The sequence below is a fragment of the Microbulbifer sp. MKSA007 genome (genome assembly GCA_032615215.1).
Taxonomy (GTDB): domain Bacteria; phylum Pseudomonadota; class Gammaproteobacteria; order Pseudomonadales; family Cellvibrionaceae; genus Microbulbifer.
On the sequence record CP128433.1, the window covers coordinates 2,961,345 to 3,076,687 of the forward strand.

98 protein-coding genes and 1 pseudogene (2 of these 99 cut by a window edge) are annotated in these 115,343 nt (G+C 47.2%); 32 read left to right on the forward strand and 67 right to left on the reverse strand.

Annotated elements, in window-relative coordinates:
- The 7 genes from QT397_16045 to QT397_16075 form a co-directional block, all read right to left on the reverse strand.
- Positions 1–163: the 5' end (the start) of an alkaline phosphatase D family protein gene (locus QT397_16045; GenBank protein ID WNZ54401.1), read on the reverse strand. Its footprint begins 1,391 nt before the window's first position; 163 of the gene's 1,554 nt are visible here — the first part of the coding sequence; its start codon is at positions 161–163; the stop codon falls past the left edge of the window.
- A 383-nt stretch (positions 164–546) separates the two neighbouring features.
- The gene (locus tag QT397_16050) at positions 547–3,186 is read right to left on the reverse strand and encodes a TonB-dependent receptor (protein WNZ54402.1); all 2,640 of its coding nucleotides are present in this window, start codon (positions 3,184–3,186) and stop codon (positions 547–549) included.
- A 625-nt stretch (positions 3,187–3,811) separates the two neighbouring features.
- On the reverse strand, positions 3,812–4,990 hold the full coding sequence (gene prpF, locus QT397_16055; protein WNZ54403.1) for a 2-methylaconitate cis-trans isomerase PrpF: 1,179 nt from the start codon (positions 4,988–4,990) through the stop codon (positions 3,812–3,814).
- A 3-nt stretch (positions 4,991–4,993) separates the two neighbouring features.
- The gene (gene acnD, locus QT397_16060; GenBank protein WNZ54404.1) at positions 4,994–7,591 is read right to left on the reverse strand and encodes a Fe/S-dependent 2-methylisocitrate dehydratase AcnD; all 2,598 of its coding nucleotides are present in this window, start codon (positions 7,589–7,591) and stop codon (positions 4,994–4,996) included.
- A gap of 126 nt (positions 7,592–7,717) precedes the next feature.
- Positions 7,718–8,845, reverse strand: a complete 1,128-nt coding sequence (prpC, locus tag QT397_16065; protein WNZ54405.1) for a 2-methylcitrate synthase — start codon at positions 8,843–8,845, stop codon at positions 7,718–7,720.
- A 110-nt stretch (positions 8,846–8,955) separates the two neighbouring features.
- The gene (prpB, locus tag QT397_16070) at positions 8,956–9,834 is read right to left on the reverse strand and encodes a methylisocitrate lyase (GenBank protein WNZ54406.1); all 879 of its coding nucleotides are present in this window, start codon (positions 9,832–9,834) and stop codon (positions 8,956–8,958) included.
- 3 nt (positions 9,835–9,837) lie between these two features.
- Entirely contained in the window at positions 9,838–10,518 is a 681-nt protein-coding gene (locus QT397_16075) for a GntR family transcriptional regulator (protein ID WNZ54407.1), read from the reverse strand.
- Positions 10,519–10,830: 312 nt separating this feature from the next.
- On the opposite strand from QT397_16075, the gene QT397_16080 reads away from it, so the two are divergent.
- Positions 10,831–11,355: a DUF2062 domain-containing protein gene (locus QT397_16080; protein ID WNZ54408.1), complete on the forward strand. Its 525-nt coding sequence runs from the start codon at positions 10,831–10,833 to the stop codon at positions 11,353–11,355.
- On the opposite strand, the gene QT397_16085 is transcribed toward QT397_16080, so the two are convergent.
- The 5 genes and pseudogenes from QT397_16085 to QT397_16105 form a co-directional block, all read right to left on the reverse strand.
- Positions 11,352–11,723, reverse strand: a complete 372-nt coding sequence (locus QT397_16085; protein WNZ54409.1) for a hypothetical protein — start codon at positions 11,721–11,723, stop codon at positions 11,352–11,354. The genes QT397_16080 and QT397_16085 overlap by 4 nt on opposite strands.
- A gap of 50 nt (positions 11,724–11,773) precedes the next feature.
- Entirely contained in the window at positions 11,774–13,033 is a 1,260-nt protein-coding gene (locus QT397_16090) for a lipoprotein-releasing ABC transporter permease subunit (protein WNZ54410.1), read from the reverse strand.
- Positions 13,026–13,778: a lipoprotein-releasing ABC transporter ATP-binding protein LolD gene (gene lolD / locus QT397_16095; GenBank protein ID WNZ54411.1), complete on the reverse strand. Its 753-nt coding sequence runs from the start codon at positions 13,776–13,778 to the stop codon at positions 13,026–13,028. Before lolD ends, QT397_16090 begins: the two co-directional genes overlap by 8 nt.
- 61 nt (positions 13,779–13,839) lie before the next feature.
- A pseudogene (locus QT397_16100) lies at positions 13,840–15,080 on the reverse strand (lipoprotein-releasing ABC transporter permease subunit).
- Between the two features lie 51 nt (positions 15,081–15,131).
- The gene (locus QT397_16105; GenBank protein WNZ54412.1) at positions 15,132–16,766 is read right to left on the reverse strand and encodes an alpha/beta-hydrolase family protein; all 1,635 of its coding nucleotides are present in this window, start codon (positions 16,764–16,766) and stop codon (positions 15,132–15,134) included.
- A 264-nt stretch (positions 16,767–17,030) separates the two neighbouring features.
- Between QT397_16105 and QT397_16110 the strand changes: the two genes are divergently transcribed.
- The 3 genes from QT397_16110 (at position 17,031) to asnS (ending at position 19,574) form a co-directional block, all read left to right on the forward strand.
- Positions 17,031–17,327 carry a hypothetical protein gene (locus QT397_16110; GenBank protein ID WNZ54413.1) on the forward strand — a complete coding sequence of 99 codons (297 nt, stop codon included), beginning with the start codon at positions 17,031–17,033 and terminating at the stop codon, positions 17,325–17,327.
- 167 nt (positions 17,328–17,494) lie between these two features.
- Positions 17,495–17,968, forward strand: coding sequence for a L,D-transpeptidase family protein (locus tag QT397_16115; GenBank protein ID WNZ54414.1), 474 nt, complete (start codon positions 17,495–17,497; stop codon positions 17,966–17,968).
- A 199-nt stretch (positions 17,969–18,167) separates the two neighbouring features.
- Complete coding sequence (asnS, locus tag QT397_16120) at positions 18,168–19,574, forward strand: asparagine--tRNA ligase (GenBank protein WNZ54415.1); 1,407 nt, start codon at positions 18,168–18,170, stop codon at positions 19,572–19,574.
- Between the two features lie 46 nt (positions 19,575–19,620).
- Here asnS and QT397_16125 read toward each other — a convergent pair whose 3' ends face one another.
- Both QT397_16125 and QT397_16130 read right to left on the reverse strand, forming a co-directional pair.
- Complete coding sequence (locus tag QT397_16125) at positions 19,621–20,331, reverse strand: GMC oxidoreductase (protein ID WNZ54416.1); 711 nt, start codon at positions 20,329–20,331, stop codon at positions 19,621–19,623.
- On the reverse strand, positions 20,304–21,581 hold the full coding sequence (locus QT397_16130) for a GMC family oxidoreductase N-terminal domain-containing protein (protein ID WNZ54417.1): 1,278 nt from the start codon (positions 21,579–21,581) through the stop codon (positions 20,304–20,306). Before QT397_16130 ends, QT397_16125 begins: the two co-directional genes overlap by 28 nt.
- A 680-nt stretch (positions 21,582–22,261) precedes the next feature.
- Between QT397_16130 and QT397_16135 the strand changes: the two genes are divergently transcribed.
- Entirely contained in the window at positions 22,262–22,501 is a 240-nt protein-coding gene (locus QT397_16135; GenBank protein ID WNZ54418.1) for a hypothetical protein, read from the forward strand.
- Positions 22,502–22,721: 220 nt separating this feature from the next.
- Here QT397_16135 and QT397_16140 read toward each other — a convergent pair whose 3' ends face one another.
- Positions 22,722–23,405, reverse strand: coding sequence for a hypothetical protein (locus QT397_16140; GenBank protein ID WNZ54419.1), 684 nt, complete (start codon positions 23,403–23,405; stop codon positions 22,722–22,724).
- Between the two features lie 882 nt (positions 23,406–24,287).
- On the opposite strand from QT397_16140, the gene QT397_16145 reads away from it, so the two are divergent.
- Entirely contained in the window at positions 24,288–24,542 is a 255-nt protein-coding gene (locus tag QT397_16145; GenBank protein ID WNZ54420.1) for a DUF1330 domain-containing protein, read from the forward strand.
- A 167-nt stretch (positions 24,543–24,709) separates the two neighbouring features.
- Here the strand turns inward: QT397_16145 and QT397_16150 are convergent, their stop codons facing one another.
- Together QT397_16150 and QT397_16155 are read right to left on the reverse strand one after the other, a co-directional pair.
- The gene (locus QT397_16150) at positions 24,710–25,315 is read right to left on the reverse strand and encodes an RNA 2'-phosphotransferase (GenBank protein WNZ54421.1); all 606 of its coding nucleotides are present in this window, start codon (positions 25,313–25,315) and stop codon (positions 24,710–24,712) included.
- A gap of 23 nt (positions 25,316–25,338) precedes the next feature.
- On the reverse strand, positions 25,339–25,803 hold the full coding sequence (locus QT397_16155; protein ID WNZ54422.1) for a GNAT family protein: 465 nt from the start codon (positions 25,801–25,803) through the stop codon (positions 25,339–25,341).
- A 222-nt stretch (positions 25,804–26,025) separates the two neighbouring features.
- On the opposite strand from QT397_16155, the gene QT397_16160 reads away from it, so the two are divergent.
- Positions 26,026–28,143, forward strand: a complete 2,118-nt coding sequence (locus QT397_16160; protein WNZ54423.1) for a TonB-dependent siderophore receptor — start codon at positions 26,026–26,028, stop codon at positions 28,141–28,143.
- Positions 28,144–28,430: 287 nt separating this feature from the next.
- Here QT397_16160 and QT397_16165 read toward each other — a convergent pair whose 3' ends face one another.
- From QT397_16165 to QT397_16180, 4 genes are all read right to left on the reverse strand, one after another.
- Complete coding sequence (locus QT397_16165; protein WNZ54424.1) at positions 28,431–28,823, reverse strand: DUF3224 domain-containing protein; 393 nt, start codon at positions 28,821–28,823, stop codon at positions 28,431–28,433.
- Between the two features lie 603 nt (positions 28,824–29,426).
- On the reverse strand, positions 29,427–32,564 hold the full coding sequence (locus tag QT397_16170; GenBank protein WNZ54425.1) for an efflux RND transporter permease subunit: 3,138 nt from the start codon (positions 32,562–32,564) through the stop codon (positions 29,427–29,429).
- Positions 32,561–33,922 (reverse strand): hypothetical protein, encoded by a 1,362-nt coding sequence (locus QT397_16175; GenBank protein ID WNZ54426.1) that lies wholly within the window; start codon positions 33,920–33,922, stop codon positions 32,561–32,563. The genes QT397_16170 and QT397_16175 overlap by 4 nt, the downstream gene beginning before the upstream one ends.
- A complete protein-coding gene (locus tag QT397_16180; protein ID WNZ54427.1) occupies positions 33,912–34,604 on the reverse strand; it encodes a TetR/AcrR family transcriptional regulator in 693 nt (230 codons plus the stop codon). The genes QT397_16175 and QT397_16180 overlap by 11 nt, the downstream gene beginning before the upstream one ends.
- Positions 34,605–35,162: 558 nt before the next feature.
- On the opposite strand from QT397_16180, the gene QT397_16185 reads away from it, so the two are divergent.
- Positions 35,163–35,984 (forward strand): alpha/beta hydrolase-fold protein, encoded by an 822-nt coding sequence (locus QT397_16185; protein ID WNZ54428.1) that lies wholly within the window; start codon positions 35,163–35,165, stop codon positions 35,982–35,984.
- A 208-nt stretch (positions 35,985–36,192) separates the two neighbouring features.
- Positions 36,193–37,557, forward strand: coding sequence for an IS4 family transposase (locus QT397_16190; GenBank protein ID WNZ54429.1), 1,365 nt, complete (start codon positions 36,193–36,195; stop codon positions 37,555–37,557).
- Between the two features lie 107 nt (positions 37,558–37,664).
- On the opposite strand, the gene QT397_16195 is transcribed toward QT397_16190, so the two are convergent.
- From QT397_16195 to QT397_16220, 6 genes are all read right to left on the reverse strand, one after another.
- Entirely contained in the window at positions 37,665–38,048 is a 384-nt protein-coding gene (locus tag QT397_16195) for a hypothetical protein (protein ID WNZ54430.1), read from the reverse strand.
- 139 nt (positions 38,049–38,187) lie between these two features.
- On the reverse strand, positions 38,188–38,406 hold the full coding sequence (locus QT397_16200; GenBank protein ID WNZ54431.1) for a hypothetical protein: 219 nt from the start codon (positions 38,404–38,406) through the stop codon (positions 38,188–38,190).
- Positions 38,407–38,552: 146 nt separating this feature from the next.
- Positions 38,553–39,011, reverse strand: a complete 459-nt coding sequence (locus QT397_16205) for an AraC family transcriptional regulator (GenBank protein WNZ54432.1) — start codon at positions 39,009–39,011, stop codon at positions 38,553–38,555.
- The gene (locus QT397_16210; protein ID WNZ54433.1) at positions 38,999–39,439 is read right to left on the reverse strand and encodes a hypothetical protein; all 441 of its coding nucleotides are present in this window, start codon (positions 39,437–39,439) and stop codon (positions 38,999–39,001) included. Before QT397_16210 ends, QT397_16205 begins: the two co-directional genes overlap by 13 nt.
- Positions 39,440–39,746: 307 nt before the next feature.
- Complete coding sequence (locus QT397_16215) at positions 39,747–40,112, reverse strand: VOC family protein (protein ID WNZ54434.1); 366 nt, start codon at positions 40,110–40,112, stop codon at positions 39,747–39,749.
- Between the two features lie 65 nt (positions 40,113–40,177).
- Positions 40,178–41,401: a CaiB/BaiF CoA-transferase family protein gene (locus QT397_16220; GenBank protein WNZ54435.1), complete on the reverse strand. Its 1,224-nt coding sequence runs from the start codon at positions 41,399–41,401 to the stop codon at positions 40,178–40,180.
- Positions 41,402–41,541: 140 nt separating this feature from the next.
- Here QT397_16220 and QT397_16225 point away from each other — a divergent pair, with 140 nt between their 5' ends.
- On the forward strand, positions 41,542–41,859 hold the full coding sequence (locus QT397_16225) for a DUF962 domain-containing protein (protein ID WNZ54436.1): 318 nt from the start codon (positions 41,542–41,544) through the stop codon (positions 41,857–41,859).
- A 5-nt stretch (positions 41,860–41,864) separates the two neighbouring features.
- Here QT397_16225 and QT397_16230 read toward each other — a convergent pair whose 3' ends face one another.
- On the reverse strand, positions 41,865–43,376 hold the full coding sequence (locus QT397_16230) for a PAS domain-containing protein (GenBank protein WNZ54437.1): 1,512 nt from the start codon (positions 43,374–43,376) through the stop codon (positions 41,865–41,867).
- 112 nt (positions 43,377–43,488) lie between these two features.
- Here QT397_16230 and phhA point away from each other — a divergent pair, with 112 nt between their 5' ends.
- The 3 genes from phhA (at position 43,489) to QT397_16245 (ending at position 46,297) form a co-directional block, all read left to right on the forward strand.
- Positions 43,489–44,292 (forward strand): phenylalanine 4-monooxygenase, encoded by an 804-nt coding sequence (gene phhA, locus QT397_16235; protein WNZ54438.1) that lies wholly within the window; start codon positions 43,489–43,491, stop codon positions 44,290–44,292.
- Positions 44,293–44,560: 268 nt separating this feature from the next.
- Positions 44,561–45,031 carry an Lrp/AsnC family transcriptional regulator gene (locus tag QT397_16240; protein ID WNZ54439.1) on the forward strand — a complete coding sequence of 157 codons (471 nt, stop codon included), beginning with the start codon at positions 44,561–44,563 and terminating at the stop codon, positions 45,029–45,031.
- Between the two features lie 96 nt (positions 45,032–45,127).
- Positions 45,128–46,297 carry a cation:proton antiporter gene (locus QT397_16245; protein WNZ54440.1) on the forward strand — a complete coding sequence of 390 codons (1,170 nt, stop codon included), beginning with the start codon at positions 45,128–45,130 and terminating at the stop codon, positions 46,295–46,297.
- Positions 46,298–46,366: 69 nt separating this feature from the next.
- Here the strand turns inward: QT397_16245 and QT397_16250 are convergent, their stop codons facing one another.
- The 3 genes from QT397_16250 to QT397_16260 all read right to left on the reverse strand — a co-directional run bounded on the left by QT397_16250 (position 46,367) and on the right by QT397_16260 (position 49,068).
- A complete protein-coding gene (locus tag QT397_16250; GenBank protein ID WNZ54441.1) occupies positions 46,367–47,170 on the reverse strand; it encodes an amidohydrolase family protein in 804 nt (267 codons plus the stop codon).
- Between the two features lie 127 nt (positions 47,171–47,297).
- Positions 47,298–47,945 (reverse strand): signal peptidase I, encoded by a 648-nt coding sequence (lepB, locus tag QT397_16255; GenBank protein ID WNZ54442.1) that lies wholly within the window; start codon positions 47,943–47,945, stop codon positions 47,298–47,300.
- A gap of 211 nt (positions 47,946–48,156) precedes the next feature.
- A complete protein-coding gene (locus QT397_16260; GenBank protein ID WNZ54443.1) occupies positions 48,157–49,068 on the reverse strand; it encodes a LysR substrate-binding domain-containing protein in 912 nt (303 codons plus the stop codon).
- 119 nt (positions 49,069–49,187) lie between these two features.
- Here QT397_16260 and QT397_16265 point away from each other — a divergent pair, with 119 nt between their 5' ends.
- Positions 49,188–49,874, forward strand: a complete 687-nt coding sequence (locus tag QT397_16265) for a hypothetical protein (protein WNZ54444.1) — start codon at positions 49,188–49,190, stop codon at positions 49,872–49,874.
- 437 nt (positions 49,875–50,311) lie between these two features.
- Here QT397_16265 and QT397_16270 read toward each other — a convergent pair whose 3' ends face one another.
- From QT397_16270 to rmuC, 9 genes are all read right to left on the reverse strand, one after another.
- Positions 50,312–50,785, reverse strand: coding sequence for a hypothetical protein (locus tag QT397_16270; GenBank protein ID WNZ54445.1), 474 nt, complete (start codon positions 50,783–50,785; stop codon positions 50,312–50,314).
- 138 nt (positions 50,786–50,923) lie between these two features.
- The gene (locus QT397_16275; protein WNZ54446.1) at positions 50,924–51,463 is read right to left on the reverse strand and encodes a hypothetical protein; all 540 of its coding nucleotides are present in this window, start codon (positions 51,461–51,463) and stop codon (positions 50,924–50,926) included.
- Positions 51,464–51,594: 131 nt separating this feature from the next.
- Positions 51,595–51,852, reverse strand: coding sequence for a hypothetical protein (locus QT397_16280; protein ID WNZ54447.1), 258 nt, complete (start codon positions 51,850–51,852; stop codon positions 51,595–51,597).
- An 87-nt stretch (positions 51,853–51,939) separates the two neighbouring features.
- Positions 51,940–52,341: a hypothetical protein gene (locus tag QT397_16285; protein ID WNZ54448.1), complete on the reverse strand. Its 402-nt coding sequence runs from the start codon at positions 52,339–52,341 to the stop codon at positions 51,940–51,942.
- A gap of 204 nt (positions 52,342–52,545) precedes the next feature.
- Complete coding sequence (locus tag QT397_16290) at positions 52,546–52,995, reverse strand: hypothetical protein (protein WNZ54449.1); 450 nt, start codon at positions 52,993–52,995, stop codon at positions 52,546–52,548.
- Positions 52,996–53,781: 786 nt separating this feature from the next.
- The gene (locus QT397_16295; GenBank protein WNZ54450.1) at positions 53,782–54,132 is read right to left on the reverse strand and encodes a hypothetical protein; all 351 of its coding nucleotides are present in this window, start codon (positions 54,130–54,132) and stop codon (positions 53,782–53,784) included.
- A gap of 318 nt (positions 54,133–54,450) precedes the next feature.
- Positions 54,451–54,915, reverse strand: coding sequence for a DUF2489 domain-containing protein (locus tag QT397_16300; GenBank protein WNZ54451.1), 465 nt, complete (start codon positions 54,913–54,915; stop codon positions 54,451–54,453).
- On the reverse strand, positions 54,915–55,844 hold the full coding sequence (locus QT397_16305) for an AEC family transporter (GenBank protein ID WNZ54452.1): 930 nt from the start codon (positions 55,842–55,844) through the stop codon (positions 54,915–54,917). The genes QT397_16300 and QT397_16305 overlap by 1 nt, the downstream gene beginning before the upstream one ends.
- 6 nt (positions 55,845–55,850) lie before the next feature.
- On the reverse strand, positions 55,851–57,329 hold the full coding sequence (rmuC, locus tag QT397_16310; GenBank protein ID WNZ54453.1) for a DNA recombination protein RmuC: 1,479 nt from the start codon (positions 57,327–57,329) through the stop codon (positions 55,851–55,853).
- 155 nt (positions 57,330–57,484) lie between these two features.
- On the opposite strand from rmuC, the gene murI reads away from it, so the two are divergent.
- The 4 genes from murI to QT397_16330 all read left to right on the forward strand — a co-directional run bounded on the left by murI (position 57,485) and on the right by QT397_16330 (position 64,570).
- A complete protein-coding gene (gene murI / locus QT397_16315) occupies positions 57,485–58,318 on the forward strand; it encodes a glutamate racemase (protein ID WNZ54454.1) in 834 nt (277 codons plus the stop codon).
- A 98-nt stretch (positions 58,319–58,416) separates the two neighbouring features.
- Positions 58,417–60,312: a hypothetical protein gene (locus QT397_16320; GenBank protein WNZ54455.1), complete on the forward strand. Its 1,896-nt coding sequence runs from the start codon at positions 58,417–58,419 to the stop codon at positions 60,310–60,312.
- Complete coding sequence (locus QT397_16325; GenBank protein WNZ54456.1) at positions 60,282–61,115, forward strand: PD-(D/E)XK nuclease family protein; 834 nt, start codon at positions 60,282–60,284, stop codon at positions 61,113–61,115. Before QT397_16320 ends, QT397_16325 begins: the two co-directional genes overlap by 31 nt.
- The gene (locus QT397_16330; protein WNZ54457.1) at positions 61,112–64,570 is read left to right on the forward strand and encodes a UvrD-helicase domain-containing protein; all 3,459 of its coding nucleotides are present in this window, start codon (positions 61,112–61,114) and stop codon (positions 64,568–64,570) included. The genes QT397_16325 and QT397_16330 overlap by 4 nt, the downstream gene beginning before the upstream one ends.
- Positions 64,571–64,890: 320 nt before the next feature.
- Here QT397_16330 and QT397_16335 read toward each other — a convergent pair whose 3' ends face one another.
- The 3 genes from QT397_16335 to QT397_16345 form a co-directional block, all read right to left on the reverse strand.
- Positions 64,891–65,757 (reverse strand): hypothetical protein, encoded by an 867-nt coding sequence (locus tag QT397_16335; GenBank protein WNZ54458.1) that lies wholly within the window; start codon positions 65,755–65,757, stop codon positions 64,891–64,893.
- A 208-nt stretch (positions 65,758–65,965) separates the two neighbouring features.
- Positions 65,966–67,104 (reverse strand): IS3 family transposase gene (locus QT397_16340; GenBank protein ID WNZ54459.1). Its coding sequence is split into 2 segments (ribosomal slippage): positions 65,966–66,855 and positions 66,855–67,104, totalling 1,140 coding nucleotides; the frame shifts between segments, so codons are not numbered across the junction.
- Between the two features lie 58 nt (positions 67,105–67,162).
- Complete coding sequence (locus tag QT397_16345) at positions 67,163–67,432, reverse strand: hypothetical protein (GenBank protein WNZ54460.1); 270 nt, start codon at positions 67,430–67,432, stop codon at positions 67,163–67,165.
- Positions 67,433–68,147: 715 nt separating this feature from the next.
- On the opposite strand from QT397_16345, the gene csrA (QT397_16350) reads away from it, so the two are divergent.
- Positions 68,148–68,336, forward strand: coding sequence for a carbon storage regulator CsrA (gene csrA, locus QT397_16350; GenBank protein WNZ54461.1), 189 nt, complete (start codon positions 68,148–68,150; stop codon positions 68,334–68,336).
- A gap of 204 nt (positions 68,337–68,540) precedes the next feature.
- Here csrA (QT397_16350) and QT397_16355 read toward each other — a convergent pair whose 3' ends face one another.
- The 4 genes from QT397_16355 to QT397_16370 form a co-directional block, all read right to left on the reverse strand.
- Positions 68,541–70,556 carry a DUF3732 domain-containing protein gene (locus QT397_16355; protein WNZ54462.1) on the reverse strand — a complete coding sequence of 672 codons (2,016 nt, stop codon included), beginning with the start codon at positions 70,554–70,556 and terminating at the stop codon, positions 68,541–68,543.
- Entirely contained in the window at positions 70,553–71,017 is a 465-nt protein-coding gene (locus QT397_16360) for a DUF6521 family protein (GenBank protein WNZ54463.1), read from the reverse strand. Before QT397_16360 ends, QT397_16355 begins: the two co-directional genes overlap by 4 nt.
- Positions 71,014–72,141, reverse strand: a complete 1,128-nt coding sequence (locus tag QT397_16365) for a hypothetical protein (protein ID WNZ54464.1) — start codon at positions 72,139–72,141, stop codon at positions 71,014–71,016. The genes QT397_16360 and QT397_16365 overlap by 4 nt, the downstream gene beginning before the upstream one ends.
- Before the next feature lie 104 nt (positions 72,142–72,245).
- Positions 72,246–72,821: a hypothetical protein gene (locus tag QT397_16370; GenBank protein ID WNZ54465.1), complete on the reverse strand. Its 576-nt coding sequence runs from the start codon at positions 72,819–72,821 to the stop codon at positions 72,246–72,248.
- Between the two features lie 700 nt (positions 72,822–73,521).
- On the opposite strand from QT397_16370, the gene csrA (QT397_16375) reads away from it, so the two are divergent.
- Entirely contained in the window at positions 73,522–73,701 is a 180-nt protein-coding gene (gene csrA / locus QT397_16375; protein ID WNZ54466.1) for a carbon storage regulator CsrA, read from the forward strand.
- 175 nt (positions 73,702–73,876) lie between these two features.
- On the opposite strand, the gene QT397_16380 is transcribed toward csrA (QT397_16375), so the two are convergent.
- A complete protein-coding gene (locus tag QT397_16380; protein WNZ54467.1) occupies positions 73,877–74,119 on the reverse strand; it encodes a hypothetical protein in 243 nt (80 codons plus the stop codon).
- Positions 74,116–74,493, reverse strand: coding sequence for a hypothetical protein (locus QT397_16385; GenBank protein WNZ54468.1), 378 nt, complete (start codon positions 74,491–74,493; stop codon positions 74,116–74,118). The genes QT397_16380 and QT397_16385 overlap by 4 nt, the downstream gene beginning before the upstream one ends.
- A gap of 386 nt (positions 74,494–74,879) precedes the next feature.
- Between QT397_16385 and QT397_16390 the strand changes: the two genes are divergently transcribed.
- Entirely contained in the window at positions 74,880–74,996 is a 117-nt protein-coding gene (locus tag QT397_16390) for a carbon storage regulator (GenBank protein ID WNZ54469.1), read from the forward strand.
- Between the two features lie 234 nt (positions 74,997–75,230).
- On the opposite strand, the gene QT397_16395 is transcribed toward QT397_16390, so the two are convergent.
- Positions 75,231–75,473 (reverse strand): hypothetical protein, encoded by a 243-nt coding sequence (locus QT397_16395; protein ID WNZ54470.1) that lies wholly within the window; start codon positions 75,471–75,473, stop codon positions 75,231–75,233.
- 957 nt (positions 75,474–76,430) lie between these two features.
- Here QT397_16395 and QT397_16400 point away from each other — a divergent pair.
- Positions 76,431–77,312, forward strand: coding sequence for an NAD(P)H-binding protein (locus QT397_16400; protein WNZ54471.1), 882 nt, complete (start codon positions 76,431–76,433; stop codon positions 77,310–77,312).
- Here the strand turns inward: QT397_16400 and QT397_16405 are convergent.
- The gene (locus tag QT397_16405) at positions 77,307–78,212 is read right to left on the reverse strand and encodes a LysR family transcriptional regulator (protein WNZ54472.1); all 906 of its coding nucleotides are present in this window, start codon (positions 78,210–78,212) and stop codon (positions 77,307–77,309) included. The genes QT397_16400 and QT397_16405 overlap by 6 nt on opposite strands.
- 101 nt (positions 78,213–78,313) lie before the next feature.
- Here QT397_16405 and QT397_16410 point away from each other — a divergent pair, with 101 nt between their 5' ends.
- Positions 78,314–78,748, forward strand: a complete 435-nt coding sequence (locus tag QT397_16410) for a PACE efflux transporter (protein WNZ54473.1) — start codon at positions 78,314–78,316, stop codon at positions 78,746–78,748.
- A 602-nt stretch (positions 78,749–79,350) separates the two neighbouring features.
- On the opposite strand, the gene QT397_16415 is transcribed toward QT397_16410, so the two are convergent.
- From QT397_16415 to QT397_16445, 7 genes are all read right to left on the reverse strand, one after another.
- Positions 79,351–79,722: a hypothetical protein gene (locus QT397_16415; GenBank protein WNZ54474.1), complete on the reverse strand. Its 372-nt coding sequence runs from the start codon at positions 79,720–79,722 to the stop codon at positions 79,351–79,353.
- A 582-nt stretch (positions 79,723–80,304) separates the two neighbouring features.
- On the reverse strand, positions 80,305–80,973 hold the full coding sequence (locus QT397_16420; protein ID WNZ54475.1) for a DUF4386 domain-containing protein: 669 nt from the start codon (positions 80,971–80,973) through the stop codon (positions 80,305–80,307).
- Between the two features lie 127 nt (positions 80,974–81,100).
- On the reverse strand, positions 81,101–81,817 hold the full coding sequence (locus QT397_16425; GenBank protein ID WNZ54476.1) for a hypothetical protein: 717 nt from the start codon (positions 81,815–81,817) through the stop codon (positions 81,101–81,103).
- A 767-nt stretch (positions 81,818–82,584) separates the two neighbouring features.
- Complete coding sequence (locus tag QT397_16430; GenBank protein ID WNZ54477.1) at positions 82,585–82,911, reverse strand: hypothetical protein; 327 nt, start codon at positions 82,909–82,911, stop codon at positions 82,585–82,587.
- Between the two features lie 76 nt (positions 82,912–82,987).
- Positions 82,988–83,413 (reverse strand): N-acetyltransferase, encoded by a 426-nt coding sequence (locus QT397_16435; GenBank protein WNZ54478.1) that lies wholly within the window; start codon positions 83,411–83,413, stop codon positions 82,988–82,990.
- A gap of 99 nt (positions 83,414–83,512) precedes the next feature.
- Positions 83,513–84,112 carry a dihydrofolate reductase family protein gene (locus QT397_16440; protein WNZ54479.1) on the reverse strand — a complete coding sequence of 200 codons (600 nt, stop codon included), beginning with the start codon at positions 84,110–84,112 and terminating at the stop codon, positions 83,513–83,515.
- 551 nt (positions 84,113–84,663) lie between these two features.
- Positions 84,664–84,939, reverse strand: a complete 276-nt coding sequence (locus tag QT397_16445) for a hypothetical protein (GenBank protein ID WNZ54480.1) — start codon at positions 84,937–84,939, stop codon at positions 84,664–84,666.
- Between the two features lie 340 nt (positions 84,940–85,279).
- Here QT397_16445 and QT397_16450 point away from each other — a divergent pair, with 340 nt between their 5' ends.
- Positions 85,280–85,435: a hypothetical protein gene (locus QT397_16450; protein ID WNZ54481.1), complete on the forward strand. Its 156-nt coding sequence runs from the start codon at positions 85,280–85,282 to the stop codon at positions 85,433–85,435.
- A gap of 814 nt (positions 85,436–86,249) precedes the next feature.
- Here QT397_16450 and QT397_16455 read toward each other — a convergent pair.
- The 5 genes from QT397_16455 to QT397_16475 form a co-directional block, all read right to left on the reverse strand.
- Positions 86,250–86,636, reverse strand: a complete 387-nt coding sequence (locus QT397_16455; GenBank protein WNZ54482.1) for a hypothetical protein — start codon at positions 86,634–86,636, stop codon at positions 86,250–86,252.
- A complete protein-coding gene (locus QT397_16460) occupies positions 86,636–94,045 on the reverse strand; it encodes an FG-GAP-like repeat-containing protein (protein ID WNZ54483.1) in 7,410 nt (2,469 codons plus the stop codon). The genes QT397_16455 and QT397_16460 overlap by 1 nt, the downstream gene beginning before the upstream one ends.
- A gap of 706 nt (positions 94,046–94,751) precedes the next feature.
- A complete protein-coding gene (locus tag QT397_16465; GenBank protein WNZ54484.1) occupies positions 94,752–95,201 on the reverse strand; it encodes a hypothetical protein in 450 nt (149 codons plus the stop codon).
- Positions 95,188–95,862, reverse strand: coding sequence for a response regulator transcription factor (locus QT397_16470; GenBank protein WNZ54485.1), 675 nt, complete (start codon positions 95,860–95,862; stop codon positions 95,188–95,190). The genes QT397_16465 and QT397_16470 overlap by 14 nt, the downstream gene beginning before the upstream one ends.
- A complete protein-coding gene (locus QT397_16475) occupies positions 95,862–97,133 on the reverse strand; it encodes a sensor histidine kinase (protein ID WNZ54486.1) in 1,272 nt (423 codons plus the stop codon). The genes QT397_16470 and QT397_16475 overlap by 1 nt, the downstream gene beginning before the upstream one ends.
- Positions 97,134–97,321: 188 nt before the next feature.
- On the opposite strand from QT397_16475, the gene QT397_16480 reads away from it, so the two are divergent.
- Entirely contained in the window at positions 97,322–98,149 is an 828-nt protein-coding gene (locus QT397_16480) for a DUF2306 domain-containing protein (GenBank protein WNZ54487.1), read from the forward strand.
- Between the two features lie 934 nt (positions 98,150–99,083).
- Here the strand turns inward: QT397_16480 and QT397_16485 are convergent.
- Positions 99,084–99,359: a hypothetical protein gene (locus QT397_16485; GenBank protein WNZ54488.1), complete on the reverse strand. Its 276-nt coding sequence runs from the start codon at positions 99,357–99,359 to the stop codon at positions 99,084–99,086.
- A 1,020-nt stretch (positions 99,360–100,379) separates the two neighbouring features.
- On the opposite strand from QT397_16485, the gene QT397_16490 reads away from it, so the two are divergent.
- The 3 genes from QT397_16490 (at position 100,380) to QT397_16500 (ending at position 104,957) form a co-directional block, all read left to right on the forward strand.
- Complete coding sequence (locus tag QT397_16490) at positions 100,380–100,877, forward strand: DoxX family protein (GenBank protein ID WNZ54489.1); 498 nt, start codon at positions 100,380–100,382, stop codon at positions 100,875–100,877.
- 706 nt (positions 100,878–101,583) lie between these two features.
- Positions 101,584–102,636: a DMT family transporter gene (locus QT397_16495; GenBank protein ID WNZ54490.1), complete on the forward strand. Its 1,053-nt coding sequence runs from the start codon at positions 101,584–101,586 to the stop codon at positions 102,634–102,636.
- A gap of 1,520 nt (positions 102,637–104,156) precedes the next feature.
- Positions 104,157–104,957, forward strand: a complete 801-nt coding sequence (locus tag QT397_16500) for an IclR family transcriptional regulator (protein WNZ54491.1) — start codon at positions 104,157–104,159, stop codon at positions 104,955–104,957.
- Between the two features lie 35 nt (positions 104,958–104,992).
- Here the strand turns inward: QT397_16500 and QT397_16505 are convergent, their stop codons facing one another.
- The 3 genes from QT397_16505 to QT397_16515 form a co-directional block, all read right to left on the reverse strand.
- Entirely contained in the window at positions 104,993–106,423 is a 1,431-nt protein-coding gene (locus QT397_16505; protein ID WNZ54492.1) for a coniferyl aldehyde dehydrogenase, read from the reverse strand.
- 64 nt (positions 106,424–106,487) lie between these two features.
- A complete protein-coding gene (locus QT397_16510) occupies positions 106,488–107,615 on the reverse strand; it encodes an acyl-CoA dehydrogenase family protein (protein ID WNZ54493.1) in 1,128 nt (375 codons plus the stop codon).
- A gap of 27 nt (positions 107,616–107,642) precedes the next feature.
- The gene (locus tag QT397_16515; protein WNZ54494.1) at positions 107,643–108,842 is read right to left on the reverse strand and encodes an acyl-CoA dehydrogenase family protein; all 1,200 of its coding nucleotides are present in this window, start codon (positions 108,840–108,842) and stop codon (positions 107,643–107,645) included.
- A 467-nt stretch (positions 108,843–109,309) separates the two neighbouring features.
- Between QT397_16515 and QT397_16520 the strand changes: the two genes are divergently transcribed.
- From QT397_16520 to QT397_16535, 4 genes are all read left to right on the forward strand, one after another.
- Positions 109,310–111,187, forward strand: coding sequence for an acyl-CoA synthetase (locus tag QT397_16520; GenBank protein WNZ54495.1), 1,878 nt, complete (start codon positions 109,310–109,312; stop codon positions 111,185–111,187).
- Positions 111,188–111,242: 55 nt separating this feature from the next.
- Positions 111,243–112,445, forward strand: coding sequence for a 3-oxoadipyl-CoA thiolase (locus QT397_16525; protein ID WNZ54496.1), 1,203 nt, complete (start codon positions 111,243–111,245; stop codon positions 112,443–112,445).
- A 62-nt stretch (positions 112,446–112,507) separates the two neighbouring features.
- Positions 112,508–114,610, forward strand: a complete 2,103-nt coding sequence (locus tag QT397_16530; GenBank protein WNZ54497.1) for a 3-hydroxyacyl-CoA dehydrogenase NAD-binding domain-containing protein — start codon at positions 112,508–112,510, stop codon at positions 114,608–114,610.
- Between the two features lie 82 nt (positions 114,611–114,692).
- On the forward strand, positions 114,693–115,343 hold the 5' portion of the coding sequence (locus QT397_16535) for a DMT family transporter (GenBank protein ID WNZ54498.1). The gene runs 291 nt beyond the window's last position; the window shows 651 of its 942 coding nt (coding positions 1–651); it begins with the start codon at positions 114,693–114,695; the stop codon falls past the right edge of the window.

The following is a 115,343-nucleotide window of genomic DNA, read 5'->3' on the forward strand; positions in this document are numbered from 1 at the left end:
GGTCTCCGGAGGCTACACCATGCATAAAGTGGCTCGAGGTACTAGCGAGCCCATCATACTCATAATCGAGCACATCACTACTGGCCCTCAGCGATGGCGCCATAGCGCTAACGGTTAACAGCCCACCCCATTTTAAAAGCGTCCGTCGATCAAATCTGTTCATTGTAAGCAGCCTTGCCCTTGCTACGGTATGAATGTTGACGCGCAAGTGAAGCAAACGATGATGACAAACAGGTTAAGGCTAAACGCCCTTTAAAAACGTGAGATCCTATTCCAATGGAAAGCTAAAATTCCCCTGCAAGTATTTACACTCGCAGTTACTTCCAAATAGCTTACAACACATGTTTTGGGGTAATTACAGCAACAGATTATTTATTGCTCTAGATAGCTCACAATAATATTTTTCCAGAACAGCTGAATTAATTACATCATTAGATCTGCGACATCATGCCGATAGTATATTGATCAGTGAGAGGTTCATTAGGCAATAAAAAAGCCGGACTGCATAATACAGTCCGGCTTTTATCATACTCGCTTAGTAACTACTTAGAAGTTGTAGTTAAAGCGCACACCGTAGCTCATTGGGGTAGAGAATGGACCAGATACCAGGCCATCACTTCCATCTGCATAGTACGGAACAACTTCGTCAGTCAGGTTGTTGCCAAAGGCTTCAACATTCCACTGATCGTCCGGGCTTACATACTTCACGGAAGCATTTACCATCCAGAAAGAATCACGGCTGTCATCAAAAGCAGAAGTATCACCAGTGGGGAAATCGTGCTTGTCAACATTCCAGTAGGTCAGGTAAGACTCATCTTCCCAGTGAATACCGACAAATGGAATAATCGCTCCACCGTGGGCTAACTCAAAGGTGTGGTCATAATTGATAGTAAAGCTGAATTCAGGTGATGCAGGCAGCTCATTTCCTTTCAGGTTGCGATAGAGTTCTTCATTGCTGTTATCGTGAGCTGCGCCCCAGTCATCAATCTCAAACAAAGACTGGTTGTTAAAGTTCCAGCGGTTCCAGAAATCAGAGGTAATTTCTGTTTTCATCCAAGTGGCGAAACCACTAATTCGGCCATTTGGATATGGAGCCCAGTCAAACTCAAACTCCATTCCCATTATTTCGGCTCTGGCGGCATTTTTTGTGAGATAAATTACGGCAGGCTCTGTCGTAACTTCTCCCGTCAAATTGCCTTCATCATCAACCTCTTTAACATAAAAAGTATAGGCAGTATCCGGCGCAGCCAGCTGCATATCTTTATACTTGGAGAAGAAGAAAGTATTGGCAAGGTTCAAGCGACCATCCAGGAAAGTCCCTTTGGCACCAAGCTCCAAAGTGACCACAGTCTCTTCATCGTAGTTGGTATCAAAAGTTGCAGCTACAACACGGTTGCCATCATCATCATAAATGTAGTCGGCAGTATCAGGGTCCTGCTCATACTGAGTAATTACATCGCCTAGACCGCCAGATTTAAAGCCGGATGCAACGTAAGAGTACAGCATCACATCATCTGTCAGATCGTAATCAAGACCAATACGGAAATCCGCATTTTCCCAATCGTCACTAACATCATTGTAAGTGTCTACGGAATAGATTGAATCATCAGCAAAGTAACCGGTAGACAATTCATTAAAGAGCGCCTGACTGTATGCAGGGAAACAGCCGTACTCGCCAGTTGCATCAGTATCAAGTGACCAATCACGTGTACAGCTTAAGTTATTACCGCCCTCATCACTTTTCTCATCATATGTATAGCGGCCACCAAGTGTCAGGTGCAGAGTATCGGTGAGGCTATAAGTTGCCTGGGCAAATGCCCCCAGTGCATCAACATTTCTCTCTGGCTGACGCCAGAAAACGGCATTATCCAGCGAAGCCAAGAAGTAACCATTGAGGTCATTGGACTCATGGAAGTAGAAGAGACCGGTGATCCATTGAAGCGGAGCATCATCAGTAGATTGGAGCTGAAGCTCATGGGAATATGAAACATTCTCTGCATCTGTGATGCTCATGCTCATATCCCAAGTATTGCGGCCGGCGTCAACATCGATCAGGTTACTGCGGTTTTGTACCGCATAGCCAGTGTTGTACACAAACGCCATGCTGTCGCTAAAGTCCCAGCGGAAGTTGGATCGGAATGAAGTCATCGTAAGGTCAAGTTCACCAGGAACATTAACCGCTACCGTATACTGATCGGCTCCAGAACCGTAGTAGGTTTCGCAGTTTACGCCATCATCGCGCTCATCAGCTTTATCACAGTCAATGGTATTAATACCACCGGCACTGCTGTCCTGATAATGCTCAGCAACGGCATACCAGGAAATATCTTCGGTTGGTTCCCACAAGGCGCCAATACGTACTGCCTGCTGGTCAACATTCCCGTAGAAATCATCAGCATCAGCCCTTACCAGGGATACATCCTCAGATGCCCACCAGTTTCCGTTTTGGGTGAAAGTGCGATCTGCATCGTCAGAAAGGGTAGTCGCCCCGAGACTATCTGCACTAACATAACGGTTGTCATATTGGTTAGCGTCGTAGTATCCAGTCAGATAGGAATCCCGAGTCTCATCCAAAAAGGATGCGCGAAGAGCAAAGGTGTCAGAAACCGGGATATTAATAACACCCTTGACCAATTCTTGATTCCAGCGGCCAAGTTCAACACCTACGGAACCTTCAAACTCATCGATTACCGGTCGCTTTGAGATAACATTGATCGCGCCTACTGTAGAGTTTCGTCCATAAAGGGTACCCTGAGGCCCTCGCATGGCTTCAACCCTTTCAGAGTCAAACATCATTGCCATAGCAGACTGGGGGCGTGAAGAGTAAATACCATCGAAGTGCAGGCCTACTGCCGGATCGCCAAGTTCACTGGTATTGGTGGAGCGCACGCCGCGCATAGAAATTACTGGTGAAGACTGGGAGGCATCGTAGCCAATATCCACATTGGGGATAGTGTTGCCCAGATCTTTTACATTCTTAATACCCTGGCGATCGAGCTCTTCTTGCGTAAATGCACTGATCGCTACGGGGGTGTCCATCAAATTGGTTTCGCGCTTGGTTGCGGTAACCGTTACTTCTTCCAGCGCCCAATCGTCATCCTGTTGACTATCTTCCTGAGCCCAAGCCGACACTACCGCGACATTTGCCATTGCAATTGCAAAGGTAAGTGGTTTTTTAATTCTCATTGATGTCTCTCCAATCTGCTGCAAAAGGAAAGCCACATTTATTTTTTAATGAATGGCCATCCCATAGGGCCGTCGGCAGTACGGCGGCTAGGCTAAAATCTCAAAAAGAAGGGACGTAAGAAACTCAGATACGATAGAGCGGATCGAGACTAGGACAAAGAGGACTAGTTCACAATTTGTTGCCACTAGCTGCGACCAGTAAGTCAAATAAGTACTGAAACCGTAGGATTCATACACCAGCTGTCTACGAATATTGGGGATTTTTTAGAGTCTATCTGCTTGCTCACCCAAAGCCTCGCATCCCAACAGCAGGCCTTAAATATACGTACGCTGAGCAATAAAGGCTATATCTAAACAGACCTAGATGTGACTATTAAGGCAAGCCCTGTCTCACAATGATAAAAACACAGCCTTTTTTCTCAGATAAAAACCTACCGGAAAACACAGGAAAACCGGAAAAAAAGTTATTGTCAGGATTACTGAGATTAATATTCGCCTATTAATTTAAATATATACGGAATATTAAATTTGATTGGAGTAAAAATGTAAAACCGATTCCTAATCATTTTTACAGTAGGAAATAAAAAGGGGCCAAAAGGCCCCCTGTAAAGAAATCACCAAAGTCCTAAAAGCTATTGCCAGGTATTCGCACCCAACCTTCCATTAGGATTCGGGCGCTGCGACTCATAATGGCCTTGGTAGCAGTCCACTGACCATCGACCTCTTTGGCTTGAGCACCCACACGTAAGGTACCCGATGGGTGACCGAAGCAAACAGAGCTGCGTTCTCCCCCGCCAGCTGCAAGGTTAACCAAAGTGCCCGGGATCGCCGCAGCGGTGCCAATAGCTACTGCTGCCGTGCCCATCATGGCGTGGTGCAACTTGCCCATAGATAAGGCGCGCACGAGGAGATCAACCTCGGAAGATGCCACTGCCTTACCACTGGATGCAGTGTAATCCTGCGGTTTAGCGACAAAAGCAACCTTAGGGGTGTGATGACGATTGGCAGCTTCTTCAATGGTAGAAACCAACCCCATCTTTACCGCACCGTGAACGCGAATACTCTCAAACATCGCCAGCACTTTGCTGTCACCATTAATGGCATCCTGCAATTCAGTGCCGGTGTAGCCAATATCTTCTGCATTGACGAAAATCGTCGGAATGCCAGCATTGATCATGGTGGCCTTGAGCACACCTACATCGGGCACTTCCAGATCATCGACTACGTTACCGGTAGGAAACATGGCACCCTCACCGTCGGCAGGGTCCATAAATTCCACTTCCACTTCAGCCGCCGGAAACGTCACTCCGTCCAGCTCAAAGTCTCCGGTTTCCTGAACTTCACCATTGGTCATAGGTACATGGGCAACAATGGTCTTACCAATATTGGCCTGCCAGATGCGCACGGTGCAGATGCCATTTTCTGGCACTCTGTCGGGCTCTACAAAACCGCTATTGATGGCAAAGGCACCCACGGCGGCGGTGAGATTGCCGCAGTTACCACTCCAATCAACAAACGGCTTATCGATGGAAACCTGACCAAACAGGTAGTTCACATCGTGATCGGCTTTATCGCTGGGCGATAAAATTACCGTTTTGCTGGTGCTTGAAGTAGCGCCACCCATACCGTCGGTCTGCTTACCGTAGGGATCCGGGCTGCCAATCACGCGCAGCAGCAAGTTGTCACGGGCCTGCCCCGGCACTTGTGCAACTTCGGGCAGATCTTGCAAGCGGAAGAAAACGCCCTTGCTGGTTCCCCCGCGCATATAAGTCGCGGGGATTTTTATTTGAGGAGCAAACTTCATAACTCAGACCGTCGCTTCTGCTTCGAGGAAGTCTTTGGCAAAGCGCTGCAAAACACCCCCAGCCTCATAAATGGAAACTTCTTCTGCGGTATCCAAACGACAGGTAACAGGAGCCTCAATCGTCTCACCATTGGCACGGTGGACAAGCAAGGTCAGCGTGGCATGGGGAGTGCGCTCACCGATTACGTCGAAACTCTCGGTACCGTCGATACCCAGGGTTTCACGGGTAGTGCCCGGCTTAAACTCCAGCGGCAGTACACCCATACCGATCAGGTTGGTGCGGTGAATTCGCTCGAAGCCTTCGGCCACAATCGCTTCCACACCCGCAAGGCGCACACCTTTCGCAGCCCAGTCACGGGAGGAGCCCTGCCCATAATCGGCACCCGCAATGATAATCAGCGGCTGCTTGCGATCCATATAGGTCTCGATGGCTTCCCACATACGGGTAACCTGTCCTTCCGGCTCGACACGAGCCAGGGAGCCCTGACGGACCTCGCCGTTATCATCGCGCACCATTTCGTTGAGTAGCTTCGGATTGGCGAAAGTTGCACGCTGGGCAGTGAGGTGGTCGCCGCGGTGGGTCGCGTAGGAGTTAAAGTCCTCCTCCGGCAAGCCCATCTTCGCCAGGTATTCACCGGCAGCACTGCTGGCCAGAATGGCATTGGACGGAGACAGGTGATCGGTGGTGATATTATCACCCAGCACCGCCAGCGGGCGCATCCCCTTCAAGCTGCGCTCGCCTGCAAGGGCACCTTCCCAATAAGGTGGACGGCGGATATAGGTGCTCATCGGACGCCAGTCGTAGAGTGCGTGGCCCTGCTCTTCTGCGGCATCCCGCTCTTCGAACATCGGAATATACACATCGCGGAACTGCTGTGGCTTCACGCTCTGACGTACGATCGCATCGATCTCTTCATCGCTGGGCCAGATGTCTTTCAGGGTAATCGGGTTGCCATCGGCATCGTATCCCAGCGCATCTTTTTCAATATCGAACCGGATGGTGCCGGCAATAGCGTAGGCAACGACCAGCGGCGGTGAAGCCAGGAAAGCCTGCTTGGCATAGGGGTGGATACGACCGTCGAAGTTGCGGTTTCCGGACAGGACCGCAGTAGCATACAGGTCGCGATCAATCACTTCCTGCTGAATTTTCGGGTCCAGGGCACCGCTCATACCGTTACAGGTGGTGCAGGCGAAAGCCACTACGCCGAAACCCATCTGCTCCAGATCCGGTAGCAGGTCGGCCTCTTCCAGATACATTTTTACCGTTTTGGATCCTGGAGCCAGGGATGACTTGACCCAGGGCTTACGGGTTAGGCCGAGCTTGTTCGCATTGCGGGCAATCAGGCCTGCGGCAATCATATTGCGCGGGTTGCTGGTATTGGTGCAGCTGGTAATCGCGGCAATAATCACAGCACCATCGGGCATCTCACCAGCTTTCTCTTCCCAGGCTTTAGCGATTCCACGATTAGCCAATTCCGAAGCCGGCAGAAGCGCGTGGGGGTTGGAGGGGCCAGCAAGGTTGCGACCCACTGTGTCCAGGTCAAACTTCAGTACCCGCTCGTATTCGGCATCCTTCAAGGTGTCGGACCAAAGGCCCGTTTCCTTGGCAAACTTCTCTACCAAAGCTACCTGCCCATCATCACGGCCGGTGAGTTTGAGGTAGTCGATGGTTTGCTCATCGATAGAGAACATGGCCGCAGTAGCGCCATACTCTGGAGTCATATTGGAAATAGTGGCGCGATCGCCCAGGGTCAGGTTGGAAGCCCCCTCACCGTAAAACTCCAGGTAGGCGCCGACCACGCGCTCGCGGCGCAGGAATTCAGTGAGAGCCAATACCAAGTCGGTACCAGTAATACCCGGCTGCAACTTTCCGGTGAGTTCCACTCCAACAATATGCGGCAGACGCATATAAGAGGCGCGGCCAAGCATCACGCTCTCAGCTTCCAGGCCGCCAACACCCACAGAAATCACACCCAGAGCGTCTACCATCGGCGTGTGGCTATCGGTACCGACACAGGTATCCGGGAAGGCCACGCCCTCGCGCACCTGCACCACCGGAGACATTTTCTCCAGATTGATCTGGTGCATGATGCCGTTACCGGGGGGAATCACATCGACGTTTTCAAATGCGGTTTTGGTCCAATTGATAAAGTGGAAGCGATCTTCGTTACGACGCTCCTCTACCGCACGATTTTTTTCAAAAGCATCCTTCTCAAATCCGGGGTGCTCTACCGCGAGGGAGTGATCCACAATCAACTGGGTGGGAACAACTGGATTTACCTTGGCGGGATCACCGCCTTTATCGGCAATGGCATCGCGCAGACCAGCCAGGTCTACCAGCGCGGTTTGGCCGAGGATGTCGTGGCACACCACTCGGGCTGGAAACCAAGGGAAGTCCAACTCGCGCTTGCGCTCAATAATCTGTTTCAGGGAGTCGGTCAGTTTTGCCGGCTCGCAGCGACGCACCAGGTTTTCCGCCAGAATACGTGAGGTATACGGCAGTTTGGCATAGGCTCCGGGCTGGATCGCGTCAACAGCGGCTCGGGTATCGAAATAATCGAGGTCTGTACCGGGCAGTGATTTGCGGTAATCAGTATTCATAGCAGGTAAATCAGTCGAATCTTTTTTTAAAATCGTGTCTCTTCTGAGGGTGGCTCCAGGCCGCTCACCAAAGGCGACCTGGAGCCGGCACACCGGGTGTGCCTCATTTCAAAAGTGAAATGAAAATTAACCGCGCTCAGCGATTGGAGTTACTGTACGAGGCTCAACACCTACGTACTCTGCACTCGGGCGAATAATGCGGTTATCAGCGCGCTGCTCGAAAACATGTGCAGCCCAGCCGGTAACGCGGGACATTACAAAAATCGGGGTAAACAATTTTGTGGGAATACCCATAAAGTGATACGCGGAAGCGTGGAAGAAGTCTGCATTACAGAACAATTTTTTCTCACGCCACATCACTTCTTCACAGCGAACAGATACCGGGTACAACACGGTATCACCAACATCTTCAGCCAACTTTTCAGACCAGCCTTTGATAATCTCATTGCGCGGGTCGGACTCGCGGTAAATGGCGTGGCCGAAACCCATAATCTTCTCTTTGCGCTCCAGCATGCCCAGCAGTTCTTTCTCTGCTTCGTCTGGATTGGAGAAACGCTCGATCAGTTCCATTGCCGCTTCGTTGGCACCACCATGCAGAGGACCACGCAGAGTGCCGATAGCACCGGTGATGCAGCTGAACAGATCGGACAAAGTGGAGGCACAAACGCGAGCGGTAAAAGTAGATGCGTTAAATTCGTGCTCTGCATACAGAATCAGGGAAACGTTCATGACCTGCTCGTGCAGTTCATTGGGCTTCTCATCGCGCAGCATATGCAGGAAGTGGCCGCCAATGCTGTCGTCATCGGTTTCAGTTTCGATGCGCACATTGTCGTGGGTGAAACGGTACCAATAGCAGATTATGGAGGGGAATGCGGCCAGCAGGCGATTGGCTTTATCCAACTGCTGGGCGAAGGATTCTTCACCTTCCAGGTTACCCAACATGGAACAACCGGTGCGCATTACATCCATAGGATGGGCATCAGCCGGAATGCGCTCAAGCACTTCTTTTAATGCTTGCGGCAGGCCACGCTTGGCTTTCAGCAGCGCCTTGTACTCCGCCAGCTCTCCCTCAGTGGGTAATTCCCCATAGAAAATCAGGTAGGCAACTTCTTCAAACTCACAGTGCTGGGCCAGATCTTTAATATCGTAACCGCGGTAAGTCAGGCCGGAACCGGATTTGCCCACTGTAGAAAGTGCAGTTTTACCTGCTACCTGGCCGCGCAGACCAGCACCGCCCAATGCTTTCTCTACCATCTTCTTATTTCCCCTGTTGTATACACATTTGCTGTGTTCATCCAATTGAAAGCGCAGCGCCCGGCTTTCGCACCGGGCTGCTTGGGAGCCTATGAATAACTCCGTAATGCCTACTTATTGAAAAGTTCGTCCAGCTTCTGTTCAAACTCGTGATAATTCAGGTAATCGTACAGCTCCTCACGAGTCTGCATGGTGTCGACAACCGCTTGCTGATCGCCATTTTGCAGGATACTGGTATAAACATTTTCCGCCGCGCGGTTCATCGCACGGAACGCCGACAGTGGATACAGTACGATATCTGCGCCCGCTTCGCCCAAATCTTTGGCGTTATACAGCTTGGTTTTACCAAACTCGGTAATATTCGCCAAAATCGGCACATTTAGCGCGTCCTTAAAGGCACGATAGTGCTCAAGTTCAGTAACTGCTTCCGCGAAAATGCCGTCGGCGCCAGCCTCAATACAAGCCTGGGCGCGTTCAATAGCCGCATCGAGCCCTTCCTGTGCAAAGGCGTCGGTGCGAGCCATTACAAAGAAATCGTCATCGGTACGGGCATCTACCGCCGCTTTGATACGGTCGACCATCTCCTGCTTGGAAACAATCTCTTTATTCGGGCGATGGCCACAGCGCTTCTGCGCTACCTGATCTTCGATGTGTACCGCAGCGGCACCAGCGCGGATCATATCTTTAATGGTGCGGGAAATGTTGAAAGCGCCACCCCAACCAGTATCGATATCCACTAAAAGCGGCAACTCACTGGCAGCAGTTATGCGGCGCACATCCTCCAGTACATTATCGAGACTGGTCATACCCAAGTCCGGCAGACCGTAGGAGGCGTTGGCAACACCGGCGCCAGAAAGGTAAATCGCCTTGTGACCAATACGTTCGGCCATAATGGCGGAATAGGCGTTGATGGTACCAACCACTTGCAGCGGTTGATTCTCGGCGAGTGCAGCGCGGAAACGCGCGCCAGCAGAAGGCTTTTGGCTCATGCTCTACCTCAGTTTCTTTTCAATGTTTATTCTCGAGGCGCGGATATGCCGGCGCATTAATAGCTCCGCCAGCTCACCATCCCCGGCCTCAATGGCCTCAATAATATGGTTGTGCTCGCGGAAAGCCCGCTGGGCCCGGGGACTGGCCATCCCCAATTGGTAGCGATACATACGAACACGGTAATAAAGTCGATTGCACAGGGTATCGATCAGAAGATCATTCTTTGATGCCTGCACGATACGGAAATGAAAATCAAAATCCCCTTCCGGCTGGAAGTACGCCTTACCGGCCTGCAGCTCTTCCTGCTGCTCATGGTGGTAGAGCATTTGGCGCAGCTCAACCAGGTCTTCCTCGGTGCGCTGTTCCGCTGCCAGACGGCAAGCCATACCCTCAAGGGCTTCACGAACTTCATAGAGTTCCAGTAAGCCGCGCTCACTTAACTCTACAACCCTTGCTCCAATATTGACCTTGCGTTCCAGCAGCCCCAAAGACTCCAGGCGCATCACTGCTTCGCGCAAACTCCCGCGACTGGCATTAAATCGGCGCGCCAGTTCCGGCTCGCTAATTTTGCTGCCAGAGGCGATTTGCCCCTCCACAATTTCAGCGCGCAAAGTCAGAAATAAGCGTTCAGCAAGGCTTTGACGCTCCTCTGAAGCTGAACCGGCAGTACCAACTACAGTCATGCAAGACCTAGATTGTCGACAATCTTAATGGGGCATGACATTAAATCACCAGCATTCTCTCGTCAACTGCAGGCATCCCCGATTAAACATTAAGGATTGTTGACAATAGGGCAAAATAGGTGACTTTCAACAGAGCAGTAGTCTTGCCATGTTTAAGTGGGCATAATAGCGCCCGCGCCAGATGAGCCTGTTCGACTAACGCGAGCGCTCTATGCTTTATTTGGGGCTTAGGGAAAATCCCACAGAAAGAATATCCAGGCCTCGGAACAGCGCTTGTTTTAGGCTGCCACCACCCAGGTTACAGACAGAGTTATGCCGAAGAGTATTATCAGGCGATGGCTGCCAAGCCCCGAAGAAGTTAGAGCCAACAATGGCCTCAAATTTCTGGGGACTCTTCTCCACGACCCCAACCTTTTTCATTTGAACCGACACTCAGTCTCGGTCGCATTTGCGGTTGGCGTATTTACCAGCTTCCTCCCTTTGCCAGGGCAAATGGTTATTGCCGCTCTGCTCGCACTTTGGCTGCGCTGCAATCTACCTTTGTCGATGATTCTTGTATGGATCAGTAACCCGATCACCATGCCGGCTATTTTCTTTAGCACTTACAAGCTCGGCGCCTGGGTTCTGGGGGCGCCACCGGTGGATTTCAGCATCGAACTGTCGTGGGAATGGTTGACCAGTGAAGTCGGGAAGATCTGGCTGCCACTATTTACCGGCTCTCTGATTGCCGGGGCATTCTTTGCGACAGTGGCCTATTTTGCCATGCGTGCCCTCTGGCGCTGGCACGTTGTGAAAAGATGGAAATTGCGAATCCAAAGGCGATCAGCGGTCAGTTAACTTTTCCCACTGTAAACCCTCTGCAGGCACCAACAGGCAAAAGCCCCTGAAGCAATTGCCAGCAATGCCTGCAGGTAATACTCGGTAAGAGCACCTAGCACCAGAGCTGCAATAGCTCCAACAAATAAAGCCTTGCGGGCCACCTTAATTTTGGCGGTAGCCGCAGCCAACGCTGCCGCCCACACTACCATAAACGCTGAAAGTACCGCTCCCAGTGAAACAATCCAAATGGGCCAGATCTCCCACCCCTCTGCGTAGCAAACGGAACCACTACGCATATCAGGCGGACAAAAAACCCTTAGGTACCACCCATCCAGCATCAAGGTAAAACAGGCAGCCAGCACCCAAGCCAAAATTGCGGCGGGCACCGGTAGATATCTTCTAATAATTGATACCCTACCCAAAAGCCCGGCCCGACTTATTCATTGCGCAAGGCCGCTGCCGGCTGAACCCGACTGGCCTTAAAGGCCGGATACAAAGTTGCCAGCAAGCTAAGTAGAAAGCCCGCCGCCACAACCAGTGCCACGTCTGCCCATACCAACTGGGACGGCAAATAATCCACGGGATAGACATCAGACTTTAGGAACTGAATGCCGAGCATTGACTCCAGCCCCGCTACCAATTTGGTCACCGTCAGCGAGCCTAACACCCCCAACGCACCGCCAACTACAGCCCCCACAAGCCCGACCAGCGCCCCCTGACTCACAAAAGTCAGCAAAATCTGTCGGGTACTGGCACCCATGGTACGGAGGATGGCGATATCAGCATGCTTATCGATAACCACCATTACCAAAGTGGAAACCACATTAAAAGCGGCAATCGCAATAATCAGGAAAACCAGTAACCCCACCAGGTTGCGGGACATCTGAATAGCCTGGTAGAGGTTGCCGTGGGTTCGGCTCCAATCAGTGCCGTAGAAATTGCCCCGAGGCAGGTCTTGCAGAAGACGCCGCATAATCCAGTTGGCCTCGAGCATTTCATTGACCCGTAACTGGACCCCTGCCCCACCGCTACCTCCAGCCAGAGTCCTGGCCTGCTGCCAGGCAACCAGGGCGAGAGATTGATCCAATACAGTGCCAGAGTGAAAAACCTGCGCCACTTTAAATCCAGCAACCCTGGCTGCCTTGCGTGCACCGGTGGCACTATCGTTATTTGGTACAATCAGGGAAAGGTAATCACCCGCCTCAACCCCCAACTTCTCAGCGAGCCCTTTACCCAGAACCACACCCGGTTCAGATGGGTCAAGCAAGGCATCGAAGGATGAGGATTCAAGGAAGTCCCCGATATTGGAAACTTCAGTAATTGTCTCCGGGTTGACCCCCTGCACCAACAGCGGCGTCACTTCAGCCCCACGCCTGGCAAGCGCATTGACCTGCCACACTTCTGCCGCAGAGAGAACCGCAGGGTCAGAAACCAATTGTTGGCGCAACTGGGCCCAATCCACATCAGGGCTCCCGTTGTAAATAGTGACATGGGGCATGATTCCCAGGATTCGCTCGCGCAACTCCCGGTCAAAACCATTCATCACCGACATCACCACAATCATCAGGGCGACACCGAGGATCAAACCAATCATCGATAAACCGGAAATGAATGAGACCAAACCGGCCGAATCGTCATTTCTGCGCTGGGCACCGGCATAGCGAAGCCCAATATAGGCGGGAAGAGGCTTAAACATGATCACCCTGGTGCCAGTCAGCGGTCAGCCGCCCATCGATCAGATGCAGACAGCGATCCAGGGCCGCCGCCAGATCCGGGTCATGGGTAACGATCACAAAGCTAATTCCCATCTCCTGATTCAAGCGATCCATCAACTTGTGGATCTCTGCCGCCGTAGCCCGATCCAGATTGCCGGTGGGTTCATCCATCAAAACACAGGCAGGCCTTGTCACCAGTGCCCGGGCAATGGCCACCCGCTGCCGTTCACCGCCAGAAAGCTGTGATGGCTTGTGCCCCATGCGCTCACCCAGGCCTACCGCCGTGAGCATCGCCTCGGCCTCTTTGCGGGCTTCGGCAACTGAACGCTTGCCGATCAGTAGTGGCATGGCAACATTTTCCAGGGCGGAAAACTCGTTAAGCAAATGGTGAAACTGGTATACAAAACCGAGACTGCTATTTCTCAACCAGCCCCGCTCATTGGCGTTGAGTTCAGCGAGATTCTTACCTGCAACCCAGACCTCACCGGAGCTTGGAGTATCGAGGCCACCAAGCAAGTTGAGCAGTGTCGATTTACCAGAGCCAGAAGCGCCGACGATGGCCAATTTCTCGCCCCGCTTTACCTCAAGCTCAACACCACTCAGAACCTCCAGGTCCCGGCCTCCCTGGCGATAATGTTTGCGCAATTGCCGACAAGCCAAAACAGCACCATCCGGGGCCGGAGCTGGCTGCGCTTTTTCCGTATCTATTTCCACTCGACTGTTCATCAAATTATTCGCTGTCTCTCAACATCTATAAATCACACCAAAACAGGCCGACTTATATAAATTATTCGTAACGCAAAGCTTCCGCCGGCTCAATCTGTGCCGCTCGCCAGGCAGGAAATATCGTTGCCAGCAGGCTCATACAAATTGCCGCCGTTAACACCACCACTGCATCGCCGACACGGAATTCAGAAGGCAGGTAACTAACAAAGAAAACACGGGGATCAAATATCTTGGCGCCTACTACCGACTCAATCCAGCTCACCATTTCAGTCAGGTTCATCGCTATCACGATGCCTAAAACAGCACCGGCAAAAGCGCCGATAATGCCAATGGCACTGCCCTGAATCACAAATACCGCCATAATCTGACGGGAGGTCAGCCCCAATGTTCGCAACACTGCAATATCGGAGCGCTTATCCGCAACCATCAGTACTAATGCGGAGACAATATTGAATGCGGCCACGGCGACAATGATCATCAGCATCAACGTGACAACGGTCTTTTCCATTTTAACTGCCTGGAAAAGACTTCCCTGGGAATCCCCCAATCTTCACCCTGAAAACCCTCGCCCAGCTCATTTGCATAAACAGAAACAAGCCCCAGCGCATTGTCCATATCGTCAAAGCGCAACTGCAGCCCCTGGACCTTACCCGTCATCCGGGTCAGACGCGCAGCATCTTCAATATTGATCAGCGCGACATTCTGATCCACCTGCGCACCCACAGAGAAAACACCGGCAACCGTGAAACGCTTTGTTCTCGGGAATATACCAGCGGGGGTAACGCTGACTTCTGGCAGGGTCAGTATTACCGAATCTCCGGGAATCACATTGAGCTGATGGGCAAGGATTCGCCCCAGAACCACCCCATAGCTGCGAGGCTCGAGCAAATCCAGGTTACCCATCACCATATGCTCACCGACGGTAGACACCTTGCGCAGCGCTTGCGGTTCCACACCTTGGAACTGGGCACCGTGACTGCTGCCATGAGCACTCAAGAGGGCATAGCCATTCACAAAAGGGCTGGTCGCTTCGACATGTGGCTGAGCTTCCAACTGCCGTGCAGGTGTCTCCCAGTCCACAAGGCCGCCTTCCCGCTCGACAAAGCCGTGAGGTACAACACTTAGTATTCGGGTTTTAAGCTCACGATCGAAGCCGTTCATAACAGAAGCGACAACAATCAACGCAAAAACACCAAGGGCCATTCCCAGTAGAGAAAAGCCATTGATAAAGGAAATAAACTGCTGCCTGCGGCGGGCAGCCACGTAGCGCAGACCAATAAATAGGGGAACAGGTTTTAACATAGGGTCGATTTAAACGGAAAAACGTCAGGAAATCCAAAGATTTAGGCAAGTTTACCGAACGTTGTAAGTCTTGAGCTGGGCCTTCAGGCGCTTCAACGCCTCCTCATCCCACTCCTCTGGCTCTGTAAGGGCGAGCCACGCTAAGGTGTATCCCCACGGGGTATACCGATGGCCAAAAGATAACGGAGCGAGCCCTACATTTAAGTCTGCCAGCAGCTGCAAGCCGGTAACTAGAGGGTACCACTGGAGATCCGGCGATACATCAGGTCCTCTGGGATGGTTCAACCAGTCGGGCCTTTCCAGCGCCCAGCGCACACTAAAGAATACTATCGGGTCACTGGCGTGCTGCAAAAATGCAATCCTGAACTCACCCCATGGCTCACGGCCAATATAGCCTCCGTACTGATTACCAAAGCGCACCACCTCTCCCCCTTTGAACTCTGGCAACCAGGCGGGAGTGCCCGGATCTCGATTTCTGACAATCCGGCTCCACATGCCTACACCGAGGGGCGGCCCAGCCCAAAGGGCTCCATCAATCGGGTCATCGATAATGTCATAAAAGTCGAAGGAGTCTTCGGAAAGTTGAGCGCCAAGACTGAGGCCAAACAAGTAAACTCGGGGCCGCTCATCTTCTGGCAACTCAGCCCAATAATCATAAATGACCTTAAACAATGCTCGCGCCGACTCAAGCCCCTCAGAATCATCCGCCATCAGCGCTATCGGGCTGGATAAATAGGAATACTGCGCCGCAACAGTGGCGGTATTACCTCGATACAAAAACTCTAAAGAATTTACAGCACCGGGATCAACCCAGCCGGCGCCGGTTGGAGTTGCCACTAACAAGATCTCACGCCTGAATGCACCAACCCGCTTTAATTCCTCCAGCGCCAACTGAGCGCTCTTCATGGGCGTCGAAGCACTATCAAGCCCAACGAAAACCCTGATGGGCTGTACTGCAGAGCCAGCCACCTCTTTTATTTCTTCTTCTGTCGGCCCCAGCGTTAAGAACCGGCGCCCCTGATTGCCAATGTCATCCCACTTGATCAGCGAATTGGCGCCGCCAGGAAGGTTGGGGTCGGCCGGTGGAGAAATACTTTTTGCATATGAATTATCTAGCCGCTGATAGGTCGATGAAATTACATGCAATCCTGCTTTTAACAGCACACCATTAAAAACAGCCCAGTAAAGAAGCACAGCCGCTAATACACCCACAAGCATCGCCACTCGCTCGGGCACATGCTGCTCCACATAGCAGGCCACCAGGAGGACTATTCGCTGAAACCCTTTTCCCAGGCACCACAAAACCAGGAACATGAGTAGTGCGGTCATAGCTACAGTAATCGGTCCTACGGACCCCACCTGCTCCATGCTCATAAGAGCACGGATCGAGTTCTGCCACCTCACTCCCTGCCAAAGAGATAAAAGGATAACCAAGAGACATACAGCCAATACGCTCCGATCAAATAAGCGCCTCTGCCATGGAGAAACCGCCAGATTTGGAATACCCAGGTATTTCCAGAGCCAACTAAGAATGACCCCGAAGACATAGCCTACAAAGAACGCAACGCCGGCCAATATTCCCTGCATAAAGTCACTGCGAGGAACAAGGGAAGGGGTAAGGGAAAGCGCAAAGCAGATGGAACCGATCAGAAGGCCGAGAATTGAAAAGGTTTTAACCAGCCTCATTCTTGTCCGCTCGACAAGCCAAGCATAATTAACAGCCTAGCATAGGCGCCGATACAGCCAGCCAAGCCGTCTTCTGTTAAATCGCATCAAAATTCGAAGTAGTAGCGCTGCAAGAATTTAGCCATCAACTCATGGCACCTAACATTCCAAAGAGGCGCATTTATTTCTATTCTTGGCGCGAAAACGTGAAGAATAACAGGAGCATTGGCGGAAATTCTGTTTTAATGGGACGGCTAATGGAACATCTACATCGGAGAACAAAAAATGTTCAGCAGACTCCGCAGCGGATTGAATTGTCTCGCTGGCTCAATGGCTCTACTTCTTACTTTTGGCGCCCAGGCGACAACCATTGAAGTACCCGTAGGCACCCAGGGTGGGGAGCTCACCATTGAAGAAGTCCGTGGGCTTAAAAAACATGATGTGACCTCACGCCTGGGAGAACCCCTTGGTATTGAAGGGCCAATTGGCGAACCCGCTATCACGCGCTGGGAATACGGCGAGTTCTACGTTTTCTTTGAACAGGACACCGTCCTACACACAGTGAAAAAACCCAGCGGCTGATCTAGCACATCCTGGCAGGCGCTCAACTGAATCTGCCTGCCTCACCCAAAGTGAAGCACCCCACTCTAGCTGCAGCTGCAAGATAATTCAGCCCCACCCTTTTGCTGATTCGGAAATTTAAGATCACAGCAACCTGAAGCAACCACCTCCAACCGGTGTTACAAGCCGTGCGCTATATCGCCATTCTGTTTTTTGCATTAACCACTATTGCCCAGGCTGAAGTCACCCTGGTGGAAGTGATTAAGTCCGAAAACAAAATGCACTTGCTCGATGGCGACAAGGTTATAAAGAGCTACCATGTAGCCTTCGGCGGGCAACCCCAAGGACACAAGCAGCAGGAAGGCGATGAAAAAACCCCTGAGGGACACTACACGCTGGATTACAAAAAAGAAGACTCCTCTTATTATCGGGCAATGCATATCTCCTACCCCAATGCCGAAGACCGCGCTCAAGCTGAGGCTCGGGGAGTCTCTCCAGGTGGCTTCATTATGATCCATGGCCAGCGCAATCGACTGGGCTGGTTCGCTCCAATCACCCAACGTTTTAACTGGACCGATGGTTGTATTGCCCTTACCAATGACGAGATGGATGAGTTTATGGCTCTCGTAAAAATCGGCACCCCCATTGCAATCCGCTGGTGAGACATCACCAATATAGAGGCCATAACAGCTCTTCAAAGTCCTTAGGGAGATTTTGAAGAGCTGCCCGATAGCCAAGGGACTGGATTTCCCCTCTACAACCAGTCAATATGCCCGCCGTAACTTCACCTTGGTGGGGTGGTCAACTTTTAGGCAAGCTGACAGAACACCACCTTCCGGACTAATGAGAAACCGATAGAAAATGACAGTAAAAGTCGAATCCGTAGATAGCCTATTGAAATCCAGCGGTCGCGAGGGCGAAGAAGTCCGCGTTCAAGGCTGGATCAGAACCCGCCGCGACTCCAAAGCCGGCCTCTCTTTCCTGGCCGTACACGACGGCAGCTGCTTTGATCCGATCCAGGTGGTTGCTGAGAATCACCTGCACAATTACCAGTCAGAAGTGCAGCGCCTGACTACCGGCTGCGCGGTAGATATCCTCGGTACCATCAAACCATCCGAAGGCAAGGGTCAGTCTATCGAACTGCTCGCCACCGAAGTCCAGGTTGTCGGCTGGGTGGAAGACCCGGATACCTATCCCATGTCCCCCAAGCGCCACACTATGGAGCACTTGCGCGAACACGCTCACCTGCGCCCGCGCACCAATGTCAGTGGTGCCGTGGCCCGCGTACGTAACTGTATCGCACAAGCGATCCACCGTTTTTATCACGAGAACGGCTTCCTCTACGTGCACACCCCAATTCTCACCGCTTCTGACTGTGAAGGTGCCGGGGAGATGTTCCGGGTTAGCACCCTGGATATGGAGAACTTGCCGCGCACAGATAAAGGTGCGGTGGACTACAGCAAGGACTTCTTCGGCGAAGAGAGCTTCCTCACTGTATCCGGCCAGCTGAATGTTGAGAGCTACTGCCTGGCCATGTCCAAGGTGTACACCTTCGGCCCCACCTTCCGTGCAGAAAACTCCAATACCACTCGCCACCTGGCAGAGTTCTGGATGGTTGAGCCGGAAGTTGCCTTTGCAGACCTGGCAGATGTAGCCGATCTCTCCGAGCAAATGCTGAAGTATGTATCCAAGGCGGTACTGGAAGAGCGCGCCGATGATATGGCCTTCTTTGCCCAGCGCATCGACAAGGAGGCTATCAGTCGCCTGGAGAATATCGTCGACAACGATTTCGCCCGCATCAACTACTCCGAAGCGATTGAAATCCTGGAAAGCTGCAAAGAGAAGTTCGAGTTCCCCGTATCCTGGGGTATTGATCTGGCCTCTGAGCATGAGCGTTACCTGGCAGAGAAGCACTTCAAAAAGCCAGTTATCGTGATGAACTATCCGAAGGATATTAAAGCCTTCTACATGCGCATGAACGACGATGGTAAAACTGTTGCCGCAATGGACGTTCTGGCACCGGGAATCGGCGAAATTATCGGCGGCGCCCAACGTGAAGAGCGTTTGGAGAAGCTCGATGAGCGTATGGATGAAATGAATGTACCCAAGGAACACCTGGACTGGTATCGCGACCTCCGCCGCTACGGCACCGTGCCTCATGCGGGCTTTGGCCTGGGCTTTGATCGCATCGTGTCCTACGTGACCGGCATGGGCAACATCCGCGATGTAATCCCCTTCCCGCGCACACCGAAGAACATCTCGTTCTAAATAAAAAGCCCCGCGTTGCGGGGCTTTTTATTTCACATACAAATCCTCAAGCGCTCTGCCCAGTTGCTGTAGCAATGATGTCATCGCTCGCCTTTTCACTGATCATATAGACCGGCACCACAATGAAGAAACCGGGGATTCGGGGGAACACCGAAGCATCCACTACCCTTAAATTATTGGTGCCGTGAACCCGGAATTTACTGTCGACAACTGCCATAGGATCACTGGCAGGCCCCATTTTATTGGAACAGGAAGCGTGATGCCCCCAAGCTTGGTTCTTAACAAAATCGCCAATTTGCTGATCTGATTGAACCTCATTACCGGGCAATAATTCCCTGGAGACCTGCTTGTTCACAATAGGGCCCGACATAATATCCCTGGAAATTTTTACCCCCTCAACAACTGCCTGAAGGTCTTCTCCCAGAGCATCATTACCCTCACCAAAATAGTGGAAGTTGATTTCCGGCGTATCCCTGGGATCAGCAGATTGCAGGGTCACACGCCCGGCGGTATTGTTCGTATGGCCTTTCAGTACAATCCAGGAGAAACGGTCTTTGTAGTCCCGCAACGCCTGGGAGTACCCGGGAAAGTATCCGTGGAAATCGGAGGGCACTCCGAAAATAAACAAGTCGGGATCTTCCAGCTCCGGTTTGGAACGTTTGACTAGAGACAATACCGGACCATTTCCACTGTAGGGCCCCTGATTGAACCAGCCATAGCGATAGCGATTTAAGCAGGGATCATTCCCCTCCCCCAAGTGCAATCTTTAAGAAGGGCAAGATCCTCACTCATCTCACTAACGATTCCGACCTCGTAGCGATCCTGGAGGTTCTCTCCTACCCCAGGCAGATCTACCAAGGGCTCTATGCCGTGATCTCGGAGCTCATGGGCGGGACCAATTCCCGACAATTTGAGAAGTTGCGGGCTATTGAAGGCCCCTCCAGACAAGATAACCTCGCGATTTGCCCGCACTTGCCTCAAGACTCCGGCAGTACCGCTTTCGTCATGGTAAGGGTCTGCCTTATACAGGCTCGCCCCTTCTAAAAACTCCACTCCAACAGCAGTATTCCCCTCAAACAACACACGAGTTGCCAGTGAATTTGTACGAATATGAAGCAAGTTTGGGTAAACTGACTGGGTATCTAAGAGGTATTCGCGCACACTGGTACGGCGGTTTCGACTATCTGCTGCCATAGGGGCGATAAAAGGCCCTTCCTGGCCACTGGCCACGTCCCAATGATTGATATCCAGGCGAAGATTGCCGCTGATAATTTTTTCCAGGGCCCCTTCGAGCCCATACTTGGCCAGCGCAGCCTGCGCAACTTTCAAGATCGCCGGGTCTTCCAGCAACAACGCGGGGTTGCCGCGATTCGTGGGCAGCCAACCATCAAAACCGTGGCGAGATGGATTGGAGAAAATTGGGCGGGGCACATATTCACAACGCTCTAAACGCTCAAAATATCGCCGCATGTTTGCGCTATCCCAGGAAATATCCCCTGTATCCCGTGCTATGCGGTCAAAATCATTGTTATGTGGATAGACCGTAATCAGTGCGTGGTGCGTGGTACAACCACCGATAGTACTCGCCCGTGGGTAGAGGATTCCCTTCCCGGAAACGTATTTTTCGTCCAGTTTCTGCTGATTGATATCTGCATAATGCTTAACAAAAAAGTCCCAGCTCAATTTGGGGTCTTCAGACGCGAAGGGGTGCCATGCTGGAATATTATGGGTGTCATCACTGGGATCGTCAGCACCAGCTTCCAACACCAAAACAGAAAATCCCGCCTTTGCTAAATTTACCGCTAATGGCCCCCCACCCGCACCCGACCCAACAATCACGTAGTCATATTGATCATAGAAATTCCGATCCAACATTGAGAGAGCGGAAACCAATCCTGTCGAAGCCGCGCTGGCAGCAATACCCAGTTGCACCGCTCCTTTAGTAAAATTTCTACGGCTAATTTTTTTGCTCGACACTTTCTTGTCAATCGAATCCTTCTCTTCCATAGTGCTTATCCATTTTTATACGTTGTATCCGAGATAAGCATTATGCACGCCAGCTTTTGCAATTCTGTCTTACAGGGATTGCTTTAATCTAAAACTCGACCTACTTACCAGCGCGAGGATGTATCACATGCCTAAAAGATATATCGACGCAAGACTTCTTAAATGAAATTAAATAAACCTCTCCCATTCCACCTGGAGACCCCAGAAGAGAAGCACCTGTGAGGCATCAAATAAAAGGAAAACGAGTTTTTAAGCTAGCCAAAATCAAAGGTCACGCTTCAAAATTCAATCAGCCAGATAAACCTTCAAACACCACCTCAAAAAGGAAACATAAATAAATTTGAATAACTGCAAGGCAGTTTATTATTTTAAGCATTACGCCAACGCTTAAAATAATAACCCCCAGTCCGGCAAGTAACAAACTCAGATCACAACGGCGGTTTTCGTGAATTTTCTACACAATCAGTCGCTGGAATATTCTTAGCCCCCCTATTGAGAGCTTAAAACATTGCCCAAAGTATCAATCTGTCTATATGATGCAATCATCGAATTTGATTGCGATTCTTGGAATAACAACTAGATTAATAAACACTAAAAAATAAAAGCGATCCGATTCAACCCAAAATCCTCAGGAGCATCGGACACAAGTTTTAGTTGATGACCGTGAGAAGGAGATCAGAATGTCTGGAAAAGAGCTCTATATCACCTACGAAGAACTTTTAAAACTCGAGAGTTTTAGAAAACCTAACTCAACACCAAGAAAACCCCAAAACATTGATACCACCCACCTTGATGATATCGAAGTAATCATTGCTAACGGCAAAGGAATTCAAGCTCTCGATAGAGAAGCTATCAACAAACTACCACTAACAGGATGGGTTTGTAGATTTCCCGCCCACATTCACCCCCCAAAGGGTTGAAACTCGTTCAAGTCAGCGAGCACCTATTGAATATTGCTCCGGCTAGAAATATGCCGTTGCAAAAATTTGAGGCTTTAGTCAAGGAACTCACTATCAGCGCCATCACAATATTCAAGAAGCAAGGTCGAGCCGTCTGATATATGACCATGATCACAGCCGACTGCAAAACGGTATGCTATTGAGCTGCCGTTTTGCTATCTCTCCACTAAGTACTTACCCCCTAGCCTATTAATTTCTGAAATGCGATTAACTTCCTGATGTAAGCTCGCATTTCCGGAGTATCAAATTTCCCCTGATAACGATCAGGATCGTTGACTGAGCGCCCCTTAATACCGGGACAGCCACCAAATCGTATTAGTGTGGAAAAAGCAGGCATTAACTGCAACTCCTCTACCGAAGCCTTGATTTCTAAATCCAAATGATCTGAGTACTCTTCAATATATCTGGAAACCGTCCCCATACCTGAAAGTGTTTGTGCACAAACCATATTCCCAACTGTCCCAAACTTGGGGAATCGATGAACTTCTTTAAAGTCCACCTTATCAAAGCTGGCCAATAGATTTTCCTTCAATACCAACTCGGCAAACTCCAGGTGCTCCCCCTTTTTGGGTTTCAAGCCTGTCACCTGGTAGTGGAGCGCCTCAAAGGGAACAAAAAGATTGCTCCACCCCTTTTCAATTTTTGAAATTGCATATTCCTTATAAGCAGCTTTTTCCTGATACTTATCGATAGTCTGAAAGATTGAAAGCGCCAGACCAACAACTGCCACCCCGGCTGCAACACCGCCTATCCTGGTTACCCTTTTCAGGCCAATTTGGGTTTCATCCCATGTCTTCCCATGAATTGCCAAAAGAGCCGCGATAGCTGTAAGTGCATGCCCTAAAATAGAAATAGTCAGATCCATAAGCTCTCCCAGAAAAAGCTCAAATTTCAATATGCACTAAAAATCAAATCTTGGTATCACTATCTACCGATACCAGAAAATTTCAACACAGTAGATACACGCCACATTGCGAAAATCACCGCCAAACTATCTATTTTCATTAATGGGCAGGAACAAATAGAAAGATACACTTACTCAGAAAAGCTAATCAATAAGTTAAAATTACTATTTTTAGACTGGAGCCTTATAAGAAACCCAAAACAAAACAATCGTACCCATTTGAATTCACCTCATCGCACAGAATTAAATAGCAATATACGGAGCTTGTACTTTTCCTGTGGATTTAATTAGAAAGTAGGCAGCGCAATAAGGGGCTAAGGTTGACTCACAAGATAGCGCTTTACTAACTATACTATTTAAGTCAAATCCCCTGACTCCATACAATTAATAAATTTAAGGAGCCTCTGAATAACTCCATAATGCCTCTGCGGGTCTTGAAGGCTGCAGATGTTAGGCGCAGCTCGCCGCGAATGGCCTAGCCCTTTGCAAGAGCTGCAACGCAGCAGCTGTGGCCTTCAAGGCCCGCCCTTCGGGGCTTGCAGAGCGATTCACACTCCGCGTTGCAACTTCTTGAAAGGTCTAGACATTCCTGCGAAGCCGCGCCTTGATTGTGAACCGCTCTGCATGCCAGAGGTATCACGGAGTTATTCAGAGGCTCCTTAAAGGCCTATTATAACAACCGACCCCCAACTACCCGCCAAACATCTCCTTTGCGACCCAAAGGCTACTATTGGGAACCTTTTTAAAACTTGACCCTGAATAGCTAACTACTATAACTATTCACAAGGTTGTATAACACGCAGCATCTACTGACCAACTGGTATCCATATGATACATCTATTTATGCACGCGAATGTTAAGGACTTCAACGAATGGCACAGAGTGCTAGAAGAGTTTATGCCTATAGTGAAGCAAATGGGCGCTACAGCTACATCTGTATACCGAGAAATTGACAACCATCACAATGTAACAGTGATCCATGAGTTTCCTTCGAAGGAGCATGCTATCAAGTTTGTCAATAGTAGTGAGCTTGAAGAATCTAGAAAAAAGGCTGGCGTGCTTGTAACTCCAAAAATTTGGTATACAGAAAAATTATAATTATTCCTTATTATGGCATAAAAATTTATAAAGCGATCTTCACCCCCAATAGGCCTATCCATTCAAGGGGTGTATCTTGATCAATGGCTCTTCCTTTATAAATAAGCTGACTCTAGAGTATCCCTCCACTAACAGTACCCATATAACAATACTGATAATCCCTACCTTTAAAGTAACTTCATATACTTGACTGGCACATGATCAACCAGCCACACATTATTAGCAGAGCGATAAAAATCAAAACCATCTCGATGCATGGATTTAGCCTCCACCCTTAACAGTACGGGCTTGCCATACCTGGCCCCAACAGATCGAGCAACTGCCTCGGATTCTGACAGGTGAACATGATGCCTTTGCATTTTCTTCAGTCCTTGCGCGAGGATATCTTCAACAAAACGCTCTGCAGTGCCATGGAGAAGCGCACCTGGTGGCTCAAGGGGGCTTAAATGTAAATTAATATCTACAGAATGTCCCTGATTGGCTCTGATAGAAAGACCATCATCACTTATAGAAAACCGCTGCTTATCATTGGTTTCCACAACGACAGAAACCAAATCCCTGTTTAGCTCAAAGTCTACAGTTTTCTGAATCAACTCATCAACTGCCACCCATCCATTCTCATCCATAAACAAGCCGATGGCTTCAGGCTTATGCCTGAGCAGGTAGCTGAAGTATTTTGATATCCTGCTCAGCTCTCTACTGAATTCAGTATCTCTATTCAATTCTAATATTCCACAACTAAGAATATAACTCGAAATTTTATGATGGGACATTCACCTTGGCGAAAATGTACTCATCAAAATAAAAACCCCCTTTTTTTTACTGAGCAGCTTAAAGTCCCTTCATGCTTATACCCCGCCTTCTGTAAAACCTTCATTGATCCGACATTTCCGGAAAAGACAGAGGCATAAAGCCTGACAATATTTTGTGAAGAAAAAATCTCACGAGTAAACTGAGTCAAAGCAATAGTAGCAATTCCTCTCCCCCAAAATTCTCGCGCAACCCAATATCCAACCTCACCGGAGTGAGAATGCTCAAACAGCTGCTCGCGCATACTTATAATCCCGCAAAAGGCCCCTCTGTACTCTATTGCCTTTACAACCCCTTCCTTCTTACAACCTTTATCAACCCACCAAGCAGCATCTTCCAATGTATAAGGGTGAGGAATTCTCGATGACAAATACTTAAGCACAGACTCATCATTTAAGTACTCAACCAGTAGTGCTTCATCATTCTTTTCAATGTTTCTTAATTCAATCATTCGAACAAACCATCAATTCCCTAACCTATTACTGACACCCTTTCAATGAAAATCAATGCTTTTGAAAGCTAGGGTTCTCAGCTATCAACTCTTCCTACCTACTCTCCAATCAGCACAATAGCTTTTTATCTTCCTGCGACTGCCTCACAATTATTACTACATCTCAAAAATTTCAGCCATTATCAATTATAATCGACCCTATTTGTACGGAATGCTATCAATATGTACCCTCAACAACTCAACTTGGCAGTATGGGCCTCACTAGCCCCTGCTGCGTTGGTGTCTGCCCAGGAAGTAACTCAAACGGTAGAAGAAGTTGAAGTTATTGGTAGAGCCCAACAATTTTATCTGGACTCTCATACACAAGTTGGAACTAAAACTGACGCAGACTTATTGAATATTGCAATGTCTGCTCAAGTACTAAGTGAACAGCTTATTGAAGACCAGGCTGCCCGGGATATCACTGACTTGTACCGTTCCATCGCAGGAGTTAGTGAATTCAGCTATTCCGGAGTCACATTTCGGGGATTTCGAGACAATAAAAATATATTTTACGATGGAGTCCGCGGCGATCCCTATTCGGGGTTTAGTGTTCCTCAAGTATCAAATGTAGCGCGCATCGAGGTACTAAAAGGGCCATCCTCCGCCCTCTATGGCGGCGGTGAGCCCGGAGGGATGATTAACTACACCTCCAAGAGGCCAACCTTCGATGAGCGCCGTGAATTAACAGTCACCTCCGGAAGCGAATCGCTAAAAGGAGCTTCTGTCGAGCTAACAGGCGGTGTAATTGGAAATATCGCCTATCGTTTAGGAGGCTTCTATGAATCTCAAGATAGCTTTCGCAATAATGCGAACAGCGAGAACATTGAACTTGCCGGGGGACTACTATTTGACCTCTCAGCAGACACTCACCTGACGACCACCTTCGAGCACATAGAACAAAACCTAGGCGGTAACCGCTTGCGCGGCGTACCCGTTAATGATGACGGCAAATTCCTGGTAGATCCCTCCTACAACACCAACGAAAAATCTGATTATCAAAACCTAAAAGCCTTGGTTCTTCGAACTAAAGTCAAGCATAAGGTGACAGATAGCCTGAACTTTAACGCAACATTGCGTTACATGGAAAATGAAAGGGAGCAGGCTTATCACGAATCACGCGGTTGGGTAGACATCAATGGTGATGGAATGGCCAATGCTGAAGATGGAACCATCCGCCGTGAGTACCGCGATCAGTACCGGGCAAATGAAGAGCTGAGCCTTACTTTGGACTTTGTGTATGACACAGACATTTCAGGTATGAATCATCAGATTTTGCTTGGTGGTGACTATCATGATGTTGATACAAAATATGACTATTGGCGAGCGCGCCCTGGAGCAGACGGTGTTACAAACCTCAACATCTACGAACTCAACTACGGCATAACTGACCCGTCAACTTACAACCTTATCAATATGAATAAGGATGGTACGGCCAGCATCCGTACCAGCATTTATATCCAGGATACTGTGGAATTGACCAATCAGTGGTTCTGGATGCTAGGTGCGCGCCTTGATCAGTTCGATGAAACTGAAAAAGAAAGCGGCAATAGCTACAAAGATAATGATGCAAGCTACCGTACAGGCATCACTTATAAGCCCGTAGATACACTATCCCTCTATGCAAATTACTCCCAGAGCTTTAATCCGGTGAGCGCAGACGACTTTGAGGGCGGCGCTGAGGAGCTTGAACCCAGTACTGGCAGTCAAGTGGAGGTTGGTGTAAAGAAGGAATGGCTGGATGGGCGTATCCTGACCACTCTAGCCTTCTATCAGATAAAAAAAGCAAATATGGCCCAAAGTAACCCCGCCTATATCAGTGCCGATGAGACCCCGAATGAAGCCGAAATTATCAACCTCGGGCAGGTTCAAAGTGGTGGAAGCGAGTTCACCTTAGTCGGTGACATAACTGAGAGGCTAAGCATAACAGCTAATTATGCGTACAACGATACGTATATCGCTGAGGGTGACTCACGCAATGTGTCAGACTCAGGTCAGTTCGTAAATGCACCCAAACACCAAGCAGGCTTGTGGGCCCGCTATGACCTCAGCATCTGGGACTCAGCGTTTGCCATTGGTGCCGACTATGTGAGCGATCAAATAAGCTTCGATGATCAAAAAATAAAGGCCTACACTGTACTCGATGCCAGCTGGGCAACTCGCTGGGATGATATTCAGCTGAGTATTAACGTAAACAACCTTTTGAATAAAACGTATGCAGTGAGCGGTTTTAATGAGCGGCAAGGACATTTTCCCGGCCAACCACGAGAGCTGATCGCCCAGCTTTCCTATGACTTTTAGCAACCTAGTAATTTATCGTCAGCGGATTTCCACTGGCGATATCATCTTGTTTTATACAGGAAGGAAGTTCTTTGACGATACACTCACCAATATATCCCCGCAGATTTACCCACCTGTTCAGCCCCTCTTCTAAACTTAGATATTATGAAAACGACACTGATCCCCCAGATTGAATTTCTATTGGCAAATATTCAATCCGAGGTAGCACCTTCAATCAAGACGAGCACAGGCCGTATAAATTTCGATCGAACAATCTTTCCCTGACGCTATACAGGCAAAAACTACGATTAATCAAGTTGGTATTCAAGGTCGTAGTAATGAACTCCACCATCCATCTGAATAGACATTTTCCCAGAGAGTCCCACTAGTTCTCCAGTGCCAGAATCAGGCACAACCTCTAAAATAAGGAAGTCCTCTCCCTTCTTCATGGTCCCAAAGTGCTGTAAAACAAACGTGCCTCGCTTACCACCTAGAGTACCGGCAACTTGCTCTATGGCTACATACCCCGCAGATCCTTTTACAGGAGTCATTGCACTTAGCATTTCTCCTCGACTTTCTCCTGAAAGATCACCGTAAAAGACTTTATTAATTGACATACGCCCCAAGCTGTTTCCTTCACTACCTTTCGCATACGGATCCATCGGCTTTACAGTAACCTCGAACTTTCCTGAAATTTTCATATTTGCTCCTTTGCGAATTTAGATTGAAGTAGTACGTGTCTGGCTTTACCAGTAACAACTTAGGCTCTAAGGGAGTCTAAAGTGCTACTTATCGGTTTTCCATTTTAATATACAAAACTGTATATTTATACACCTAAGATGGCATAGTGAATGACTATGGGTTGAGATGTTTATGAAGGTGCGCAATTAACACTCAAAAGTACTAATGTCCATTAAGCGGTTAAGAGACATAAGCGAGAAATATTGGAACCCACCGAAGCAGTATGGGCTTTTAGCACTTCCAATCTCGTCGAGAAGATAGTTCATTATTATTTGGGACCAGGTGGAAATACGCTTGTCGATTCTACACAGAGAGAAATTAAAGAAATCGGTAAAACGGGATTACAAGAGTTCAGTGAAGCAAAGCCGAAATGACGATGCCCCCAAAACTATTTTGGAGGCTATGAGTTATTATTTTTTCTATACTAGTATTGGCAAAACGATAGATCGTAGATCTGTGGATTGATTAGCCCAAAACACTGACTGCCCAACTTATTAGCACCATTATTAGGTGTAATAAGCTAGGTATATCCCAGGAAACCAGCTTCCCTTCGTATAAAACGATCAACTACTTGGCGCAGTTGCCATAGGCGCCGGTACTAATACGTCTTCGCCATCACTATCTTCTTGAGGTTCAGTAAACCCAAAGTCCTCCAGTATTCCGTATAGTGCCGGTAGCACCAAAAGGATCAGAATAGTAGAACTGCTGATACCAAATACAATACTGGTAACAAGCGGCACCAACACCTGTGCCTGCAGACTGGTTTCAAATAACAGTGGCAACAGGCCTGCAACTGTGGTCAGTGAGGTAAGGAAGATGGCTCGGAAACGATCGCGGCTGGCTTGACTTGCCGCGCTATGCACATCCATTCCTTCACGCACTCGCCGCTTCACAAACTCCACTAACAATATTGAGTCATTGACCACAATTCCGGCGAGAGAGACAAAACCCATCATGCTTGGCATAGACATATTCTGCCCCATGATCAGATGCCCCCAGATAACACCAATCAGCGCCAAAGGAATAGCCACCAATACAATCAACGGCTCCACATAGCTGCGGAATTGCATGGATAGGAGAAGGTAGATACCAATGGCACCTATTAACAGGGCCCGACCAATGGACTTACCGGTAACCTCACTATTTTTCATTTCCCCTTGCATATCAACGCGCAATCCTGGGAACTCACGGGTAAGCTCAGACAGGAACTTCTCCTGGGTGTCACCTAGTACCTGTCCAGCATTCGCTTTCTCAGTGAAGACATCAGCAAACACACTCACTACCCGCTCGCCGTCAATACGTTGAATTCGCGCATACTCCCGATTCATTTCTATATCGGCAACGGCAATCAGCGGAACTCGTTGCTTGGTAGCTGGATGGATAATGACTAATTCATCGAAACGGCTCAGTGCACCGCGGGAATTTGCATCCATACGAACCTGAATCTCGTAGGTTTCCCCCCGATATTGAATTTCATCTATCTCCATCCCCTGGTAAGCAGCTCGCAACTGATTGGCGACATTGCTGGCATCCAGGCCGGAGGCATAGGAGCCTTCACGCATTTTGACGGTGAGTTGTGGCTTGCCGGGACGCAAGTCATCCACCACATTCACTACGCCGTCGTATCCACGCAACCAATTCTGCAAGCGAATGGACGCTGCCTTTAGCTGATCCAACTCCAAACCGGCAAGTCGCAAGTGGATAGCACGGCCGGCAGGGCCTAAGGCCGGTTCTTTGTAAAGAATAGCGATTGCCCCTGGTGTGTCGCCGGCGGCCTCACGCCAAGCATGGCGCAATTCATCCATGCTGGTATTGCGGCCTTCAGCGGCAAGCAGATCGACATTAATTGTGGCCACATGGGGCCCCGATTCAAAGGCATCTCCGTTAACTCCAAAAGTGACACTCGTATGGTTTACCAAAGGTGCTCTTTCATTTTCAGAAAACTCTGAGGCAACTTGATCCAACGTCTTCAACTGCTTATCGACTAATTTCTCCATATCGACCAAAGAAGTGCCTTGAGGCATTAAGATCCGAGCTTGCAATAAATCGCCCTCCAAGGTGGGAAACCCCTGAAACTTGACGATCCCCGATGTCATCAAACTAATAGTGACTAGGAACAAGCCAAATACACCCCCGACAAAGGCATAGCGATATTTAACAGCCCAATCCGCTGCGCGCCCCATATTTTCTCGCCAACCATCAAAACGTTTGGCAAAAGCCTGCTTCCAGGCAGGGGTGCGACTTTTATGCTCAAGGGCATGCCGCAAGTGTGCCGGCAAAATCAGGAAAGCTTCGATCAGACTAATGAGCAATACAGAAATCAATACAATGGGGAGCACCTTGAGGACCTGCCCCATATCCCCCTTAATAAAGATCAACCCCCCAAACACCATTACCGTAGTTGCGAATGAAGACAGTACTCCACGAGCCACTCGCTTGGTGCCATTGATAACCGCTTCCAACGGCGACCTTCCCTCACGGTGTTCACTGGCAATACTCTCCGATAACACAATGGCATCATCCATCAGGATACCAATGGCAATCAGCAGTCCTACCAGACTGATCATATTAATGGACACGCCCATGGCCGTGATCAGTGCAAACGAACCCAGGAATGAAACCGGCAAGCCCATGACCACCCAAAAGACATAGCGGCCACTGAAAAACAGATAGAGAGCCAGCGCTACCAAAATCAGGCCCTGCCAGGCGTTAGCCATAATCATCTGCAAGCGATCCGCAACGATAGAGGCGCTGTCTTGGGTTAGCGTGAGTTGCATACCCTCAGGCAGATTTTCATTTTCACGGTCGACAAAGTCGCGTACGGCTTCAAGCACACGCAAGCTATCATCCACACTATTCTTCTCGACATTGAGAAGCGCTGCACGATGGCCGTCAAAAGTAATTTTGTCTTCAGCCAGCTCAAAGTCATCGTAAATTTTTGCAATATCCCCAAGTCGAACTTCCGCTCCATCACCACCTTTAATCACCACCAGGTTTTCCAATTCTGCAACCGTGCGGCGCTCTTCGGTAAAACGCACCTGGTATTCTCGATCCGGCGTGGATACCTTGCCGGCGGGCATGTCGATCGCTTGCTGGTCAATAATATTGGCCAGGTCCATCACGCTGAGTCCGTACTGGCGCAAGTTATAATCTGAAACTTCAATCTGAAGCTGGTGGTCAGAAAAACCGGAAATGCGCACAATAGGAATAGCGGGATCGCGGAGTAATTCGCGGCGGTAGTGCTCCGCCAGCTGGTTTAATTGGGGCAAAGGAAGGTCAGCACTGATAGCAATACTAACCACCCCCTGAGTGCGGCCCAGTTCTTCGATCACCGGGCGCTCGCTTTCTGCAGGAAGCGAATCGATACTGTCTACTGCGGACTCCACATCAGCAACAAACTGGTCCATATCACCCGCTTCTTGCATCTTGAGGGTCATCAGGCCCAGATTATCTTTTGCCTCACACAATCGCTCATCAATAAAGCTGATTCCATCGGTGGCCTCCTCCAAGGGAAGACAAATACTATCTTCCACTTCGGCTGCCGCAGCGCCGGCATAAGGTACCGAAACCTGAACCTCAAACTTATCGATTTCCGGCATCGTTTCACGCTTCATGCTGGGCAGAACAAAAAGCCCGCTTAGCATCAGCGCAACCATCAATAAATTGGCCGCCGTTGGGTGACCGGCAAAATAACGTATCACTGCTGGGTACCTCTAGCACTCGCCGCAACGGATTGCTCATCACTGACGACGGAAACTGCCATTCCATTAATCGCAGGAATTACATCAGTCACAATAACCTGCTCACCGGGATTCAATCCCTCGCGGATCACAGTGGTGTCGCCTTGGTGGTAGTCAATCTGTACAGGGCGCACTCTTAGTTGACCATTTTGTACCAGATAGACCTTGCCTTCATGGAGGGCGCGGCGGGGTATAGCGAGTGCTGGTGCGGCGGGAGCCAATAACTCTACACGGGCATACATACCGCGAAATAGCGGTGGTTTTTCACCGGTCACCGCTTTGCCATAGGGGTCATCCACAGCTACAACAACGGAGAGTGTTCGACTGGTGCTATCCAGGGTTCCACCCAAGCGCACTACCCTCCCCTGCCACTCACTATTCCCCGGGCCACCCACCAGGGTGATCCGAGCTTCCAGCCCCAATAGCATCTTGGGTAGATCATCAGGAGTCGGATTGGAATCTATGTCAGGCCTTAAATTGCGCAAAAGTGGAGCCACATGAACCATAGGAAGCTCTGCTGCAATTTCTACTTGTGCAAGGCCGCTTGCATCAAATAAACGGGCATTGCCAGCAACATATTGGTTTTCTTCAACATGAACTTCGCCAATACGAGCATTAAATGGCAGGATCACCTGGGTGCGCTCCAGATTGTATTTACTGTCTCGTACCTGAGCTTCTGAGCGAGCTATCTGGGCTTCAATCACTTTGCGGCGGGTCGGGAAAAGGGAAAGCTGGCTGCTCTGGTTCTGCACTTCCTGGCGCAAGCGCAGCATATTTTGTTCTTCAGTATCTACGGTCGAGCGGGAGACGGTTCCCTTAGCAACTAACTTTTGTTTGCGAGCGAGTTCTTTCTCACCCAATTTGAGAGTGCGCTCGGCGATGCCCAAAGAGCGTTTACTATTAGCTTCTTCCACATCCAGCTCTTGCAAATTAGCGCGATTTGCAGCCAAGTCACTTTCAGCCTGCGCCAGGGCAAGCTGGTAGCTGGTATCATCGATCTTCAACACCAGTGTACCGGCAGAGATAATATTTCCCCGCTCCAATTCCGGAGCTGTATACACCACCCTACCACTGACTTCTGCATTGGCTTCCAGGAAAGTACTGGGTTTCACCTCACCATATGCAATGGCTTGAGCTCGCAGCGGTAACTCCTGCACTTTAATTGCGTCTACCACCGTTATAGGAGCCTCAATAGCATCGTGTTTAGGCTCACCTTTAGTGACGACCAATGCCATAGATATAAACACCCCCGCCGCTATCAAAGCTGGTAATGCCAGCCGGCGATTCATCAGCGCTTTCAAATGAGTCTTAATTTCCATTGCCGACTTCCTCGCCTTTGGTCACAGATTTATTGGAAACGCCACGGAGTAAGAGTTGAACGGTATGGTTAATCCATCTCTCCCGGTTTTCCTCCCCCAGAGCAAAACCGAACCCTTCCTTCAAGGGGTCGCCAGCGATGAAGGGAAAGGCAATCAGACTGATAAAAGAGACTGGCATCAGGTCAATATCCAGGTCCTCTCGCAACTGGCCGCTGGATTGGAGAATTCCCAGCAACCCGCGCAGCTTTGGCACCAGTTGTGAGGCTAACCTGTCAACAAAGAGTTCGCGCATTCGACCAGATTTGGAAGCCACTTCATCAGCAATCAGGCGCGGAATCCAGGGCTCCTTGATGTATAGGCGTATCATTCGACTCATTGCTTCTTTCAGCAACTCTAAAGAGGGCTCCCCTCCATCCAGCCCTGCACTAACAAACGCGGGGCCATACTGCATGATTTGGCTCCGAACCACCTCGATAATTAGCCCCTCCTTACCGCCAAAGTGGTAACTGATCATCGCAGAATTCACCCCTGCTCCCTGAGCAATCTCCCGAATCGAAATATCACGGAAGGCCTTATTCCGAAGTAGAGAGTAGGCTGAGTGCATAAGTGCCTCACGCACCTGGGATTCACGCTCAGGATCTTTTGGGCGCCCGCGGCCTCGAGTGGATGGATTGTCAGTCACAGGCATTTATCCTTAATTAATCAGTTGATTAATTAAATAGGAATTACACCCATGCAACAACCCCAAAATCCGACCAGTCAGTCAGGTTGTGCCGGGTTAATTTCTGATTCACAAGCTAAGCATCTCGGGACGCAATACGTGCCAATGATCAAGGGTTTGACGGGGCTAGCAAAATAGGTTGTAAAATTGACCTCCTGCAAGTGGCCACCTTTACTAAATTCAGCAGTACTTACCGGGAAAATTCCAACCACTTAGATTGGTACATTTTCAGGCCAAATATCCAAATTTCTACTTAAAGCGGCCTGAATGCGAAACCAGGAAAGCCATTCAGCTAGAGCAGAAGAAAAACGTCGCAATCTCATCCCCTTCCATGTCCAAACGCCAATCCCAACAAGACTTTATGTATAAATGATGAGTGATGAATAATTTTAACCTTTAGATAAAGCATTACTACAACCACCACCCTTCCCGGTGCTAGTATTAGGCCGTTTCAATATGAATCTTCTACAGACCCTATCTATTTCAAGAATAATTTAACCTTCAAAGGGCATATAACTTATGGTCAAGTATTTGGCTCTCATCTCATTTTTTCTTATGGCTACTTTCGCAAAGGCTACAGACCTTAAGAGTTCTCCCCTGGTAATTGGCGACTCAATTAGTTTTCAATCAAAGATATTAAAGGAGAAGCGCACCTTAAATGTCTACTTACCCGAGAGCTACCATCGTGAACCTAAAAGAAACTACCCTGTAATCTTTCTTTTAGATGGCTCCTTATCCGAAGACTTTATCCATATAGCGGGAGTGCTCCAATTCGGCTCATTCTCTTGGATTAATATGCTTCCAGAATCAATTCTTGTAGGCATAGAAAATATTGATAGAAAACGCGACTATACATTTCCATCCAAAATAGCTTTAGATCAAAAAGAATTTCCATCATCAGGCGGATCAAAGGAATTTATTGATTTTTTGGATAAAGAGGTTCAACCCATTATTGCGAGCAATTTCCGTACAAAAGAAAAGTCCACACTGATAGGTCAGTCTCTTGGAGGACTTGTAGCTACAGAAATTCTGTTAAAACATACGGACCTTTTCGACAACTATATTATTATCAGCCCAAGCTTATGGTGGAGTGGAGAATCTCTTCTGACAAGCATCCCTGAAGACTGCTGTGAGGACAAACAGATCTATATTGGAGTTGGAAAAGAGGGGGAAGTGATGGAGCGCCTAGCGCGAACACTATACAACAAGCTAGATAATAAGAAGAGCAACACAAAAATACACTTCGGCTACTTTGAACAACTAGACCATGGTGACACTCTGCATCTTGCTGTTTACGATGCGTTTGGAAAGCTGTTTTCAGACAAAGCCCCTAAAAACTAGAAACATTTTTCAATTTAAAACTGGTTGCTTTCGTTTCAGGAAATAGAATACAAAACCTGCGGGAGCAACACACCACTTACCTCACCATCAATCAAGTACACAATTACCATAGCGCTAAGTTTTATACACAAGTTTTTTCAGTTTTATTATAAAAATCAATGAGTTACAGTTTGTACGTTATAGGGGCTACAAATTTGGCTGGATAATTATGCAGGACTGGGTCAGGGACGAAGTGAAAAATCAGGTTATGGGTGATACACGATTGAATAAGCGCTTGTCCAATATTCTCAGTAATTTAAGTTCCGACCCAAAGGGTAGCATTCCCTGTGCAAACAAGTCTTGGGCAGAAACCTTTGCAGCCTATCGATTTATCGAAAATGATAAAGTCAGCTTTGACTCCATTATGAGTGGCCATAAATCAGCCACTCTTGAAAGAATCAAGGTTCAGCCAGTTGTTCTTATCCCTCAGGATACCACTTTCCTAAATTTTGCTACCGATTTAGAAAGCAAAGAAATGGGAACACTCCGACGCAAAGAGACTAATCAGCAGCTCCTACATACGTCTATCGCTATAACACCATCCAGAGATAATCTGGGCATTATTGAGGGTAGCATGTGGCAGCGAGATAAAGAATCTAGTGCTAATTCTCGCTATACCAAGTCGATACAAGATAAAGAGAGTCGACGCTGGTTAGACCATTATGAATCAGCTTGTGAGATACAAGAGCGCTGCCCTGAAACCACGATTGTGAGCATCGCGGATAGAGAGGGGGATATTCATGAGTGGTTTCAATTAGCTGAAGATCAAAATGAACAGCGGCGTGCAAGCTATATTGTTCGAGCCAAGGCTAATCGTAGTTTAGAGATCGAAGGAGAAGATACGACTTTACTTTGGGACTATATGACCAAGCAGAAGTCCATCGGGAAATACTCAGTAGGTATCCCCAAAAGGAATGGACAGCCAGAAAGGGAAGCTAAGGTCAGTGTATCCATTGCAGAAGTAAGATTGCAGGGAAAAGGAAAATCAAAGCGACCTCTTTCTCTCTACGCAGTCTTTGCTAAGGAATTAAGCCCACCAGAAGGGGAAAAAGGTATTGAATGGATGCTGCTGACCGATCTTGCAGTTGAGGACTTTAAGCAAGCGAGGATCATTATTGAGTGGTATCGAAGTCGATGGGAAATTGAAACCTATTTCCGAGTGGTGAAAGGCGGATGCCAGATAGAAAGTAATCGCTTTAGAACCGAGCAGCGAATGCTGAACTGTATTGCAATCTATATGATTATTGGGTGGCGTCTACACTCCATGACAACACGGGCACGAACGCTTCCTGATACGTCGTGTACGGAAATCTACTCTGAAAAAGAGTGGCGTATGATATGGATAATGCAAGCTAAAACCTCCCCACCAAATGAAGCTCCAAGTATGAGAGCTATAACGCGTATGCTGGCAGGACTTGGAGGCTTTCTGGGGCGGAGCGGCGATGGTGAGCCTGGAGTTAAAACCGTTTGGCAGGGGTACACTAAACTTCTCCATTATATGGAGGCAGCAGAGGCTTTAAATGGACTTAAATGATGTGTATAAAACACAGCCATAGCGTCAACCTCATTTCAGCGACGTTCTGAAAGAGAGGCGGTGTGACATTTACAGTAAACACCGCCAACACCCTACATTTTCTAAACCTACGTCAAAGCTGCACGACGGAAGTTGTACACAGCCACCTGAGACAGAATAAATAGTGTAAATGTCACTACCAAGCCAGTCAGCATTACTGGCTCGTAGCCCTCAACCAATACAGAAATAAGCCGCGAAGAACCATTAAATAGAAAGTACATCGAGGCAGGAAGTATTAATAACCACTCTTTGCGAAAGGCACCAATTGCCGTAATGATCGCTAAGCTAAGCGTGGGGGCACCGAGAGTACGTAGGTTAGTGAAACCGTAGTTAGTTGTGGCATCAAACCCTGCTGGACCATTAATAACTTCAGGGAAAAGCATGGTCACTAAGCCAGCCGAACCCAATATAAGTACAAATATACCGGAAAGTAATTGTGCGAAACGAATCATATTAAATATTCCATTTGGTTGATTAAATGAACAGAATGAGAACTCAAAGATCTCTAAGAAATTCCTTATCATCTCTGCGAGACCTCAACAGGCCCTTAGCTCGGATAACAGACCAAGGCAGTGCTACTAATTGACTGTATCAAGTTTCACTATTTTTGATTGCACAGGGGGCAGAGTGATTAGCCTTCAGGCTTCCAGCAAACATCAGCAAGTAATGAAAAGTGACTGGTTTATAGTCTTCAGCGGTATCAGCTATAGTTCGCCCTAGGAGGGTTCTAATCAAACCACCAGGACGATAACTAATGCTCGTCGGGCTAAACGCAAAACCAACATCACCATTAGCACCAGCAATGAGCATGTATTCATTCTTTAGCCCCTCAGTAACAAGAGGGTTTAAATATAACGACATATCGTGAGAAAAGTACGCTGTTAAGACAAGGACTAGATTAACCAGCAAGCCAACACTTTACTTGGAACATCCAGTCAAGGATTTGTACAAATCCGTCAAATCGCCTTTTTACGCATTTGGGAAGGGGCTACTTGATAGTGCTGTTTGAACACCCGGGAGAAGTAACTGAGCTCGTCAAAACCACACTCCAAAGCAACCTCAGTCAGGCTAAGATCGCTATTGAGAATCAACTGTTGTGCTTTCTCCATCCGTTTTGCGGTAATATATTTCGTAGCACTAATGCCATAGACTTGCTTAAATTTACGAGTAAATGTTGACTCGCTCATATGGCATAGAAAAGCTAGATCCGCCAGTTTCAGAGGGGTGTATAAGTGAGCTTGCACCACTTCCTGTAGTTTAGGTTGTTGCCTGATGAACAACTGCCCCAACATCTTCGCAACTCTTCCACTACGATCAAGTCTGGGGATAAGCTCTACTAATTCTCGAACCTTTAATACCACCAGTGGCTCACTGAATACTTCTGGCTGCTGGATATAGTCAATTATGCTACGCATATAATTGGAGAACAGTACAGATTCCTGCAGGCGCTCAGCCGAGGGGGCTGATTATTGGACTTATTATCCGCCTTAACAGAAGCCCTACTTTCGCCATTATTACCAAAGGCATCAGGCATACCACTTGGGTAGAGTCGCTGTAATAGCTCTGACGTTAGCCGAAAACCGATGAAATTAATTTCATTGTTTAGTCCATCTTCATGCCACTGATTAATAAAATTATCTGTCTTCATTAGCACAGTGGCACCTGGGCTCAAGGTAAGGGTTTCATCACCGCAAACCAGGGTTGAACAGCCACTGATAACGTAAACCAACCTTGCCTCATCAACCAAACGGTCTTGATAACTTAACGGTGCCCTGAATTTACGCTGACCAATTACCATTTTCCCTTGTATTTTAAATACAACTGATTCTTCACTATCTGGCATAAATTATTATCTTTATCAGGGACCTAGTCATTTGCAATAAAACATGAAGCATATCAACTTTTCAATCAGAGAAAACGACCAATCAGAAGTGATTGCCATAGCTTCTCTGACAGGGGACCAAGTTAAATCCAGGGACTATAAAGAACATGCTCTACAAAGAATCTTCTAAACCTAAGAGACTCAAAAGCCTCAGAAAGGAATAAAACAACTTAAGGAGCCACTGAACAACTTCGTGATACCTCTGGCATGCAGAGCGGTACAGTCAAGGCGCTGCTTCGCAGGAATGTCTAGACCTCTCAAGAAGTTGTTACACCACCGCGTTAACTTCCACCTTATTCCCTACTGGATCAAAAAATACCAATTGCCGTACATTGCGTCCGGGCACATCCATTAGGTGATTGGCGACTCCCAACGCATCCAGACGCTGCTTAACCGGCTCAAGCGCATCTGTACGGAAAGCTATGTGATCCAGGTAGGGTTTCTCAGGCTGGTCACCACTCACCTCACCGTCTATTAAATGCAAAATAGCCCTACCACTGCCATAGAGCCAAAATCCATTACGCTTGAAATTTGGCCTCTCACCCTCGGTCAGACCGAGAACCTGGGCATAGAAGTCCCGTACCCGCTTTAGGGTTTCCATAGGAGCAGTAATATTGACGTGGTCGAGTTCCATCTGTTTTCCCTAATTTACAAGGCACATCCTTGTGCCTGATTATCAGCAAGTCATCTATCTATAACTTACACAATACTCTTGTTCCGCAACTCTTCTACTTGCTCGTCACTTTTGCCAAGCATAGTCGCAATCACTTCCTCAGTGTGCTCACCCAATACTGGCGGCGCCTGGGTGTAGTCGAGTGCGGACTCGGAGAAGATTACAGGGTTGCGCACGGTCTTCACCTTTCCAGCTTCCGGATGATCCTGCTCAACCACCATACCCCGGGCCTGTACTTGAGGATCAGCAAAAACCTCCTCCAATGTATTAATAGGCCCACAGGGAACATGAGCATCACTAAGATGCTGGAGCCACCAAGCGGAATCGCGCTTACGAGTCGCAGCTTCAATCTGAGGCACCAATTCTTCACGGGCCATTACCCGCGCTGAGTTAGTCCCGTAGGCAGGATTTTCTGCCAGTTCTTCTACGCCCGCGATTCCGCAGAAGCGTTTAAACTGGTCATCATTACCCACTGCCAACATAAAATAGCCATCTTTTGAAGGGACTGCCTGGTAGGGGACTATATTGGGATGGCCGGTACCCTGTCGCTCAGGGCTTTTACCAGAGGTAAGGTAATTTTGGGCTTGGTTAGCCAACCATGAAACCTGGGTATCCAATAAGGCGAGGTCAATATGCTGGCCAACACCCGTATGCTGCCGGTGAACAATAGCTGCCAATACAGAAGATACCGCGTACATCCCTGTCATCAGGTCGGCTACGGCCACCCCCACCTTTTGCGGGCCCGCACCCGGTTGCCCTTCCGGCACACCGGTAATACTCATCAGACCACCCATTCCCTGGATCATCGCATCATAGCCTGCTCGATTTTTGTACGGGCCAGTTTGTCCAAAACCTGTAATCGAGCAGTAGATAACACCAGGATTGATCGCCTTGATGGACTCATAATCCAGGCCGTACTTTTTCAACCCATCTACTTTGTAGTTTTCAAGAAGAATATCGCATCGGGCTGCCATCTCCTTGATCAAGGCCTGGCCATCTTCAGTAGTGATATCTACGGTAACTGATTTTTTTCCGCGATTGGCACTTAGGTAGTAAGCGGCATCAGCAGTGTCATTTCCCTTCTCATCCTTTAGGTAGGGAGGACCCCAGTGGCGAGTGTCATCCCCTCGTTCCGGGCGCTCTACTTTAATAACCTCAGCCCCAAAATCAGCAAATACCTGCCCAGCCCAGGGTCCGGCGAGAATACGACTTAAATCGAGTACCTTTAAGTGTGCGAGTGGACCTGCCATAACTTCCTCATATCGCTTACTTGCGGGTTAACCGCATATTTTTGCGGCAGCCTAACAGATAATTTGTGCCCGTGCTTTGATTGGCCGGGTTAGGTATTCGTCATATACTTTACTGCGCAATAAAAATAAGGAGGCACAGCATGGCCGCAATAGAAGCGCAAAAATTTGAATCTTTTCGCGAGTTTTATCCATTCTACTTACAGGAACATAGCAACCTCACCTGTCGTCGGCTGCACTTCTTTGGTACCAGTCTGGTGTTCGCGACAATAATTGCGGCTGTAGTAACTTCCAATATGTTGTGGCTGGCAGTTACTCCTGTCGCGGGCTACGGGTTTGCATGGATCGGGCACTTTTTCTTTGAAAACAACCGCCCGGCAACCTTTAAGTATCCGTTCTACAGTTTTATCGGGGACTTTGTTATGTTTAAAGATATGCTGATCGGGCGAATCGACCGCTAAACAAACTATTTTTTATTGGCCGACAAACCGTATTTCCGCAATTTGTTGGCCACAGCGGTATGAGAAATACCCAGCTCCTTAGCCAGCTCCCTGGTTGAGGAGTGACCTTTGATAATGTCCGACAGCAACGCCCTCTCCAGTTGCTCCATGATTTCCTTATAGGTAAGTCCACGGCTCCAGTCCCGCCAGGGAAGTTCCGCCTTAACCATTAAATCCGGCACATCCGCACAACTGATCGACGCCGCCCCTCTAATCAAGCATTGACTGGATGCGGCCATTAAATAGTCCCTGAGGCCGTTGAAGTTATCCGGCCAGTCATGGAGTTTGATCAACTCCATCACCTCGCTATCAAAATTGAGCTCACTAGCCTCTGGAGACTCCTGGCGCATCAAAGTACTGGCATAGCGCGGCAGAACCGGTCGCATATTTCGCAACGGGGGCAAGGACATCGCTAACGACGAAAAGAGCTGCGCAAGTGGCGGCGCAATAGATTCCCTATCAATAGCGGTGGCCACCAATCTCAGCGATGCCGGCAAATTGCGGAGTTTTCTCAATAAATCAACTTGAGCTTCTGTTTTGAGAGTATGTATATCCTCAAGAATCAAAGTACCCGTTCGACGAAGATGTGAAGGCAGCTGCATAGTGCTGTCACGGGGGATAATTCGATAGCAATCAGCCCTTGAGGCCGATGGGGAGAGGTAATGCACCGCACAGGCAAACGTTGTCTTTCCTGTGCCCCGCTCACCCAGTATCAACAGAGGTGCACTGAGTTCAGATAAGTCCTGTAACTGGAGGCAACTCCTTCGACGCAAATCAAAATCCCACAACACCATCGGTCTTGGCAGCTCAGTGACAAACTCGCTGCTATCCCAAGGCTGTAAACGCAGTACCGCCCCAGCCAGTGAGTCAACCGCTCCGGGATTTCCCTCCAGAGTGATCGGGGACCAGTCCACACGAAAACTCTGCCCCCTTACCACCAGAGGCAGTCCGTAGCGAGGCACTGCAAAATCCCGCAGCAATTCTGCGACCTGCATAAGCGGCAGGAATCTCTGCAGCTGTAGACCAGGCACCTTGTCCAAGCTCACACCGAAAGCCCTTGCCGCTGCCAGATTGGCAGCGACCACCCTGCCCTCGCGATCCACACTAAGAACCGGATCAGTCACATGACTCAGCAAAGTGTCCAACTCGAAATGACGTCGCTCCAGAGGCAATAGAGAGATCCTCCGCACCCGCTTAACTCCAGGAACCTGGTGCAGGGACTTCTCGATAGTCTGGTATTGAGTGGCAAGCATCCCGGGCGCTATCAGATAGACCTTATCTCCACTGTCACCCCCGAGCTCACCAGAGGTCACATTTATCCGATATTTTCCGAAAATTTGCATTATTTCGTGCAAAATGCCGACACGATTTGCACAAGTAATCTCTACCCGCACAGCCTCACCTGTAAAGAAATGTTTACAGAAAGTGTAATTTGAACTACCCGGAAGACGCAATAGCTCGCCGCTACCTCTCCCCACCAAGGGCACGCCTAGCTAAAAATAGAGGTCGAAACATAACAACAACAGGTTCAGCGGCAGGTGCTGGGCACTGGGAATCAGCGAGAGCTACCGAGCCGCAGGAGAGACATTCATGAAGAAAGAAGCAAAGAAGGCAAGCAAGTACGTTGCCCGTGAGCCCAATGAAGACGGCTTTATCGAGTATACCGACCTTGAACACCAAACTTGGCAGCGTCTGATTGAACGCCAACTGGATGTCTTACCTGGCCGCGCCTGCGATGAATATATGCACGGCCTGGAGCTGTTGGACCTACCGAAAGACCGTATCCCCCAGCTCGAGGAAATCTCCAGCGTGCTGCGCAGGGAAACTGGCTGGGAAGTCGCCCGGGTTCCCGCCCTTATCGGCTTCGAAACCTTTTTCGGTCTTCTAGCGGATCGCAAATTCCCAGTTGCTACCTTTATACGCACTCCCGAAGAGTTTGATTATCTGCAGGAACCGGACATCTTCCACGAAATTTTTGGCCACTGCGCCATGCTCACCAACCCAGCATTTGCAAACTTCACGCAAAAATACGGACAACTGGGCCTTAAAGCCTCGCCTAAAGAGCGCGCCTATTTAGCCCGCCTCTATTGGTTTACAGTGGAGTTCGGCCTGCTGAACACCGACGATGGTTTGCGCATTTACGGTGGCGGCATTCTGTCTTCCCCGAAAGAGACACTCTACGCACTGAGTCACCAACCAGAGCGCTACGATTTAGACGCGGTTACCGCACTGCGCACCCCATATCGCATCGATATTGTTCAACCCATTTACTATGTTCTCAACAGCTTGCAACAGCTGCAGGAACTGACAGAAATTGACCTGATGGCCAAGGTCCGCGAGGCCATTGAGCTGGGACTATTCGAACCCCGCTTCCCACCCAAAGACGCAGCCTGATCTGCATTCAAGATTGGGCGGCCAACTTCCGCCCAATCTCACCTCTGCTAAAAAGCTCCCCCAGAAGCGTTGCACATCTAGGGAAATTCCACTACCAGCACTCTCCCCCTGAGCCTATCGTATCTGCAGTAGGTGTGATGGTAGTTCGATGACTTTCATCCAATAGCCCCCACACCCACTCGCCCAAATACCGTTAGGGGTAGCCAGGGAGGCAATGCAATCAGCGCAAGGACACAAAACCCCTACCTTATAGGGAGCGCATAGCACTATGTCCTCACTTGACGCGATTGATAGAAAACTTCTTGCGATTCTGCAATCTGACGTCAGCCTTTCGATCGAGGAGCTGGCGGAGCGTGTGGGCCTGACAAAAACCCCATGCTGGCGCAGGGTGCAGAAACTGGAAAAGAGCGGCATCATTCGACGCAAAGTCGCCTTGCTTAATGCCGAGATTTTAGGACTTCCGGTCTCAGTGTTTGCCCAGGTTAAAACTGACCAGCACACACCGGAGTGGGCCGACAACTTTGCCGAACATATGGCACAGTTGCCAGAGGTAGTGGCTTGCTACCGTATGGCAGGCGACTACGATTACCTGTTGCGAGTGGTAGTTAGCGATATCACTGCCTATGACCGCTTTTACAAGGAGTTAATCCGGCATGTCGGCATTAGCGATATTGTCTCCAACTTTGCCTTGGAACAGATCAAAAGCACTACCGAGTTACCGATTCCATCCGGTGAGTAAAGTCTCAGCGCAACCACTTGGTAGGCACATAGACCTTTCAGCTGTTCGCACATCTATGGATAATGGTTAAATCTCGCTCACACACAAGGATGGCCTGTGGCGGACAGCTCCCTTTTCCAATCATTCTTCTTGATCTTTAGTGGCGCAGCAATTGTTGCCTCACTGGCTCTTTTTGGACGACAACCGCTTCTGGTCGCTTACATCGCTCTCGGTGTTTTACTCGGCCCATCCGGCTTTGCAGTAATCGACAACCTGCGACTTCTATCTGATATGTCCAGCGTTGGGATTATCTTCCTGCTCTTCCTGTTGGGGCTGGACATGCAACCTCAAGCGCTGGTAGCTGTATTGCGCAAAGCTACATTTGTGGGGGTTGTAAGCTGTGCAATCTTCCTCGGCCTTGGCTTTGGCATAGGCTTGCTGTTTGGATTTACTACCGTTGAATCCTGGGTAATTGGCATGGCGCTGATGTTCTCTAGCACCATTATCGGTATCAAACTGCTTCCCACGACCGTACTTCACCACAAGCACCTGGGTGAACTTATGGTGGGACTTCTTCTTTTTCAGGACTTTGTGGCAATAGTCTGCCTAATGGTACTGCTGAGTGATAACACCGGTGACGAACAGATCTGGCAATTGGCTCTCTCCTTTGGATCGCTGCCACTGCTAATACTTTTTGCTTGGCTAATAGTAAAATATATTTTATTGCCACTTTTTACCCGCTTTGACCGCTTCCACGAATACGTATTCTTAATGGCACTTGGATGGTGCATGGGAATGGCAGAGCTGGCGGAAGTTGTTGGCCTTTCAAGAGAGATCGGCGCATTTATTGGTGGTATCACGCTGGCTGCCAGCCGGATTTCACAGTACATCGCCCTCAGCCTTAAACCTCTGCGAGACTTCTTCCTGATCCTGTTCTTTTTCAGCCTCGGAGCGCAATTCAAGCTGGCCATGCTGCCCGAAATTCTACTTCCTGCCCTGGTCACAGCCGCCGCAGTTCTGGTAATAAAACCCGTTGTATTTCACTTCCTGCTTGGAAATCGCAGTGAGCACAAAGTGCTCTCGTGGGATATTGGATTTCGACTTGGGCAAATTAGTGAATTTTCCCTGTTAATCGCTCTGCTCGCTTATACGCAAAACCTGATTGGCAGCGCAGCATCACATTTAATCCAGGCAACCGCGATTCTTACATTCCTGGTGTCGTCTTACATTGTTGTGATGAACTTTCCCAACCCCATTGCAATCAAGGATGAGCTGAGAAGAGACTAAACCTCTTAGCCTCTTCCAATAGAGCAGTTAAGTTAACCACCAGAATCAACCACAGTGACAAACAGTCGATCAAAGCTTAAACACTCTCTCTGCATTCTTATACAAGAAGAGTTCCGCAACCTCATCATCCAAATCCAGAAGGTGCATTTCCTTTAAGCACATCTCCGGTGTCAGCATGGGATAATTAGTCCCGAACATCACCTTATTCTTACCGTGAGACTTGATAAATGAAACCAACTCTCGGGGGTATCTTTTTGGCTTATAAGCAGAAGTATCTATGTAGACATTGGGAAACTTGGTCGCAAAAGCAATCATTTCATTGTGCCAAGGATACCCAATATGGCCGCAGACAATCTTTAGATCGGGAAAATCGAGAGCAATCCGCTCAATATGGGCAGGACGGCCAGAATCAGAGCTACGCAACGGCCCGGTAAGGCCCACTTGCAAACAAACTGGCACACCCAGCTCAACACAAGCCGCATATAGCGGATAATACAAAGGGTGAGTACAAGGCAACTCCCAGAGCCACTGCACAATGCGCAGCCCTTTAAAGTCATGTTCCAAAACGTACTTGCGCAGGGTTTGCACAGCCTCTACTGGCTTTCGCAAGTCCACTGATGCCAGACCGCAAAACCTGTCAGGATGAGTTAAAGTAAGATCCAGTACTTCATCGTTGCTAATCAAGGCCCCGCTCGGCCCATGCCAAGCAGAAATCAATGCCTTGGACACATCTGCCATATCCATAGCTGACAGGGTCCACTCAAGGGGCACTTCTTTAAAATCCTGCCCCATCCAGCGCTTCAAAGTATCAAAGAAAGGTTCAGCAAGAAAACGTTCTGTAGGATGCTGGGCCCAAACATCAATCACTTTCATGCTAGCAACTCCCTGCTATTGAAATCCTTAACCGGGAAGGAGAAGCACTTATCCCCCCTCTATTCTCTGGTAACACAAGTATTGCCAGTGAACAGCTACACCCTTTTAAAGAAGTGTTATTGACTACCTACTTGAGAGGCATCGCCACACTACTAAAGAAATCTCTTTCCTTAGAGAAGGAAAACGCTAAAGAGGTAACTTTGCCCATAACCCTATCACGGTCAACCAAGCCCCAATATCTCGAATCCAAGCTATCGTTGCGATGATCTCCCATGACAAAGTACTTACCTTCAGGGATCTCAATAGTCTTCCCAATGTATGGCAATGTCTTATTACCACTAAGCTTGAACTGATGCTCCCTGCCATCAATGACTTCCCTACCCAGGATGTCCGAGCCCACCCCACTTTCCAGGCGATACTCAAGCTGAGCTCCATTAACAAACACATTCGCCCCTTCAATACGTAAGCTATCATCAGGGACGCCTATTACACGCTTAACATATAGTTGATCAGTGTGAGGTGGCAAAAAGGTAATAACATCTCCTCTGGAAGGATTCCCCCATTGAGCAACCTGCTTATTGAAGAAAAATAAAGTTGGCCCATAACTCGTCTTATCTACCCACAAAAAGTCACCAGGATGAATAGTAGGCTCCATAGACCCACTTGGTACTGGAGACCAGTCGGCATACGCTGACTTGAAAAAGTACATAAGAAATAGAAACAATATTGCACCGCGGTTGTTTCTTACCGCACTCTTAAAACTATACCTGCTCATTCCCTAAACTCCTTTCCCAGGGTAACGCACCACTTAAAACTGATCACTCAGAAGTAACAGAACCTCTGAAAACTAAAAAATCAGCCTTTAGATTTCATTAGGTGGGACATTACCCTTATCAGAACGTTCGAAAAGGATCACCCTATTTGCAGCACATCCGTACCAAAAAAGGGAGCCATAAATATCAAAGGGCACTCGTATTACACGGTGTTTATAAACTCGGATAAAGCTCCAAAATCTTTTCCCTTAGCCAGCGATGAGCTGGATTTGTTGTCTGCGACTTATGCCAGGTGAGCTGAAGTACTACCTTTGGAAATGCCATTGGCAGTTTGAGCATACGTATGGGAAGCTCTTTATAATAGCTTGAAATCATCATTCTTGCTGGTACAACGCCAATTAAATCGGTTGTGCAAACCACATAGGGGAAAGACGAGAGGTGTGGGACTCGTAAACAAATATTACGCTGTAACTTTCTGGGCCTGGCTAGCCTTTCCATTGGAGAGCCCATAGGGTTTCCTCTTAATAGGGATACTTGTGGCAGCGATTGGAATTTTTTTTCACTGATTGTCTCACCCACATTTTTATTATGTTTGCTGACAATAATCACAAGCTCTTCTTCTGCGATAGGCTGGTTAACATAGCTGGGGGAATTGACTGGTAGGTAGTCAATGATTAGGTCTACTTCCCCATTACTCACCATTCTGGCTGTCATTTCTGACTCATCGGGGAGTACAGTAAGCCTTATGCCGGGTGCAAATTCTCGAAGCCATTTACAGAAGCCGGGGATCATCAGAGTTTCCACCACATCGGGCATAACGACGGAGAATTCCTGCTCTGCTTTCCGGTAATCAAAAGACGTTTGCTGGAAGCCTGAACGGACGGTGTTGAGTGCCTGGTGAATAGAGGGGTGCAGTACCAGTGCGCGTTCAGTGGGGCGCAATCCCCTAGCGGTCCGTATAAAAAGCTCATCTTCATAAGTAGCTCTCAACCGCTTGAGGGCAGCACTAACGGCCGGTTGGCTCATATGCAGTTTTACTGCAGCTCTGGTCAGGTTTCGCTCAATCATAAGTGCTTCAAAAACGGGAAGCAGATTTAAATCCAGTGATCTAAGGTGCGTAGACATTATCAACCTGATGAATAATGCATTTAATAATTATTTATTAGACGATACATGATGTCCCTGATTATATTTATCGTCAATAGCATGAAAAACCGTAAATACTATAAAAAGTCAGGTGAAATATGTCGAACATGCATGATACGGCGGCTTTCAGAGAGCAATATAGAGCCTATGCCCAAAGCCGCTATAGCGGCTGGTTCCATTTAGGGAGTATTCTACTGATCAGCCTAATCGGTGCTATTTACTGTAGTTTTCAGATAAGTGAGCTGAGGGCGCATGAACTGCTAATAATTCCACTGGGAATTCTTGCTTACAACGCTGTAGAGTATGCCGCCCATCGCTGGTCTGGGCATAATAAGTTGAGATTTACCAAACTGTTTTACAAGAGGCATACTGGCGATCACCACAGTTTCTTTTCTGCACCTTTGCTGTCTTTTGAATCAACTCGTGATTGGCGTATAGTACTGTTTCCAATCTATCTAACAGCTGTTATCACTTTTATTCTGGCACCACTTTGTGGTTTTTTTCTATCCTGGGTGGCTTCAGGTAATATGGGATATATCACAGCAGCAACCATGATATTAAATCACCTGGCTTATGAGCTAATGCATATCGGTTATCACCAGCCCAAGAGTCACTGGTTTCATAAAGTGCCAGTGTTTCGTGAGTTAGCCCACTTACACAGAATTCATCATCACCGTAAACTAATGAAAATTTATAATTTCAATTTAACTTTTCCGCTATTCGATCTTTTATTAGGCACTTTCTATTGGGAGCCGCAGGATTCCTTTGACGATTTTCGCGACTGATAGTTTGTAGATTACTTGTACCTTATTACGCACTAGGTTCTGCCTTTGATCTTGATCTTCTTCCTGTAATCTTGCCAGCATTAACTCTCGGATAATTGGCACTGGCGCATTACCAAAACTTAGAAACTCCTCATGGAAGACCTTGAGATCAAACTTTTCCCCAGGACAACGCACCACTAAACTGATTGCTCTATTTAAAGCACATCCGTACCAGAAAAAAGGGAGCCATAAATACCAAAAGGACAATTACATTATACAGCGTTGACTTGGCCAGCATTCTTATACCAGCCAAGAAATTCAACAATAAAATCTGAGAAACTAAGAGCTGTGATAATTAAGCATTGAGTTGCCTCCTACACTGGACAGAACACCTCACCAAAAGGTGTTCCGCCTTGTAGGCTTATCCAGCAATAGAGGGACCATAGAAGCTCGTACCACTATGTATAGGCAACATTCACATCAAAGCGATTGGTAATAAACTCGGAAAGTTGCTTAACTGAACAATTTGACTGCTTGATCGTAAACTCTTCTGCAATTTTCCGCGGATACTTAACCTTCATCCTTTGATCTTTTTCTGAGCTATATTGAAACGTTATTTTCTCTACCTTATCAAGGTCTACAGTCTTCTTTATAAAGACTCCGGTATAAACCGTTAGTGTATTTCCATTAATTTCTGCAAGTGGAAGTAATCGTATCAAAGAAAGGTATATATAAACGATAACACCTAAAGAACCTAAAATCACAAAAGTCCAAAAGGTAAGATCTGACTCACCACTCTCGGCTGAAGAGCCAAACATACGCGTAAAGATAAGAGCAACTAGTAATGCAATACCTATAACACCAAGATTGACAGTTAAGATTTTTTTGGCAGACTCACGTGAACTGAGTCCATTTCTATAAATTTTTTCCATACATCCCTCTAAAATCATTCCGTTACTTACTAAAGGCATCCACCAATTATACATGCCCAAAACCAGTATCAGTAGTGGCAGCCACCCCCAAAAAATATCAACAGAACGAATGAAGCTGCCAACCAGCAAAGTAAGGGCTTAAGAGGGAACTTCTATTTCCCGGAGGGTCCTATTAACAGCATCAGTTTTATCCAATAAGGACAACATCTTATAATCAGATACATCCCCTTTCTCCAAGCCCTTCTCTCGAACTTCAAGTGGAGCTGACCGCTTCAAAGGCGCAGGGATATCCAGATATTCAATATCCCGTCTTTGCATAGATTCTAAACAATCAACATCAGGACTAACGCTCTGCTCAATATCAGCAAAGGGATCACTCAGTGGCATTGCCGCAGGAACTGCCGGGCTAGCAAAGCTGATCTTCCTTTGCAGCATTTCAGCCTCTGACTGGATGGATGCTATCCGCTGCTCCATAATTGACTCAAATTGAGAAAACCTTTCTTTTTGATGGGTAATCTCTAACTGTAGGACTTTAATTTCCTTTTTGTGGATCAGATTGGAAATCATCCAGGATAACGCAACCCCGCCACTTAGTAACGCAAAATAAATACCTACAATATATTCCCAGTTATTAACAACACTCTTGCCTATAAATGTTATTAACTCTTCATCTGTCACGTATAGCACTCCATTTCTACACAACTCTTTATCAAGCAAATACAGCTAAGGGCCTTTAGCTCCACTCCCCCTTGAGAGATTAAGTTTACAGCGGTAGTTGACTCAACCCTGCAGTTCGGCACCTAAATCCATTAGCCATTTACTCTTATCACCTTATCAATATGAGGCCTTGCCGATAAAATTTCTTTTACTAACTTGTATTGGCTCCGCCACTGATCTGATTCTTTAAAAAATACCACTCCCGGCATATGAGCCTCACTCTCGCAAAAATCGGAAGCGTCAACTGAGTCTTCACATTGATGGAGCTTACAAAGGTAGGCAAGAAGTCTCTCAGTTGAAAGCTGCTCAAGTTCCTCTAAGCTAAGCAGCTTAACATATCTAGGCATCATTCATCGCCCCCACACCCGCTCTATTGATCATTCCTTAATCGCTCTCACAAATGATAGAAACAGCAAAGAGGCTCGTCTGACCACGACTTATCTGCTGCTTTTACCTATAGCGATGAAACGCCCTTCATAGGCATAATCTATAACTTCTAATGCTCCAAACTCACCTGAAAGACTCTCACCCTTCAAGTTCCACCTCCAGCCCTCTTTCTGCCAATCATAAATATCTTCATCTTCGCAAGAAATCACTTGATCTTTGATCTGAAGCTTTTGGCAATAACCGGAAGCACTCCATAAGTGATGTTTTGACGGCATCAGATATCTATTTTCTCGTGTAAGCAAAAGAAATGCTCTTACCTCGCCCCTATCCTTTAAAATCAAATACGAGTGCCCCCAATAGCCATCAAAGCCACTATCTATAATTACAAAGCGATTTTCTTTCAGCTCACCTATGTCGAACCTTATCAAATGCTCACCAGCATTGGCAGGCATACTCCACGATTCTATTAGTGGCTTAAAGCTGAAACCAAAACCAACAAGAAGTAGAGATATCACTAAAGCAACTAAAACCCTCTTCCTACACATGGAGGCTCCCTCTCCCAAGAACCAACAACACTACTTACAAAAGGCACGGGAATCATTCGAAGCTTCCCGACCATCTAACCCATCCTTGTTAAACACATAGCAGAACCTGTGCTAGACCTCCCTAGCACGATCAACCCTATCGATTAAATCTACAACAATAGGACTTTTAGAGAAAAAGTTAAGCCTCATTGGGGGAATAAAAGCCAACTCCTTTCCAATATCCCCCTCCGTGCGCACTTGCAAAACAATTCTCTCGGGCGCGTTCATTTGCGCATAGTTGACATTAATAATATCTTTAAGCTGAACTCTTTGCCGCTTACTCCCTTTTTGAAAGAGCAATGATTCTCCCTCATCGTATACTTCATCAGCCAAACTCCACAACAGCTTTTTAAAAAAGAAAAAGCCAAATACAGCCATAAAAATCGGCATGACTAAAAACATAAACGAATCTTTAACTGCACCTCCAGATATAGAGGCAGCCACAAAAAGCACCAAGAAACCAAACCATATACTTGGAAAAATTTTCTTAAAATAGAATGTAGATCCTGATATCTTCTTCATGTTTCCCATATTACTCAACGCGCATTTAACTCTAAACATTATCTTTCGGTGTGGATTACGCCGTCTCCCAGCGAGCACTCACATTCCACTTAACCTCAGACAAGCCCATTTAATATTACAGGAATTTATCGTGATAAACTCTAGCAACCAAACAACTACAAATTCCACAAGGAAGTTATACAAACCTTATCATTATTACGCTTCAATCGATACAGATGATTTATCATTCGCCTCAAAAGTAAAAATAACGTGAGACATACAAGCAAAACAGCAAGTCTCAGAATAAGCTCATCCACCCCTACAACCACGCTCATACCATCGGGAGAAAATTGAAAGATTCCAACAGCTTGGCTAATGCCAAATAAACCTATAGCGGCACGTATAACTCTAATTATAATTATCATCTCACCATCCGATAGCTACCAAACAATATCCAATCAAAAAATAAGATCCCTATCGCAGCCAAACCAATAACTGAACTCTTCTAATAACACCTGCTGAATATCTTCTATCGTTTCAGTTTCATGTAGGCGGTGGTAATATTGTCCCAACTTCTGACTCATATTCATCTTGATTTATCCCGAAGTTGATACCTTCTATATCATTTTCAAACAGTATTCTGGAAATACAATAGTAAAGTTTTTCATACCTGCCCGATATAGTTCGCTTATCTACTCTCATACTTATGCAGTTATTGGCTCTCTGATTCCTGCGCATGCTCACACAAACCACGTCGCACCTGCCATATCTATTTATTTATAATTGTCACCTCAGTGACTATATCGATTAGGGTCTTTTCAGGTCAAAATAACACCCACCAAAGTTAACCCTAAAATGATAAGTCTTGAATTTTTTACCACTTGGTTTTAACTCGATATGAGCCTCCAAAGGCACCTGAAAAATATTATCGGCCCCCTCAGGACCTATCCGTACTGAGCCGCTAAAGCGAATAGCTCTCTTACCAGCAATATGTATATCTTCGAACTCAACCCCATCACACCACATGACATCAGGGCAGCATCCTGTTTTTAGCTTCCAGGTAAGTAGAAATTCAAGACTGGTCGCAAAGCGACAATCATCAAGTGATCTTTCCTTAACCAGCAGAAAACTAAGTCTTCTCGCTGCCAGCCGCTCCATTCGCAGCACTCATCGCTTAATTCTCAGCTTGCTGGAATAAATATATTTCCAGTACCAATCCTCTCTCGATCCAACTTCTTCCGTCATAAGTCAGGCTTCTATTCGAAGCTAGTTGAAGGGGTAATGGTTAGGCAGGTAGCTAACTCGATAAAAACAATACTATAAGTCGATATTTATAACATTCTAAAGGTGAGCAGGCGAGGGAGAAGTGATATGAAGGGCCAGGAGGAAGGCTGGCGATACGATATTCCTCAATCAGCAGGCAGCCCCCTACCCGCTGATCCACAAAGCCACCCCCAAGCAGGAAATGATTCAGTACTAAAAAGAACGCCCCAAAATCCGTTTGGCAGCATCCATCGCAAAATCCTTATAGTCCGCCTCTACTTGCGCCATCTCCAACTCATACTTAAATTGTTCTTTACGCGGCAGTTCTTTCCAGTCTTTTAGAATTGGGATATGACCGGTTTTCTCTGCGATGGTATAGAAGGCTACAAACTCTTCACGCACTTTATCTTCCACCTGAAGCGCATCTAAAAGAACGCGAATACGAATCGAAGCTTCGGTGAGCCCTACTCCATCATCCAGCAGTGTGCGGGCGATAATCTGGATGCTGTCGTTTACTCTTTCGCGCTGATCTTCTGCGGCCTGTTCTAGCTCTGCCAGTTGTTCGGCCTGCTTCTTCTGTGCAATCGATAATTTACGCAGATAATAGCCAGCTACAATCGCCAGGGAGAAGATAATCAGAGCTGCAACAACCAGCAGCCAAGTGGGAAACACCGTCATCAAATATACACCTTAAGTAACGCCAGCCCGATGCTGGCCGAAATAACAGAAAGCACTGTACTAAGACCAACAATATTGGCCGCCAATTGGCTATTACCGCCCATGGTATGAGCCATCACAAAGGCCGATATCGCACAAGGCGAGCCAGTGATCAGCATTAAATAGCCCAAATAGGTCGGACTCATACCCAGGGCCCAGCCAATCAGCACTGAGAGTATCGGTACTCCTAATAACTTGAGCACTGAGGAGGTCAGCGCTGTTGGCGAGCTACGCAGTAGCTGGCCTAGCTTCATACTCGCACCAATGCAAATCAGCCCCATTGGTAAACTTGCAGAGCCCAGTATTTTAACGGTATCAAGCACCATTTGTGGCACTTTGATATCCAGCACCCGGCACAAAATTGCTAGGAATACCCCGATGATTAATGGGTTCTTTGCCAACTCCTTCAGCAACAAGCCCAGGCTGAATTTCTTCTCTTCGTTGTAAAAAACAAAAAGTATTACGGCGAATACATTGAACTGAATCGTCAACGCTGCAACCAGCACTGCCGAGTGAGAAACGCCCGACTCACCAAACGCCTTCTCAACCCAGGCGAGCCCCACAATGGCAACGTTTCCACGAAATGCACCCTGGATAAACGCACTGCGATCCTTCACAGTAACGGGCCGAGCCATCAGCCAAGATATGGGGATTATCGCGAAGGTACCCAAAATTCCCGCTGTTAAAAGGGGGATCTCTTCTGAGGGTTTTGCATTCGATGAATAAATACTATCGAACAACAGTGCAGGCAGCATCACGTTGAAAACCAGCACCGTTGCGTCGTCGATAAAGGATTTATGCAACATGCCCTGCCTAGTAAGCAAGTATCCACCGATAATCATCAAAAAGATCGGGCCTGTAACTAGCAGAGCAAAGGAAATATTTTCCATAGGGAATTAGTCTTCCGCAGCAACTCCCTCTTCCTGAGGAAGCGCCATTTGTCCTGAATCCTCAGCCCTGTCACGGAGCTGGGCGGATATTTGTTTGCGGGTTTTAGCACCAAGCTTACGCAGACTATCAATACGCTTCACCGCATTACCACGCCCTGTCGCCAGTCGCTTGTAAGTCTGCTGGTAGGCGTCATCCGCTTGGCGCAAGCGGTCACCAAGAACGTCCAGTGACTCCAGCACCATAGCAAACTGATCGTGCAGTTTGCCGGCTTCGTCGGCGATTTTTTCCGCGTTCTTGTTTTGTTTCTCGTAGCGCCAGATATTCTCGACGGTGCGCAGGGTCGCCATCAGGCTGGTGGGGCTCACCAGGACAATTTGCTTCTCATACGCGAAACGGAACAGGTCCGGGTCCGCTTGCATAGCCAACATATACGCAGCTTCAATGGGCACGAAAATAAAGACGAAATCCAGGGTGCGCACACCCTCCAGCTGCTCGTAGGCTTTCTTGTTGAGGCCGGTGATATGGGCGCGCAGGGAATTCACATGCTGTTTCAGGGCTTGGGTGCGCTCCTCATCGGTTTCCGCCGAGCTGTAGCGCTCGTAGTCCACCAGGGAGACCTTCGAATCGATAATCAGGTCTTTGTTTTCCGGCAGGCGCACAATCACATCCGGCTGGCGCCTGCGGCCATCGCTCGTCAGGGTTACCTGGGTTTCGTACTCGCGCCCTTTCTGCAAGCCGGACTCCTCCAGCAAGCGCTCCAGCACCACTTCACCCCAGTTACCCTGAATCTTGCGGTCACCTTTTAGGGCCGAAGTCAGGTTCAGGGCCTCATCGCTGATGCGCTGGGTTTGCTCGCGCAATGCTTTAATCTGCCCCAGCAGGCTGTTGCGCTCAGCATTTTCGCGATCGTAGACATGTTCTACTCGCTTACGGAAATCCCCCAGCTGGCGCTCCAGCGGATCGAGACTTTTGCGCAGGCTGTCTTCACTGCGGCGCACGAAGCTTTGCTGCTTCTCTTCAAAAATCCGGTTGGCCAGATTCTCGAACTGCTCACCCATGGCTATACGCATTTGCTCCATCAGCTTGCGCTGCTCCGCCAGGGCCGCCTCCCCTTTTTCTACCAGCACCTGGCTTCGCGTGAGCTGTTGCAGCTTGTCCGCCAACTCGGTACGTAGGGATTCCACCTCAACCCCAAGTTGGGATTCCCGCTCGCGGCTGCTATCAATACGCGCCTGAGCCACCTGCAAAGCGGCTTCGCTTTGCAATAAAGCGCGGCGGCTACTGGCTCGCGCCAACCAAAACACCAAGCCCAACAGAAACAAGATGGCAACAGCCGCCATCACCGCATGATCGGCATTCAATTGCAGCGGGAACGCTGGCATAGAGTGGTACTCCCAGACCTGGAAAGAGATGGATAAATCAGGATTTTGCCAGGGGCCTCGCCCGCTGGCCTGCCCGGGAAATAGCCCAGGCGAAGGCGCCATTCTACCAGCTTGCCTCTGGAAAGTACCCCGCGCCAGCCCGGCCGATAAACTCAGTATCAAGGGATAGGTTTGCGCCCGAGAAGACCCAGCGGGAATTTTTACGGGGTTTTAGGTATTCTTGGAGGATTGGTTTCGATGTTGGTACTCCAGAACGCATGCACAAACACAGCGCCCACCCAGATAGCCCAGCCCCCAGCGCCCTGATCTTTGATTCCGGCGTGGGCGCCGTCAGCATTGCGCGGGAAATCCGCCGCCTGATGCCGGGCCTGACATTGCACCTGGGTGTGGACAACGGCTTTTACCCCTACGGCAACAAAAGCGAAGAGGAACTGCGCCCTCGGATCGTCCAGCAGGCCCAGGCCATGATGGAACACTGCGGTGCCGATATTTTAGTGGTGGGCTGCAATACCGCCAGCACCCTGGCCTTGCCCCAGCTGCGCGAATCACTGAAGAAACCCGTAGTGGGCGTTGTGCCCGCGGTGAAACCCGCCGCTGCCGCCAGCCGTTCCCGCACTATTGCCCTGATTGCCACCGAAGGCACCGTCAATCGCCGCTACACCCGCGAGCTGATCGAGCAATTTGCCAACGGCAACCGGGTAATTAATGTGCCCGCACCGGAGTTGGTGCATCTGGCGGAAAGCAAACTGCGCGGCGAAGCCATCACCGCAGAGGATTTGGAGCCGGTATTACACCGCGTATTCCACACCGCCGGCGGTGACCAAGTGGATATTGCCGTATTAGCCTGCACTCACTTTCCCCTGCTGCGGGAAGAACTGGACCAGTTCGCCCCACGCTCAATCCAATGGCTGGATTCCGGTGAAGCCATCGCCCGGCGCGTGCGCTGGTGGCTGGAAGAACTTGAGCTGATGCTGCCGGATGCCCCAAACACTGGCCGCCTGATCACCAGCACTGTGGATTTAACCGGCAATATAGAACGGGCCTTCCGCGAGTTTGCTCCAGTTGCCGAACCCCTCGAACCCAACACCTAAGATCGCCAAAATGATGAGAACTACGCACTTGGGTTGACAGCTCCGTCACAAACCGCGACCGTTCCCCGAATAACAAGCCCTAACCGGTACCCGAATTCATGCTGAAGCCGGCATTTCCCGCTCTCGAAATATTTGCGCAGCTGCCCCCCGGAGGACTGCTGCTCACCCCCAACAACCGTTTGCGCAACCGCTGCCAACAGGTGTTTGCCGCGCAGCAGTCGCCCGGTGCCTGCTGGATGCCGCCGCCGGTGGAGTCCCTGCGCAGCTGGCTGGACAAGCTCTGGTTCCAGCTGCAACAGCGCAACTGGCAGCCCGCCTTGCAGCAGGTATTGAATCGCGAGCAGCGGCAATTACTCTGGCAGCGCGCCCTGGATGAATCCCTGGACCGGCAACTGCTCAACAGCCAGCAACTGTGCCGGGATGCCGATAGCGCCCTGGCGCAGCTACTCCAATGGCAGCTGATCTCCGATCTCTCGCAAATAGATGAAGCGCTAACTCCCCTACTGGAACAGTTCGCACTCTCTATGCGCAGCGACGAACTGCCGCTGTGCGCCATGATCAAGGCCTTTGCCACTGAACTTCAGGCCCACAGCGCCATCACGCCAGACCAGCGCGATCAATTGATCATGCGCGCATTCCAAGAAGGTATTCTGGAACCCCTGCCGCAAATTGATACCGCCGGCTTTGCCCAGATTTCGCCCCTCGCCAATGCCCTGATTCACGCAGGTGCAACAGCCGTTAATGAAAGGCCGGGACTTACCCAGCAGAGCGAACTATCCGTAGCCGCCTGCGCGGATTTGGATGAAGAACTCTATCAGGCAGCCCTTTGGGCCGGGCAGAAACTCGCTGAAAACCCCGGCCACAGCGTCGGCATAGTGGTGAATAATCTGGGCCAATGCCGCGCCCAGGTGGAAGCGGTATTTTCCCGCGTGCTCGAACCCCAACACCTGGAGCCGCAGCAACCGCGCTACACACTGCCGTTTAACTTCTCCGCCGGTACGCCCCTGGCACAGACACCGGTCGGCAGCGCCGCCTTACAATTGCTATCGCTGCTGCAGGACGAATGGGATTACCCCCAATTGCAAAATATCCTGTTCAGCCCCTTCTGGGGTGACGACAGTGAAACCTGGCTGCGCAGCGCCCTGTTCCGCCGTTTACAAAAACTGGAACTTCGCCGCATCGACGGCTCAACCCTGCGCTACTGGGCCGAGCGCACCGCAGAAGTCCTCCACTTGGAATCGCCGCAACTGCCCCGCCAGCTGGAACAAATGGCCGAGCACGCCCGGCGATGGCAGCGAGCCCCCGCAGAAATTTGGGCCGCGCGTTTTTCCGAAACACTTACCGCATTAAATTGGCCCGGCAGCCGCAACCCGGACAGCCAGGAATACCAGCAGCTGATGCAATGGGAGTCCATCCTGGAAGAGTTCGCCGCACTCAGCGCCTGCGGCGGCAACCTTACCCTTACCCAGGCCCTGCAATTGCTGCGTCAGATTGCCAGCCGCACCCCCTTCCAAGCGGAAACCCGCGATGGCCCCCTGCAAATTCTCGGGGTACTGGAAGCCGGCGGCCTCGCTTTCGATCACCTTCGCCTGGTCGGCTTCGGCCAACAACAGTGGCCGCCGGCACCGGCACCCAATCCGCTGCTGCCAATTCAATGGCAAAAACACTGGAAGATGCCCCGCGCCAGCGCTGAGCGGGAATTGGAACTGGCCCGAGAACTCACCGCCGACCTGCAGAATGCCAGCGGCGATATCGTCGTGAGTTACACCTGTGAAGAAGACGGTGTGCAGCAGGGACTGAGCAGCTTGTTTGAAAGCCCGCAACAAGCCCAGCACTTTGCCGAAGGCGCCCTGCACAATCACTACAGCCAACTGGCGCAAGCCTGCCAGCTGGAAAAAATCGAAGACAAAAGCTACCGCCACTCACCCCCGCCGAATGCGAACGGGTGCGCGGCGGTGCCTCGGTGCTCAAGGCCCAGGCCCTGTCCCCATTAAATGCGCAGTTGCGCTTCCGCCTCGGCGCCAGCAATTTTACCCAACCGGATATCGGCCTCGGCCCCGCCGAGCGCGGCAATGTGGTGCACCAGGTGCTGGCGGAATTCTGGCAACAGTGCGGCACCCTCGCACAACTGCAAGCTATGGACGACGAGCAACGCCAAGCGCAAATCGAACGTGCGGTGGAGCGCTCCCTCGGCAGTGTGCGCAAAAAATACAATCACCTGCCGATCGGATTTTGGGCCATGGAAAAGCAGCGCCTGGAGCGCCTGCTGCAACAATGGCTGTCCGTGGAACTGGACAGGCCCAATTTCTCCGTAGAAAAAGTCGAATGGGAACAAGCCGTGGAAATCGGCGGGCTGCACTTTAACCTGCGCCTGGACCGGCTGGACCAACTCGCCAGCGGCGAACAACTGGTAATCGATTACAAAACCGGCGTCCCCAGTATTCGCGACTGGCTAACCCAGCGCATCCGCGAACCCCAGCTGCCGCTCTACGCCCTATTCCAACCGGACGCCCACGCCATCGCCTTCGGCCAGGTGCGCAACGGCGACTGCAAATGGAATGGTTGCGGAGACCTGGAGCACCCCATTACCGGCATTAAAGCCGTGGGCGATACCGAAAAGGAATCCCCCTACGGCACCTGGAGCAATCTGGTGGAGCACTGGCGCTACAGCCTGGAATCCCTCGCCACGGAATATCGCAGTGGTGTAGCCACCCTCGCCTTTGATCGCCTCACCGATAACAACAGTGAACTCTGGCCCCTAAACCGCTGGCCGGAAAGGGAGCAAATAACCGAATGAACGAAGTCGTGACCACTCCCGCCCTGCGCCGCCCCATCGATGCCGACGCCCGCAGCCAAGCCCTGGATATCAGCCGCAGCTTTGCCGTATCTGCCCCGGCGGGCTCCGGTAAAACCGGCCTGCTCACCCAGCGCGTATTAAAGTTGCTCGCCGCCTGCCAGCAGCCGGAAGAAGTGCTGGCCATTACCTTCACCCGCAAAGCCGCCGGTGAAATGCGCGAGCGCCTGATCGATGCCCTGCACAGCGCCCGCGACCAAGCCCGGCCAGACAACCCCCACGATGCCATCACCTGGGATTTGGCCCGCGCCCTACTGGAGCGGGATCGCGAACTGGAATGGGAACTGCTGCAAACACCCCAGCGCCTGCGCATTCAAACCATCGACGGCCTCTGCCGCAGCCTCGCCAGCCAACTGCCAGTCGAAAGCGGCCTGGGAGCACCGGGTGAACCCCTGGAGCGCACTCAAATCGCCTTTGAGCTAGCGGTGGTGAACCTGCTCAAACACCTCGATGGCGAAACCCCAGACGCAGATCTACAGCAGCTACTGCTCCACCTGGACAACGACCTGGGCCAACTCAATAAGCTGCTGCGTATTTTGCTGGATAAGCGCGAGCAATGGCTCGGCCCACTTTTGAGCGTTAACTTCGATGGCGCCCAGGATTATTTCCATTTTGTTATCGACGAACTGGTGGCAGAAAAGCTGCAAGACCTCACCACAGCCCTCGGCAGTTATGCCGGGGAACTGCTGGAGCTAGCCAGTTATGCCGGCGGCAATTTACAAAAGGAAAACCCCAGCCACGGCCTGTGCCTCTTCTCCGAATTGGACGATTTCCCCAGCACAGACAGCAGCGGCCTGCCCGCCTGGCTCGCCCTCGGCAGCCTGCTCCTCACCACCACCGGTGACCTGCGCAAAGGCGGCGGCATCAATAAAAAAATCGGTTTTGGCCTGCCGGATAAAAAAGATCCCGAGCGCCCCATCGCCGAAGAATACAAACAGCGCATGAAAGACCTGCTGGCAGAACTAGCCGGCAACGAACCGCTGCTCTCCGCACTGCGGGAAGTGGGCAAGCTCCCCAGCGGGCTGCAACAGAGCCAATGGCAACTGCTGCAAGGGCTCGCCCAGGTACTGCCCAAGTTAGTCGCAGAATTAAAGCTGGTCTTCCAGCAACTGGGCGCCACCGACTATACCGAAGTGGCCCAAGCCGCACTGATCGCCCTGGGCGATAGCGATAACCCCACAGACCTGGCCCTAAAACTGGACCTGCAAACCCAGCATATTCTGGTGGACGAGTTCCAGGACACCTCCCACACCCAGCTACAACTGCTGGAAAAACTCACTGCCGGCTGGCAGCAGGGAGACGGCCGCACCTTATTTATTGTCGGCGACGGCATGCAATCCTGTTACGGCTTCCGCAATGCCAACGTGGGTATTTTCCTGGATGCACGCGAACGCGGTATCGGTGAAGTGCCCCTGGAAACCCTCGACCTCCAGGTAAATTTCCGCTCCGAAAGTGCGGTAGTGAACTGGGTCAACGAGACTTTCCAAAGGGCCTTTCCGCAAGCAGACAATATCGGGCGCGGCGCCGTACGCTATCTGCAATCCGAAGCTTTTAAAGGCAGCAAATGGGCCGAGCCCTCGGTGAATTTCTACGGCTGCATAGATGACGAAGACCGCAACCGCGAAGCCACCCAAGCGGTTGAACTGGTGCAGCAATTACAAACGCAAGATCCGGAAAGCCGTATCGCCATTCTGGTGCGCAAGAAAAAACACCTGCAAAAAATTCTGCCGGCCCTAAGCGCCGCCAATATCGCCTTCCAGGCCCCAGAGCTGGCGCCACTCGCCAGTAAAATGGTGGTGCTGGATTTACTCAGTCTCACCCGAGCCCTACTCGATCCCAGCGATCGAATCAGCTGGCTGGCCGTACTCCGCGCTCCCTGGTGCGGACTGCAACTGCCAGACCTTTACACCCTGGCCAACTGGGGCAATGGGGATATCACCGTAACCGATACCAGCGCGCGCCCATTATTAATGGCCTTGCAGGAAGTGGAAGATATCGGCCTGCTCAGCGATGAAGGGCGCACACGCCTGGCCCAAGTGGCTCCCAAACTGCTGCACGCCTGGCAACAGCGCGGCCGCAAACCCCTGCGCACCTGGATTGAAGGCCTCTGGCTGGAACTGGGCGGCCCCGCCACCGTTGCGCAAAAATCTGATCTGAATAATGTGCAGGATTTTCTGCAATTATTAGAAGCCTTCGATACCGGCGGAGCCATTACCGACTGGCAACAGTTCACCCTGGCCCTGGAACAGCTCTACGCCCGCCCCGCCCAGGATGCCAAAGTGCAGGTGATGACCATTCACAAATCCAAAGGGCTGGAGTTCGAACACGTACTGATCCCAGGCCTGGACCAAGGCGGCAAACCCGGCAGCGACCAACTGCTGCGCTGGAGCGAGTGGCTCAGCCGCGAAGGCGAAAGCCGCTTCCTGCTCGCCCCCAAAAATGCGCGCGGCGGCCGCGACCCGGTTTTTGAATACCTTAAGCACGACAACAGCGAGCGCGAACGCCTGGAAGGCACCCGCCTGTTGTATGTAGGCTGTACCCGCGCCATCCGCTCGCTGCATCTTTTGGCCTGCATCAACCGGGATGAAAAAAAGGGTCACCTAAAAGCCCCCGGCAGCGCCGCTCTACTCTCCGGCATCTGGCCCAGTGTTTTACATCACCAGGAAAGCGACTGGTGCCACTGGCTGGAAGCGGAAGAACCCCTGCTCAACCAGGATGAAGCCCGTAGAGATCACGACTACCTGCTGCGCCTGCCCCACCAATGGCAACCCCAAGCTATGCCCCGGCAGGAATGGCTGGCCCAATACCGCATGCCAGACTACCAACCCAAAACTGAGGAAGAAGACAATATTCCCGAACTGGGCCAGGTAGCCCTGCGCTGGCTCAAACACGCCGGCACCGTAGCCCACGAAACCCTCGCCACCATTGCCGAGACCAATATTAACGACTGGACACCCACCAAACTGGAAGCCCAGCGCCCCCTATGGCAACTGCGCCTGAAACAATTGGGGCTATCCGCCACCAGCCTGGACCGCGCTGCTGAGAAAGTGGAGATCGCCGTACGCAACAGCCTCAGCTGCCCCACCGGCCGCTGGCTATTGGATGGCTCACTAAGGGAATCCGCCTGCGAACTAGAACTCCACAGCGGCGGCCGACAGTTACGGCGCTCTATTGTGGACCGTACCTTTATCGATAACGAAGGCACCCGTTGGATTGTCGATTACAAAACGGCTGAGCCCAGTGGTGAGGAAAGCCAGGAAGAGTTTACTGCGGCTCAGCTAGAGCAGTATCGGAATCAGTTGGAGAATTACCGCAAGCTCTTTTATGCACGGGGGGAGCGGAATATTCGGTGTGCTTTGTATTTTCCGTTGATGCAGAGATTGGTGGAGTTAGGTTAGGGAACGATGGGTATAGCTCCGAGGTTCATATCAATTATTTAAGAGAGCAGTACTGGGTATGTAAAGGACAAGAGAAATCCAATCTCCATATCTTAAAGTAGCTCAATGTGATGCGATTAAGTAAACAAAAATATAGTTACATCACATCGAGCCAGCTCTAGGGGCTAAGTAGACCGGTAATGCAGTCAAAAACTGAAAGGAACCTCATCCAAGCATTATCCCAAAAGAGGTTTTGGGGTTCACTGGGTAAGCCCACAACAAATACAACTTGACCCAATATAGCTGGCAGTACAAAGCATCTTAGACAGAGAGACTAATTCCTACTTCGACCAGAGTCTACGGTCAACCACCTTATTGATTTTAGTAAAATAAAAACACGGATCATTTAACAATTCATAATTACTGAACTTGTTTTTTGGCGCATCATCAAATCGCAATACGGGCATTTTTTCACTGAAGTTCCGAAGACCAGATTTCGACAATGCTTTAATTTCTTCTGCAATCGAATCAGTTAATACAATCTCAACACTATTCAATATAAAGTTTGAAATTTCTTTGAATAATCCGAAAGCACCAGAATCATAATCATCAGTTGTGGCTCTAAATGAGAAAACCAATTCATGCTCAGATGAAATTGCAGCACGAACATAATATTTGATTAGATCACCTTCCTGGCAGCTTAAATCTTGAACAGCGTAGGCAACCCATTGAACACCATTCGTATTAGGTAGCTTGAAGGTTTGCCAGAACAGCGGGAAAAGATAGAGCCATTCCTGGAAAACAGACCCAGTACCTGGGGAGTAATAGGCTTTAATATCACTATCAACCCAATGCTCATAGTCACTGGCTTTAAGTAGATTTAAGTCATTGCCTATCTTCCTAAGTGAGGCAGTAAATTCCATCCCACCAACATCAGGATTAATGAACGGCGGGCCATGATATTTATACCGCTCCTCTGCAAGCAGTATGCCCCATGCATTGTTACGAATTTCATTAAAACTATCTAAGGAGTAGATATTCTCATTGAAAGCCAATGGCAAATCAGCACTTGGCTCTTCACCACTAATTTTTGAGGCGTTGCTTAAGGGCTTTAAAAAAGTAAGCTTGGTACCAGAAAGATTACATCTTACCGGTACTGACTTTCTTAAATTAGGCCCTTTAGGGCTTTGTGTAGTGCCAAATAACATCAATTTTTCACAAGCTGCTTTCAAATTAGCTATTTAGGGAGCCTCTGAATAACTCCGTAATGCCTCTGCGGGTCTTGAAGGCTGCAGATGTTAGGCGCAGCTCGCCGCGAATGGCCGTAGCCCTTTGCAAGAGCTGCAACGCAGCAGCTGTGGCCTTCAAGGCCCGCCCTTCGGGGCTTGTTGTGGTCAACTCCAACCGGACACTTCTTTAAGCACATTTCTCAAATTCGATAGGGGCTAGGTCTCCCAGTGTTGTATGTATTCTTCGTGAGTTGTAATAAGCAATATAGGCTCTTACATCTGCTACCGCATCCTCCCTTGTCGGATATAGGTTTCCCGTTACCCACTCCCGCTTCAGGCTGCTGAAGAAACGTTCAGTCGGTGCGTTGTCCCAACAATTTCCCTTACGGCTCATTGAACACACCATCCCATGCTGACTCAATAACGTTTGGTAGGTATGGCTGGCATACTGACTGCCACGATCAGAGTGATGCAGGAGACCTTTTGGGGGCGAACGCAAATTGACAGCCATCATCAACGCACGAGTTACCAGGGCCGTTTCCATCTTCCGATCTAGATGCCAACCAATAATCCGGCGCGAATAGAGATCAATCACTACCGCCAAGTACAACCAGCCCTGCGAAGTCCAAATATATGTAATATCAGTCGTCCAAACTTGATTTTTAGCACTCGGTGAGAACTCCCTATTCAGAAGGTTCTCTGCGACCGGCAGGTGATGTTTACTGTCTGTCGTCAGTGTAAATCGCTTCTTACGCTTTACTGCCAAGCCTAGCTTTTTCATGAGCTTGCGGACTCGATAGCGCCCGACTTCAAAGCCTTCTTTACGTAACAGCTTCATTAACCGACGACTTCCCAGGCTCTGTCTAGATTCTGCAAATAGGGCCTTCAAACGATGGCATAGTTGCCATGTTTGAGCATCTATTGAGCTATTACCACGGCAACACCAATCGTAATAACCAGTTTTACTTACTTGCATTACCCGGCAGAGCACCCTAACAGGAAAGCTGCCTTGCTGTTTTTCAATAAAGCTGTACTTTATTTCATTTCTTTCGCAAAGAAGGCGCTGGCCTTTTTTAGGATTTCTTTCTCCATCCGCAACTGCTTATTTTCACGTCGTAATCGCTCTAATTCTGCGCGCTCACCTACATCCAACCTCACACCGTCTTCTTCCTGCTTCAGTTCCTTTATCCAGCGTCGCAGGTTATTGGCTGTTGTTCCTACAACCTCTGCTGCTTTAGAAATTGAATACCCTTGCTCAGAGACTAGCGCTACGGCGTCTTTCTTAAATTCCGGCTTGAAATGCCGACGTGTACCTTTTGTTGTCATACTTCACCTCGCTTGGTAGTTTTACCATCTTAGCGAAGTGTCCGGAAGGATTAGACCACTACAGCCCCTTAGCATCAAACAGTGATATCCCACCAGATTTACAGTCAACCCATAACTCTCCATCCTTTCTATAGGTCTTGATGTCTTCATTTCGAACACGGCCATTAGATAGAAGAAATGATTTCAAAATTGGATACAGAATTGGATCACTATTGTTAGGATTTCTTCCTCTAAACAGATTTACATTCAGATCAAAGCTAGAGTCAAATAGCTCCCCTAGCTCTCGTTTATCAACAAAAAATTGATCTTCCTTCTCATCTTCTTTCATTGATTAAAACTCTCCTTGTGTTCTTAAGCTCTCGCTTTACTTAGCCCTCTCCGCTTTGCGCTAGTAGTAAAGTGCAATGCGGGCGGGAAAAGTGCAAAGACGATCCTGCACTTTCAGCAAAGTGAAGTATAAATCTTCGAGAGTTTTGACTAAAGAAAAAAGTCACAAAACACTAGCGACACAATAGAAATTTGATAGTTCTTATACGAACACATAGAAAAAAATAGGCGCCAAAATTATCTTATTAAAATTTATTAGGTTTTTCTGCGCATCAATTCTGCGTAGAATTGACTGATAAATATCAAAAATTGGGACTGCGGGTAGGCAAATTCTGTAAGGCCTACCCTAAAGATAGACCCAAGAATTTTCTAAAAGAGCCACCTCTTCAACAGGAGAACGGTAGCGTGAAGTAACAATAGAGAAAAGGCGCTGACCCAAGGTGCTGCAACACCAAGGGCCAGCTAACCAAATTGATAAACCGAGTATCAAGATGGCTGTATGCATACTACGCTAGAAACCCGCTCGTCTTCAATAAAGTGGAGCACAATCAGCAGCTTGGAGCAATTCCCCAAGCTCTGGGAGCCTAGCGCCCGCCTTTTCCTATTCTGCGCCCACCGCCCCCGCGCCCCACCCCACTCTTCCATCAAGTATCACTTATCAAGCTTCCCCGCCAAGGAATGCCCACCCACAGCTAGAGTATCGGTAGGAAGAAAACATGTTGATCCTAAAGCGCCGAACAGGTGAAAACCTAAGAATTGGAACGAATGTCTCGATCACAGTGTTAGAAGTGAAGGGAAATCAAGTAAAGATTGGCATCCGCGCACCGAAATCCCTTCCCGTCCACCGTGAAGAGATCTATATGCGTATAGAGAGGGAACGAAAAATAAGCAATGGAAAGCGTTGAGGGAAGGTTCTCCAAGGAAGGAGGCTTCAGCCAAGCCTCTTCTACAGAGTTAAACTATATTTAGCTACAAGGTACAGCTATAACACTAACAATGTGCAATGCATAATTTCAGAGAGAAATGGAAAAATTATCTGAAAGTAACACTTCTTATACGTAATAATGTTCTCGCTCTTATATCTGAAAAATACACAGCTCAGTGACTAGCTATTCTTCAATAGGGTGAATTAGCCCACGTTCTCTCCACCTGTTCCCATTAACTAAATCAGCAAACTGAACCCCATTCGATAAGCTTAAGTTATCTGCGTGGTCGGTAACGATAATTTGCGGGCTAAAACCGTTAGTGACTTCCAACTCATTACAGTAAATTGATAGTTGACTAAATAAACTTTCAACAGCTTTGATATCTTCATCTATATGCCGTTCCCTTTTTGTTCGCTGTTCTGATTCAAGGTTTTTTTGTTCTTCAAAAGTATCGGAATCATCACGATTAAAGTTGGGAAAATAAACTTGAGTTGGCTGGTCTAAGAATAGAACTGAAGGGATAGCACATTTAGCACCGAGCTCTGCAAAGTATTTATGCAATGCCAGAAATAGTGTTACGTGGCAGTATAACCAATTTGCACCACTGCCCATTGATCTTACATAAATTTTTTCATTTCCAGGTGTCAGGTGATAGAGGTCGAACGTTTCGAATGAGAAGTGAAGATTTATAGGCTTATAGCTAGCTTCAAACTCAAAATGGCCACCAATATCAGCCATAAACTTGTTCACCTTAGCAGACGCACTTTCCAATCCTTTTTGGACATCATATTTTTTGAGATCCTTCGTGATGCATTTTACCTTCTTGCCAAGATCTTTAATTTGCTTATCCAGCTCTGCATCATCAGCCATATTTAGGGTATCGAGCAGTACAAATAACTTTGCTTTCTGCATCAAAACACCCTCATAGAGACTCTTTTGCTCTACTAACTGCTTTTCTGTTTTCTCAATTTCCATTATTTGCTGATTTAACTCAGTCAACGCCCTGCTAACATGCTCAGCCTTACGTTTCACATTAACTAAAGACGATTCAAATTTAGCTTTCATGGGGCGTGCTTGAGCAAGATTACCTGAGATTTTAATGATAGCTTTCTTCAGCTTTTCTGCACTTTTTCGCAGATTATCTTGTTCAGAATGGCAAAATGGACAAACTGAGCCAGATATGTGAACATGTTCGGGTGAGCTAAATTGTTTTACGTTGTCAACAAAAATCTCTTCTTCTTGGAGATGCTTCTTTATAGAAGCAGCTTGGCGTTGTAGCTTCCTTAATTCAGCAGCCTTTTGATTGCGCTCTAACTTGAGCTGATTATATCGCTGTGTGATAGCGCCTGAAGTATGGTTAATTTTTTCCGGAACTATGATGCAGTCGAGTTGATCTTTGGCATCTTGTGGGTGATGCAGTACCTTCTCCAATGATAATGGTGCATCCTCAAATCCCATCAGAGCATATAACTGGCTTAAAACAGGGCTAACCTTTTGTTTATATCTTGCTGAGGCGCTCTTGTTTGTCTCTTTCTGACGCTCCAAACGTCCGATATCCGCAGTCAATCGTTCTTTCTCTTGTTTTAAATGAAAAAACCTTTGATCCACTAATCCCAAGAAAATCTTAGTATGCTCAATTACCTGATCACGTTTTTCTTTTTCATCGAACCGGTAAAACAACGCATGTTTATTTGCAACAAGATTTTGATGTTGAAGTATAAATGATGAAAAACTACGAACAGATGGCGTAGCCGCCTTGGCGCTATTGCGCCGGTTCGCCCTGGCAGCCAAAGATTCATCTACATCATCTATATCCAAGAAAAAGCTTTTTAGATGCTTCTTAAACTCACCCAATGGACGGAAATAGCTGCTATTGAAATAATCACGGACGATATCGGCAGAATTAAACGATTCAGCACTACGAAAAAAGGCTCTAGTAGCGATGTCAGGATCGCGAGCAATCACTATATGTTGCTCATCAACAGATAACACAACATAGTAGATCGCAGCATTTTTGGTAATAATACCTTTCGGGATGGTGTTTTCGCTACTTCCAAAACAATAGTCGAAGATTTCAATTAATGCGCTTTTACCTGTCGATGACTTACCAGTAACAACATTGAGGCCCTTTTTAAAATTAACCGGATGCTTGTTTCCCTGCTTATCAATAACACCAATTTCACGAATTAATGTTTTCACCGTGGTTTTACTCCTAAAAACGTATAAATCTCGACCACAGAATGACCACTAAACAATCGACCTAACCTATCTGCATGTCTTTGAGTGGTAAATGTAGGATTGTCGCCGCCACCTTTCTGAATAGATAAACTCTGTTCATTTACGTATAACCAATCATTAATTAAGCAATATTGGAGGCTTTGCTCTGTCAACACCTGGAAACCATCTATTCGTTCTTGCAAGTCATAGAGCTTTGTTCGATCATCAAAAATAGACCAAATAGAGCTTCGTTTTTTATTCCCGAATACAGCACCTGATACCTTTCCACCGAAAATAGAGTGGCTACATAAAGGGATCACCAGTGGAGCAAGTAGAAGGTTATTTTCAGTCTCATCTATAGCTGCATAGAATGAGGCCAGGTAACGGCCATATTCAAATGGGTTGTATTTTAATTCATATAGGGCATCAACAATACTACTCATGGCTCAACCCTCCACTTCAAGTCTCTCTCTTCATCATCCATAGCGTCATGAATCAGGCCATTTTTATATTCAATCGGTGGAATTTCGTTGCCCATATTCAGTGGCTGCTCACCTATAGTTTTATTGTATAGAAGCTTTGAACTTTTAATTGCATCTATTGCCTCAAGTTTCGCGCTTGAATAGGCAAGATTATATTTTTTGACTAATTGATTCTGATAAGCGATAGTTTTCTCTTTATACAATGGATACTCATCCAGCTGTTCTGACAAAGAGTTATGCAGCTCAAGCCAGTTACCCACTGCATCTGGCAACATTTCATAATGCCCAATTTCAGCAATTTTTTGTACGAACGGCCTGTCTTGGTGAGAATCTACCTCCAACTCTGATGCTTCGTAACCGAGAAATGCTGGAAAGGTGAATTCCCTCTTACAAAGAAACGCTGTTAACTCTTCACATTTTGCTGTAAATTCCTGATACTTAATACTCCAAGAGAGGTTCGTTGCTTGAGAGTATACAAAACCAGTAAGACCCTCAAAATAGCTTTTAAGATTATTTTTGGGAATACCTACTGGCCTTGAGAGTATCCGCTTTTTAAGCCCTTCCTCACTATCCGCCTCAGTAAATAAAGTTACTTTGCCAAGTAGATTTTTTAGTAACAAATCATCAGTTTTCATCACAGTCAGTTGCAGCCTGACAATATCAGATAGCTTTTTAGCGTTCAGTTCAGCTTCAGTGCGATCCCCCCAAATATCTTTTAGTACTTGCAGGCGTTGCTCTGAACTTTTTGCATTCCAGCCTTTAAGGCGACTCCTAACACCAAACACTTGCGTAGTATAAAGTACCAAGGCACCATACTGATTATGATTAAACTCTGGAGCTAACCAGTTCTTTAAAGTTTTCCAAAGATTTTCATGGTGGTCGGTAAGCGTCTCTAAATATTTTTTTACTTCTATTTGCGTTGATTTCAAAGCATTCGGTGAAATATGGCTTACATCGCCATCTTTCTCAAACCAAATAGATTGGCCTTCTTCAAGCGAAAAACATTTATCTAATCCGACCAGAACTTGGTAATGAAATGCTAAAGCGGTTGTTAAAGCTGAGTTTTTAGGTTGGCCTTTACCCATGCCCATATATCCTAAACCTTCTCTATGCAAGCACTTAATTAGGCTCTCTAACTACAATTAATTGCAAGCCAAACTCAAAAAACAGTCTCTCTATGTCAATCTAATTAACCGGTGTTACGGTCTGACTGTATTTGCTCATCGCCCTCCGGCTCTATCAGGCGACGCACCATCTGATCATATGATTTTTGCCGAAGCTGCATAGCCAACATTACCGAGCAAAACAGAAGAAATATAAAACCAGTAATAGATGTGGCATCATCCCCAAAGCCAAGCATGGCCAAGGATACAACTCCTAAAATGCCAAATAAACCGATACTTAACCTTAGAAACCAGTGGTCTATAAATCTAAATATTCTATTTCTACCCAAATTAGAATAACAAAATTCACCTTCTTCATATGAAACCAGCCCTGGAGTCTTTTTTAGGGCATAGATGATTTTGGAGCATTGTTCGTGACGAATAAGTTCAACGATATCCCCATAACTCATTCTCAACCCATGGATTAAGCGAAATAATTCGGTTGCAGAGTGGACATTTTCTCTTGCAACAGCTTCTTCAAATTTTTCCAAAAGTTCAGCTCTAATTTTTCTAGACTGCCCAATATTGAAAAACACTAGAGCTATCGTTCCGAGCGACGATACCAGCCCAAAAGCCAGCTTTGATATAACTTCAAAATCCATTCTTATCCTTAAGAGTATTAGTAAGGTAGCTAGTTACCCAACATTTCGCACACAGATTATGACGAAATAAATTTCTGTATCCGGATGCTAGAAGATTTATGCTTATGTAGGGCATTACAGATACAACCGGAAACACATGCTATATAAAATTATAAACCGACACCACTTTCGACTAAAGATAAAAATGCCTGAAGCACTATGGCATAACAAGAAATTGCGATTTGTCATGAAAGCATCGTGGAAAATGTTGCCCCCTCACTTTAATCGAAATATTTTTACTTTATATCAAGGTAGAATGAAATTTATAGATTTTTATCAGCATCGTGGTGCATATTTAGACAATCTCTTCGTCAAAGGGTGTTCAGAATATTAAAAATTACTCCATCTACGGCTTGAGTGTCAGCAGGAAACAAACGGCTACCCTTAAAGCTCAGAACCGGCGAAAGCTAAAACTGGAACATATGTCTCACTTGCAGCACTGGAAATTAAAGGCAATCAAGTAAAAGAGCAATTCTGGACACCCATAAAATAGAGTAAACTCAAGAGCTTGCAGAAACCCCCTAAGCTCTGAAAGAAAGGTACTGGCTTTTCCCTATTCTGAGTCCCCGCGCCCTACCCCACTCTTCCACCAAGTATCACTTACCAAGCTTCCCCACAAAGGAATGCCCACTCACAGCTTGAGTATCGCTAGGAAACAAACATGTTGATCCTAAAGCGCCGAACAGGCGAGAACCTCAGAATTGGAACGAATGTCTCGATTACAGTGTTAGAAGTGAAGGGAAATCAAGTAAAGATAGGCATCCGCGCCCCCAAATCCCTCCCCGTCCATCGGGAAGAGATCTATGTGCGCATTAAAGAAGAACACAAAGTAGGCAATTGAGGGTGTTGAGGGAAGGCTCACCAAGGAGGGAGGCTCCAGACGATCCTCTTTCCTTTAGTTAACAAATCTAGCTCTTTGCTGAGCCGTAACCTAATAGTTAAGGCCTGAGTTTTGCTAATGCTTGCTCGGACAAGCAACATTGAGGGCAATACATCAGCACAATAACTTGTTAGAGCTAAAGTGGTTCCCTACTGAAATTGGTAATTTGTTGACCAAAAACTTCTATTGCTTGATTTTCTAAACGTTCCTTGAGGCCAATAACTTCTAGATAGTCATTCCCAGCATCTGCCACTTCATCCTCATCTTCAGATGTTTCACAAATAGACTTTAAACGCTCAGCCTCATGAGTTATTGCTTCAAGTATTATCCGGGCTTCCCAATCACATAGTGATGAGTTCATTTCTTTTATATGTGTCATAACGCAATCTGCTTTTTGAATACCTTCTGACATTTCAATGCCAGTTTTGAAAGTAGCCCCTTGAATTCATCGAGGGGCATATTTGCTATTGGAGCGATACTATAATGCCCGGGCCTATCATTAAGTAATTTTAGGCCCGGTGGAACTGGTGTCCCTTTAGAGATCTTCCATACCCAGCCCGACATCGGTGTTGATTCAATCCTGCTCTTTGTTGATAGTGATATGCCTTTCCCATTTGCAATCACTATCAAGATTCCATTAATTTCGGTTGTATCAACATCCTTCGGTCGACGGATATGATCTAACCTTGGGCTAGTGGAATTTCCCAGCCTAAATAAATCTTCTGGGGCCATAAATAGATCTTCGACATTCATTCCATTCTCCTTGTCGATAGCTTACCTTGCTAGGGCGTCTCGTTATTGAAATACCCTATGGATCAACAGAAATCACGCATCCGGCTACTGGTAATTCTGGACACCCACTAAATAGCAAGTATAAACCGCCAAAGCTATTGACTGAAGAGGAGGGTCAGACAAAATAATAGGAGTTAGCTACTTAAAATGGCATAGACACTATGGAGATAAAGTACATTTATCAGCTTGGATCGACTCCCCAAGTTCTGGGAGCCTAGCACCCGACTTTTCCTATTCTGCGCCCACACCGCCCCCGCGTCCCACCCCACTCTACCTACAGGCATCACTTACCAAGCCTCCCCACAAAGGAAGGCCCACCCACAGTTTGAGTATCGCTAGGAAAAAACATGCTGATCCTAAAGCGCCGAACAGGCGAGAACCTAAGAATTGGAACAAATGTCTCGATTACAGTACTGGAGGTGAAGGGAAATCAAGTAAAGATAGGCATCCACGCCCTCAGGTGAGAGATCTATGTCTACATCTAAAGCGAACGAAAATTAGGCTATAGGGGTTGTCCAGGTCAGGCTTCCTAAGGAAGAAGGCCCTACCCCTCTCTGTAGAAGTTAAACTTTATTTGGCAACGAGATACATATCTCCACGCCCTGCTCCAGCCTTTTCTTGAGTAAACTGTACAAAATGTACATAAAGTAAGTTGTTCCAAAAAGGCCCGAAGAGCCGTAGCATACTACTTGTGCTTGTTAGGCACCGGGCTCACCAGAAAGAAGGAAGTACGCTGTGTAGGCTAATCCAGCTACTAACAACCAAAATGAAATACTGACAATCACCACCAGAAACCCAGTTGGTTCTCTCCCTTTCTTTGTGAAAGGTTTACAAATGAGATTGCCAGGGAAATGGAACATGACCTCGACAATGATTGTAAATATAGTCTCAACAATAAATCGACCGAGAAATCTAAATACACCGCCTATTACTTCTTCCACTAATTCTCTCTCCGAACTCAGGATTTTTGACGCCTAAAGCACTTACAGCAAAATCAAATCGAAGCAACGGTTTTTACACCCTATGCCTTTTCGTTTTAAATGTGAGCTCAATCCGAATCTCCTGAGTCAGAAAATTCGTTGCTACAACTGGATTCTACTAGGGATGAATCACTTCTATTCATAGAAATCACAACAGAATCAATTTCTTTCCTGGCCTCGATTGAGCTAAGACTTACGCCAGATTCTGTACAATATTTATCAAACTGCTTTTTATCTGACCACATGTATATTGCGTACATTTGATACTTAGTCAGTTTGGGATAGTGGTTTTGAACACTATTAGCTACCTCAGAGGCTAAATACTTTCTCCTATTCCCCCAATCATTTGATAATTTACGCCTTAAATCCCTTTTGAAGATCTGTATGGCCTTGCGTTTACTTGACAATTTTAAAAACCACACGATCGGATACCTTTACCGATTAATTCAAAAGCTACATCTGTATATCATGCTTCTCTCTAATTCTAAAGCCCATATATCCTACAACACAAAAAGATACAGTGAGTCAAGAAACCACCTTTAACTGATTAGTATGTCAAATAAATATATAGAGCAACCTTTTATATTTTTGTACTTTCTTTGCTCTGTATATTTTTAGAAATGCTTTATAAGTCAATGAGGTTACTCACAAGTAACGAACCGGCAAAAACCTAAAAATTGTTACGAATTCCTCACTCACAGTGTTGAAGTAAATGGAAAATAAGTAAAGATATGCCTCCCACCCATAACCCCTTGTCATCTATCGAGTAGACATCTACGTGCGCATCAAACATGAACAAAAAGCAGGACTAGAGAGCCCTGCTGTAGTATCTATTTGATAGATGGTACATAACTGTAAGAGTTTCTATCTCTTGGGCAAAGTATGGGCTACCTCATTCATTGCTTTAAAGGTTGAACCATGCAGAAAACTATTACGATTATTGGCGCCACAGGCCATTTAGGTCGTCAGGTAGCACGAAAACTGGATCATAAAGGTGTAAAGGTAACTGCGATCGTGAGGGACGTAATTAGTGCTCGCACTATCCTCCCAGAGAGTATCCAGCTTGTCGGAGCAGATGTCTCGGATAAAGAGAGCCTGGTGTCTGCACTAGTTGGTACCAAAACACTTTATATCACCCTGAATACCACGTCACTCGACCCGACTTTACCCTTTCATGGTGAGCGTGAAGGTGTGATTAATATCGTGGAGGCTGCAAAGGTCAATGGTGTGCAACACATCATGCAAATTGCTGGTATTGATTATCTCCACCCAGAGTTTGCGGACAAGGGACTTGAGTACAAAACCAATGTAATCCGTAAGCCAGGGATAGAGGCCATTAAAAGTTCGGGCATTGATTTCACATTCTTCTTATGTTCATTCTTCCTGGATTCTTTCCCCACATTCATCGAGAACGGCCAATTTTCTATCATCGGCGATCATGTCCACCCTATCTACTACACCAATACAACAGATCTGGCAGAGATGATCGGTAATGCTATCGGGAATGAGATGGCCTACAACCAGAGTTTTTCAGTTCAGGGTACTGAGGGGAAGTCTTTACCAGAGGCGGCCAGAACGTTTGTAGAGGCATATTCTCCGGGAACAGAAATTGCCGTTCACCCTATCGCGGCCATTGCAGAAATGGGACTGCCCGAGGAGCAGGCAGTATTTATGGAACATATGCTGACTTACGTAGAACAGCTAAAGGAGCAACCGGTAAGTCAAAAAACCTGGCAGGTGCTAGGTAAGCCGAAAACGACCATCACAGATTTTGCCCGAGACCTGTCGAGCAATTCATAACGCCTGATCCTTATTCAGTATTGCGTCCTCTGTGCTCAGCCGCTTCATCAAGTCAGTGGCAGCGGGACCCAGTAGACGCTTACTGGACCAGATAATATCTACACCGTGTGACAGCTCTTTCTCCTGCTCAAATACCAGAGGGAGCTGTATCAGTTTTTTCGCCGCTATCCCCTTCGCAACCACGTGTAGTGGCAATACTGCCCAGCCCAAATTGGCGTCGACAAGGTCAAGTGCATCATCGACACGTGACACACTCCACACGTCGGGAGACACCAGCCAGCGAGTTTGGCTGGATATCTCAAACTCCTGCAATAAGATTTGTCGGTATTGTTTCAGGTCTTCCCAGGTTACTTCAGTAAGTTGTGCTATCGGGTGCTCAGCACAGGCGACGCCAGTGAGCTTCAGATGGCCCAGGGCTCTGAAATCACACCCAGTGGGCACTTCATCCAGCTGTGTGATAATCCCGAGTTGGGCCACATCCCGTTCGACCCAGGTCTGTACATCCTGAACACTTCCCGCTCTGAGCGTAATTTGAACATGTGGATATTTGGTCTGAAACTCTTGAAAGAGTCCACCCAGGTTTTTAATCCGCACATGCTGGGCAATAGCTAACGTCAACCGGGCCTCGACATCCAGAGACAACCCCTGTGCGATCGCCATCAAACGCTCGCGTTGCTCGATAAGATTCCGTGCGCGTTCCAGCAGTGACTCACCTGCGTCCGTCAATCGCGGGTATCGTTGACTACGATCAAATAGATTGACTCCCAAGTCAACCTCCAGATTCGATACCAGTGAGCTGATTACCGACTGTGCCTTTCCACATTTACGTGCAGCCGCTGAGAACGAGCCAGCCTGCTCGGTTGCTACAAATGCTTCCAGTTGCTCAATAGAAACTGCCACGCGCCCAACCTATCTGTTTAAGGTATAGTATCTAACTTATCCCACCTAAAATAACTATATATCATTCAGGCATATTTTCTCAACCAGAGTGAGTATGGCTGATGACTAAATCATTGAAGAATCGTTTATTCCATGCGGTTTCCTACGAGTTTTTTCTGCTGCTGACAGGTGGCTTACTGGTGGTGCCAGTGTTTGATCTGGAGGTACACCAATCGCTAGTACTTGCGGCTGGACTATCACTGTTTGCGCTGGTCTGGAATATGGTTTTCAATCACGCTTTTGACTGGTACTTATTGAATATACGTAAAAACCCGGAGAAGACATTTATCGTTAGAGCCATGCATGCGTTATTGTTTGAAGGGGGTATGTTGGTACTGACGTTGCCAGTAATCGCCTGGGGCTTTAATCTGACTATCCTAGAAGCATTTATGCTTGAGATAGTCATGGTGATATATATCGTGATATATACCTATGTATTCAACTATTGGTTCGATAAGCTGCATAGTTCGTTTCAAGTTACTGAACACAAACGTTAAAGGTCTTCTCCACTTTCTATTTTAGATGAAATGCAGGACCAGTTAAGATACACATCGCCGGAATCACCCGATGGGGGCAGAGATACATGCTTTTACTATGTGCTTAGCTCAATACCGATACATCTTAAATTTGTTAGCAGTTCTTTATATTGATCGGACTTGGAAGATAAGTATCGTAACTTACGATGCCTTTTAACTTCCCAATTACCAATGACAGAGTCAATTTTTGTACCGGATGCCGATGGTTCATCATCGAAACCAAACTCAAATCCGCAGCTACATATCTGAAAAGAGCCACTACCATCCTCTAAGTAAGCAGGAGCCCCCAACTCAAGGCTACCACATACAGGATAATGCCAACATCCATTAACTCTTTAACTCTTTAACAAACTTTCTGATATACAACCGTGGACACCCATCAAGAAAAAGTATAATCCGCCAAACCTGTTGGGAAAAGGCTGAACTCTAGAAAGTACAGATTATACAGCCATAATAGTTAGAAGTTTCACGTGCAGGTTGTGGATATCTTGAATGAATTAGGCGGTTTATACTTTTCATTTAGTGAGTGTCCGCAATTCCCGCCTATTCAGTGATACTCCTTCCTATTTCAGACTTGAGTTAATAATTTCTTTTAACTGCTCACTATATGGGTGGACCCATTCATCTCTCGAAAACGCCCTCCACTCCTCATAACCATCAATAAAATCATTGGTTACCACTCTACTTTCATCCATCCTTGTCAGGCTATTTTCAAGACTAGACTCGGTTACAGCAACGGCAAGCCCCCCTGCATACGGGGCACTTAAAATTTTATGATCTATAAAAACATAATAAATATTTTCATTGACTTCCACCTCTCCCAAACTCTTTAAAAAATATCCATATAAAATTTGTACCCGAGAATACTCTTCACCTGGGTTTGTCCTATATTCCCAAACCGTTTTTAGTTGAAATTTTGGTTTTTTTAACTTCACTATACTCTCCTCTGTAGTAGCCTAATACTTCCCCAAAAGCAATTCTGGATACCCACTAAGTAGAATAACTAGAAGAGCAGTAGTGGCCATAGAATAAAATTGGCACTGTAACCATGAAAATAGTTCAAATCCAACTAGTAACGTTAGTTCTCCAACTTAGGGAGGCTATCGCCCACACTTCCCTATTCTGCATCAATACGGCTGTTCTCCACCCTCAAAACATCATTTACCAAACCCCATCACTAAGGAATATCTAGCCACAGCTTGAGTGTGAGTATGAAACAAACAAGTGGACCACAAAGCACCAACCAACGAAAATCCATCATCAGTTGGCTCGAATCACCTGTCGTACTAGAAGTCAGAATCAATCACATAAAGTTAGGCATCTGCGCCCCAAATCCCTCCCCGTCCAAAGGGAAGAGACCTATGCCATGTCAAAATCGACCAAGAATTAGTCAATTGAACGTTAAGGGCAAGTTCCCCAAGAAAGGAGGCCCTACCCCCCTCTGGTGAAATTAAACTTTGTTTGGTAACATCTGTACAAAAACTGCACAACCTTGTCAGTCATGCATTAATGCTTACTCAGGCATTACTTTTGTATAAACCTGGAGCATCGATTGAACTAGGTTTGATGTTAATTCCTTTGATTAATAACCATAGCCCAAATGTCATTTCAAAAAACGCGCCTGGAAGCATGAAGTGTTTCAGTATTTGGGGCGGCTCGAGTAACAAAATATTTGAAAACCCATAAACCACCATCGACATATACGTGAAAGCCCCCCAAAGAACCAACCACTTAGGCACGTAATTTGAAACGTAAAATAAGTACATGAAAATAGTCGCGCCTATGCCCATTATGATTAAAAGAACATCCCACATCGAACCACTCATATTCACAAATATACTCGCTAACGCATGTAGCTGCTCTTCTTGAAATGTATTCGAATATTCCTGGTTTCTTAAAACTACTATAACCGTCAATGTAATAATTGTTGCTACAAAGCCAAGAAGCCCTTCTCCAAACCTGAAAAGCAATGCCAAAAAAGCAACATTTTTGTTGATTGTTTTTGTAACCAAGTACTGCGCCCAAGATGCCCAAATAACAGCGATAAACATAATTATATCTATAATCTGAGCGAACCTGAACCTCACCTCTGTCTCAGCAAAAGCCGCAAAATCATATATTCCATTCTTGACAAGTAATGAATTGAGCATCCCTAAAACGATATAAATTAAGTATGCGGCACCCAATTGCTTCGCATATTAGCTAAGTGATGATTGTGTATTATCCATCAGTAATTATCCTTTGGCTCTCGCATACGACGAAAGACCTAATCTTTATTTCAGGTGCGAAGCAGGCGCCACCTGAATATAGTTGTTAGAGTTCTTGCTGCAGTGTGCCAATACTGCTTAAAAATGACATTAGCAGAGTTGCGGAATCCTTTAATGACTCGGCTACGGCAGCGATCTCTGCCTTCTTTATGGTTTCATTAAAATTAGTATCACCGAGTTCTTTGCGGGCAGAGAACTCGTTACTTGACACAACCGTAAATGGCACTATACCTGACCGAACATCAAGTAAGACTACTTCCACTGAACAGTATGCCTTTGTTTCATTCGGATCAATAAACTTATACTTCTCAAAAGTACGGCAACTTGAACGGTAGGCTAATAGTAAATCAGCTTGGTAGCGCGCAGCAGCTTCTCGAAGATAAGGCACTGTACGTTGCTCTGGAACGAGCATGCTTGGTAAGAATGAAGCATCGTAAACCCTTTCAGACTCTCTCAACTGCCCTACAAAGTCCCTAGCAATAGTTTCATTTAGTTGCGTAAAATCATTAGAGTAATGGCGCCAGTAGCTATCATTAGACAACTTGAGTATTGCAATTCTATTTTGTGCAGGAAGCTTTAACTCATAGTTGAGGATGCGGTCTATGTCTATATCCCCTAGCGATTCACCAGTGGAGCCAAATAGAGGCTCATTATTCGCTTCATTACCCCCAGCCTTATAGTAATCGCTTGGTCGATGAGATGTAGCTACAGTAGCGCAACCTGTAACAAGTATCGCAATTATAACTATCAAGTACTTTGTCATTTTTAATCCTTAGGTGGCAATTATTAACTCTAGGCGGTTAATTCAAGTGAAGCATCTATATATCACGCTTCTCTAGAATTCCAAAGCTAGCCAGTCTGATGAAGTAAAATCTAGAGGAACTAAGATTGCTCTTTAACTAGTACAAACGTTCAGCACTCAATGTAAATTGAGACATTCATAATTCGGAAATTGCCCTAATTTATATTTAATGATGATGCTCCACGTCTTATGGAAAGATCTATTCTATCCAAGAAACAACAGAAGCTGCGCTTAAATTCTGATGGGAAAACCACCTAAGTGACGTCTTTTAGCAGTTCAAATAGGTACTCCCTCTCTATTCCATCACCAAGAATCACTTACTAAGTCACACATTAAGGATAGCTAATAACATGTTCCAATTCATAAAGTTTCACGAGTAATTTCTTTATAACGCAGTTAATGATAACGGCTTACTGTATACGTACTGTACGTGGGGGTTGGAGGCATGGCAATTTATAGCTAAGCCCTATTAGCATCTGCGATTACTTCTTCTCTAATATTTTCAGCGCTACCTATAAAAATAATTTAACTTCCATCAACAACAAACTATATTTTAGAAATATCTTTTTAAGTAAAGCTGCCTTGTTATGGAGCGGCATCCAACAACGCGCAGAATAGTTATCAGATAAAATTTCCAAAGAGAATAAAGCTTGTATATGTTTAATGTATTATTAATTTTTCATTAACAAGGCTTTATGGCTGACGTAAGCAGCAATAAATTTTAAGGATTACTCATGGGATTTACCACGCTTGAGGAATATATTTAAAGCATGCTTTGACTCAAATAGCAGATCACACCACTCTTGAGAGGACTGTTTCGAATCTGGCTGAACTCTCTCCCAGAATTTATTTACAACTAATAAAGATTCAATTTCTTCTCTCACAAATACCTCTTTATCAAATTGAGTTATTGAATTAGCATCAAAACAATCATCCCAGAATTCAAGGTTAGCGATTGCAATATCAAATCTAATTTCATCTGAGAAAAGTTCTAGAACCTCTATGATCCTATTCCTAACTCTTTTCTCTATACAATTCTTCTCTTCAGGTTTCATATTTTAGATATCTTATTCTCGCCTTATGCATAACGTCGCGCTAAACGACAGAAGCTAAGTCGACTTGAAGTCCTTTTTATATTTTAGTACTCATTAAGTATTCTGGGTGACCAGTATGCTCATCTCTTTGTTCTTTTACTACTTTAAATTCTTGAGATAAGTAAAACTGATAGCTAGAAACGTTCTCCTTGTAAACAGAAAGTATCAGCCTATCTCTTTTCGATTTTGCATGGTTAAGGAGCTGTTTGCCTATTCCTCTTCCCTGTAGAGAGGGAGAAACAAATATAGCTGCAAGCATATCGCCACTAAGTGAGTAAAAGCCTACTGCTTTACTTTCCATCTCATAAACATATGTCTCTGATGTAGGAATGTAAACATCTCTCATATCACTTAACTGTGCCTCCCAGAAATCTGAAGGCATGAAATCATGAGCTTGAATAGAAGCTTGCAACCAAATATCCAATATAGTTGGCAGATCGTTACGGTTATATAACCTAATCATTTTGATAAGTTCGCAGTAAATTCGAAAATATGGCTTTTATTTCAACAACAATCTCTATAAGGATAGTCGTATGAGTGATTTTTTATTTAACAATGCTCTTTATACAGCCCTGCCACCTAGTAATTTGTAAAAATGCATAAAAGCCCCTGAGGGACACTTCGCAAAATTGGTGAGTTTGCATTTTGATGAAATTTCACCGCTTTCGAACAGTCGCTTCCCTTCTCCAACAACTACTGGAAACGTCCAAAGCCTAAGCTCATCTACCAAGTTATGCTTTTGAAGTGACTGCACCAACTGCCAACTTCCATGAACTTGTAGTAAAGGCCCTTTCATTCTCTTAATTTTGGTTATCTCGACGACTGCATCCGAACCCTTTAGCTTGAATGAATTATTCCATGTGAGATCATCATTACCTGATGTTACAACATACTTTTTTGCCTGATTAAGCTTGTCTGCAGTTGGATTTTCAGGTTTGGCATTTGAAAAACTTGAGGCAAATAAATTATATGTATTGCGCCCTAATAGCAAATCATAAGGTTCCGCCATTGCTTCCCTTCCGACTTGTTCCATAACTTCATCCCAATAATCCTTGGCCCAGCCTCCATGACTAAAGCCACCTGAAAAATCTTCCTCAGGCACACTCGGTGCTTGCATTACTCCGTCAAGTGTTTGAAATACTAATATGGCTAAGTTTCTCATTGGTTGGTTCTCGCGAAAGAGATGAATAATTTGTGCCGAATAACGCCAATCTCAGCTATATAGGCGCGAATATGCCGGAAGCGAGTATAGCGCTGGATTATAAAACCACTTACAACTTGAAAAAGAAACACGGCAAGCATTTACCATACATGAGTTCAATAGCGACATGAATCACAAACACAAGTAGTAACGCAGCGATAGCCTACCTTATACAGCATAATGAAAGAATATCTATTGGAAGGCAACATGGATTAATCGTATACTTATCGGCCATAGCCGCTTCTATGTAATAGCAACAATTAATACTCCGATAATCATACCTATAAACAAAAACAACAGCACCCAACCTGATATTTTATAAATCCAGTAAACTGAACGAACACGCGAAAGTGTTTCCAGAGTAATGTCGTGCTTAGTCGATCTATATTTAATACATAAATATATTTCTTTCACAGCTTCGGATTGAATTCTCTTGTCTGTATTCTCTGAGTAAGAATAACACGTGAGGGTTAGTATTGCCCCACTTACAAACCAAACTCCAAATATCACCCCTAGAAATTCAAACATCTATATTCACAAAGCGCTCGAAAAACTTCTGGACACCCATATAAGTTGTCGGTGCCCCTAGGAGCTTCCAACTCAACTTGAGTACTACTTATCATTTCCCCCACGGCAGCAACGAATTCCGCAAACATCGCCCCCGAAGCAAACTTGCCTTCCTTCATCCTGGACATGATCCCGCCGAGCACCACCTTCGCTATAAATTGCCCCGTTCGGGCGCCCATATTTGCTTTAGCACCAATGGCATAGCCAAACCCAGCCGACACAAAATTGACTCCCCCTAGGGGGCCAGGGGGTAAAAACCCTGCGACCAGCCCGGCCTACACGCCTTGGGAACCTAACATTGGTACAGTGTTTATTGACAGTACCGTCCACCCAGTCGGCACAGGGCTTGCCCGTGCCGGCGGGCAGGAGTTTTTCGGGCGGGGAGGCGAACGGCTTTTGCGTGCCGGGGGAGGCATGGCTTAGACAGCAGCCGCCAAACTGGATCCGCTACTCCCACCACAACAAGTACGAGAGCGGTATGCATGCGCCGCCGCTGGATAGCTGATCCAGCTAGCGGATATTTTCGAGGTGTCCCTGGACTATTTGATGATAGACCAGTAAATGGAGGGAAGTTCCATCCGCAATGAAGTGTTATTTAAGCGCTTCAAGCTGCTGGAGGCTTTTGATGATCAAGACAAGAACACGGTGAATCGGGTGATCGATACGATTTTCGCTCAACGCCAGGTGGAACATGTCATGCGGCCATTAGAGAGCTAACCATTGATAGTTAGCTCTCTAATATAGGGGCTAGAACTGTTTCTTTTTGTCCTACTTATGGGGGAGCTACTCATAACCATCTGGGCTTAGAGTTACCTCTTATTTGATTTATGCCTTATAACTATATCTGATTTATTTTGTGAAACTTTGTCGATCGTTATAAGACCACCATATAATAGAGCACCAGAGTTTTTGGTTTTAATCTGAACACTTTCACCCTCTTCCACACAAAATCAAATCTACTTTCATCCGAAGATTCTACTTGTTTAAGAAGCTTATAAGTACTTATTTTAAAAATACTCCCCTACTCAAACAAATAAAGCTCTACATTTACTTTTCCCATAGGAAAAACTGACACATCCCCTGCCGACGAGGCACTGTGGCGACAGTTGATGGTATTCAACTATGTCCTGTTTGAAGCGCTGGATGCTATGGAACAAGAACGCGCCACTGGCAATCACACCCCACTCAATCGCCACTGGTAGCAATTTGTCCATTACCTCCGGTCTAGCAAGCCCAAGCTCGGCACCTATCTTGGCTGAACAGAAGGGCATCCAATGACAGCGCAAACCAAACACATCAAAGTCAATAAGATTATTATGATTACAAGCCCAAGAATGCCGGGTCTTACTCGGTGACGCCGCCGGTTCCTTGGATTCAGCTCAAGGGTAAATGGTTGGCAAAAGCAGGATTTAATATCGACACACCTATCAAGGTTGAAGTGGATGAGGGTCGATTAATATTAACAACCGAGTAACAAAATAAAGCCCCGGTAGTTCACCATCCTACCGGGGCTTTGGGGTTGGTTTCGCTGTTACTTACACCCCTTAACTAAATACAGAGCCTCTTCCTGTTCTTTATCGTCCGTGTAAACTCTAAATTCCTTAGCGCTAGTGAATACCGCCTTAAGCGAAGAACTAAATAACCCATTTTTAACGTACCCCTCAGGAGGTATCACCGGCTTATACTCATAAACTTGGCCGCCAGACTTAACTCGGAAACAATCAAAGTTATAAGCAACTTTATCTGCATCCCCTGACTCAATTTCTGATAACACTACGTCAGAATACCCTGAGAGAATATAAATAATCTCATCAGTATCATTCCGAACATCGACCTTAAACTGAACAGGACAGCCACTTAATATCAAGCAGCCAATCACAACAACAAAACTTCTTAACAATGTAATCAAAATCTTCATTAGAACGTCCTATCCTGCATAGGACCAGTTTCCATAAAGTTATTACTGTGCCAAGCATCAACACCATACCTTAATCCTGGGTGCGGTGACCGAAATAGCGAACTGACCCCACCTATCGCATGGACTGGTAAATACAATGGACCAAGAATTTGCCCTTGTTGTGTATGCCTAAATTCTTCACGCCCTACGGTATGGTTTGGAGGGGTATTATGGAAATGAACATTCGACGCACTCGGCGATGTTGACGAACCATAGACAATTACATTTCCTAACGTAATTGCGGATGGCATCAACGGATTGTTATGGAACTGAATTGCGTTGTTTCCAAATGTTGTGTAAGGGTTTGTTCCCATTATCCATCCAGCAACGTGCCCAACGCCTCCATACACTAGACCTATGATTGTATTCGGCAAATTCCAAATCTTCCCGACGACATCGCCAACGACACTGAGGGCATTGGCCAAACCTGATAGCTGTTGTTGACCACCGCTAACAGCAGGTGCACTTGTTTGATTTGTCGGCGCTCCATTGGTTGGCCTAGTCGCTCCAGCCAACCCAGATTGAATCATCATTGAGAATGCCGCAGTAGCCGCCCCATTTGCGAATTTCCCTCCACTTAGTACGGAAGCAGTTCCGCCAACTACAGCAGAGATAATAACACCATCCACAGTGGGGCCCATTCCCTCCGGACCTGTCCACCCCTCACTGCTTGCCAGAGCGCTAAACCCGGCCGCAGCAAAGCCATGGCCAAATTTTCCTCCCTGTAAATGTGCCATAGTACCGCCTACTATACCGTGAGCAATAATGTTTGTTGGGCCTTCAAGGCCCAGACTTCCAACCCCATAGAAAGCGGCTGAGGTTGCTCCAGATATCGCCGCAGCCCGCATAGCTACTCCAAAATCATCGCTTTGAGCATAAGCCATGTTTTTGGAGAACTGAGCATTAAACCCAATGGAGCATGGGCCACAGTAAATTGTACTCACTACTGAGCCAATAATTTGTGCAGCCGTAGCTAGAGCGGGGTTGTCTGCTAGCACCTTAAATACTGGCTTACTTATTTGCGCATCGGCATAAGAAATGGCTACTGCAGTGACGGCTTTAGAAATAAAGCTCAAAAAATACCCGCTCGGATCAGTCGCGTTTAGAGGGTTATTCCGTACATAACTATAGCGGTTGTACATCTGCGTATCCGCAGCGGCCTGAATAAATGGATCTGCCTGGACAAAGCGCCCTAGGCGCGCATCGTAGATGCGGCCATTCATATGAATCAGCCCTACCTCATCCAGCATTTCATGCCCGGTATAACCGCGCGTGGTACGCCCATGATCAAAACTTGTCAAGGCGGTATTTGACAATGCATTCCAGTTTCCAGTATTCCTGCGCTGCCCCCAGGCGTCGAAGGCCATTTCCTGTTCCACTGCCCCCGACTCATCAGTAATCAGATCCATTGATCCCAGGTGATCTTTGTACAGGAACGTCTCTTCAGTGGATTGCACCACATAATCTACGTCGGTTTTAACTGTGTATAAAACACTACCTCCCAGATAGCGTTTCCACTGGATCTCATTGGGGGTACTCGATTTTTGGATGCGCTCGACACCACCGATATACCAAGTCTCAGTTACCTCGCCATTGCTGCTGTTAGTATCTTTACGGTAGTAACGGCCATGACTGGGTCCGTATAGGAACTCGGTAGTATGGTTACCTTTCTTGATCCAGGAGGCTTTGTCGAATGTGGTATAGCGGATAGTACGACCACCATCAAAACCATCAGATGTCATATTGCCATTGGCATCGTAGTTATAGCGAATGCCTCCGGCTGTAGTTACCGCATGAGCACCTGCACCATTTTGACCATAGATATATGAACCAACTCCATCCTTGTAAGTAATATTGCCAATGGCATTGTACTTAATATCCTGATTACCACTACTCAGGGCACTACAGTTGTAGTTGCTACTACCGATATGATTTTTTATCAATCGATTTAGGTTGTCATAGCAGAAGCTCTCACGCAGGTTCTTGCTACCACTTCGATTATGGCGGCTGACAAGATTACCAAGGGTATCCCACTGATAAGTGATATTCTGAACACCAAAAGTGCCCAGCACCGTAGAAGTCTGATTAAGCAACCGGCCTGTAGAGTCCTGATAGGTGTATACCGTAGTCGCACCATTGCCAAGAAGCTGCTCCTTTAGCTGCCCTCGGGCAGTATGTGCCTTGATCTCCTGAATCAAATTGCCAGTTGCCAAGTCAACAGTCTTGTATAGCAAACCATATCTATAGTAGTTGCGGATACCGGACTGCCCAGTATTCAAGAGGCTGTCCAGGGCATCGTAACTGCGCTCTACGCGCCCATAATCATCAAAGGTCTTCGTTGTGATATAGGTAGGCTGGGGACCACCACCATCGAAGTCTACTGCTTGAGTGCTATTTCTACCAAGATAATCATATTGATATACCGCCTGATAACCAGTAACGCTATCAATGATCATCTCTATCTGACCAACGCCATTATGAGCACTATCGTAGAACCAGCTCACATCGCTAGTGATGCTGGTACCGCCCTCTTTTTCAATCCGCGTGAGTTGGCGTCCCAACTTATCGTAAGTTAATGCTACTGTATGGCCATTGGCGTTAGTCTGCTTCTCCAGTTCACCATAGCCGGTATATTCGTATTCCCAGAAACCCTTGTCCGGATCATCCATATTCAATTTACGACCCAAGTGATCGTGATTGATAGTGACGACAATCGGATAGCTGATTCCATCACCTTCATCTATATGGCTGCCGGAGGAGTTGGTTTTACCCCAGGATTTGGCCTTGTGTAAATTGCCCTGACTATCGTATTCATAGGTAAGGCGGCCATTATTAGCGTCTAGAACTTCAACCAGTTCACCAACAATGTTCTTGATTTCAGTCTTTTTCTGAACCTTATCATTGGTGGTAATGGTTTTCAGGCCCAAATACACAATAGTGGAATCCGAATCATCTGGCGCTATAACACGAGTTGGACGGCCGAGTAGGTCATACTCAGTCTCTGTCCACATAGGGGTGTCGCCGGAGAAATAAGGTTCACTGAAAAATTTGGCCCGGCCTAAATTATCGTATTCCTTATCCATATAGATTTTATGATACAGGCCCTGTGTTTCCGTGCGAATCGACCGGCCTAATACATCAAAGTACTCCCTCCCCCATTTTCCAGAGCTACTACTGGTAGTAATTCTGTATTTTGCCCCGCTAGGACATCCACTCGTACAACGCTCATACTTGGTTTCCTTATCCACTCCCGCATTGTTCCAGGAGTAACCTTCACGCCCCAAAGCATCATAGGCGAAGTAGCTCATCAGGCCATTTACACCCTCAACAATTAAAGGAGCTCCAAAATGGTTGCGGGACACCACTTTTTCAACCAAGTGATTTAGTGCGTTATAAGTTTCTGTAACGTAGCGACCAGAGGGATCGTATACAGTTCTGACAGATCGACTTGCCTCACCGGAAGCACTCAAAGTTTTTTTCGAAACATTGCCGAAACTGTCATAATCATAGGTGGTTGTCTGCTTGTATGCAGATTTGTTCGGTTCAACAACCTCTGTTCGCAAAAGCCCTTTATGTATTCCGGATGTGTAGTAGGTAAAAGATGACTCCTGTATATGGCTAGTCATTCCTGGACGAGTATTGGTAACCCTGGTATTGCTAAGGCGTCCCATCTCTTTTTCCCAGGTACTGTTACCATAAACATTTACTACCTTTTTAACGAACTGCTCACTAGTTGCTGCATCTGTCGTAGTTACATTAATTGTGAGGGCATTCCCGTAATTATCGTAACTATTAGTTGTTGCTACTGTCTGTAGCAAATCTCCAACACTTTCCCCTCCGTCCTTTAGGTCGTAAGTATTCTCAACTGCACTATAAATATAAGGTTGATAAGGCGCCGATGGTGTGCCACTCCCGCTCCACCCTTGAAGTCGCCAGTTATTGGTGGCCTGACTTAAGATTTTTCCCTGGGCAGTGCGAGTTACTGTATGCAGGGGCACTCCGGTGAAGGGGAAGTCCTGTCGGTATGTAGTTTCAGTAATTACTCCGGTCTGGTTGTCTGTACTACTTACCTTCTGGAAGCCCAGTGCACCTCGGCCAGCAGCCTGTAATTTCATCTGGTGATAGTGGTAAGAAATTGAGCTTTTAGCCAGCTGTGCTACTGATCCAGAGTTAATTCCGGCTGCAGGCGCAGAACTTTCAACCTTGGACACAAGAAAGATTGGCGCCAGGATATCAAACACTGGCTTACGTTTGCCCAATGTGTGACTACCTGAAGGTAGCTCCCAGTCACCATTTAATTCGGAGTAAAGAGAAGAAGGGTTTGGAGTAGAGACAGTGTAACAAATCACTTCCCCTCCGATACTTCCACCGCCGAACCCATCTTCCGAATCGAAAATCCTAACGCACCTTTCCTCGTGGGTGGAAGACATGGATAAACGGGTATATACATCACCATCTACCATATTTTCATAGGTAACTTCGGTCAAATTACCCAGACCATTATCAATTACACTGATTACCTTACTTGGCTTATTTTTATGTTCAGCATACTTTTCATTGGCAATCTGGGTTCGAACTTTACCCGAAGACTGGTCATACCTATGATAATCAACTTGACCATCACCATTGGTATCGGCAAACCAGATAAAATCTCTCTTGTCGGTTCCGATATATTTCCAGCTTCTTTCAGTACTAACAAAATTACCGGTATTTTGATCAAAATACCGGACTTTGGCATAGCCAGTATCGAAGTCCGCACGTACTAAATCCGGGAAACCATCATTATTGAGATCAGCAAAAGTTGCCTTTTCACCATCAGGGAATGAGCCTAGGCTAACAAAGCCTGATCCGGTGCTGAGCTTAATTGCAAGGTTGTTAGCACTACCAGTTATATAAGCAATATCTGTTAACCCATCACCATTGATGTCTATGGCAATAGGGTCGCTATCTGGCTCACTACTAGCAGAGAGAAGGTGTGATGAGTTGAATTCTTGTTCTTCCTGATCAAATACTGCCACACGGTAACCATCAAAGTAATTACCCAAGAACCTCCATTGCTGATTAGTTCCGCAACTGTCAGGCCCCCCAACCAATTGTCGAGGTAAAAATGGTTCATGAGTAGGTGGGCCACCGCCACCAGGGGGATTTACCGTTACACAGCCGAATCTACTGGTATAGGTGGCCACCAGCAGATCTATAGAGCCATCACCGTTAAAATCACCCAGCGTATCTGGCACTCGTTTATCCGGTGTACCAACTGTGGCTCCAGTGACATTTAAATCGTAGGTTTTTACAGTACTGCTAAACTTATAGTAGCGGTCCGAAGATTCAGACAAGCCCGCAGGTACCAGAAGACGTACTTTCACGCTACCTGCCGTTGCGGTAGAAATGTAATCTGCTAACCCATCACCATTAAAATCAGCAAATATTGCATCCTTATCATTAAGGCCGGTATAAATACCATCTGAATCCAGCCTCCAGGCACCATTGCTATACCTGCTGAGGAATACATGCCAGTAACCACCGGAAAATTGATAAGCTTGCCTGGCATTGAAGATAGCCAAGTCCTGACGGCCGTCGCCATTATAGTCCAACACCCGAATGGCAAAGTCTTTATCAATATTAATGCCTGAGAAGTACGCCAAATCAAATGTTGAACCTGAGAAGTTTTGTTTGACGAACCTGGTACCATCTGAAATTGCGTATTTCACCCTGGTATCGGTATCATCACCATCAGCATCTCCTTCAATCCATACAAGGTCTTGCTTGCCATCGCCATTAATATCAGCATATTTATAATTTACAAGGAAACGGCTACTGGCAGGAGAGAAATCGATAGCCTCGTGCGCTGTACCATCATGAAGTAAAGGGGACTGCAGCCACTCGAAACTCATAGCAGGTAAGCAGCTTGAGCCAACACACTCCTGAAAACTGGAAAGAAGAGAAGTTCTATCAGAATAATCTGTCCCAGACCCAAAAGTTCCAACGGGCTTATATCCCAAGTTATATTCGCGAATAACACTACCATTCGACCTAGAAGTGATTTTTTCCAAGCGCTTTGTGGTAATAAATTCGTATCCAGAGGTATAACTTTGCAAGTAATCCGGGCGAGTAGTGTAACTAAACTCTACTTCTCCCCCGTAGCTACCCGAGCCATACGCATAGCGAATTCTTTTGATACGTTGACCACTATCAGCATTACCCTCGTACTGGAATTCAATATGATTTCCAACACTATCCTCAAATTGATTTTGCGCCCACACCAATACATGACTTCCGGCCAACAACTTTGAAGCACTGCTGTTACCGTAATAGCTCAATGACCCATCTTTTCGCTCAACCGTAAAGTAAGAGGGCTTCCCCAGAGAACCACCAACAGATGTAACTTTTGCAAAGGAGTCCATCTCAGTTTTGTAAACGGCTCCAACTGCGCCATATACTGAGCCGCTCACTTTAATTAGGCGCTGTCCATCAAGACAGAATCGATCAGAATCAGTCCAATTAATTGGAGCTACACGCCCTTCAATTGCTAATGTTTGGCGACAGCGGGAAATGCCAGACAAACCACCGATCGTCCATCCCTTGCCCAGTAATCCATTACCTCCATTACTTGAGTAACTGAGAGTTAATTGAGGAGTAACTCCACCGGTACCTGAGGCTGCCATAATGGGTATTGAGTAAGTTACAGCACCCATCTCATTTACCCGAAACTCTCCTCCAGAGGCTCCAGCCATATTAGCGCTGTTCGTGACCAAGGGCGTACCATGGCTATCAAAGGTGCCTGATGTACTTGCAAGTAGAGTCGCATCGATAACGCCTTGAACTAAAATATCATCTCGACCATCGCCATTGGCGTCTTCAATTCTTAAACTTTCAGGGTCTGCACCTGAAAGAATCAGAGCTATCTCCTCCGTATTATTCCCAATTGGAAACACCTGAGACAAAGTAGGAAAACCATTACCATTAGCTTGTAGTACCAGGGGTGTGGCGGCTAACACTAGTAAATCGAATTCGCCGTCTCCGTTAAAGTCCCCGGAAAAAGACAGGTTGCGGTCTATTTTTTGTAGAGTCGCTAGAATTGTTTCTGTCAGAGTGCTGCTTTGCGGCGTTCCGTACCCAAGACCACCATTGTCTCTCGTGCCATACAATACAAAATTAGGTAGTTCTGGCATTGCTACAGGAGTGGCTACTTTACGATGCAAAATAATAAAAGGACGATGGTACTCAAAATAGAGATCATTAAGGCCATCATTATTAATATCGCCACTATAAATTTCGTATCCACCCTCCCAAATACCAGACGAAGCACTAGCAAATGAGGAGAATAGCCCAGCAACAGCGAGACAGAGGTAGGCAAGAGTGATGCGCATCCGAAGAGGCCCCAAGATGAAGGATGTAATTTTATTTTTGCTTCTCTCAATATTTAACTGAGAGAAGGGTGGCGGGAATTTACACAACTTTACAGATTGTTACAAGCCAATATGATAACTGGTACTACCGTTTAACAGCCAAGTAATTGATCATTACCTAAAACTCTCAACGAGAAGCTTTCTGAAAAAAACAATTTATAAATTTATGCATTAGACTCCACCCTCCGCCCACAAAATCAAAAAACGCCAAACTCGGCACCCTCATTCGTTCGACGCGCATACCAAGTACGTCCACACGCTCTTGAGTTGCTCCTAGATTCCCACAACAACTGACAGACTTGGCAACCACAAAAGGGAGCAGCTCGCTGAAGTCTTATCAGGCAGCATGTGAGATCATAACCTCCGACAATGGCGATAAACTCTGGGCCGTTAGTCAATCACGCAAAAAATAGACTGCAAGATTTTTTTGGTAGGCAGTGTCACTCATCAGAGCACGCAATAAACGAAAGTATAAATAGGCTAATAAGACATTTCTTCGATAAAGGGATGGAAATTGACAAGTTATCGAAAGAGCAGATTGATGATGCGGTATTTCTTATTGGTGACCAGCTACGCTGAATTCTTGGAGCACGCTGATATTTCTGGTGGGTACGCGTGTGTCGCTTAGGTCCTCAATCTAGTACATGACTCCCAAAATCATGTACTACTAAATATCCACCTCAACCGGCGGTTCTGATGACGCAGGCCATACCAGTCCAGCTCTTGTTACTAGGAGCAATAATACAAAAGACATCTCCAATGCGAGAAATATACCAATAGGGTGATTAGGAACTCCACGTATCATTAGGTAGAACAAATAGCTCGTAGTAAGCAAATTTACCGCGAGAGTAACGTTGAGGGCACGGCGACGTTCTTGCCAGAGTGGCTTACAGAGCAGGAGGTTCAACACCGCCGTGCCGGCGAGCATCACACCGGGTAACATCAACAACAAGCGACGGGCTAAACCAGTCCCATCGCTGGTTACCAAAGGCCAGATGGCAACAAAGTGGCCCTGGGCTCCAAGGAAGAGGAACAGCCCCAGAACCACAGTGCCACAGGCGGCAAGGCGATAAAGTGCATTGCGTTGCAAAGCGGGCTTTGATCTAGAAGCCAACATCACGCTCCCCCACGGTGGCTAGGCCACATTCGTAGGCGAATACGACTGCCTGCGCACGATCGCGCACCTCCAATTTTGACAGCAAACTGGAAACGTGGGTTTTCACGGTAGCAGGGCCAATAAATAGGGTCTCGGCAATCTCTGCATTACTCTTGCCTGCGGCGATGGCTTCCAGTACTTCACGCTCCCGGGTGGTCAGGCGCTCCAGCCGCTTTGCCAGGTTGCGCCCAGTTCCCAGTTTCTGTGCGAACTGGCTTATCAAGCGTTGGGTGATGCCCGGTGCGAGCATGGCACCGCCCTCTGCTACGGTGCGCACTGCCTGTACCAGCGCCTCTGGGGGAATGTCCTTGAGCACAAAGCCACTGGCGCCAGCCCGCAGCGCACGAAACACGTATTCATCAGGATCGAACGTGGTCAAAATAATGACACGGCAAGTTGCATCACTAGCTTCCAGGATGCGCGCTGTGGATTCCAGCCCGTCCATCTCCGGCATACGGATATCCATTAGGATGATATCCGGCTGGTACACTCGCGCGGCTTCAATCGCCTCGACGCCGGTACCGGCCTCGGCGACCACCTCGATATCGGGCTGGTTATCCAGAATCAGGGCAAAACCGCGTCGCACCAAAGCCTGGTCGTCCACTACCATCACTCGCAACATTATGTTTTCACCATTCCTGTAGGTAGTTGTGCATATAACTCAAAACCGCCACCATCGACTACACCCGCATACAGATAGCCACCGAGCAGTTCCGCGCGCTCGCGCATTCCCGCGATGCCGTGCCCACCGCCTGGCTGCCCATCAATAGCTATTTCCCTCATGGGCCGCTCGCCGTGAGTATTTCCATCATCGCGCACTCGAATTGTGAGCGTGCCGTGATCTGCGCGCACACTCACTTGCACTCGCGCTGCAGCACCGACGTGCTTGATGACATTGGTGAGGGATTCCTGAACGATGCGATAGGCGGCGAGCGCGACGCTGGTTGGCACTTTCTCCAGTGCACCGTTGGCCTCATAGTCAACCTGGATTAACACCTGTCGGACCTTTTCAATCAGATCTGGCAAATCGCCGAGTTCTGGTTGCGGAGTGAGCGCAGTGTCGTTATTAGTCGGTCGCAGTACACCGAGTAAATGACGCATTTCTGCCATGGCCTGACGGCCAGCCGCCTCTACAGAAGCCATAGCCTCATTAGCAGCTTGCGGGTTATTGCGGCTGATAGCCCTGGCGGCACCGGCCTGCACAGTCATAAGACTCACTTGGTGCGCCACCACATCATGCATCTCACGGGCGATTCGAGTGCGCTCGGCTACAACTGCGCGCTCGGATTCGGCATTGCGCTCGCGCTCCAAATACTTGGCCCTCTCTTCCAACAAGCGCAGATATTCACCGCGAAAGCGCAGCCGGCGGCCGATATACCACAGCGCCCATACCAGCATCACCGTTACTGTGCCTGCTGCAGTTGGCTGAACCGGAATACCCTGGTCAAGCGCCACAAAAACCAGCGTCGCGATAACGCCAAAAAAGCTGGCCCGGGTATTGGCCTCGTAACGACCGAGGCTATACAGCGAAATCGCCATAGCCACGATGCCATCTGCCGGCAAACCCAGCTCCAGCAATATTGTTGCGCCGAGAATAACGGCCTGTACCTGCCAAGGGTGGGTGCGACGCCACAACAGAGCGAAGGAGCCAACGAATGCACACTGGAAAGCAATAACATCCCACAGGCTCTGCATGGATAGCACTTCGGGGGAGCCGTTGCGCGACCACATCAAAAGCGTCAGCAAGAACATAAGCAACGCAATAAACAAGTCGGTCAGGTGCGGCCATCGCTCAAACGGCCCACGTAAGGGCCGCCACATAGGGAGCTTGGGCAGTTCCGTGCTGGCATTGGGCGGATTCGGCGCAGGCGTACTTAGGGACGAAGATTTCATTTCCGCATGCTAAACCAGGGGCAACCAGCTGTCATGGGACTTTCGGGGGAGATGGATACGGCAAACTCTCCACCTTTTGGGGGAGTTCGATTCCTGTCTGCGGCCGATGTGCGTAGGTCTGAAAAAGCAGAACATGTCCGGCAAGCACATTAAGACCCAATACGGACCATAATCGCCTGGAGAACCCCATGAACGACGCTGTACTCAGCCAAACACTACCGCGACCATTCGATACCCGGCGGGCTGTTAACCTGTCGGTAAAAACCTGGTTCTGCATCGCGGCTATCGGCCATGCGATCTTCTTCGCCTATATCCTGGCCGTCTTCTACCCACCCATTGCCGAATCAGGAGTGCACGGCTTGAAAGGGCTCCACCTACCGGCAGGCTTCCGCGAGGGAGATATATTAGGCAACCTGGCTTCGGTGAGCCACGTGCTATTGGCCGCGATTGTCATCGGCGGTGGTCCACTTCAGCTGATCCCTTCGGTGCGGCGCCATGCCCCTAACTTCCACCGCTGGCTGGGACGCAGCTATCTGCTGACCGCTGTCATCGCCAGTATTGCGGGGCTCTACATGACCTGGACGCGGCACACTTTTGGCAACCTGGTGTCGCAGATCAGCATTACAATGGACGGCATACTGATTCTGTTATTTGCCTTTCTGGCAGTGAAGACTGCGTTGGCCAGACGCATTGCTGAGCACCGCCGCTGGGCCTTGCGTCTTTTTATGGCAGCAAGTGCAGTGTGGTTTTTTCGTGTAGCCTTGATGGGCTGGGCAATGCTAACCGGCGGCTGGGGGATTGACTGGAAATCCTTTACCGGGCCTTTCCTATATGCACTGGGCTTCGGCCAATACCTGCTCCCACTGGCCATGCTGGAATGGTATTTTCACTGTCAAAAGCGTGGAGCCGCACAGGGTACCCAGATTGCGTTTGTCAGTACACTAGTGCCGCTGACCGTGTTTATGGCCATTGGTATTTTTGCTGCTACGATGGGAATGTGGCTGCCACGGATCTAAGGCTACCTGGGCTGGTTATCGTGAACTTCTTGTGCTGATTTGGCTTTAGAGGTTCACGACTTGGAAATCCCGCTCTGAGCGAAGAATTAGAAACTAGAGTACTAAATTAATTTTGGCACTATGCATTTGTGTGATCCGAGGAGTTACCTCGTACTGACAGCTCGGCACCCACCTTCCCCTATTCTACACCCTCAAGCTATTTTAGATGCCTGTTAGCCTGGCTCTCACTTCCATAAGTGCGAACCCTAAAAGATTAAGGCCTTTCCAATCGTTAGGATTTTCTGACGCAGAATGATCTTGGGCCAGACCAATGCCCCATATTCTATCTACTGGACTAGCCTCAACTAATACTCTGTTTTCAGTACTAAGCAAAAATTGCTTGAGATAACATTTTGAGAGAATTTGGCTAGAGCAGCATTTACCACAAACTTAAAAGGAATGAGAAGCAGGGAATGGCAAGAGATGTAGGCGATGATTATCGTGCTGACTTCAACATAACCAGCCACAGGTAAAAAATAATACAGGTTCAGTAAAAGCCATGTAAATGGCTAGGACGAGATTTATATCCTGGTTGGCTGGCACTACCGCACGATATAGTGCGATCACCAGCTACCCTGGATAATCATTTGGTTAATATAGGATATTAAAGTCTCTCTTTGTGTGACTGTCGCCCATACGCAAGTAGTATAGAAACCACTCCTCTATAAAGAGTTTAGCTTTAAAACTGATCACTTCCGCCCACTTAGCAAGGGCAAGTTCAACTGGAACTTGCCAAACATCACTCAACCCCCTAAAGGCTATGCCACCACCAACCGCTACCAGAGCAAATTGTAACCGGTCCTGTGGAGCCCCGTATTTTGTGGCCAAAACAACTTCAATGATCTTGTTATGGACTTACCGGAGGCTCCGAACTTTGAATGTTACTGGTATTAAGTTAAAAATTGATCTTCCCATCTTCACCCAAAATTAAATGCTCTAGGACTTGATCTTTTGACAATTTACTCTTTCTCTGTGTATCAATCTCTCGCTGCTCCAGCATTTTAGCTCGAGGTGTTTTCCCAAGATCTTCGGTAGCCCCATCGCTACCAGGAATGTTTATATATGGATCGCCGGACCAAAGCTCAGCATCAAGCAAATCTTCCTGGCTCGCACACCCTATCCCACACACAGCCATAAAAACAGCTATTATAAAAATCAATTTTTTACTCATAACCTCCAGACCTCTACACAATGCATAATCGCAAATATCAGTAGATCGATCGCGGCATGGCCTGGTTATGTATTTGGTGAGATACAAAAAAACAAAACCAACTTCCATATGCCAACTACCATTAGAACAGCATATTCTATCTTGATTAGAACATAATTCAGAGAGATTTTTCCAAGCCCCATAGCTTTATCATAAATGAAACCCTAAAGCACCAAACTAGTAAGAGGCAAATATCTGGTACAATCGCTCCATCAGATGCGGTGGCAGCAGAAAGTAATCTAGTAAAAGTTGACTCCTAAATACCTTACCCCCCACCATGAAGGGGTCCTTGTGCGCACCAAACCTGATCAATAAGCAGGCAGGGTCAATTAAGATGACATATAGATAATCTGACTCTAAAGACTCTCTATTTCTGAGCCACTTAAATTTCTAAAAGTTGGAGAATTTATGTCAGAGCTATCGGCGTACGTTTAATTTTTTTCATGACGAACAGCCCACTTTCTTGTTGCCAGCACTACTCGGTTTTTCCGTCGCCATTATTATCGTTATCTTTCAAGCGACTCCTATCAGGGCAGGGTAAGAAATAGCGTAAGGATACTCTTGGGTGCAGATTTTGTGGAGAACTATCAAACTATTCACAGACTTACTGTATCGCGCCAATATAAAGGTCAGTGTATTTTTGGCTTGCCCTTACACGCTAATGGGCTATGATGTTTGAGGGATAGTGGAGTGTCACGTTTCTACTTTAATTTTAGATAGCCCTATATCCGCTACATTCAAATACGGTACGTAATCGAGACTGCTCACTAGAGATTGCCACTGCATATTTCACATTTAATTAATGTATAATCCGAAACACTATTTGCGCCTACGTCTGAAAAATTAAGGAGTCTTTGGATTACTGCTCTATAAATATTTTAGGTTCAATATTAGCCATACAGTGTAAAGCCAAAATTAAGGTGCATAAAACTTCTTTACTGGGCACTCATAATTTGGGCGCAACCATGCAAGAGGGCATATATGTTTACTCAACCTTCTTCTTTAATTAAAAAAATACTTATAGGTAATCGCAGCTGGGAATGGGTGCCCATCTTAGTTGCACGCGTATCTCTGGGGCTATTTTTTTCAGTATCTGGGTATAACAAACTATTCGATCCTGAGAAACATGCAGACCTTATTAACTTGATGAGCGAAATAGGAATGCCCTTCCATAAATTTATGGCGCTGGTTTTAGCCTCTATAGAGTTCTTCGGAGGATTACTTTTAATTATGGGCCTACTATCAACACTTGCTGCCATTATCCTATCCATTGTAATGATTGTTGCTATTGCCACAGTTGAAATCGAACACGCCATCCCTAAAGGCATTGGACCACTAGACTGGATGAGCTGGTTTCTTTATTTACCCCAAGTTTTGTATATTATTTTATTTATATGGTTAATAACTACTGGTCCCGGCCGATTTAGCTTAGATCATCTAATTGCCGATAAGTTGGGCCTCAACAGAACAGCTAAATAAAACAGACAGATTTGTAGGTCTGGAAGATGGGTATTGAATTGCTGTCAGTATTAGCGAAACCCTTACCTTTACTCTTAATCAGAATTTGCAAATTCCCGAAAACATGCAATTTTAAACACTCGTAAAACGCACCTTAAAGACTAACAAGCAGAAGAAAAATCAGGGAAACTAGCGAACACCTAACCAATCTTGTATTGCAAGCATTAATTCTTATATTTTAGAATCCAATATCCTTGGGCCACATATTGAGAGTCTCGATCTGAGTATACAATTAGCTTTGTCTCTAATTTGCAGCCATTCATGGAGTACAATACACTATCCATCTCTAGAAGGGGAAAATTCATAACCATCTATATTTCACTTAAAATATAGTACGCTGCTGTAGTAAGCTCCACTTCCAGCAGCACATATTAAGAGCCTGTCTCCAGCACTAGAGTTTCACAGTCATATTTTCCTCACTAAACTCCGGTATAACCTGATCCCTAAATAAACATGAGTAAGAATTGCCCCAATACTCAGAGCAGCATTCGCAACAGTATTTTGATATAGGTGGACACTCTCCTTTCAAGCACTATCAGTTATTAGAATTGGTCTACACTAATCCAGATCAGACTGACCCACTTACCACTACTTAATTGTAGGGGGATACTTAGTGCGGAACGACTTAAATTTAGTGGAACATGTTGTAGTGCCCAGGGAAAATCAAATGGAAAATCAACCTTCCGTAAGAAGTACTCGATTTTGGTTATGGATTTCGATTCTTATTTTTGCTGCCTCCAACGCAGTCGTTGCGAAAATTGGGGAACTGGGTGCCAGCCACCCCATTAATGGAAACAACCCTATCTCTTTTTGCAACCTCTTGTTCGCTGGAAATCTCTTGGCGGGTATCACCCTTTTAATTATCTATAGAAAAGATTGGCGCCTCAGCATCTTAAAGCAGTATCCTTTCAAAGACTGGTTTTACATGTTCGTGCTTATTTTGATGTCTGGAGTTCTTGCCCCCGCTTTCTTCTTTATTGCTCTGATGCTCACAGAAGTGACCAATGTCGTTTTAATTGCAACTCTAGATGCTCCCTTGGGACTTTTGTTCGCTTATCTGATGTTCCGGGAGAGGCCTACCGCATTCTCAATAGTGGGAGCCCTTGTGGTAACGGTTGGCGTTATTGCAATTTTTGTCCTACACCAACCCCCGATGGAAGATCCAATGAGTATGAAAATGCTCAATCTTGGAAATCCAGCCATGAACCAATTTCTTCAAGACCTCCCCAAAGCTGGAGAAATTTTAACCGCTTTAGCCACACTCTTAGGGGTCATTGCGGTTCAGGCAAGCCGGAAACTGCTTGATCGGGTCCCTATTGGCGTCTTTTCAACTTTCCGTATGCTTGCGGGAGCGATACTCTTTTCGGTCATTGTCCTCTCTGTATTTGGCCCCCACCACTTTGACGACCTATTCTCTCCCTTCCTCTGGGTGTGGATGCTTGTATACGGGGCAATCATTATTGTCCTTGGGCAGATCACCTGGTTTAAAGGACTCCAAGGAGGGGCGAGCTCTGCTGATATCTCTATCGCCACAGCCATTACTCCCGTAGCCGGTACTTTCTTCGCCTTTCTTATCCTGCAAGAGGTTCCCAACTTCGCTCAAATTATTGGGGGTATCATTATTATGTCCGGAATAGGTATCTCATTACTCGGCCAATATCGCGAGCAAAAAGCCATCGAAATGAAGTATGAAAAACCATGCTCTTTTAAAGGGGTATAGAGCTTTCCAGGCAAAATAGCAATAAAGTCGATAAATCATCTTTTTTTACAATATGGAGTCATAGGTGGCGATGTACTCTTTGCAAGGCTACGTAGTGAATTCTGCGCAAAATCAAAGCTCAAAGTTACTACTATCGCATATGGTGAGAGAAATCTGTGTACGCATGTGGGTATAGCCAATAAAGATTAGTGAGAAATTACTCTTGTAAGGGGGTAGATTTATCTTATTCTATGTATCTATACCTGCCAATCCAAATTATATTGCAAGAAATCTTAAGCTAAGGCTTAAAAAGATAAATACCTAAATGTATTAACTAAAATCTGATAATCTACTTCCCAGATTGTCAATATAGGAGACACACGCCTACCCGCCAAAAATTACAACGGACACAAGTAATTTAGCACCTTCCATGGACGAAAATTTATACGGAATACTGCATCATCAATACATATTTTGAATATCTTGCCAATATTCACACCTTTTGGAGAAAAGATCTCTCCAAGCCATTCGTATTTTTGTTCAACCCACGCTCCTAAAGAGGATTAGGCTTCACAAATATGCTTGGGAACAGTATTGCTTAGATGATAATTGATTTTCACCTTCATAGATAAATCGAACTTGATGTACTTATATGCTCCTTGTCACCTCTGTAACACAATATCTCGAGCCGAATAGTTCTATCCATTAAGAACTTCGATCCGGTATCGTTCTTTCAAAGTTAGTTAGTTGGTAAGGGCTCCTATAAGGTTTCTGGATTGTTAGTGCGGATTCTAACCAGCCAGCAGATCTCCTTCGCTATCTCCATCTATGTCGGCTATTGCATGAACCTAGGAATAAAACAGGCAGTTTATAGCGTTGTTCTCACTCCATCATCTTTTTCATACACCAGTTAGCTTTGTAAGTGACAGCCATATACTGTGCAAGCTGAAAAACTCCGATGAACCTGGGGGCAAGGAGGATCTGCGTGGAGTCAAGAATCGGACGGCAAGTAATCGATGTCTGGCATCAACACTGGCAACATCGTTTTAGTTTCCAATAGGTAAGTTCGTAATGTTTGTCATGTCGATAGTGAGGCCAACAAAAGTCATTGAATTAGTGAAATCGGAAAAGTGCATCGAAGCACAGTTCCCCGCTGCCGTATATTTTAAGAGGTTAAGCCAAATTAAAGCCTTTCTGAAACAGCACCTTCTTGCAAGCTTTAATGTATTCCATAGTGGATCAACGAGAAAGTTGTATTTATATACACGTAAGTATAACTTAGCAAGAGAGGTAGTTAGGTCTCATTTTACAGGCTTCTTGGTTTACCCCTCAAAATAATGCACACCTACTTACAACTTAACAACCAATATAGTGCACACCTATTTGCCACAGTCAAATTCGCAGTTTAGATGAGCCTATGTACACACTACCGAAATTGCTCTTCAGAATAGGAAAGAAGTCACTCAAAAACATCAAAAAATCCTCTTTAGGCTTACCCGTAAAACTGTATAATTTACAGTAAGAAAGCAGGACAAAAACTTATGGTTTCGTTAAGTGACCTTCACAGAAAAAAAGATACTGAACCAGATAGAAAATTTATTGAGGCTTTAGCTCGTGGGTTGGATGTACTCCGAGCCTTTCAACCTGGTGATGGCTTCCTGGGTAATATGGAGATCGCCCAGCGCACTGGCCTGCCCCGCTCCAGTGTTTCCAGGCTGACTTATACCCTGACCAAATTAGGCTATCTTACCTACTCTGATCGAATGGAGAAATATCAGCTGGGTAGTGGCGTCCTGGCTCTTGGTTATGCTTTTGTCTCAAATCTCACAGTCAGGCAGGTAGCCAAGCCTTTAATGCAGGATCTAGCTAATTCTACCGGTACCGCTGTTGGTCTCTCTGATCGGGACCGGCTGGATATGATTTTTGTCGAGTTCTGTGCTCCTGCAAATGTCACAACTTTTCGCCATGAAATCGGTAATCGCGTACCCATAGCTTCCAGCGGCTCCGGGCGAGCTTTTTTGGCAGCACTCCCTCAAGAAGAACGGGAATATTTTTATGGCTACCTGGAGAAAAAAGCTGGTGATCAATGGCCAACGATCAAAGCCGGTATTGAAGAAGCGGTCACCAGCTACCAGCAGCGCGGCTTCTGCTGCTCTTTTGGCGAGTGGAATCGCGATGTCAACGGTATCGCGGTACCTCTCTCTTTAAGCCAAGGTCATATTTACACTTTTAATGCTGGCGGACCTGCTTTTAGACTTAACCCGGAATACTTAGAAAATGAAGTAGCTCCTCTGTTGAAAAACCTGGTAGGCAATATCGAAGCTATGTTAATCCGATATTAGTCGACTCAAACTCCAGATCTTCTCAATCAGTACAGCTACAGTTTGAAACGCAGTAGAAAGTTGAAAATTTTATCAAATCTTTGGCCATAAGGTGGTCGTAAAGGCACCGCCGCTGACTTTTTGGCTTGTGTAAAGATCGGTCGTAATTTTGAGAATTCCAAAAAACCCTCATAAGCGTGATATTGCCCCATGCCACTCGCCCCAATACCACCAAAGGGCAAGTCTGCCTGGGAGACATGCATCGCGCAGTCATTGATACAAACACCTCCAGACATTGTGCTTTTGATAATCTTTTCCTGAACATCTCCGCTAGAACTGAAAATATATAATGCTAAAGGCCTATCTTTACTATTTATGTAATCTATCGTATCAGACAGATTCCTATACGTAAGAATAGGTAAAATAGGGCCAAATATCTCCTCGCGTAGCAGACTCATGTCTTCTGTCGGGTTTAACACTAAGGTGGGAGCAATTTTTTGCAAACCTTTATTGTTTTCAACATCTAATAACGGCAGAACTGTAGCCCCTTTCTCCAGAGCATCCGTTAGACAAGTATTCAGCCTATTAAACGCCTTTTCATCAACAATCGAAGTATAATCTTCTGAATTTAAAGATGGATACCATTTGGGTACAAGTCTCTTAGCCGATTCCAAGAATCCTGAAAGTTTTTCTTCAGGAATCAATAAATAATCTGGAGCTACACAAGTTTGGCCCGCATTGAAGAATTTTGAGCTCAAAATACGTTCCGCAGCAATATTTTCATCAAAGTCGCCACATATTATGGCTGGAGACTTACCTCCCAGTTCTAGTGTCACAGGAGTTAGGTGATCCGCAGCTCTCCGCATTACCACTTTTCCTACTTTGCCAGATCCAGTAAAGATCATGTGATCATATGCCTGGGCTGTAAACTCCGTAGCGCTCACTCCAGGAAGAATAGCTACCAGATCCTCTGAAAAGAATCTATTAAATAACTGATGTAATAATGCAGAAAGGGCACGCGAGTTAGCAGCCATCTTGATCATACAGCGATTCCCTGCGGATATCGCACTCACCAAGGGCCCAACAGATAGAAGTAGTGGGTAATTCCAGGGGGTAACAATAGCAACCACCCCTTTTGGTTGAGGTAATACGCGATTTTTTACTCCTCGAAGTAGCAAAGGCACATGACGTTTCTGAATTTTCATCCACTTTTTTAAGCGCTTACGAGTGTAACGAATCTCCTCGATACACCCATAGATCTCTGCAATTTTAGTTTCCTGGATGGCACGATTACCAAAATCCTCGCTTATTGCCTTTGCTATGGATTTCTGGTTTTCCAGGATCAATTGCTCTAATTTTTTTAAACTTTCCAGACGCTCCTGAAGACTCGGGTAGGGGCTCCTATTAAATGCATCCTTTTGAAGTTTAAAAACACTCTCTACTTTACCTATGCTCACAGATCTGGTGTGCTCGACAACTTTTTCCATGTGTGTGCCCTCGCAAAGTGGCAAGTAGAGAGTGAATTTGGCCGTATAGTCAGTGCTTTATGATTTACAGCTTGGCAAATCGTAAAGTGTGGTAATCAGTACTGCCAAATAGGTACTGAGTTGTTGTTAGACGCTTAAAGTAGTGACTTACATCCAACTCCTCAGTAACACCTATACCGCCATGTAACTGTATCGCCTCTTGACCGATAAACCGCGCAGCTTTACCAATACGGCTTTTTGCAGCGGATATCGCCTTAGGCGCAACTCCGTTATTGCTATCAAGCTGTAGCGCAGCCATCAACAATATTGAGCGCGCTTGCTCATACTCAGTAAACATATCCACCATGCGGTGCTGTAGTGCCTGGAACTTGCCAATAGGAACACCAAACTGCTCCCGCGTCTTAGTGTACTCAACTGTCTTCTTATAGATCCTTTCCATAGCTCCAACAGCTTCTGCACACAATGCCAACGTCGCTCTATCAACAGCCTTTTCTATAGCTCCTAAAGCCGCCCCCTCTTCCCCTATCAGATTAGCTATGGGTACTTTCACGTTATTGAATTTAATTTCGGCGGCACGGTGTGCATCCACAGTGGCATATCCATGCCGCTGAAGCCCTTCTGTATTAGGATCGACAAGTAGTAAGGTGATCCCCTCACGATCTCGCTGTGCTCCGCTCGTCCGCACAGCAACTAAGAATTTATCTGCTACGTCACCATTTAGAACGACAGCTTTATGTCCATTCAGGAGGTAATTGTCTCCATCCTTTACCGCAGTCATGGCTATATCAGTAAGGTTATAGCGACTCTGTGACTCAGTAAAAGCAAATGCCAATTGCAATTGGCCTTCCATTAACATTCCCAGGAGTTCTCGCTTTTGCACCTCACTAGCGCAGTCAGCGATAAGACCACCACTGAGAACAACACTGGCTAGGAAAGGCTCAACCACTAAACCTCGACCGAACTCCTCCATAACCACTATAAAGTCTACGGCGGAGCCTCCTAGGCCTCCATCATCCTTTCCAAACGGCACCATTAACCAGCCGAGTTCCGCAAATAGCTTCCAATTTTCCTTACTGAAGCCAATATCGTTACTCACTATTTTACAACGACGGTCAAAGTCATAATCCTGCTGGATAAACTTGCTCACACTGCTTTGCAGCATCCGCTGCTCTTCGCTGTAGGAAAAATCCATCGCTCAAGTCCTCTTTAGATGCTGCACTTACAGGCCAAGTACCCATTTACTGATAATATTTTTCTGAATCTCATTACTTCCGCCATAAATTGAGGATTTACGGTTATTTAAGTAACGAGGCACACTGCTGGCAATAACACCGGGGCCCACCCATTCTCCGTCAAACCCGCTCCTAAACTGCTCTCTCACAAACGGCATTCCGTAGTAACCCGCAGTCTCCATATACAGTTCATCGATAAGTTGAGCGACTTCGGTTCCTTTGATTTTAAGGATGGAAGATTCCGCTCCTGGGGCACCACCTGTACTTACCGCCGCAAGCGTACGTAGTTCAGTAAACTCCAGGGCCAAGAGATCAATTTCAACTTCGGCCAGTTTTTGGGCAAAAGCCGGGTTCTCAAGCAAACTATTTTCTCCATCGCAGGTCTCTTTGGCTAAATCCTTTAACGTTTGTAAGCGTTTCTTGGATTTTGCCACCCGCGCAATACCGGTGCGTTCATGGGTTAACAAAACCTTAGCGTAAGTCCACCCTTGCCCCTCCTCGCCAATACGGTTTTCTACCGGCACCCTCACATTATTGAAATGGACTTCATTTACTTCATGGTGACCGCCCAAGGTCATGATTGGCGAAACCGTAATACCGGGGTGTTTCATATCAATTAGCAAGAAGCTGATAGCAGCCTGGTTCTTTACTTGAGGCCCACCAGTACGAACCAAACAAAATATCCAGTCTGCAAAGTGACCCAAGGTATTCCAGGTCTTGGTGCCGTTGACAATATACTCATCGCCATCACGGACAGCTGTTGTTTTTAAGGAAGCTAAGTCTGAGCCAGCATTTGGTTCCGAATACCCCTGACACCACCAGACATTACTTGCCAGGATGTCAGGCAGAAATCGTTGCTTTTGTTCTTCACTACCGTAGGTAAAGATCACTGGAGCAACCATTTTTAAGCCGAATGGAATCAACTCTGGCACACCATAGTTTGCACATTCGTCTGCCCAAATGTGTTTCTGAGTAGGTGTCCAACCGGTACCTCCATATTCCACCGGCCAATTCGTAGCTGCCCACCCTTGCTCATAGAGTATTTTTTGCCAGCGAACAAAATCCTCTTTCTCCAGGGGGATTTCCTTCAGGGTTTTCTCTCTAATATCTTCAGGAAGTTTCTCTTGGAGAAACTGCTGGACTTCCTGCTGAAAAGCTAACTCTTCGGGAGAAAAATCTATATTCATTCGCCTGCTCCTTTATTAGTCGGCGCACTGAATAGCAGCTCCTACAAACTGCTTCTATCACAATCTTGCGCAGCAAAAATACGCAATCTTTTGAAAGATCCCCGGTACAGGCGGAACTAGTGTTTAACAGCTTCACCTCGACAAATTACTTACTTGCCTTTGAATTGATCCCAACATTTAAATTATTGGCGTAAAATGCCTTTATCGAAATAAAAAACCGAGCATTTCTAGCGCCAATCAACTCCAGATAGGCACACAAATCAACCGTTCGAAAAATAAAACAGGAAAAAACTCAACAACATGGCGCCTCTTTATTTTTAATAAGTTTTTATGCGCCATTTTCCATTAAAAAATGCATTGGGCACTTCTTAATATGTAAAACACTAACACCTTATTCCGCAGAGTGGAATGCTGTATTCACTTTTGCTATGGTCGTCACCATAATAACCAAAGTGAGAGAAGCCCCCATGTCGATCACGCCCATTCAATCCTCCGATACAATGTTGCAGTCACTTGCTGAAATTCAGGAGTATGAAAAAGTCCCCCTTTCGCAGCGATACCCCTGGGAAAGCACTTTTGATTTAATCCGGCAATCTGCCCGCCTCTACCAACATGACTCGGCCATCGAATTCCTGCCAACGGCCGCACCTGACGAAGACACGGTTAAAGTAACTTTCTCCGAGTTATCCCAGCGAGTGCACCAGACTGCCAATCTTCTTCACTCCATCGGTGTTGAGCCAACCGATACAGTGACTTTATTACTACCCAATTTGCCAGAAACTCATTTTGCACTTTGGGGAGGCCAGGCAGCAGGTATTACCAGCCCTATTAATCCGTTGCTGGAACCCGAACATATAATCGAAATTATGAATACCACCAGGGCTAAAGTCCTGGTCACTCTTGGCCAAGATCTTAGCGAGGAAATATGGGATAAAGTAACGCAAATTCTCGAGCAAGTTCCCACATTAAAAACTCTGTTACTAATCAGTAAAAAGCCAATTAGCAATACTCCAGTTCCAGCGGGTATTCACGCAGATAATTTTGTCTCGGCTATATCCCAACAGCCGGACGATCATCTAAAGAGTGAACGTAATATCCAGGGGAATAAAACCGCTAGTTATTTCCACACCGGGGGCACTACTGGAAGACCTAAAATAGCCCGCTTAACTCACAGCAATATTGCCTTCGTCGCTCAATTAAGTGCTGATACGTCATCCAGTAAAGGGCGCTTCGCTACCCTGAGCGGACTTCCACTGTTTCATATTTTCGGTACCGTTGTTGCGGGTATTGGCACCCTATTGGCCGGACGCACAATTGTTATCATGACACCCTCTGGTTTTCGCTCACCCAATGTCCTACCAAATTGGTGGCATCATGTTGCGCGTTTTCAGGTGAAGGGCTTTGCCGCCGTCCCCACCATCCTCGGTGTATTACTGCAAATTCCCGTGGGTGACAATGACATCAGCTGTCTAACAGATATTGGCTGTGGAGCCTCCACCCTGCCAACGGGGTTGAAGAATGCCTTTGAGGAGAAGTTCAACGTCCTTGTCAGCAATGGCTATGGCATGACGGAGTCCAGCTGCCTTTTAGCTCGCCCACCTACCGATATGCAAGCCCCTGAAGGCAGCGTCGGCCGGCGATTGCCTTATATGGAAATGAAAATTGCCGAAGTAGACGGTACCCGACTGGTTAGAACCTGCAATACAGGAGAGGTGGGCATAGTACTCGCGCGCGGGCCACATATTTTTTCTGGCTACTTATCAGAAGAGGATAATGCTAAAGCCTGGGTCGATAAGTCCTGGTTTAATACCGGCGATATGGGATATCTCGATGGAGATGGTAACCTGTTCTTAACTGGGCGGGCCAAGGATTTAATTATTCGCGGCGGCCACAATATAGATCCGGCTCTGATCGAAGAACCATTATCCCGTCACCCTGCCGTTGCTATTGCCGTTGCAGTTGGTCAACCAGATGCTTATGCCGGAGAAGTTCCAGTAGCTTACGTTACCCTGTTTCCATCCACTAACCCGCCCACAGAAGAACAACTCATTGACTATTGCCGCAGCCAAATTTCTGAGCGTGCAGCCATTCCTAAGCGCGTGGAAATTATTGATGAGATTCCACTCACTGCTGTAGCCAAAGTATTCAAACCAGCTCTGCGCAATCGCGCTACCGAATATGTCGTAGGCCAGGCATTAGAGGAAAAAAGTATTACCGCTAAGTTTTCCGCCCACTTCGATGCATCCCTTGGCCAGGTAGCAAAAGTTCAACTTGAACAAGCCTCCAGCAAAGCCGCTGTAGAGGAAGCCCTGGAAAATTTACCCGTGGCTTTGGAGTTTGAATAAAAGAAATTACCGCATGACTCAATGCACTTAGAACTCCAATATCGGAAATTTCACTATGTCACATGCCTATATTTATGACGGCGGCCGCAGTGTTTTTGGCCGCCACGGGGGCAGCCTTTCCAGTATCCGGCCCGACAACCTGCTTGCCCATGTCATCAGGACCCTGACTGAAAGAAACAATTTTAACCCTCAACATTTTGAGGACGTTATTGCGGGCAATACTAATCAGGCGGGAGAAGACAGTCGCAACATTGCCCGATTTTCAGGCCTGCTAGCAGGATTGCCCATATCCACAGGCGGCATAACGGTAAATCGCCTTTGTGGTTCCGGCTTGTCCGCTATAGCAGATGCCGCTCGCTGCATTCGCGCCGCAGAAGGAGAGCTATTTATCGCGGGAGGTGTCGAATCAATGAGTCGCGCCCCCCTGGTTCTCTCCAAAGCCAACAGTGCTTTTGATCGCAATCAGGTATTGGCAGATACGACCCTAGGCCCCCGCTTCACCAACCCAGACATTGTTGCTGAGTATGGAAGCCACAGCATGCCTCAGACCGCAGACAATATTGCATCAGACCTGAATATTTGCCGGGAAGAGTGCGATACATTTGCATTGGCATCACAAACTAAATACGAGTCGGCACGTACCGATGGCTTTTTTGTCGATGAAATTATTCCCATCGAAGTACCCCAAGGTCGCAAGAAGCCAGCCCTTCTTATCGATACGGATGAACATCCCCGCCCCAATGCATCATTGGAGCGACTTCAAGCCCTACCCGCGCTTTTCGAAGATGGAGTGGTTACTGCCGGCAACGCTTCCGGCATCAACGATGGCGCGGCGGCACTCATTATTGGTAGCGCCGAAGCTGGCCAAGCAGCAGATCTAAAGCCTAGGGCACGTATTCTCGCCAGTGCCATTGCAGGAGTAGAGCCGCAGGTAATGGGGTTGGGCCCGGTACCGGCTACCCGTAAAGCCCTCGCCCGTGCGGACTTGGAGCTTGGGGATATGGATGTAATGGAGTTCAACGAAGCTTTTGCGGTACAGGCTATGGGCTGCCTCAAAATGCTCGAAATTGATTATGCGGACCCACGGGTAAATCCCAATGGTGGTGCCATCGCCGTTGGTCACCCCCTGGGGGCCAGTGGTGCCCGTATTTTGCTGACAGCATTGCGCCAGCTGGAACGTACGGGTGGGCGCTATGCATTAGCCACCATGTGTATCGGGATCGGCCAGGGCATCGCTGTAATCATAGAACGCATATAAACCTGATTAGATGTAAATAAAACCGAGACCGAACAGTTGTCACTTAAGATCTGGAGATAGCTATGTCTAGTGTAAGTTATGAACTCATTGGCGATATCGGTGTAATTCGATTGAACAACCCTCCTGTGAACGCCCTCTCTCACGGCTTGCGTGAAGGCATTTGGGGAGCGATTAAGAACGCTCAAGGCGATACATCAAAAGCCCTGCTGCTAGTGTGTGAAGGCCGAACTTTTATCGCTGGTGCGGACATTACGGAATTTGGCAAGCCACCACAGGCACCCGCCCTATCAGAAGTGATTGCGGAAATAGAAAACTCCTGTAAACCAGTAATCGCCGCCATTCACGGCACGGCACTCGGCGGTGGATTCGAAGTGGCTCTAGCCTGCCATTACCGCTGTGCAATAGCATCGGCCAAAGTGGGGCTGCCAGAAGTCAAACTGGGATTACTGCCAGGAGCCGGTGGCACCCAGCGCACCCCACGCTTGGCTGGTGTTGCCGCTGCACTGGAATTAATCACAAAAGGGAGTCCAATACCGGCCTCTAAAGCCAAAAGTATGAAGTTAATAGACCGGGTTATCGATGATGACTTGTTAGAGGGAGCCCTCGCCTTTACCCGTGAATTGATAGCAAATGAAGCTCCTCTCCGCCGAGTCAGAGACATCGTAATAGATCCTGACAGCATTCCTGAGGGGTTATTTGATGATTTCCGCAAGCGCCTTGAAAAGAGATCACGAGGTCAGCTTGCACCGCAACATATTGTTACCTGTATAGAGGCCGCAGTTCACCAGCCTTTTGATAAAGGGCTTGCTAAAGAGCTCGACTTGTTTATCGAATGCCTGCTCTCCAGCCAATCGGCCGCCCTCAAGCATTTATTTTTTGCCGAGCGCACTGCAACCAAAGTCACGGGCTTACCAAAAGACCTACCCACCAGGGAGATAAAGAGCGTGGGCATTATCGGTGGAGGCACTATGGGCGGAGGCATCGCCATGAATTTTGCCAATGTCGGTATTCCAGTCAAACTGGTAGAAATCGATCAAACTGCGATAAATCGAGGGCTAGCAGTGATCGACAAGAATTACACCATCAGCATGCAGAAAGGGAAACTCACAGAAGGTCAAAAAACTCATTGTCTCTCGTTGATTTCCGGCACAACTGACTACGCAGACCTAGCTGATGTAGACCTGGTCATTGAGGCCGTATTTGAAAATATGGAGCTCAAACAGGAAATTTTTGCCAAATTGGATCACTCCTGCAAACCCGGTACTATCCTTGCAACCAACACTTCCTACCAAGATATTGATCAAATCGCATCTGCAACCAACAGGCCGCAAGATGTTATAGGGATGCATTTTTTCAGCCCTGCCAATGTAATGAAACTACTCGAAGTGGTTCGCGGCTCGCAAAGTGCTGACGATGTAATTGCCACTGCCATGCAACTCGCTAAAACGATCAAGAAAGTACCCGTACTAGCGGGAAACTGTTACGGCTTTATTGGCAATCGTATGTTGCGCCCCTATGGCAGAGAGTCGCAGCTGTGTTTAATCGAGGGCTCAACCCCGGAGCAGATTGATTCGATTATGCAGTCTTGGGGGATGGCTATGGGCCCTATCGCCGTTGGAGATCTAGCGGGGCTGGATATCGGCTACAAGGCGCGCCAGGGCCTGAGCGAATCAGAAAGAGGAGAGCCAAAAACCTACTGTATTGCAGATGCCCTGGTTGAAATGGGCCGCCTGGGCCAGAAAAGTGGAGCCGGCTACTATCGCTACGATCCCGAAACTCGCGCTCGCAGCAGCGACCCGGAAGTACTGAAAGTCATTGAAGCCCAAGCTAAAAGCCAAGGGGTTGTAAGGCGGGAAATTTCCGACGAGGAGATTCTAAACCGCCTAACTTTCGCGCTGATTAATGAAGGAGCCAAAATCCTGGAGGAAGGCATAGCCCAACGTCCGAGTGATATAGACGTTGTATATGTTTACGGTTATGGCTTTCCGCCCCATCGTGGAGGACCTATGCACTATGCCGACAGTATCGGCTTGAAGGAAATCTACGAAAAAATATGTACTTTCCGCCAGCAGCATGGAGATACCTACTGGACTCCAGCCCCTTTACTGGAACGGCTAGCCCAAGAGGGAAAAACATTTGCGCAATGGGCTGATGGCAAAATCTAAGCTTGTAAACTATAGGGGAAGTCAGTATGACTACTGGCTTCCCACTTTACCCGCTGCAGCCAAATAAAGAAGTTGTGTCACCATGAGTAGGCCTGATGCCTTAGTCGAAGTACAATCCCCACCAAGTCAGCCACTCCGCACGGATATCCAAAACTGGAAGGGCATTGGTTTTGCATTGGCTACCGCGCTGGTAGCAAGTACAGCGGCCGCAGCCAGCAAATGGGTGTCTACCGCTGTCCCCGTGCCATTAATTACGCTCAGCCAATACAGTATCTGCCTGATACTGCTAACCCCATGGCTAGTGCGACAAACACCTCGACACCTTACCACCCAACACTGGAGAACCCACCTAATACGCGGTTTTGCTGGGTGGTTATGCTTTTTCACATATTTTTCTGCCCTAAGCAAAATTTCACTATTGGAAGCGGGACTATTGCGTAATGCAGCTCCCATTTTTGTTCCCCTTATTGCCTGGCTTTGGTCTCGAGCAAAAATCCCCATAGCCCACTGGCTACCAATCTTACTGGGCTTACTGGGGATCACCTTGATTCTTCAACCCAACGTGGACGGTATTAGTAGCGGCCATGCCTTCGGCCTGATTTCAGGGCTTACCCTGGCTGCCTCTATGGTCGGAACACGAATTTTGTCCCGTACAGACCGGCCCAGCCTAATATTGTTTTACTACGTATTAATCTCGTTCGCGTGCAGCCTGCCCCTGGGTATCTATTATTGG

Coding starts and splice junctions, on each gene's coding strand:
- QT397_16515 (WNZ54494.1), bottom strand. CDS start 108,842: ATGAATATAGATTTTTCTCCCGAAGAGTTAGCTTTTCAGCAGGAAGTC.
- QT397_16320 (WNZ54455.1), top strand. CDS start 58,417: ATGCTGAAGCCGGCATTTCCCGCTCTCGAAATATTTGCGCAGCTGCCC.
- QT397_16140 (WNZ54419.1), bottom strand. CDS start 23,405: ATGGATCTGACTATTTCTATTTTAGGGCATGCACTTACAGCTATCGCG.
- QT397_16430 (WNZ54477.1), bottom strand. CDS start 82,911: ATGAAACCTGAAGAGAAGAATTGTATAGAGAAAAGAGTTAGGAATAGG.
- QT397_16220 (WNZ54435.1), bottom strand. CDS start 41,401: ATGGCAGGTCCACTCGCACACTTAAAGGTACTCGATTTAAGTCGTATT.
- QT397_16190 (WNZ54429.1), top strand. CDS start 36,193: ATGCAGGACTGGGTCAGGGACGAAGTGAAAAATCAGGTTATGGGTGAT.
- QT397_16215 (WNZ54434.1), bottom strand. CDS start 40,112: ATGGAACTCGACCACGTCAATATTACTGCTCCTATGGAAACCCTAAAG.
- QT397_16425 (WNZ54476.1), bottom strand. CDS start 81,817: ATGACAAAGTACTTGATAGTTATAATTGCGATACTTGTTACAGGTTGC.
- QT397_16330 (WNZ54457.1), top strand. CDS start 61,112: ATGAACGAAGTCGTGACCACTCCCGCCCTGCGCCGCCCCATCGATGCC.
- csrA (WNZ54466.1), top strand. CDS start 73,522: ATGTTGATCCTAAAGCGCCGAACAGGCGAGAACCTCAGAATTGGAACG.
- QT397_16270 (WNZ54445.1), bottom strand. CDS start 50,785: ATGGAAAAAATTTATAGAAATGGACTCAGTTCACGTGAGTCTGCCAAA.
- QT397_16150 (WNZ54421.1), bottom strand. CDS start 25,315: ATGTCCCATCATAAAATTTCGAGTTATATTCTTAGTTGTGGAATATTA.
- QT397_16465 (WNZ54484.1), bottom strand. CDS start 95,201: ATGTTGGCTTCTAGATCAAAGCCCGCTTTGCAACGCAATGCACTTTAT.
- QT397_16345 (WNZ54460.1), bottom strand. CDS start 67,432: ATGAAAGAAGATGAGAAGGAAGATCAATTTTTTGTTGATAAACGAGAG.
- QT397_16300 (WNZ54451.1), bottom strand. CDS start 54,915: ATGACGGTGTTTCCCACTTGGCTGCTGGTTGTTGCAGCTCTGATTATC.
- QT397_16090 (WNZ54410.1), bottom strand. CDS start 13,033: ATGTTTAAGCCTCTTCCCGCCTATATTGGGCTTCGCTATGCCGGTGCC.
- QT397_16280 (WNZ54447.1), bottom strand. CDS start 51,852: ATGATGCCTAGATATGTTAAGCTGCTTAGCTTAGAGGAACTTGAGCAG.
- QT397_16225 (WNZ54436.1), top strand. CDS start 41,542: ATGGCCGCAATAGAAGCGCAAAAATTTGAATCTTTTCGCGAGTTTTAT.
- QT397_16435 (WNZ54478.1), bottom strand. CDS start 83,413: ATGATTAGGTTATATAACCGTAACGATCTGCCAACTATATTGGATATT.
- lolD (WNZ54411.1), bottom strand. CDS start 13,778: ATGAACAGTCGAGTGGAAATAGATACGGAAAAAGCGCAGCCAGCTCCG.
- csrA (WNZ54461.1), top strand. CDS start 68,148: ATGTTGATCCTAAAGCGCCGAACAGGTGAAAACCTAAGAATTGGAACG.
- QT397_16500 (WNZ54491.1), top strand. CDS start 104,157: ATGGTTTCGTTAAGTGACCTTCACAGAAAAAAAGATACTGAACCAGAT.
- QT397_16305 (WNZ54452.1), bottom strand. CDS start 55,844: ATGGAAAATATTTCCTTTGCTCTGCTAGTTACAGGCCCGATCTTTTTG.
- QT397_16475 (WNZ54486.1), bottom strand. CDS start 97,133: ATGAAATCTTCGTCCCTAAGTACGCCTGCGCCGAATCCGCCCAATGCC.
- QT397_16260 (WNZ54443.1), bottom strand. CDS start 49,068: ATGTCTACGCACCTTAGATCACTGGATTTAAATCTGCTTCCCGTTTTT.
- QT397_16135 (WNZ54418.1), top strand. CDS start 22,262: ATGTCTGGAAAAGAGCTCTATATCACCTACGAAGAACTTTTAAAACTC.
- QT397_16160 (WNZ54423.1), top strand. CDS start 26,026: ATGTACCCTCAACAACTCAACTTGGCAGTATGGGCCTCACTAGCCCCT.
- QT397_16385 (WNZ54468.1), bottom strand. CDS start 74,493: ATGAATGTCGAAGATCTATTTATGGCCCCAGAAGATTTATTTAGGCTG.
- QT397_16200 (WNZ54431.1), bottom strand. CDS start 38,406: ATGCTCATTGCTGGTGCTAATGGTGATGTTGGTTTTGCGTTTAGCCCG.
- acnD (WNZ54404.1), bottom strand. CDS start 7,591: ATGAATACTGATTACCGCAAATCACTGCCCGGTACAGACCTCGATTAT.
- QT397_16265 (WNZ54444.1), top strand. CDS start 49,188: ATGTCGAACATGCATGATACGGCGGCTTTCAGAGAGCAATATAGAGCC.
- QT397_16295 (WNZ54450.1), bottom strand. CDS start 54,132: ATGGAGCGGCTGGCAGCGAGAAGACTTAGTTTTCTGCTGGTTAAGGAA.
- QT397_16175 (WNZ54426.1), bottom strand. CDS start 33,922: ATGGAAATTAAGACTCATTTGAAAGCGCTGATGAATCGCCGGCTGGCA.
- QT397_16285 (WNZ54448.1), bottom strand. CDS start 52,341: ATGCCTGCCAATGCTGGTGAGCATTTGATAAGGTTCGACATAGGTGAG.
- QT397_16490 (WNZ54489.1), top strand. CDS start 100,380: ATGTTTACTCAACCTTCTTCTTTAATTAAAAAAATACTTATAGGTAAT.
- QT397_16210 (WNZ54433.1), bottom strand. CDS start 39,439: ATGCCAGATAGTGAAGAATCAGTTGTATTTAAAATACAAGGGAAAATG.
- QT397_16370 (WNZ54465.1), bottom strand. CDS start 72,821: ATGGATTTTGAAGTTATATCAAAGCTGGCTTTTGGGCTGGTATCGTCG.
- QT397_16390 (WNZ54469.1), top strand. CDS start 74,880: ATGCTGATCCTAAAGCGCCGAACAGGCGAGAACCTAAGAATTGGAACA.
- prpB (WNZ54406.1), bottom strand. CDS start 9,834: ATGAGCCAAAAGCCTTCTGCTGGCGCGCGTTTCCGCGCTGCACTCGCC.
- QT397_16525 (WNZ54496.1), top strand. CDS start 111,243: ATGTCACATGCCTATATTTATGACGGCGGCCGCAGTGTTTTTGGCCGC.
- QT397_16105 (WNZ54412.1), bottom strand. CDS start 16,766: ATGAGGCTGGTTAAAACCTTTTCAATTCTCGGCCTTCTGATCGGTTCC.
- QT397_16240 (WNZ54439.1), top strand. CDS start 44,561: ATGTCCTCACTTGACGCGATTGATAGAAAACTTCTTGCGATTCTGCAA.
- QT397_16380 (WNZ54467.1), bottom strand. CDS start 74,119: ATGACACATATAAAAGAAATGAACTCATCACTATGTGATTGGGAAGCC.
- QT397_16145 (WNZ54420.1), top strand. CDS start 24,288: ATGCACGCGAATGTTAAGGACTTCAACGAATGGCACAGAGTGCTAGAA.
- QT397_16510 (WNZ54493.1), bottom strand. CDS start 107,615: ATGGATTTTTCCTACAGCGAAGAGCAGCGGATGCTGCAAAGCAGTGTG.
- QT397_16400 (WNZ54471.1), top strand. CDS start 76,431: ATGCAGAAAACTATTACGATTATTGGCGCCACAGGCCATTTAGGTCGT.
- asnS (WNZ54415.1), top strand. CDS start 18,168: ATGACAGTAAAAGTCGAATCCGTAGATAGCCTATTGAAATCCAGCGGT.
- lepB (WNZ54442.1), bottom strand. CDS start 47,945: ATGAGCAGGTATAGTTTTAAGAGTGCGGTAAGAAACAACCGCGGTGCA.
- QT397_16495 (WNZ54490.1), top strand. CDS start 101,584: ATGGAAAATCAACCTTCCGTAAGAAGTACTCGATTTTGGTTATGGATT.
- QT397_16050 (WNZ54402.1), bottom strand. CDS start 3,186: ATGAGAATTAAAAAACCACTTACCTTTGCAATTGCAATGGCAAATGTC.
- murI (WNZ54454.1), top strand. CDS start 57,485: ATGCACAAACACAGCGCCCACCCAGATAGCCCAGCCCCCAGCGCCCTG.
- QT397_16460 (WNZ54483.1), bottom strand. CDS start 94,045: ATGCGCATCACTCTTGCCTACCTCTGTCTCGCTGTTGCTGGGCTATTC.
- QT397_16455 (WNZ54482.1), bottom strand. CDS start 86,636: ATGAAGATTTTGATTACATTGTTAAGAAGTTTTGTTGTTGTGATTGGC.
- QT397_16480 (WNZ54487.1), top strand. CDS start 97,322: ATGAACGACGCTGTACTCAGCCAAACACTACCGCGACCATTCGATACC.
- QT397_16155 (WNZ54422.1), bottom strand. CDS start 25,803: ATGATTGAATTAAGAAACATTGAAAAGAATGATGAAGCACTACTGGTT.
- QT397_16185 (WNZ54428.1), top strand. CDS start 35,163: ATGGTCAAGTATTTGGCTCTCATCTCATTTTTTCTTATGGCTACTTTC.
- QT397_16075 (WNZ54407.1), bottom strand. CDS start 10,518: ATGACTGTAGTTGGTACTGCCGGTTCAGCTTCAGAGGAGCGTCAAAGC.
- prpC (WNZ54405.1), bottom strand. CDS start 8,845: ATGGTAGAGAAAGCATTGGGCGGTGCTGGTCTGCGCGGCCAGGTAGCA.
- QT397_16440 (WNZ54479.1), bottom strand. CDS start 84,112: ATGAGAAACTTAGCCATATTAGTATTTCAAACACTTGACGGAGTAATG.
- QT397_16205 (WNZ54432.1), bottom strand. CDS start 39,011: ATGCGTAGCATAATTGACTATATCCAGCAGCCAGAAGTATTCAGTGAG.
- QT397_16250 (WNZ54441.1), bottom strand. CDS start 47,170: ATGAAAGTGATTGATGTTTGGGCCCAGCATCCTACAGAACGTTTTCTT.
- QT397_16130 (WNZ54417.1), bottom strand. CDS start 21,581: ATGGAAGAGAAGGATTCGATTGACAAGAAAGTGTCGAGCAAAAAAATT.
- rmuC (WNZ54453.1), bottom strand. CDS start 57,329: ATGGCGCCTTCGCCTGGGCTATTTCCCGGGCAGGCCAGCGGGCGAGGC.
- QT397_16080 (WNZ54408.1), top strand. CDS start 10,831: ATGCCGAAGAGTATTATCAGGCGATGGCTGCCAAGCCCCGAAGAAGTT.
- QT397_16470 (WNZ54485.1), bottom strand. CDS start 95,862: ATGTTGCGAGTGATGGTAGTGGACGACCAGGCTTTGGTGCGACGCGGT.
- QT397_16450 (WNZ54481.1), top strand. CDS start 85,280: ATGGAGGGAAGTTCCATCCGCAATGAAGTGTTATTTAAGCGCTTCAAG.
- QT397_16505 (WNZ54492.1), bottom strand. CDS start 106,423: ATGGAAAAAGTTGTCGAGCACACCAGATCTGTGAGCATAGGTAAAGTA.
- QT397_16410 (WNZ54473.1), top strand. CDS start 78,314: ATGACTAAATCATTGAAGAATCGTTTATTCCATGCGGTTTCCTACGAG.
- QT397_16530 (WNZ54497.1), top strand. CDS start 112,508: ATGTCTAGTGTAAGTTATGAACTCATTGGCGATATCGGTGTAATTCGA.
- QT397_16290 (WNZ54449.1), bottom strand. CDS start 52,995: ATGAAGAAGATATCAGGATCTACATTCTATTTTAAGAAAATTTTTCCA.
- QT397_16335 (WNZ54458.1), bottom strand. CDS start 65,757: ATGTTATTTGGCACTACACAAAGCCCTAAAGGGCCTAATTTAAGAAAG.
- phhA (WNZ54438.1), top strand. CDS start 43,489: ATGAAGAAAGAAGCAAAGAAGGCAAGCAAGTACGTTGCCCGTGAGCCC.
- QT397_16365 (WNZ54464.1), bottom strand. CDS start 72,141: ATGGGTAAAGGCCAACCTAAAAACTCAGCTTTAACAACCGCTTTAGCA.
- QT397_16485 (WNZ54488.1), bottom strand. CDS start 99,359: ATGAGTAAAAAATTGATTTTTATAATAGCTGTTTTTATGGCTGTGTGT.
- prpF (WNZ54403.1), bottom strand. CDS start 4,990: ATGAAGTTTGCTCCTCAAATAAAAATCCCCGCGACTTATATGCGCGGG.
- QT397_16520 (WNZ54495.1), top strand. CDS start 109,310: ATGTCGATCACGCCCATTCAATCCTCCGATACAATGTTGCAGTCACTT.
- QT397_16165 (WNZ54424.1), bottom strand. CDS start 28,823: ATGAAAATTTCAGGAAAGTTCGAGGTTACTGTAAAGCCGATGGATCCG.
- QT397_16110 (WNZ54413.1), top strand. CDS start 17,031: ATGTTCAGCAGACTCCGCAGCGGATTGAATTGTCTCGCTGGCTCAATG.
- QT397_16360 (WNZ54463.1), bottom strand. CDS start 71,017: ATGAGTAGTATTGTTGATGCCCTATATGAATTAAAATACAACCCATTT.
- QT397_16195 (WNZ54430.1), bottom strand. CDS start 38,048: ATGATTCGTTTCGCACAATTACTTTCCGGTATATTTGTACTTATATTG.